The sequence below is a fragment of the Thermomonas alba genome, from assembly GCF_022419205.1.
Classification (GTDB): Bacteria; Pseudomonadota; Gammaproteobacteria; order Xanthomonadales; family Xanthomonadaceae; genus Thermomonas; species Thermomonas alba.
On record NZ_JAJOZU010000002.1, the window covers coordinates 283441 to 397602 of the forward strand.

The following is a 114162-nucleotide window of genomic DNA, read 5'->3' on the forward strand; positions in this document are numbered from 1 at the left end:
GATTTCGACGCCCAGGTCCTGGCCTCCGACGTGCCGGTGCTGGTGGATTTCTGGGCGCCCTGGTGCGGCCCGTGCAAGATGATCGCCCCGGCGCTGGATCAACTGGCCGCCGAGTACGCCGGCAAGGCGAAGATCGTCAAGGTCGACGTGGACCAGAACCAGCAGACCGCGCTGAAGTACCACGTGCGCAGCATCCCGATGCTGCTGGTGTTCAAGGGCGGCCAGATCCACGGCCAGCAGATCGGCGCGGTCGGCAAGGCCCAGCTCGCGCAGATGCTGGACAAGGTGCTTTAAGACGACCGTTTTTCCGCTTCTGCGCCAGGTAGAGGGCGGAGGATCCTTTCGCCCTCGCCCGCGGCGCATCGCAGCTGAACCGCGCCGCGCACCCGGCTTGCATCCAGCTCTGTGCCGATGCTAGCGTTTTCACCGCTCACGGCGCCGGCCTGCCGCCTGCTGCGCGCGCCGCATGTCCTTTCGTTCCACTCCACGACCCCGTCCGCGCGATGCGGACGCTCGCCACCATAGCGAGGATTTCCCCTTGTCCGATATCACCAACGACGCCCCTGGCGAAGTCGCCGAGAAGCGTGCGCGCAAACACCGCGTTGCCAAGCCACGCAACCCCGAGCAACCCGAGATGCCGTCTGCCGACACCGTCTCCACGCCGGTCGCCGAAACCGCCACGCCGTCGCCCGCGCCACAGCGCCACGAGCCCTCGCCTTCCGAGCCCGCCGCGCGCGAAGAGGGCGGAGCGCCGGCGCCAGCCCCGCGCACGGATGCCGTCACCTCCGCCGCTGGCGGGACGGGCCAGGCGCCGGAACAGGCAGCGCCGGAAGGCGCTTCTTCGGCGGCCGCCGAGAATGGCCCGCCGCGCCGCCTGAGCCGGCGCGAGCGCTTCAAGAACCGCCGCGAGCGCCAGCGCGAACGCCAGCGCGAGAACGGTATTCCGGATGACGGCGGCAATGGCAACGAGCCGTTCGTGCCGCGCCCGCATCCGCAGGTGCCGGAAGGCTTCCCCACCTACACCCTGAGCGACCTCAAGCGGATGCCCGCGCACAAGCTGCTGGAGATCGCCGAGCAGCTCTCGATCAGCGAAGGCGTCGCGCGCGCGCGCAAGCAGGACATCATCTTCGCGATCCTGAAGGTGCTCACCCGTCATGGCGAGGGCGTGCAGGCCGACGGCGTGCTGGAAATCCTGCCCGACGGCTACGGCTTCCTGCGCGCGGCCGAGGCCAGCTACCTGGCCGGCCCGGACGATGTCTACATCAGCCCCAGCCAGATCCGCCGCTTCAACCTGCGCACCGGCGATCACGTCTCCGGCCGCATCCGCTGGCCCAAGGACGGCGAGCGCTACTTCGCGCTGAACATCGTCGACACCATCAACGGCGAGCCGATCGAGGCCTCGAAGAACAAGACCCTGTTCGAGAACCTCACTCCGCTGTTCCCGCGCAAGCGCTTCAAGCTGGAGCGCGGCGATGGCTCCAGCGAAGACATCACCGGCCGCATCCTCGACCTGATGGCGCCGCAGGGCAAGGGCCAGCGGTCGCTGATCGTCAGCCCGCCCAAAGCCGGCAAGACGATGATGATGCAGCAGATCGCCAGCGCCATCACCTATAACCACCCGGACGTGCACCTGATCGTGCTGCTGATCGACGAGCGCCCGGAGGAAGTGACCGAGATGCAGCGCACCGTGCGCGGCGAGGTCATCTCCTCCACCTTCGACGAGCCGGCGGCGCGCCACGTGCAGGTGGCCGAGATGGTGATCGAGCGCGCCAAGCGCCTGGTCGAGCACAAGAAGGACGTGGTGATCCTGCTCGACTCCATCACCCGCCTGGCGCGCGCCTACAACAACGTGCTGCCCAGCAGCGGCAAGGTGCTCACCGGCGGCGTGGACGCGAATGCGCTGCACCGCCCGAAGCGCTTCTTCGGCGCCGCGCGCAACGTCGAGGAAGGCGGCTCACTCACCATCATCGCCACCGCGCTGGTGGATACCGGCAGCGCGATGGACAAGGTGATCTACGAAGAGTTCAAGGGCACCGGCAATAGCGAGATCCACCTCGACCGCCGCATCACCGAAAAGCGCGTGTACCCGGCGATCGCGGTCAACCTGTCCGGCACCCGCCGCGAGGATCTTTTGATCGAGCCCGAGCTGCTGCAGAAGATCTGGATCCTGCGCAAGCTGCTGCACCCGATGGACGAGATCGCGGCGATGGAGTTCCTGCTCGACAAGATGAAGAACACCAAGTCCAACGACGAGTTCTTCCAGTCGATGAAGCGCTGACGCTTCGCCGGAAACCGCATTTGTTCGCACCGACGCCCCGTCCTGCGCGGGGCGTCGGTGTTTGCGCCAATCGCGGCGCAGGCGTCCACTCGCGCTGGCGTCCAGGGCGGAGCCGGCCTCGATCACCTGACCGTCCCACCGCGCCATACCAGTCGAAACCAGGTATCGCCCGCGTTCGGGTCGTGGAAATCGGTGGCCACGCCCGGCGCCAGGCTGCATGCGTCGTCGGGCCACTCGTGCGCAAGCCGGCAGCGCGCCTGCGGGATCAGCGGATGCAGGCAGGGCAGGCTGGGGACGGCCACTTTCAGAACAGCGACTGCGGCGGGCCGTCGAAACGGGGAGCGGTGGTGGGCACCCCAGCGAAGGTCAGCACATCGCCGGCGGCATTGGTCAGCACCAGCCGCGGCGGGGTGCCGGCATCCAGCTGCATCGCCAGGCGGCCTTGCAGGCGGTGGGCGATCGCGCCGTCCAGCGCGGCCAGGGCCGGCTCCGTGCAGGCGCGCATACTGGAGGCGAATGCATCGATGGTCAGGCTGTCGGCCTCCACCGTGTGGTGCGCGCTGAGCACGTTGCAGGCATTGCCCACGCTCACCAGCGAGGCGTTGAAGTCCAGCTGCAGCGGCGCCTCGGGCCGCGCGAACAGGGCGTCGATGCGGTGGCCTCCGGCATCCACCGCCGCCACCAGCCGCCAGTGGTGGCGGATCAGCCGCAGGGTGGTCTGAAGCGAGCCGGGCGGCGCCGGCGGGGCCTGCTGCAGCGTCGGCGCGGGGGCGGGATCGGCCGCGGCCGCCGGCGGCGCGGCCGGGCCGGGGGCCTGGCAGGCCGCCAGCAGCAGCGCCAGCGGCAGCCACAGAGGGCGATGGATGCGCGCGGTCATGCGTCCTCCTCGACGCGGCATGCGCCTCACTGTCCGACCGGCAGCCACAGCAGCAGCGCCAGGCCCACCAGCAGACGGTACACCGCGAAGCCGGTGAAACGGTGCTGCTGGATGTAGTGCAGCAGCCACTTCACCGCCACGAACGCGGTGATCGCGGCGGCCACGAACGCCACCGCCAGCGCGCTCCAGTCCTCGCTGGCGGCGCCGCCGGCCTTGAGCGTGCCCAGCAGCTCGTAGCCGGTGGCGGCGAACATGGTGGGGATGCCGACCAGGAACGCGAACTCGGTGGCGGCGGCGCGGTTGGTGGTGCCGGCCAGCAGAGCCACGAAAATGGTGGCGGCGCTGCGCGAGGTGCCCGGGAACACCCCGGCCAGGATCTGCGCGGCGCCCACCAGCAGCGCCACGCTCCAGGTGATGGCGGTGCGCTCGCCCTCGCGCGCGGCACGCCGCGCGGCCAGCTGCTCGGCCAGCACCATCCACACCGCGCCGATCACCAGCGCCCACGCCACCGGCGTCACCGTCTCCGGCAGCCGCCAGCCCAGCTTCTTCACCAGCAGCCCGCCGACCGCGGTGACCAGGAAGGCGGCGATCAGCTTGAAGGCGTAGTCGCGCGACTGCGCCGGGGTGGCGGTCTGCCCCAGCGGGTCGTAGGCGGCGGGCGCGTCCTTGCCGAGGAAAGCCAGCAGCATCCCCCACAGCCGCTTCCAGTAGATCACCACCACCGCGAGGATGGCCCCGGCCTGGATGGCGATGTTGAACAGGTCGCTGCGCGCGCCCAGCCAGTGCTCGGCGATCAGCAGGTGGCCGGTGCTGGACACCGGCAGGAATTCGGTGATGCCTTCGATGATGCCCAGCAACAGGGCGGTCAGCAGATCGTGCACGGCAGATGAAGGTCGAGAGGCATGAAGGGCGCAGGATAGCCGAATCTGGCACGCACCATCATTGTGCAAATCCTCGCCAATCTTGCTCGAAATGTGTGCAACCCCACAGGAAAGACTTCGGCAGATCCTGTTGAATCAATGCGTTGCATGACTGGCACGCATCCTGCTGTTACACCCCGGTCGCATCCTGCGTCGCCCCTTCCACCTTCCCTCCGAGGTTTCCAAATGTCGCTCGAACAGGTCGAAAAACTGCTCAAGGATCACAAGGTCGAGTTCGTGGATCTGCGTTTTGCCGACATGCGCGGCGTGCAGCACCACGTCACCTTCCCCGCCACGATCGTCGATACGTCGCTGTTCGAGGACGGCAAGATGTTCGACGGCAGTTCCATCCCCGGGTGGAAGGGCATCAACGAATCCGACATGGTGCTGCTGCCCGATCCTTCCACCGCGTTCCTGGATCCGTTCACCGCCGACCCGACCCTGGTGCTGACCTGCGACGTGCTGGATCCGGCCACGATGCAGGCTTACTCGCGCGACCCGCGCGGCGTGGCCAAGCGCGCCGAGGCCTACCTGAAGGCCAGCGGCATCGCCGAGCAGGCGTTCTTCGGGCCGGAGCCGGAGTTCTTCATCTTCGACTCGGTGCGCTTCGCCAATGAGATGGGCCACACCTTCTTCCACGTGGATTCGGAAGAGGCGCACTGGAACTCCGGGCGTGAGTACGACGGCGGCAACAGCGGCTACCGGCCGATGGTGAAGGGCGGCTACTTCCCGGTGGCGCCGCTGGATTCGCTGCACGACCTGCGCGCGGAGATGTGCAAGACCCTGCAGCAGGTGGGCATCGAAGTCGAGGTGCACCACCACGAGGTGGCGAACGCCGGCCAGTGCGAGATCGGCACCAAGTTCAACTCGCTGGTGAAGAAGGCCGACGACCTGCTGACGATGAAGTACATCATCAAGAACGTGGCCCACCGCAACGGCAAGACCGCCACCTTCATGCCGAAGCCGCTGGTGGGCGACAACGGCAGCGGCATGCACGTGCATCAGTCACTGGCCAAGGGCGGCGTCAACCTGTTCTCCGGTGACGGCTACGGCGGCCTGTCGCAGCTCGCGCTGTGGTACATCGGCGGCATCTTCAAGCACGCCCGCGCGATCAACGCCTTCGCCAACTCCACCACCAACAGCTACAAGCGCCTGGTGCCGGGCTTCGAGGCGCCGGTGATGCTGGCCTACTCGGCGTCCAACCGCTCCGCCTCCTGCCGCATTCCTTACGTGGCCAATCCGAAGGCGCGCCGCATCGAGATCCGCTTCCCCGACCCGATGCAGTCCGGCTATCTGACCTTCGCCGCGCTGCTGATGGCCGGGCTGGACGGCATCAAGCACCAGATCGACCCGGGCGAAGCAATGGACAAGGATCTGTACGACCTGCCGCCGGAAGAGGCAAAGGGCATCCCGACCGTGTGCCACTCGCTGGATCAAGCGCTGGAGGCGCTGGATGCGGACCGCGAGTTCCTCAAGGCCGGCGGCGTGTTCAGCGACGACTTCATCGACGGCTACATCGCGCTGAAGATGAGGGAAGTGACCGCCTTCCGCGCCGCCACCCATCCGCTGGAATACCAGCTGTACTACACGATCTGACCGCACAAAGGCCCGGCCTGCGCCGGGCCGAATCCCCTCCCACCAACCCCGGGCCAAGCCCCGGGGTTTTTCATGCGCAGCGGCCACGTGGCGGTGGCCAGCGCACGCACACCCGCATGCCGCTGGGAGCGTGCGGGGAAATCCCGTTGCTCGCTGGCGATGGCGCGTCGCAAGCGTCGCCGCGCCGCGCATGCGATGCGCCGGCGACGACGCGAGCCCAGGCCCCCCAACACGAAAACGCCACCGCCTGGCCATGCAGGCGATGGCGCGTACCCATAGAGGATCGAGGAACCGGCAGCCCCGTCCTCCCTGACGGGGCCCGCAGCGGAAGGGAATCCTTCGCCACCCAGGGGTCACGGGCGGATCCGAGCGCTGCCGGTGAGGCAAGCTTGGCGGCAACCGGCGGCCGCCGCCATGAGAGCTTTTCTCGCCTTCGGGTAGGATTTTTCTGACCCTTTCGTCCGCCCGACCCTATGCCCCATAAACGCACGGGGCCCGCTTGCGCGGGCCCCGTGGCAACACCGCTGGCGCGGCGGTTTACTTGCGCGCGGTCAGGATCGGGGTCAGCAGGTCCGGCTTGCCGGGGATGCGCTCCAGGTGCGGATAGCGCAGGCCGCCGTGGTAATCCAGCTTGACCGTGCGGTAGCGGTCGAACTCCCTGAGCAGCAGCTCGATCGAGGCCTTCGGATCCTTCGCCGCGGCCCGCACCGCCTCCTCCAGCGCCTCGCTGCTGTAGGCCTGGCCGTTGACCGCCACCACGCTGGCGCCGCTGCCGATGCCGGCGTTGAACGCCGGACTGTCCCAGCGCACGTCGTTGATGCTGCCGTCCTTGGCGATGCTCAGGCCCAGCGAATAGGTGAAGTCGGCGCCGCCCCAGCGCGCGTTGGCCTTGGCATAGGCGCTGGGGGTGTCCTTGAACACCAGCCTCCAGCCCGCCGCCTCGATCCCGCCGGTCAGGCCCTTCTTGCCGTCCAGGCGCTCGCGCAGAAAGGTCGCCCAGTCGTACGGCAGCACCCCGTTGAGGGTGGCCACCACGGTGTCGAAGGTGTAGGTGTTCTGCGTCTCCCACTCCCCATCGTTGACCCCGAAGAATGCCTTGGCGAAATCATCCAGCGACTTCTTGCCGCCGGTTTTGGCACGGATCAGCGCATCCGCCTCCAGCCAGATCAGCTGCCCGCCGGAGTAGTAGTCCTCGCTCATCTGGTAGTTGCGGTAGGCGCGCGGGGCGCGGTTGGCGATGATCGGGTCGTTGGTGGTGTCCTGGATGTTGCGCCAGGACAGGCCCGGGCGGTTCTCGGCGTAGGTCGCGGCGACCAGCGCCAGCGCGTCGATCGAGGCCGGCAGCGGGCGCATGCCGCTGCGCGCGGCCAGCACGTTGCCCCAGTACTGGGTCTGGCCCTCGTACACCCATAGCAGGCTGTCCTGCATCGGCACATTGAAGTTGGGCGTCCACAGGTCGGCCGGGCGGCGGTACTTGCCGTTCCAGCTGTGGGTGTACTCGTGCGCCAAAAGGTCGGTGAACCCGATCTTCTCGTTCCAGCCGGTGAAGTAGTCGGTGCCGACGCCATTCTCGCTGGAGCGCTGGTGCTCCAGGCCGTTGCCGCCCATCTGCTCGGACAGCGAGAACAGGAACTGGTAGTGGTCGTAGTGCTGGGCGCCGAACAGCTTGATCGCCTGCTCCACCATCGCCTTGTGCAGCGCGACCTGCTCCGGCTTGGCCTCCAGGTATTTCGGCGCGTCCGCGATCACGCCCAGCTTCACCGGGACCTTGCTGCCGGCCGGGGTGAGGTCGATGTTCTTCGCATAGCGGCCGGCGTACACCGGCGAATCCACCAGGATGTCCAGCGGCACGTCCTGGTAGTCCACGGTGTCGCCGCTGCGGCCGTCTTCCTTGAGCGCGGTGAACGCGGTCCAGCCGGCCGGGTAGGTCACGCGCAGGTCGAACGGGATGCGATGCGCGTAGTAGCCGGCCGGGTACAGCACGGTGGAGAGCGTCTGCAGGTTGAGCATGTCCGGGGTCATCACGATCCGGCCCTGGCTGGGGCTGGTCGGGGTGAGGTAGTCGAACTCGGCGGTGATCTCGCCGACCCCGGCCGGCACGTCCAGGTGGAAGGCGTTGACGTCGAGGGGGTCGCGCTTCCAGTCCAGCGTCTTGCCGTTGGCCTTGAAGGTGATGCCGGCGATCTTGTCGATCGGATTGCGCGGGCTGTGGCCGCCCGGCACCCACTTCGGATACAGCAGGGTCAGCGGGCCGGCCTGCACCGGGAGGGTCTCCTTCACCCGGAAGATGCGCTGGCTGAGGTTGGTGGCATCCACTTCGAGCTTGATCGTGCCCGGATAGGGCACGTCCTGCGGCGGCGGGATGTCCGGCGCCTGGGCGTGGGCGCTTGCGGCGAGCAGCAGGGACAGGGCGAGGGGCAGCAGGCGGCGCTTCATGGCAGGCTCCGGGCAGCGGGGGTAGCCCTGCATCCTACCGATGGCGCACCTGCCTCCCCTCTGCCGAAAGACATGCCCGCTCGGGTTGGTTGCGCGCCGCTCGCGGCCGGCGGGCTTCAGCCGCCTTCGGGCGCAACCGCGCAGGCCGCTGCCGGTTCGCGCGCATACCGCCAGCCCACCAGCACGGCCAGCGCCAGCAGGGATGCGGCCACCAGGAAGGCCGCGCCGGGCAGGCGGAATGGCGCATGCGGGCCAATGAAGTAGCCAAAGGTGCCGGCAAAGGTGGCCGGCGCCACGATCCCGGCCAGCGACACCAGGCTGCTCAGCGCTCCCTGGATGCGGCCCTGCATGCCGGCCGGCACGCGCTGGGTGATCTGCGCCATGGTCGCCGGCCCCGCCACCGCCCACAGCGCGCTGATCGGCAACCCCAGCAGGAACAGCCAGCCCTGCGTGGCCACGGCATACAGCGCAAAACCCAAGGCGCCGCAGGAAAGGCCCAGCAGCATCGCGCGCCGCTCGCCCAGGGCCTTCACCAGCCGTCCCACCAACGCCATGTTGACGATCACGCTGAGCACCCCGACCACCGCCAGCACGTAGCCGGCCTGCCGCTCCTTCCAGCCGAAGGCGGCATCCGCGTACAGCACGAAGGTGCTGGGATACACGTAGTGGGCGAAGTTGGCGAGAAAGGCAACGGCCGCCAAACCCCAGATTCGGGGGTGTTCGCGCAGCAGTCGCACCCCGCCCAAGGGGCGCGCGTGCCGCCAGTCGAAGCGCAGACTGCGGCGCTCGCGCGGCAGCGATTCCGGGAGCACGAACAGCCCGTACAGGAAGTTGAGCAGCGCCAGCCCGGCCGCGCACCAGAACGGCAGGCGCTGATCCAGGGTGCCGAGCACACCGCCGAGCAAGGGCCCGATGATGAAACCCAGCCCGAACGCCGCGCCGATCATGCCGAAGCCCTTGGCGCGCCGCTCTGGCGGCAGCACGTCGGCGATGTAGGCATTGGCGGTGGTGAAGCTGGCCGAGGTCATCGCGGAGATGATGCGGCCCACGAACAGCCAGCCCAGGGTCGGCGCCAGCGCCATGAACACGAAGTCCGCGCCCAGCCCCAGGCAGGACAGCAGGATCACCGGGCGCCGCCCGAAGCGGTCGGACAGCGCGCCCTGCACCGGCGCGCTGAAGAACTGCACCAGCGCGAAGGCGAATGAGAACAGCCCGATCCAATACGCTGCGGTGGACAGCGCGCCGCCGACCATCTGCTGCACCAGGTGCGGCAGCACCGGAATGATCAGCCCGAACGCCAGCACGTCGATCAGCACGGTGACGAAGATGAAGGCGAGCGCGGCCTTGCGGGCGGGATGCGGGGAAATCGGGCTCATGGCATGGGGGAAGTCGCAGTTCAGATGCCGAAGGCATCGCTGGCCAGCCATTCGGCGTGCTCGCGCACATCCTCCGGCCAGCCCGCAATCGCCGCTTGAAACGGGTGGTACTCCGCCGCGAACAGCGCACGCGCGGCGGCTTCGACATCGGTCAGCCCGTCCGCCATGGCCTGCATGAAGCGGTAAGCCGCCTCCTGCGCGGCACGCCGGCGATCTTGCGCAGCGCTGACCGCGCGCGCGGCGTCCACCAGCCGCCGCAACGCCAGCGACGCGCCGCCCGGCTGCGCGGCCAGCCACTCCCATTGCGCGGGCAGCAGGGTCACCTCGCGCGCCACCACGCCCAGCTTCGGCCGCCCGGGCCGGCGCAGGCGCGGGGACGCCGCATCGCCCTCTCGCCGCGGTTGTGCCAGCCATGCCAACAGGTCGGCCGGCGACAGGTGCAGCGGCAGCTCCAGCAGGCGAGCCTCGGCATCGTCGAATACCCGCAGCGGCCGCTCGGGGTAGGCATCGTAAGCCTGCTTGGCCTTCAGCGCGACGTGGCGCAGCTCGCCAGTGGCGATGCGATCACTGCCGGAAAACGCGGTGCAGCGCAGGCTGGGGGAAATCAAGGCCGGCTCCTCGCCATCAGCGGCCTGGATCGACCTCGATGAAGCGCAGGAACTCGGCGCGGGTGCGCGCATCCTCGCGGAAACTGCCCAGCATCTTGCTGGTGACCATGCTCACCCCGCGCTTGTGGATGCCGCGGGTGGTCATGCACTCATGGGTTCCCACCACCACCACGCCCACCCCGCGCGGCTGCAACACCCGCTGGATGCACCCTGCGATCTGCGCGGTCATCTTCTCCTGCACCTGGAAGCGGCGGGCATAGGCCTCGACCACCCGCGCCAGCTTGCTGATGCCCACCACCTTGCCATCCGGCAGGTAGCCCACGTGCACCTTGCCGATGATCGGCGCCATGTGGTGCTCGCAGTGGCTTTCATAGGCGATGTCGCGCAGCACGATCATCTCGTCGTAGCCGCCCACCTCTTCAAAGGTTCGCGCCAAGTATTCATCCGGATCCAGCGCATAGCCGCTGAACCAGTCCTCATAGGCGCTGACCACCCGCTTGGGCGTTTCCAGCAGCCCTTCGCGGGTTGGATCCTCGCCAGCCCAGCGCAGCAGCGTGCGCACGGCCTCCTCGGCTTGCTGGCGGGTGACGTGATTACGGATGTCGTCGGCCATGGGGGCTCCGGGCATGCAGGGGGCTGCATGGTAGCGCGATCGGCCGCCGCCACGGGTCATCCTGAAGCCACGGCCCGCCCACCGAGCAGTCGCGCCGGCAGCCACAGCAGCGCGCGCAGGAAGGCAAATACCGCAGATAGCGTGATGCCCACCAGCCGCAGTGGCAGCGACAGCAGCCAGACCAGCGGCCACAGCACCAGCGCCAGCAGCGCCAGCGGCCAGCACAGCACGAACAGCAGGCACCACAGCAGCAGGGCGGTGAGGGTCCTCATGGCCTTGACCTCCTTTGGCGGCGCGAGCGTGGCGCACGCGGTCGCGCCCGGCAACAGGTTTGCGACGAATCCTCACGCATGCCGACGAAACCCGCGCGACCGGCCCTCAATCCGGGCCCGTCACCCGCGCCAGCGCCGCATCGGCATCGACCACACCCGGCAGGCTGCCATAGGTGCTCGCACGCCCCGGGCCTAGCCGCGCCGCGCACCAGTCGCGCGCCAGTGGATGCTGCGCGTCCAGCAGGATCGCGCCCTGCAGCAGCAGCGCCAGGCGCTCGACGAAGGCGCGCGCGCCGGCTTCGTCGCAGCCCGCCTCCAGCATGGCAAGGCCTGACTGCAGCGCGGCATCGAAGTGCGCGTCGCGACCGGCCGCCGCCTGCCACTGCGCGCGCAGCGCCGCGCCGGTCTCCGGTTCGCGCGCCAGCGCGCGCAGCACGTCCAGGCACTGGATGTTGCCGCAGCCTTCCCAGATCGAGTTCAGCGGCGCCTGCCGGACCAGCCGCGGCAGTAGCGTCTCCTCGATATAGCCGAGGCCACCCAGGCATTCCTGCGCCTCGTTGACGAATGCCGGCGCGCGCTTGCAGATCCAGTACTTGCCGCTCGCGGTGGCGATCCGCGCCAGCGCCGCCTCCCGCGCATCCGTCGAGGCGCGATCGACCGCGCCGGCGACCCGTAGCGCCAGAGCGGTCGCAGCCTCCGACTCCAGCACCAGGTCGGCCAGCACGCGGCGCATCAGCGGCTGGTCGAGCAGGCGCTTGCCGAACGCGCGACGGTGGCGGGCGTGGTGCAGCGCCTGCCGCAGCGCCATCCGCATCAGCCCGGCCGAGCCCAGCATGCAGTCCAGCCTGGTCAGCATCACCATCTCGAGGATGGTCGGCACGCCGCGGCCCTCGCTGCCCACGCGGTACGCCCAGGCACCCTCGAACTCGACTTCGGAGGACGCATTCGACCAGTCGCCCAGCTTGTCCTTCAGGCGCAGCAGCCGCAGCGCGTTCTTGGTCCCGTCCGGGCGCCAGCGCGGCAGCAGGAAGCAGGTCAACCCGCCGGGCGCCTGCGCCAACACCAGAAAGCCATCCGACATCGGCGCCGAGAAAAACCACTTGTGCCCGACCAGCGCATATTCGCCCTCCGCCTGCAGCGGCGTGGCGCGCGTGGTGTTGGCGCGCACATCGCTGCCGCCCTGCTTTTCGGTCATGCCCATGCCGAGCGTCACGCCGCGCTTTTGCGCCATCGGCAGATCGCGGCCGTCGTATTCGAAGGCACAGGCCTTGGCAGCCCATTCGCGCAGGGCCGGCGCCTGGCGTAGCACCGGCACCGCGGCGTGGGTCATGGTCAGCGGGCAGCTGCTGCCGGGTTCGGCCTGATAGTGCAAATAGCTCAGCGCCGCGCGCGCGACGTGCGCGCCCGGCTGCGGCCGCGCCCACGACAGGCCCGCAACGCCGTGCGCGATCGCCGTGCCCATCACCTCGTGGTAGGCGGCGCTGAAGGCGACCCGGTCGACGCGGCGGCCGTAGGCATCGAATGCCTGCAGACGGGGACGATCGCGGTGCGCGGCGTCCGCCAGCTGCAGCAGCGCGTCGCCGGCCAGCGCGCCGTAGCCCGAAAGCGCTGCGGAGAATGCCGAGCCGCCCTCGCGCGCCACCGCCTCGCGCAGCGCGGCATCGTCCTTCCACAGGTCGAACGGCCCGGGCGGCGGCGGCTGGTTGAACACCTCGTGGGTCTGGAAATGTGGCTGCTCCATCACATTCCTCCACTTTGCCCGTCAAGCCCGCCGGCATTGTGCCGTAGATGTCAGCAAGCGAGAGCGGCTGCTGCCAACATGCGCAGCACGATCTGCGCTAACGTCGAACACACGCGCATCGATGGGAGGTCGCCATGAACACCGTCCGCCAAGGCACCGCCGCCGAACTCTGGCAAGACCTGCTGCGCGACGCCGAGAAGCGCAGCCATGTCCCGCTGGATGAATCCCAGGAAAGCTATCTGGTGTTCCTGCTGTTGCGGCACCAGAACGATCCGCAGCTACTCGCACACGTGCAGGCGCTGGACTGGCTGCGCGCGCAAGCGCTGGTTGGACAGTCGCGCGCCGATGCCCTGCGCGACGTCGGCGACCGCTGCCTGCTGATCGCCGGCCTGTTCCCGACGCTGGCGCAGCGCCGCCGGGTCAGCCTGGACTATTTCCTGACCCTGGGCCGCAGCGCCTACCGCGACCTGGCCGACGCCTGCCGCTCGGCCTATGCCGAGCTGTTCGCGCACCTGGCGGCGCACTACGACGCCTTGGCCCAGGTGCTGCGCGGCCTGCGCGAGACCCCGCTGCCGGTGCCTGCCGTGGCGCTGGCACCCGCACGTCGCCCACCGGGGATGCGCGTGCATTGAGCTCAGCGTGGACTTCCCGAATCTGCGGATATGATCCCGAACTCGGCTTCGATCCGCGCGTAGAAGGCCTGCACCTTCTCCCGGCGCAGCAGATCGAGCAGCGCGTCGGCCTGCTCCGGGCGCATGATGAACTCCACCAGCACCGGCTCGGTGCCGGCCAGCTCGAAGAAATGCTCCTCGTGCAGCACGCCATGGCGACCGTAGCCCGCCATTGCGCGGAACACCGAGCCACCGGGAATCCCCAACTCCATCGCCTTGTGCAACAGCCATTCGTACAGCAGCTTGCCTTGGTGGCGCGTGTTCTCGTAGGTGTAAATCCGCAGGTGGATGCCTTTCATGAGCTTGCTCCCTGGATTTGCGCCTGCAGCAGGGCATGGGTGGCGATGTAGGCCGCCCAGGTGGCGAGCAGGGACAGGCCGACGTGCAGCGCGATGCCGGCGCCGGCCCAGCCGAACTGGCCGCGCATCATCAGCGTGGTGATCTCGGCGGAGAACGTGGAGAACGTGGTCAGCCCGCCGAGGAAACCGGTCATCAGCGCCAGCCGCAGCGCGGGGGGCAGGGCATCGAACTGGTTGAACAGCGCCAGCAGCACGCCCATCAGCAGGCCGCCGAGGGTATTCGCGGCCAGCGTGCCCAGCGGCACGGTGGGGAACAGGGGATTGAGCGCCAGGCCCAGGCCCCAGCGCGCCAGCGCGCCGATACCGGCTCCAACGAAGATCCCGAAGGCAGAGAGCAGGTTCATCGATGTACGCCTCGTCCGCCTCGCATGATTGATCTTGGCCTGCCCGAGCCCATGCCAACACCCTGCCCTGCACGCCGGAAAATCCGGGTCATAGGCATCATCAGGCACCCTCGTCGGAGCCGGTTCGCCGCTCGTGCCGCGGGAAAAATGCCATCTCCTGCGCGTGATCATACCTGCCCCTACCTGCCCCGATCCCGCCGTTGCCGGCAGGTGCAACAGTGCGTCCCGAGCGGCGGCCCTGTCGGATCGTCAACCGGCGCGCAAATCGGCCATAATTCTTGAACCCATAAGTTCAACGTTGCTTCGACCCCGTTCAGGGCAGGCCCGCCAAGCTGAACGCGCTGCGCCTGCCACTCTTCAGAACCCATGCCCACCTCCACCTCTCCCGCCGTGCGCCTGTCCGATGTCCGCCTGGGCTATGGCGAACGCACCATCCTGCGCGGGCTGAGCCTGGAGGTGCAGGTCGGCAGCATGACCGCGGTGCTGGGCCCGTCCGGCAGCGGCAAGTCCACCCTGCTGGCGGCGATCACCGGCGAGCTGGTGCCGGCGCAGGGCACGCTGGAAGTGTTCGGCCAGGTAGTGCCGCGCGACTCGCGCGGCCTGCTGGAGATGCGCAAGCGGCTGGGCGTGCTGCTGCAGGGCAATGGGCTGCTCACCGACCTGACCGTGGCCGAGAACGTGGCGCTGCCGCTGCGCGCCCATTCCGGCCTGCCCAAGGCCGAGATCCAGGCGCGGGTGCAGGCCAAGCTGGATGCGGTCGGTCTGGGCGCGGCGGCCGACCTGTTCCCGCGCGAGCTCTCCGGCGGCATGGCCCGGCGCGCCGCGCTGGCGCGCGCGCTGGCGCTGGATCCCCCGCTGCTGCTGTGCGACGAACCGCTGACCGGGCTCGACCCGATCGCCAGCGCGGTGGTGATGGCGCTGCTGCGCCAGCTCAACCAGTCGCTGGGGCTGACCTGCATCGTGGTCAGCCACCACGTGCGCGAAACCCTGCCGGTCTGCGACCAGGCGGTGGTGGTCGCCAACGGCACGCTGGTGTTCGACGGCACGCCCGAGGCGCTGCAGGCCAGCCAGGATCCGCTGCTGCGGCAGTTCCTGGACGGCAGCCCGCACGGGCCGATCGCATTCGACGACGTCACCGGACAGAGGGCCGCCTGATGGCATTGACGGATACCCTGCGCGCGCTCGGCCGCTCCGGGCTGTTCGCCCTTTCGGTGCTGCGCGCCTCGCGCCCGAGCCGCGATCTGCTGGTCGAGCTGGTGAAGGAAATCTACAAGATCGGGGCGCGCTCGCTGCCGATCATCGTGGTCGGCGGCGCCTTCGTCGGCCTGGTGCTGACCCTGCAGGGCTACCGCACTCTGACCACCTTCGGCGCTACCGACGCGCTCTCCACCCTGCTCGGGCTGTCGCTGTACCGCGAGCTGGGGCCGGTGCTGACCGCGCTGCTGTTCATCGGCCGCGCCGGCAGCTCGATCGCCGCCGAGCTGGGCCTGATGCGCGCCACCGACCAGATCAAGGCGCTGGAGCTGATGGCGATCGACCCGGTCGCCACGGCGGTAGCCCCGCGGTTCTGGGCGGCGGTGATCAGCCTGCCGCTGCTGACCGGGCTGTTCTGCTTGCTCGCGGTCACCGCCGGCTGGTTCGAGGCGGTGCCGTCGCTGGGCCTGGACAACGGCACGTTCTGGTCGCGTCTGCAGGACAGCGTGGATGCCTGGGACGATTTCGGCGTGGCGCTGCTGAAATCGGCGGTGTTCGGCGGCACCGCGGCGTTGGTGGCAGCATACGCCGGCTACTACGCCGAGCCGACCATCGAGGGCACCTCGGTGGCCACCACCCGCGCGGTGGTCAACGCCTCGCTGCTGGTGCTGATGTTCAACTTCGTGCTGTCGGCGCTGCTGTTCAAATGACACACCGGCGCCCCGCGCACCGCGCGGGCGCCAATGCCGGGGCGCGTAAGACGCCCTTCCCGTACGTATAGAGGTCGCATATGGCAATCCGTCGCCCCAGGATCGAGTTCGCAGTCGGCGCTTTCTTGCTGGTGGCGCTGGCATCCCTGCTGGTGCTCGCGTTCGTGTCCACCAACCGCAAGTTCGGCGACGGTGGCGCCCACTACCCGCTGCGCGCCAGCTTCACCTCGATCGGCCAGCTGCGCCTGCAGGCGCCGGTGCGGATCGGCGGGGTGACGGTGGGGCGGGTTGCCGCGATCACCCTGGATCCCAAAACGTTCAACGCGGTGGTGACGCTGGACATCGACGCGCGCTACCAGCTGCCGGCGGATACCTCGGCCGGCATCTTCACCAGCGGCCTGTTGGGCGACAGCTACGTCGGCCTGCAGCCCGGCGGCGACCCCGAAACCCTCAAGCCCGGCGAGCAGATCGCCTTCACCCAGCCGGCGGTGGATCTGATCCAGCTCGCCGGCAAGTACATGTTCGGCGGCGGCGCGGCGCCCTCGGCGCCGGCCGCGGCCCCCACCCCCACGGAAGCCAAGCCATGAAGTCCCTGTTCCTGAGCCTCTCTCTCGCCCTCGGCATGCCGCTGCTGGCCTGCGCGCCCGCGCTGGCGCAGACCGCGCCGGCCGCCGCCGCCAACCCCGGCCCGCAGCTGGTCGCCACCGGCAACCAGATCCTCACCACCCTGCAACAGCGCCGCGCCGAGTTCCGTAAGGATCCGGCGGCCCTGCGCCGTTATGTCGACAGCGCCCTGCGCGCCAACTTCGACAGTGTGTACGCGGCGCGCCTGGTTCTCGGCATCCACGCCCGCGGCGCCAGCGACGCCGACGTCAAGCTGTTCGCGGATGCGCTGATCGACAACCTGATGCAGCGCTACGGCAGCGCCCTGCTGGACTTCGAAGGCCACCCGCGGCTGCGCCTGAAGGGCGAGACCGCGCTGCCCGGCGGACGCGGCGTGAAGGTCTCCACCGAGCTGCTGCGCGACAACGGCGCGCCGGTGCCGGTGGACTACCTGGTGCGCAACAACGGCGGCTGGAAGATCTTCGACGTGATGATCGAAGGCGTGTCCTACGTGCAGACCTTCCGCAGCCAGTTCGACGGCCCGCTGCAACAGAAGACGATCGCGCAGGTCGCGGCCGATCTGCGTAATGGCGTCGCGCCGGCGGCGACCACTACGGGCGGGCGTTGACATCCGCTCGCCTCGGGAGAAGCCCATGCCGCGTCTGATATCCACTCCACTGCTGCTGCTGACGCTGTCCGGGTGCGCCGGCCAGGCCGTGCGCGCGGATGCCGCGCCGGCTCGGGAGAGCGCAGCCACCGCCCCTGCACCGCAGGAGGCGCGCGCGCAGCAGGACACTCCCACCGTCGACGCCGGCGCGGCCGCCGTCACCCCGCCTGCAACCAGCGTCACGCAGCCCCCTGCCAGTGCCGCGCCACCGCCCGTGGCAACCGCGCCTGCTGTGACCAGCGATGCCGCCGTGGAGGCAGCGGAAACCGATTTCGATGCGATCTATGGGCAGACCGATGCGGCGGGCAACGGCGCTGCCACGCCGGCTGTTTTCGATCCGTGGGAGCCGATGAACCGCCGCATCCATGCCTTCAACCTGGCCGTGGACCGCGCGCTGATGCGCCCGCTGGCCCATGCCTATACCGCGGCACTCCCGGCGCCGGTGCGAACCGGTATCAGCAACGTCTTCGACAACCTGGGGACGCCGGTCACCTTCGTCAACCTGCTGCTGCAGGGGCGTCCGGGCGAGGCGGCGGAAACCCTGGGCCGGTTCCTGGTCAATACCACCATCGGCATCGGCGGTCTGTTCGATCCCGCCGGCAAGAAACTGAAGATGCACCGCCACAGCGCCGACCTCGGGCGCACGTTCGCGCGCTGGGGCTGGCGCGAGTCGCGCTATCTGGAGCTGCCGTTTTTCGGGCCGAGCACCCTGCGCGATGCCTTTGGCAAGGCCGGCGATTACCCGCTGTCGCCGCTGAACCATATCGAGCAGGATCGCACCCGCGTCGGGTTGCAGGCGCTGCAGGCGGTGGACTTGCGCGCCGGCCTGCTGAGCCTGGATACGCTGCGCGCGTCGGCGCCGGATGACTACACCCTCACCCGCGACGCCTGGCTGGCACGCCGGCGCTACCTGATCGACAACGACCGCAAGCACGCCGACGAGGGTGTCGATGCCTTGCCGCCGTACCTGATGGATGCCCCGGCGGTGCCGGAAACACCGGAACCTGCGCAACAGCCCTGATTCGGCGCCGGCGCGGCCACGCAGGACGCCGGCTCAAGACGCCACGGCATCCGAGCCGCCCAGACGCGGCGTTGGCTCGTTCCGCAGCTCCACAGCGACGTCCACCTCGCGCAGACTGCGCTCGATCGCGCGGGTGCGCACCCCGGTCTGCTCGATCTGCTTGCTGGCCTGGTCCAGCTTCTCTTTCACCTTGTCCAGCACGTCGCCGAACTTGCCAAACTCGGTCTTGGCCTTCTCCAGGATCCGCCAGACCTCGGCCGAACGCTTCTCGATCGCGACCGTGCGAAAGCCGATCTGCAGGCTGGTGAGCAGCGCCAGCAGGGTGGTCGGCCCGGCCAGGGTGACGCGGTGCTCGCGCTGCATCGCCTCGAACAGCCCAGGCCGGCGCAGCACTTCCGCGTACAGCCCTTCGGTGGGCAGGAACATCACCGCAAACTCGGTGGTGTAGGGACTGGCCACGTACTTGCGGATCTCGCGCGCCTGCAGCCGCACCGTGCGCTCCAGCGCCTCGCCGGCGGCGCGCACCGCTTCGCCATCGCCGCGCTCCTGCGCGTCCAGCAGGCGCTCGTAGTCCTCGCGCGGGAACTTGGCGTCGATCGGCAGCCACACCGTGCTCTCGCCGGTGGTTCCAGGGAAGCGCACCGCAAATTCCACGCGCCGGTTGCTGCCCGGCACGGTCTCGACATTGGCGGCGTACTGATCCGGCGCGAACACCTGTTCCAGCAGTGCCGCCAGTTGCACTTCGCCGAAGATGCCGCGCGACTTCACATTGGTCAGCACCCGCTGCAGCCCGCCGACGTCGGCCGCCAGCTTGCTCATGTCGCCCAGGCCCTGGTGCACCTGCGCCAGCATCTGGTGGACGCTGGCGAAACTCTCGCTCAGGCGCGTTTCCAGGGTGGCGTGCAGCTTCTCGTCCACGGTGGCGCGCATCTGCTCGAGCTTGCGCGCGTTGTCCTCGCGCAGGGCAGTGAGCTGCTGCTCGAGGGTGGCGCGCAGCTCGCCCAGGCGGGCTTCGTTACGCTGGGTGAGTTCGCGCAGGCTGGCGGCCAGGGTCTCGGCGTGGCGCTGTTGCTGCGCCGCCAGCTCCTGCCGCGCCTGGCGGGCATCGGCGGTCAATGCCGCGCGCAGTTCCTCCAGGCGGGCATCGGTGCGCGCGGTCAGCTCGTCCAGACGCGCGTCGGTGCGGGTGGCCACCGCCTGCACCTGCAGGCCGAACCCGTCGATGCGCTGGCCCTGCTGCAAGGCGAAGCTGTCGAGCTGGGCGCGCAGTTCGTCGCGGCCTTCGCGCGCCTGCGCGCGCAGCAGTTCGGCCAGGCGCTCGCCGGGCGCGCGCAGCAGCAATGCCAGCAACAAGCCGATCACGATCACTATCGCGAGCAGCACGAGCAAAAGCAGCGTATTCGTCTCCATGGCGCCAGTGTAGCGGCGCGCGGTCGCATCCCCTGCGACTTCAGCCGGCACTGATCCCGAAGATCCGGCCGATGCCGGCGGTGACCGCCAGCGCCAGGGCACCCCAGACCAGCACCCGCAGCGCGCCCTTGACGCCGCCGCCACCGGCGACGCGCTCGGCCACATAACCCAGCACCGCCAGCAGTAGCAGGGTGCTGGCCACGATCGCCGCGGTCAGCCCCGGCGCGGTCCACAGCCAGGCCAACAGCACGGGCGGCAGCGCGCCGAGAGTGAACGAGGCGGCGGATGCCAGCGCCGCCTGCACCGGGCGCGCGCGCTGCAGGTCGTGGATGCCGACCTCGTCGCGCAGGTGGGCGGCGAGCACATCGTGCGCGCTGAGCTGTTCCGCAACCTGCCGTGCCAGCCCCGGCTCCAGCCCGCGCCCGATATAGATCTGGGTCAGCTCCTCGAGCTCCGCCTCCGGATGTTGTTCCAGCGCCGCGCGCTCCATCCGGATATCGGCCAGCTCCGCATCTTCCTGCGAGCTGACCGAGACATACTCGCCGGCCGCCATCGACAGCGCGCCGGCCGCCAGCCCGGCGATCCCGGTCAGCAGGATGGTGGTGGGCGCCGCCTGCGCCGAGACGACCCCGAGCACCAGGCTGCTGGTGGAGATCAGGCCATCGTTGGCGCCCAGCACCGCGGCGCGCAGCCATCCGGAATGCTGGCTGCGATGGGCCTCGTGGTAATGGTGGTGGCGTTCGGCAGGCATGGAGATCCTTTGTTTCATTCGGACTGAAGGTAGGCGCAGGTTGCGATATCAGTCCAGCACGCGGCAGAACACGGCCTTTAGATAGCGGCTTTCCGGCACCTGTACCAGCCACGGGTGGTCCGGGCCGGCGCCGGCCACTTTGAGCACCTGCACGCTGCGGCCGGCGTAGAACGCGGCGCGGCGCAGCATGTCCAGGAACTGCTCCTCGCTGACCAGGCCGGTGCAGCTGAAGGTGGCGAACAGCCCGCCGGGCTTGACCACGCCCAGCGCCAGCTTGTTCATGTCGAGGTACTTCTTCAGCGCGCTGATGACCTGCTCGCGGTCGCGAGTCATCTTGGCCGGGTCCAGGATCACCACGTCGAAGCGCTCGCCGTTGGCGGCGGCATCCCGCAGCCAGGGGAAGATGTCGGCCTGCACGAAGCGCGGACGCACCTGGTTGAGGCGGGCGTTTTCGCGCGCGATCTCGATCACCGCCGGATCGATGTCGATGCCGACCACCTCAGCCGCGCCAGCCACCGCCGCATGCACGGCGAACCCGCCGGTGTTGCAGCACAGGTCCAGAACGCGCGCATCGCGGCAGTGCTGCGCCACCCAGCGCCGGTTCTCGCGCTGGTCGGCGAAAAAACCCGTCTTGTGCGCGCCGGCCGGATCGGCACGGAAACGCACGCCGTATTCGCTCACGATCGCAGGCGCGGTGCCCTGGGTGTCCTTGTAATCGAAGCTCTCCTGCTTCTGCACGTGCTCATCCGCGAAACTGTGGAAGCGGCAGCCGGGGAAGTACTCGCGCAGGGCGTCGAAGATGAGGCTGCGGTGGCGCCACGCGCCGGCGCTGAAGAACTCGACCACGATCAGGTCGTCGTAGCGGTCCACCACCAGCCCGCTGATGCCATCGCCCTCGCTGTGCACCACCCGCCAGGCGTTGGAAACGTCGTCCAGCCGCAGGATCTCGCGGCGCAGGCGCACCGCCTGCCCGATCTTGCGCACGAACCAGGCGGCGTCCACCGCCACGGCGGGGTCGCGCTCAAGCATGCGCAGGGCGATCCGCGAATGGCCGTTGTAGAAGCCGCGTCCGACGAAGGCGCCATCCACCCCGACCACCTCGACGATGCTGCCCGGCTTGAGCCGCTGCGCGGGCTTCTCGACCAGGCGCTGGAAGATCCACGGGTGGGTGGAGTTCCAGGCGTTCTTCAGGCGTACGACGGGCAGGGGCTCGGACATGGGGCTTGACGGCGGGCGGGCGGGATCGGTTATTGTCGCCGAAGAAGGGGAGTAATCCCGCGCGCGACGGTCGTCATGACGGGCCGATGTCCTTGCCGGACATCCCGCCCCGGCCCCGCGGCAGGCCGCCAGGTCTGTGGATGAGACCTTCGCCGAACGGCGAAGCGCGCTCCCTTTCCATGCGTCCCTGCATGGACGCCTCCGCCGCCCGGCCCTTGTGGTTCAACCCGCGTGGAGCGTTGCATGGAGACGATCGGAACCCCCTTTCTCTGGCTGGTGTTCGGCCTGGTGGTGATGGCCGCACTGGTGGCCGACCTGGTGCTGATGCGCCACGGCGGGCCGCACAAGGTCACGTTCAAGGAGGCCGCCTGGTGGAGCCTCGGCTGGGTCGCGCTGGCGCTGGCCTTCAACGCCTGGCTGTGGTGGGAGGCGGGGCAGCGCTTCGGCGCCGCGGAAGGCGAACGCATCGGCATGGAGTTTTTGACCGGCTACTTGGTCGAGAAGGCGCTGGCGGTCGACAACATCTTCGTATTCCTGATGATCTTCGGCTATTTCGCAGTGCCGGAGATGCAGCGCCAGCGCGCGCTGGTGATCGGCATCATCGGCGCCATCGTGCTGCGCGCGATCCTGATCTTCGCCGGCGCGCTGCTGCTGGCCAGGTTCCACTGGATCCTCTACCTGTTCGGCGCGTTCCTGCTGTTCACCGGGGTGAAGATGTGGCGCGCGGCCGGCGAGGAGCCCGACCTCGACCGCAACCCGGTACTGCGCTGGCTGACCGCGCACGTGCCGTTCGTGCGCCGCTACGTGGGCAGCGCGCTGTGGATCGGCCGCGGCCGCCGGCGCAAGTTCACCCCGCTGTTCATCGTGATCGCGATGATCAGCATCACCGACGTGATCTTCGCGGTGGATTCGATCCCGGCGATCTTCGCGATCACCGCCGACCCGTTCATCGTGCTGACCAGCAACGTGTTCGCGGTGCTGGGCCTGCGCGCGATGTTCTTCCTGCTGCAGGGCATGGCCGACCGCTTCCACCTGCTGCCCTACGGCCTGGCGCTGGTGCTGGTCTTCATCGGCGCGAAGATGCTGCTGGTGGATGTGTACAAGCCGCCGGTGCTGCTGGCGCTGGGCGTGGTGGCGGCGATCATCGGCACCACCATCGCGCTGAGCCTGCTGCGGCCGCCGGCCGCGCGCGATGAACAGGACTGAGGCCAGGCGTCGGCGTGGGCGCGTGAATAGCAGCAGCGCGCGGCCTCCTCTGCATCTTCGGGTAAGAAAAACCCGATTTTCAGGTCGGCTTACTCTGAAGCCTCCATGCTCAAATCCGCGCCACCCCGCGATCTGACGCGATCTCAGCCATCCAGCGCCCACAGAAAACAGGCGCATGCTGGCTTGGGGTTGGCTCGCGGACCGACTAGCATGCGCCGCCCACCAGGATTGGTGGGTGTCATCCACAACTACAAGGAGATGCCTATGAAAAAGTCCCTGATGCTGGCCTGCGCGCTGGCCCTGTTCAGCTTGTCCGCCTCCGCTTTTGCTGGTGAAGGCTTCGTCCGCGCCGAAGTCGGCCAGAGCAAGGTCAAGGCCTCGATCGACGGGATCGGCAGTGATCACGACGATGACACCGCCTACGCGCTGCGCGGCGGCTACTGGTTCAACTCGAACTTCGCCGTGGAAGGCCACTACAGCCGCTTCTACGACGAGACGTACAACGACGGCGAGGACTACGTGAAGGGCAAGCTGTCCGCGATCGGCCTCGGCGTGGTGGTCAAGGAACACGCCACCCCGACCGGCCTCGGCTTCTTCGTGCAGCTGCGCGGTGGCATCGCCCGCGGCAAGCTCTCGGTCAACTCCTCGCTGGGCAACGGCAGCGCGACCTCGAACAAGCCGTACTACGGCATCGGCGCCGGCTACGACTTCAGCAAGACCTTTGGCGTCAGCCTGAACTACGACCACAACCAGGGCTCGGGCGGCGACTTGCGCATCAGCGCCAATACCCTGTCGCTGGGCCTGGAAGCGCGTTTCTAACCGGATCGCCAGCAGCGATGCCACGCCTGCCGCCGCAAGGCGGCAGTCGTGCTTTCGGGATCCGGACGCCGTCGGTTCGGCCTCGGTTGCAGCAAGCGGTCTTAAGCTTGGCGGCCCTTCCGCTCTATCCAGCCAACCGCGTCATGTCTCGCCTCGTCATCCTCGCCGGTGTCGCCGCCCTGCTCGCCGCCTGCGCCAGCACGCCCAAGGCCCCGCCCGTGGTCGCGCCGGTCGCGCCGGCACCCGCGGTATCGGTGCCGCCGCCGAAGGTGGGGCTGGCGCTGGGCGGCGGCGCCGCCAAGGGCTTCGCCCACATCGGCGTGATCAAGATGCTGGAAGCCAACGGCATCCACCCGGCGGTGGTGGCCGGTACCAGCGCCGGCAGCGTGGTCGGCGCGCTGTACGCCGGCGGCATGGATGCCTATGCGCTGCAGCAGAAGGCAGTGGCGCTGGATGAGGCCAGCATCCGCGACGTCAGCCTGTTCTCGGGCGGGCTGGTGAAAGGGCAGAAGCTGCAGGACTACGTGAACGCCCAGCTCGGCCAGCGCACGTTCGCCCAGCTGAAAAAGCCGTTCGCGGCGGTGGCCACGCGGCTGGAGGACGGCCAGCGCACGGTGTTCGTGCGCGGCAACGTCGGTCAGGCGGTGCGCGCCTCCAGCGCCATCCCCGGGGTGTTCGAGGCGGTGACGATCGACAAGTTCCACTACGTGGACGGCGGGGTGGTCAGCCCGGTGCCGGTGGACGCCGCACGCGAGCTCGGCGCCGACATCGTGATCGCGGTGGACATCTCCACCAAGCCCACCGGCGCCGCCGATCCATCCAGCCTGCTGGGCAACGTCAACCGCAGCATCGCGATCATGGGGCAGAAGCTGGGCGCGGCCGAACTGGCGCGGGCGGACATCGTGATCCGCCCCGCGGTGAACGACATCGGCCCGGCCGATTTCGACCAGCGCAACCGCGCGATCCTCGAAGGCGAACGCGCTGCCCAGGCCGCGCTGCCGCAGATCCGGGCGAAGATCGCCGCGCTGCAGGCGCAGCGGCTGGCGCAGGCACGCGCGGAGGCCAACGCCCGCGCCGCGCAGCAGCGCGAGGCCGAGCGCAAGGCCCGCTGCGCCCAGCAAAGCGGCTGGCTGGACAAGTGGCGGCGCGACCCGGACTGCCGCGCCAACTGACCGGGCCTACGCCTCCCCGGCCAGCGGCAGCGCCTGCGCGCGCTTGACCGTGCGCAGCACGAAGCTGGTGTTGACATCGGCCACCTCGGCCTGCGCCAGCAGCTTGTCCAGCAAAAAGCGCGAGAAGTGCTCCAGGTCGCGCACCACGACGTGCAGCAGGTAGTCCATGTCGCCGGTCAGCGCGTAGCAGGCGACGATCTCCGCCCAGCCGTTCACCTGCTCGGCGAATACCGCGATGCGCGCCGCGTCGTGGCTCTTCAGCTGCACCCGCACGAAGGCCTGCAGGCCCAGCCCGAGCTTTTCCGGATCGACCTCGGCGCGGTAGCCGGCGATCACCCCGGCACGCTCCAGCCGCTGCACCCGGCGCAGGCAGGCCGAGGGGGACAGATGCACGCGCTCGGCCAGCTCTGCATTGGTCTGGCGCGCCGCGCGCTGGAGCTCGGCCAGCAGCAACCGGTCAATGCGATCGAGCGCGACAGCAGTCATTTTTGTCGTTCCAATGTCGATTTACGCAATGATATTGCTAAATATCGCGATATATACGCAATAATGCACGCATCTTGCGCCGGTCGCGGCTTAGGCTGAAAGCCCCAAGCATTAAGTGGTCGCCTTGCCATGTCCGCACAGCCCGCGCCCCGCCGCCTCGAGAACATCCAGACCGATCGCGGATCGCTGCCGGTGTACGCCACCGGCACCGTGGAGCAGCCATGGGAGAGCTACACCCCCAGCGACCACGCGGTCTGGCAGCAGCTCTACGCACGTCAGCGCGAAATCCTGCCCGGCCGCGCCTGCGACGCCTTCTTGCGTGCGCAGGAGACGATGCGCATGTCGCCCGATCGTATTCCGAAGTTCTCCGACCTGAACGCAGTGCTGGGCGATGCCACCGGCTGGCAGATCGTCGGCGTGGAAGGGCTGCTGCCGGAGCTCGACTTCTTCACCCATCTGGCGAACCGCCGCTTTCCGGTGACCTGGTGGATCCGCCGGCCCGAGCAGATCGACTACATCGAGGAACCCGATCTCTTCCACGACCTGTTCGGCCACGTGCCGCTGCTGATGGACCCGATGTTCGCCGACTACCTGCAGGCCTACGGCCAGGGCGGGGTGAAGGCGCACGGCATCGGCCCGGACGCGCTGATGCAACTGGCGCGGCTGTACTGGTACACGGTGGAGTTCGGCCTGATCCGCCAGCCCGACGGCCTGCGCATCTACGGCGCCGGCATCGTCAGCTCCAAGGGCGAATCCATCTACAGCCTGGAAAGCGCCGCGCCGAACCGGATCGGGTTCGACCTGGAGCGGGTGATGCGCACCCGCTACCGCATCGACACCTACCAGAAGACCTACTTCGTGATCGACAGCTTCGAGCAGCTGATGGACGCGACGCGGCCGGACTTCACCCCGATCTACGCGCGCCTGGCCGGGCAGGAGACGATCCCGGCCGGCGACGTGCTGCCCGGCGACCGCGTATTCCAGCGCGGCAGCGGCGAGGGCTGGGCGCACGCCGGCGACGTGTGACCCCGCGCGGCGCACGCGGCGCCGCTGCCCGCTATATCCTCGGGGCATGGACATCCGCTTGCGCGAACTCGTTTCTCCGCTGGTCTGGTGGCGCTGGGCGCGCCAGTGGCGGCAGGTGCATGTGGTCGGCCGGATCGACCGGATCGCGGTGCTCGAACATGTGCACGACAGCGGCCAGCTGGGGCCGCGCTATGCCTTCATGGTGGTGCTCTCCTGCGGCATCGCCACCCTGGGGCTGCTGCAGAATTCGGCCGCCGTGATCATCGGCGCGATGCTGATTTCGCCGCTGATGGGGCCGATCATCAACCTCGGCATGGGCCTGGCGACCTTCGACCTGCGCACGGTGCGGGAATCGCTGGTTTCGCTGGGTGCCGGGATCGCGCTGGCGCTGGCGATCGCCATGGCCATCGTCTGGCTGTCGCCGCTGCAGGAGGCCACCTCCGAGATCCTGGCGCGCACGCGGCCCACGCTGTTCGATCTGCTGGTCGCGATCCTGTCCGGCCTGGCCGGCGCCTATGCCACGGTGACCCGCAAGGGCGAGACCATCGTCGGGGTGGCGATCGCCACCGCGTTGATGCCGCCGCTGGCGGTCGTCGGGTTCGGGGTGGCGGTTGCCAACTGGGCCATTGCCGGCGGGGCGGCGTTCCTGTTCATGACCAACCTGCTGGCGATCGCGCTGTCGGTCACCATCATCGCCCGCTGGTACGGGTTCGGCGGGGCGGACAGCCCCAAGCAGACCGCGTGGCAGGCGATGTTGATCGTCTCCACGTTCCTGCTGCTGTCGATTCCCCTGGGCCTCGCCCTGCAGCGGATTGCCCGCCAGTCGCGCACGGAGCTGGCGGTGCGCGCCACGCTGGAGGCCGAAGCGGCCCGGGTCCACGGCCGCGTGTCGACTCTGCGCGTGGATGCCAGCAACCAGCGAGTGCTGGTGGACGTGGTGCTGATGCTGCCCTCCCACGTCGCCCGCCTGGAAGCCGTGCTGGAAACCCGCCTGCAGCGCGCGGTCGGGCATCCGGTGGATGTGAGCCTGCGCGAGATCGTGACCGCCGACGATGCCGCCATCGCCCGCCAGCAGAGCACGCTGGCCGAACTGCGCCGTAGCGTGCTGGCGCTGGAAGACCGCGAACAGACGCGCGCCAGCCAGCAGCAGGCGCAGGCGGATGCGCGCGCGCGCATGCTGGCTGCGGTGGCCGCGCAACTCGGGCGCCTGCAGCGCAGCGATGACGGCCGCGGCTGGGTACTGCGGTTGGCGCCGGAAAACCGCATTCCGCTAGCGCGGGCGCGGCAGATCGAGCGCGAGCTCAATGCCGCCGCCGCACCTGGCACACTGCAGGTGATTCCTGCCCTGCAGACGCTGCCGGCGATCCTGCCGGGCGACGTCAGCCTCGACGCTCCGGAGGCAGATGCCTCCCTGCAGGCCCAGCTGGACGCCCAGGCCTGGGCGCTGCAGCGCTGGCACAGTGGGGCGGTGGACGTGCTGCTGGCCACGCGCAGCAACGCCCAGGCGCATGCGTGGGAACAGGCGGTACGCGCTACCCTGGCCACCCACCAGCTGCCGCTGGGACGCGTGCAATGGCGGCGCGAGGCGCCCGCGCGGGTGCAACTGATGCCCGCCAGCGAGTGAGTGCGGCGCGCGCCCGAGGCGCGCGCCCGAATCGCACAGGCGCGCCTGCTACAATGCGCCCCGTCATTGGGGAGTAGCCTCCCATCCTCCGGAAGGGGCTTGCGTCAACACACTCGGCCGGCCGGCCGTGGCGCAAGCAGGCTCACGTGCCTGGCCAGACCTTTGACCACAGCGCCTCCATCCGTGGCCGGGGATGCGCCGTGGTCATTCGTCTGCGGTCCGGCCCGGGAGTACCGATGGAATCTCTGCTCGTCCCCACCGCCGTGGTCGCCCTGGCCGAGATTGGCGACAAGACCCAGCTGCTCGCCTTCCTGCTCGCCGCGCGCTTCAAGAAGCCGCTGCCGATCGTGCTCGGCATCCTCGCGGCGACCCTGGTCAACCACGGCCTGGCCGGCGCGCTCGGCGCCTGGATCACCCACGCGCTCGACCCGGCGGCGCTGCGCTGGGTGCTGGGCCTGTCGTTCCTGGCGATGGCGGCGTGGACCCTGGTGCCGGACAAGATCGAGGAAGAGGAGACCCGGATCGCCGGCCGCCTCGGCGTGTTCGGCGCCACCCTGGTGACGTTCTTCCTCGCGGAAATGGGCGACAAGACCCAGGTCGCCACGGTCGCGATGGCCGCGCACTACGCCTCGCCGCTGCTGGTGGTGGTCGGCACCACGGCCGGCATGCTGATCGCGGACGTGCCCGCGGTGTTCCTCGGCGACAAGCTGGCCGATCGCATCCCGATGCGCCTGGTGCACGCGGTGGCCGCCGCGCTGTTTGCCCTGCTCGGCATCGCCACCCTGCTCGGGGCGGGCGCGCGCCTCGGGTTCTAGCCCTGCCGCGCAGCGGCTGCGGTAGGCGACAATGGCGGCCCCGTTCCGCTCGAAATCCTGCCCATGACACACACCCAGATCTCGCTGACCCGTTTTTTGATCGAAGCCGAACGCGACGGCCACATCAACGCCGATCTGCGCCTGCTGGTGGAAGTGGTGGCGCGCGCCTGCAAGCGCATCTCGATCGCGGTGGGCAAGGGCGCGCTGGGCGGGGTGCTGGGCGACGCCGGCGAAGGCGGGCAGGCCAGCATCAACGTGCAAGGCGAGGCGCAGAAGAAGCTGGACGTGCTCTCCAACGAAATCCTGCTGGAAGCCAACGCCTGGGGAGGCCACCTGGCCGGGCTGGCCTCGGAGGAGATGACCACGTCGCTGCCGATTCCCGAGACATATCCGCGCGGCCGCTACCTGCTGCTGTTCGATCCGCTGGACGGCAGCTCCAACATCGACGTGAACGTCTCGGTGGGCACCATCTTCTCGGTGCTGCGCTGCCCGCAAGGGGTCGCAGCCCCGGAGGATCAGCATTTCCTGCAGCCCGGCAGCGCGCAGGTGGCCGCCGGCTACTGCATCTACGGCCCCAGCACCATGCTGGTGTTGACCGTGGGCCACGGCACGCATGCCTTCACCCTGGACCGCGAGGTGGGCAGCTTCATCCTCACCACCCGCGGCATGCGCATCCCGGAGGAGACCCGCGAGTTCGCGGTCAACATGTCCAACCAGCGCTTCTGGGAAGCGCCGATGCAGCAGTACATCGGCGACCTGCTGCTGGGCAAGGACGGGCCGCGCGGCAAGGACTTCAACATGCGCTGGGTGGCCAGCATGGTCGCGGACGTGCACCGCATCCTCACCCGCGGCGGCATCTTCAGCTATCCGCTCGACAGCAAATGCGCGCCCAAGGGCGGCAAGCTGCGGCTGATGTATGAAGCCAACCCGATGGCGTTCCTGGTCGAACAGGCCGGCGGCGCGGCCAGCACCGGCCGGATGCGCATGCTGGACGTGGTGCCGTCCAGCCTGCATCAGCGGGTGCCGGTCTTCCTCGGCTCGCGCGCGGAGGTGGCGATCGCTGAGGACTATCACCGCCGCCACGACGCCATCCGCGCGCCGGCCTGAGCGCCGGCACGCCGCCGGATTTTCGGCACAATGCAGGCATGCACGCGTTGCACTCTTTGTGGCCCCAGATCGCGTTCGGCCTGATCCTGGCGGGCGGGCTGTACCTGTTCATCACCGAGAAGGTGCGGATCGACGTCACCGCGATGCTGATCCTGCTGGCGCTGGTGGTGACCGGCACCCTGGATGCGAAGCAGGCGCTGTCCGGCTTTGCCAGCGAACCGGCGATCATCGTCGCCGCGGTGTTCGTGATCTCCGGCGCGCTGGCCGCCACCGGCGTCACCGAGCACATCGGCGCCTGGATCGGACGCGCCAGCGGGCGCTCGGAATGGCGCACGATCGCGGTGGTGATGCCGATCGTGGCCTTGCTCGCTTCGTTCACCCATCACGTGATGGTCACCGCGATGATGCTGCCGCTGCTGCTCAAGCACGCGCGCGACCGCCACCTGCCCGCCTCGCGCCTGCTGATGCCGATGTCGCTGGCGGCCTCGCTCGGCACCACCCTGACCCTGGTCAGCGCGCCGGCGTTCCTGCTCGCCAACGACCAGCTGCAGCGTGCCGGCGCAGCCGGGCTGGGCATTTTTTCGATCACCCCGATCGGCATCGCGCTGGTGGTGGTCGGCACCCTGTACATGCTGGCGGCGCGCTGGCTGCTGCCCAAGCGCAGCGGCGAGGGCGGTGAGGACGACTACCTGCGCCTGGGCCGTTTCCGCACCGAGCTGCTGGTGGTGCCCGGCGGGCAGTGGGCCACTCGCACCCTGGCCGAGATGCAGAAGGCAATCGGCCCCTCCGTGCAGGTGCTGGGCTGGCTGCGCGACGGCGTGATGCGCACCGACCTGACCGCCAGCAGCCCGCTGCTGGGCGGCGACATCCTGCTGGTGGAAGCCGGCGCGGACGAGCTGATGTCGCTGCATGACGATCCCGGCTTGGATCTCGATGCGATCGCCCGCTACGGCCATCAGCTCACCGGCGAGGGCCGCCCGCAGCTGGTGCAAACGGTGGTTGCACCGGGCTCGGCGTTCATCGGCCGCAGCATCCGCGAGCTGGATTTCTCGCGCCAGTACCATGCGGTGATCGCCGGATTGTGGCGACATGCCGGGCAGGTCGCCGAGCGTCTCTCCGATGCGCGGTTGCGCGAGGGCGATTTGCTGGTGCTGTGGGGGCATCCCTCGCGACTGGCCGAGCTCGCCTCCAGCCACGGGTTCCTGCTGCTGGCGCCGTTCGCGGGCGAGGCCAAGCGTCGCCTGCGCGCGCCGCTGGCGCTGGCGATCCTGGGCGGCACCATCCTGCTCGCCGCCAGCAACCGCCTGCCGGCGCCGCTGGCCTTCCTGCTGGGTGCGGTGGCGATGGTTGCCACCCGCTGCATCGACATCCAGCAGGCCTACCGCGAGATCGACGCGCGCATTTTCGTGATGATCGCCGGGGTGATCCCGCTCGGCATCGCGATGGAGCAGACCGGCACCGCCGACCTGCTGGCCGGCGGGCTGGCGCACCTGGTCGCCCACTGGCCGCCGCTGGCGGTGCTACTGGTGATGTTCACCGCTGCCGCGCTGCTGACCCAACCGATGTCGGACGCGGCGACGGTGGCGCTGCTCGGGCCGGTGGCGATCTCGCTGGCGCAGCTGCTGCACCTGCCGCCGACGCCGTTCGTGGTGTGCACCGCGATGGGCGCGGTGGTGGCCTTCCTCACCCCGATCGGCCACCACGGCAACCTGCTCATCCTGGGGCCTGGGCAGTACCGCTTCGCAGACTTCCTGCGCGTAGGCCTGCCGCTGACCGTGCTGCTCGGCCTGGTCAGCGCCTGGATGGCACGCTGGCTGTGGCTGAAAGGGCCACTGCTGCCGCATTGGGGCTGACGCTCAAAACAACTCGCCCTGCGGGGAAAGCGGCCGCGGCGGCACGAACAGATCGGTGCGCAGCGGCGGCAAGACCGAATACCCGAGCCGCGCGCAGGTTTTGGCAAAACGCTGCGCGAGCAGATCCGCCAGCGGCCCGCTGCCGCGCTGACGCAGGCCAAAGCGGGCGTCGTAATCGCGCCCACCGTGCATCTGTTGCAGCAGATGCATGACACGCTCGGCGCGCTCGGGATAGTGGGCCTGCAGCCACTGCCGCCACAGCACCTTGAGCTCGTGTGGCAGGCGCAGCAGCACATAGCCGGCGGCCTGCGCTCCCGCCGCATGCGCGGCGATCAGGATGCGCTCCAGGTATTCGTCGGTCAGGGCCGGGATCACCGGCGCCACCAGCACCCCGACCGGCACCTCGGCTTCGCGCAGCGCCGCAATCAGGCGCAAGCGCGCCTGCGGCGCGGCGGCGCGTGGCTCCAGCCGCGCCGATAGTCGGTTGTCGAGGGTGGTGATCGAGATATGGACGTGCACCAGGGCTTCGCGCGCAAGCGCCGCCAGTAGGTCGATGTCTCGCCGCAGCGCACTGCCCTTGGTCACGATACTCACCGGATGATGCGCATCGCGCAGGACCTCGAGACAGGCGCGGCTGATGCCATAACGGCGCTCGACCGGCTGCCAGCCGTCGGTATTGATGCCCAGCGCGATCGGCGCGGGCACATAGCCTGGCTTTGCAAGCTCGGCGCGCAGCACCTCGGCGGCATTGGTCTTGGCGAACAGGCGGGTTTCGAAGTCCAAACCCGGAGACAGGCCGAGATAGGCATGCGAGGGCCGCGCAAAGCAATAGGCGCAACCATGCTCGCAGCCGCGATAGGGATTGACCGACTGCCGCATCGGGATGTCGGGCGACGCGTTGCGGTTGATCACGCGGCGCGCATGTTCCTCGCGGATTTCCGTGGACAACGAGGACACTGCCGCTTCGTCCATTGGCTGCAGCGACCCCCAGCCGTCATCCTCGACAGTCCGCGTGCAGACCTCGAAGCGGCCCGGCATGGATGTCTGCGCGCCGCGACCGCGCAGAGGCGCGGACGTGCGCTCAGCGTCAGCCCTCGGAGATGCTTTTCGCATCCATTCAGCCTACCCTGTGGCATTCGCAGCGTCTGCGACTGATCTCCCGCCGAGGACCTTCGATGCCCGGTTTGCTGCCTGCCTGGGATGCCTTATGGGCGATCCCGCATATCCGCACCTGGCTGGCTGCCGGCTGGCTGCTGTATCTGCTCTGGCTGGGCGGCTGGATTCTGCTGCAGAAGCGCGAGCCGGTGGCGACCTTGAGCTGGCTGATCAGCCTGGCTGCGCTGCCGTACCTGGGCTTTGTCATTTATTACTTCTTCGGCCCGCAGAAAATCGTGCGCCAACGCCGGCGCCGACAGCGCCATCGCGTGCGCCTGCCTACGCCCGAGGCAAGGGACGAAACAGCGGAGCTACAAACGTTGGCCCATGCCACCACCGGGCTGGCGCCCAGCACCGCGCGCGCGGTGCAGCTGCTGGTGGACGGCGGCAGCAAGTATCCGGCGCTGCTGGAGGCGATCGCCGCCGCGCGCGACCATGTCCACCTCGAGTACTACATCTACCAGCCCGACCGCACCGGCACCGCGCTGCGCGAGGCGCTCACCGAACGCGCACGCGCCGGAGTGAAGGTGCGCCTGTTGCTGGATGCGGTCGGCTCCAAGCAGGCCTCGCGCCGGTTCTTCGCGCCCTTGCTCGCAGCCGGCGGCGAGCTTGCCTGGTTTCATCCGGTACGCCCATGGACACTCTGGAAGCGGCCGTGGATGAACCTGCGCACCCACCGCAAGCTCGCCATCATCGATGGCCGGATCGGCTTCATCGGTGGCATCAACATCACCGACGAGGAGGACGAGCGCCTGCGCGAGGATGCCTTCCGCGATCTGCACCTGCGGGTGGAAGGCGATATCGTGCGCTCGTTGCAAGAGGTGTTCGTCGAGGATTGGGCCTATGCGACCGAGCGCGCAGATTTCGTCGGCGCGGTGGCGCGTGCGATGCCGTCGCCGCTGCCCGGGTCGATCCATGCGCAGCTGCTGGCCTCCGGACCGGACTCGCGCTGGGAACCGATCCACCGCATGTATGTTTCGGCGATCCACGCCGCCACCCGCCGGGTGTGGCTGACCACGCCGTATTTCGTCCCCGGCGAGGCGGCGATGATGGCGCTGACTTCGGCCGCGCTCGGCGGGCTGGACGTACGGCTGCTGGTACCCAAGAAGAGCGACAGCCGGCTGGTGACCTGGTGCGTGCGCTCCTATTTCGATGACCTGCTGGCCGCCGGTGTGAAGGTCTATGAGTACGGACCGCGCATGCTGCACAGCAAAGCGCTGCTGGTGGACGATCGGCTGGCCATCATCGGCAGCGCCAACTTCGACCATCGCAGCTTCCGCCTGAACTTCGAAGCCTCGCTGCTGTTCGATGATGCGGGCGTGGCCACCATGCTGGCCGAGCAGATCGAACGCGAGTTCGCATTCGCCCCGCGGGTCCGCGCCGACCGTCCGCAGCCGCTCTGGACGGCCCGCCTGCCGGAAGCGCTGGCGCGGCTGTTGGCCCCGCTGCTTTGAACGGCGCCGGCGCGTACACTCACCGCCAGTCCATTCGCGAGGCGCTCCATGCACTGGCTGTTTCTGCTGCTGGCGTTCGCCGCCATGGCGTTCGCCTTCCTCACCACTTCGATGGCCGTGCTGTTCGGCTGCCTGTTGATCGCGCTGGTGCTGTTCGTGTTGTGGGTGCTGGGCCTGTACCAGGCGCGGGTGGCCGGTAGCGAGCGTGATCTCTCGGCCATGATCGATCCGGCCGAACTACGGCGCTTGCGCGAGCAGGCGCAGGCACGCCGTGATGACGAAAGTGCAGGCCGCACGCCATGACCGCACTCAGCGTCAATCTCAACAAGGTCGCGGTGTTGCGCAACTCCCGCGGCGGCCATGAACCGGACGTTGTGCGCGCTGGTCGCACCTGTCTGGACGCCGGCGCCGACGGCTTGACCGTGCATCCGCGTCCGGATGCGCGGCATATTCGGACCGATGACGTCGAGGCGCTCGGCGCGCTGTGCCGGCAGCGCGGGATGGAGTTCAACATCGAGGGCAATCCGTTCGCGCCACCGCGTCCCGGGTATCCGGGATTACTGGCGCTGTGCTCGGCGGTGCGTCCAGCGCAGGTGACCCTGGTGCCGGACAGCGACGGCCAGCTCACCTCCGACCACGGCTTCGACTTCGCCCGCGACGGCGCCGCCCTGCGCCCCTTGATCGAAGCCTTCAAGCGACTTGGCTGCCGGGTCAGCGTCTTCGTGGATGTCGGCGACCCGGCGGTGGCGCAGGCTGCCGCCTGTGGCGCCGACCGGGTGGAGCTCTACACCGGCCCGTATGCGCAGGCCTTCGCCTCCGGCTCGCCGGAAGCGGCCTTGGCGGCCGCCGCGCAAACGGCGCGCCTGGCGCAGGCGGCGGGCTTGGGCGTCAATGCGGGACACGACCTCAACCAGGCGAATCTGCCTGCGTTCCTCGATGCGGTGCCGGGCGTACTGGAAGTCTCGATCGGCCACGCGCTGATCGGCGATGCGCTGTATGCCGGCCTGGAGGCCACCGTCCGCGCTTATTGCGCCATCGCGCATGCCAAGCGCTGACGGTTCGCCACATGGGGCCGTCAGCGAGCCGCCAGCGGCCGTAAGCTGCGCCGCCCTTCCCGGCATCGCAGCCCACAAAATCTCGTGCGAAAAAAGAACGCCGCCCGCAGGCGGCGTTTCGTCATCCACGACGCGCTCCGTAAAACCGGAGCAGGAATAGGTTCAGTTCTGGACGAAGCCGATCTTCATCATGTCGGCGTTCTTGGCCGCGGTCAGCACCTTGGCCAGGACGCCGTATTCGGCCTGGTCATTGGTGTCGATCTGCAGCTCCGGCTGGTTGGTCGGATCGCGCGCGACCTCTTCGGTCATGCGCTTCTGCAGCTCGCTGACGGCCACCGGCGAGTCGTTCCAGTACACCTGGCCCGAGGCGTCGATACGCAGGCGGATCGGATCCGGCGGTTCCTTCGGATTTTCCGGCGGTTTTTCCGTCTTCTGCGGCAGATCCACATCCACCGGGATGGACTGGATCGGCATGGTCACCATGAAGATGATCAAGAGCACCAGCATCACGTCCACCAGCGGGGTGACGTTGATGTCGGCCATCGGGCCGCCGGATTTGTTGGTCGAAAAGGCCATCGCGCGATCTCCCTTACTGGCCTTTCTTGGGCGGGGTGGTGACGAAACCGACCTTGGCGATCCCCTGCTGCTGGGCGATCTTCACCACGTCACTGATCAGCCGGTACTGGGTGGTTTTGTCGGCGCGGATCTGCACCGGCGGTTGCGGGGTCTTCTGCGCTTCCACCGACAGCCGGCTTTCGATCGCACCCTTGCTAGAAGGCTCGTCGTTGAGGAACAGCTCGCCCGCTTCGGTCACCGTGATGGTGACCGGCGGCACCTGCTGCTTCTCTTCCTTCTTCTTCTCGACCGTCGCTTCCGGCAACGCCACCTTGACCTTGTGGTTCATCAGCGGCGTGGTGATCATGAAGATGATCAGGAGCACCAGCATCACGTCCACCAGCGGCGTGACGTTGATTTCCGCCATCGGCGCGCCGTCTTCTTTGTTGCCTACACTGGCACCCATGGTTCGTGCTCTCCGTCAGTGTGCGGTCGATCGCCCTTGGCGACTCACTTGCCCTCGCCGACGCGGGAGCCGGTGGCGAAGAAGTCGTGCAGATCGTGGGCAAAGGTGTCGAACTGGTTGTTCGTCACCCGGTTGAAGCGCACGAAGGCGTTGTAGGCCAGCAGCGCCGGGATCGCCGCGAACAGACCGATCGCGGTCATGATCAGCGCCTCGCCCACCGGACCGGCCACGGCGGAGATCGACGCGTCGCCCGAGGAGCCGATCCTGATCAGCGCGTGGTAGATGCCCCACACGGTACCAAGCAGACCGACGAACGGTGCCGACGATCCCACGGTGGCCAGCACGGTCAGACCATCTTCCAGCTTCAGCGATTCGCGGGTCACGGCCTGACGCAGGGCGCGATCCACGAACTCGGAACGGCTCAGGGTCTCGGCCAGACGCGAACCATCGTGGCGCGAGTGGTGGGCCGCCGCCTGGGCCGCATCCAGCGCGATCTTGGAGAACGGCTCAGACTTCGGCTGCTCTTCCATGAAACGGATCGCGTCCTGAGCGTTCGGGGTGTTCCAGAACGTCTCGATCACACGATCGGCGCGGGCGCGCAAGCGCATGTTCTTGATGAAGTTGATGATGATCCAGTACCAGGACATCACCGACATGATGGACAGCGTCAGGAAGACGGCCCAGCCGACCGCGTCGAAGCCCTGGATCAGATGGTCGAAGCCCATCTGCTGCAGCGCGGCGGCGTTGTTGCCTCCGGCGGCGGCAGGTGCGGCGGCAGCAGTTTCTTGCAACATACGCTTACCTTTTGATGTCGTGGATGAGGATGAAACGAGAAAAGTGAATCAGGAACGAGGGTTACGGTATAACAGCAACAGGGGTTTATTGTGGCTTGAATTCGACCGGTACGCGAACGCGGCTGGCGACTTTCTGCCCATTCTTGATCTCTGGGTTGAAGCGCCACCTGCGCGCCGCTTGCTGGGCCGCACGGTCGAGATTGCGATTGCCGCTGGACTTCTCGACTTCGACGTCGAGCACGCCGCCATTGGCGTCGATGCTGACGATCAGAATCACGGTTCCTCCGATACCGCGACGCTGCTCCTCCGGCGGATACTTCGGCTGGTTCATCGCGCGCGAGGAGGGGTCCACGCTCGAGCCGATATCCGGCACCGATGGCGGCGGCGACGGCGGCGACGGCGGCGGCGCGGCCACATCCACCGCCCGCGCCTCACTCAGCACCACCGGCGGCTCTTCCGGCGGCGGCGGCACGGTCGGCGTGGGCCGCGGCGGCGACAAGGTCTTGGGTGGGGTGAGCGGCTTGGGCTGCTCCGGCGGCGGCGGGGGCGGCGGAGGCGGCGGGGGCGGGGGCTCGATGAAGGTGACGCTCACCACGTCATCCTTCTGCACTTCCGGCGCAGGCGGGGCAATCGGCGACAGCAGCAGCAGCAAAGCCGCGGCATGCAGCGCGATGGCAAAGCTGTAACCGGCGATGCGCGGCCAACTCAAGCCGCTGTCGCGGCTATCCCTCTTCTCGATGTAGGCGAGATTTTCCGTCATGCGCACGGCTCTGGTGTGGGGGCCCCTGGCTTCGACACCGGGGGCTTCGACAGCGCGGCCTTGCGGCCGCAGGAATTCCCTAGTCTATACCAATCGACGCGACTTGTTCCAAGCCCCGACGCTGGCGTATGCGAAAACTGCGGAGCGCGTCTCAACGCGCCAGGATGCGGTTGGCGTCCTCGGGCTTCTTCACGCCCTTGGCCAGCGCCTGCTTGGCGGCCTCCTTCGCCTCGGCCTTTTTGCCCGCGTAGTCGAGCACCTTGGCCAGGTTGAGATAAGCCTCGCCGTCAGCCGCCATCGGCGCGGCACGCCGATACATTTCGATCGCGAGCGGGATGTCATCATTGATGTAGGCGGTCTGCGCGAGCACCTGATAGTCGCGCGCCAGATCCGGGCCTGGCTGCAGGATGCCCTTGGCCACGCCGTCCTCGATCACCTTTTGCGCATCCGCCCACTTGCCGGCATTCATGTAGCCAACGTACAGCACGCGCAGCTCGCGCGGCTCGGTGAGCATGCCGCGCTTGTAAGCCTCGCCCAGCAGGGCATTGGCATCGTCGAACTTCTCCGCCGCCTGCAAGGTGGCGACGGTATTCATCAGCAGACGCTTGTCGTCCGGCTTCTGTGCCAGTAGCTGCTTGTAGATGGCGGCCGCTTCCTCATTGCGGTCGAGATTGGCGAGGATGCCGGCCTTCAGGCTCAGGTGCTCCGGCTTGTCCGACCTGGATTCCGCCAGGAAGCGGTCCAATGCCTGCAGTGCCTCGGCAAATTTCTGTTCCTGGTAGTAGGTCACCGCCAGGTTGTACATCACCGAGAAATGGCTGTCGTTGTCCAGCCCGTTGGTGGCGATGGCCTTCGCGAAGTAGTCCGCCGCTTTGGCGGGGTCATCCATGTTCGCGGCCGCATTGCCCGCCATCGAGTAGGCAAACGACTTGTCGTACGCATTGGCCGCCGGCATCGCGGCGATTTCCTCGGCCTTGGCGATCACGCCGGCCCAATCGTCCTTTTCGTAGCGCTCCTGCATGGCCTGCAGCAGCTTGATGCCCTTGGGCGAAGCCTTGGCTTCGGGCGATTGCCGCGTCGCGTTGGGATACGCTGGCGCCTTGGCCTCGGCCTTGGCCGCGGCTTTCCCCTTACCCAGCTCGGCCTCGCGGCGGGCGCGCTCCTCGCGCATGCTTTGCGGGTCTGCTTTCACCACCGGCGCCAATGCCAGCGCCCCCAGGGCAGCGGTGAGCGCGATCACGAGCGGTTGACGGAGCGTCTTCGACATGGAGCACCTCGGGTAGGAATGGGGCCGCGCCCGGCGCGGCATGCAAAAAACCTAACAAAATACGCGTAAACAGAACGTGTGATGAAGCAGCCGTGACCTTACACGTCCAGATTGGCGACTTTCAGCGCGTTGTCCTCGATGAACTCGCGGCGGGGTTCCACCACATCCCCCATCAACGTGCTGAACAGGGCATCGGCGGCCACCGCGTCTTCAAGCTTCACTTGCAGCAGGCGGCGGGTCTCGGGGTTGACCGTGGTTTCCCAAAGCTGCTCCGGATTCATCTCGCCCAGCCCTTTGAAGCGCTGGATCTGACGGCCCTTTTTGGCTTCTTCGAGCAGCCATGCTTGCGCTTCAGCGAAACGGGTGACCGGCTGCCGCCTGTTGCCGCGCACGATATAGGCGCCTTCGCGCACCAGGCCATGCAGCAACGCTGCGGCATCGCGCAGCGCTTTCAGCTCGCCATGCTCGAACAGGGTCTGCGGCAGTACCTGGGTCGTTTCCTCGCCCATATGCCGCCGAGTCACCCGCAGCGCTGCCGGGCGCTCCTCCTGCGCGGCCTGCCAGCGCAACGCATAGCGCGGCTTGCCGAGACCGCGCTGGTTCAAACGCTCGGCCAGGGCCGCGAGAGCCGCATCGAGATCGCCATGAGCGGCCACGCTGGCCGCATCCAGCGGCAGGAAATCGATCAGTGCTTCCAGCACGCCGGAATCGAAGCGATGCGCAGTGCGGGCGATCGCCTCGCGCGCGCGCGCATACGCGAGCAGCAGGCACTCCAGCGCGGCGCCCTCGATCGCCGGCTCGCCTTCGGCAGGCACCAGGGCCGCGCCTTCCACCGCGTTGCTGGCAAGGTACGCATCCAGCGCGGCATCGTCTTTCAGATACAGCTCGTTCTTGCCCTGCTTGACCTTGTACAGCGGCGGCAGGCCGATATAGATGTGGCCGCGCTCGATCAGCTCCGGCATCTGCCGGTAGAAGAAGGTCAGCAGCAAGGTGCGGATGTGGCTGCCGTCCACGTCGGCGTCGGTCATGATGATGACGCGGTGGTAGCGCAGCTTGTCCGGGTTGTATTCGTCCTTGCCGATGCCGGTGCCGAGCGCGGTGATCAGGGTGCCGACCTCGGCGCTGGAGAGCATGCGGTCGAAACGCGCGCGCTCGACGTTGAGGATCTTGCCGCGCAGCGGCAGCACCGCCTGGTTCTTGCGGTTGCGCCCCTGCTTGGCGCTACCGCCCGCGGAGTCGCCCTCGACGATGAACAGCTCCGACAGCGCAGGATCCTTCTCCTGGCAGTCGGCCAGCTTGCCGGGCAGGCCGGCAATGTCCAGGGCGCCCTTGCGGCGGGTCAGATCGCGCGCCTTGCGCGCGGCCTCGCGGGCGCGTGCCGCCTCCACGATCTTGCCGGCGATCGCACGGGCTTCATTCGGGTGCTCCTGCAGAAACTCCTCGAGGCGGGCGGAAAAGATGCTCTCCACCACCGGACGCACGTCGGAGGACACCAGCTTTTCCTTGGTCTGGCTCGAAAAGCTGGGATCCGGCACCTTTACCGACAGCACCGCGATCATGCCTTCGCGCATATCGTCGCCCGACAGCGCCACCTTGGCCTGCTTGGCAATGCCGTTCTGCTCGATGTAGTGGGTCAAGGTGCGCGTCAACGCCGCGCGGAAGCCCTGCAGATGGGTGCCACCGTCCTTCTGCGGGATGTTGTTGGTGAAGCAGAACATCGTCTCCTGATAGGCGTCGGTCCACTGCAGGGCGACCTCCACCGTGATCCCGTTCTGTTCACCGCTGACCGAAATCACGGTCGGGTGCAGCGGGGTCTTGAGCTGGGCCAGATGTTCCACGAAGCTGCGGATGCCGCCTTCATACTGGAACACATCGCGACGGCCCTCGCCGCGCTCATCGATCAGGGTGATCTTGACCCCGGAGTTGAGGAAGCTGAGTTCGCGCAGGCGGCGCGCGAGGATTTCGTAGTGGAACTCGACGTCGCTGAAGATCTCCGCCGAAGGCCAAAAGCGCAGCGTGGTCCCGCGCCGCCCCCCCTGCTCGCCGACCTTCCTGAGCGGATACAGCGGCTCGCCCAAGGCATATTCCTGCTGGTAGTGGCCACCATCGCGCCAGATATCCAGCATGAGCCGGCTGGAGAGCGCGTTGACCACCGACACGCCGACGCCGTGCAGGCCGCCCGAGACCTTGTAGCTGTTGTCGTCGAACTTTCCACCGGCGTGCAGCACGGTGAGGATGACTTCCGCGGCGGAACGCCCTTCTTCCTTGTGGATATCCACAGGAATGCCGCGCCCGTTGTCCGCCACGCTGACCGAGCCATCCGCGTGAATGGTGACGACGATGTCGTTGGCATACCCCGCCAGCGCTTCGTCCACCGAGTTATCCACAACCTCGAACACCATATGGTGCAAGCCTGTGCCGTCATGCACATCCCCGATGTACATGCCCGGGCGCTTGCGCACGGCCTCCAGCCCACGCAGCACGGTGATCTTGCTGGAGTCGTAGGCGGTATCAGGAGTGGTGGCAGCTTGTTCGTTCTGCGACATCGACGCGCTCGGCTTTCCTGACGCGGTTTGCCGCGTCAGAACACATTACTTAAAGGGACGCACAGTATAGCCGACCCACTCCTGGCGAGCCCCGCCGCGGCTCGAACAGATGGTCGCACCGGCTCCACGTCTCATTCCTCGAGCGGAAGCGGCCCCAAAACCTGGGCATGTTCCACGTGGAACACCGCAGCTGGAATCACGTCGACTGGCCAACCCGATGGCCGTTCGGTGCCAGTCACCAACACCTGCGCGCCGGTCTCGGCGAGCATCTCCAGCACCCGCCGCTGATGCTGGCGGTCCAGCTCCGATCCGAGATCATCCAGCTGAAGCACCGGCCATTCCCCGCGGCATTCCGCAAGATGGGCGGCCTGCGCCATCAACAAGGCCAAAGCCAACTGTTTGGCCTGGCCACGGGAGAGGCCAGCGCGCCCCGGAAGCGCCTGCAGAGTAAAGCGCAAATCAGCCCGATGCGGGCCTACTGTGGTGTGCCCGAGCGCCTGGTCCCGCTCGCGCGCCAGCAGCAACGCATCGGCCAGGCTCATTTCCTGACGTCTCCAGCCAGGGTGTAGACCGAGTTCGATGCTTTCAGCCGCTGGCAGCATCCTTGGCAGCATGTCCTGCAAATGCGGGCGTAGCCCCTCGATGTAGGCATCCCGCAGATCGGTCAGAGCCTCGCCAGCCTGCGCCAGCTCGTACTCCCAGGCCTCCAGGGCTGGCCCTCCACCCTGCCGCAACAGGCTATTGCGCTGCTTGAGCGCGCGCGCATAGCGCCGCCAAAGCGGAAGAAACCTTTGTTCCACGTGGAACATCCCCCAGTCGAGATAGCGGCGGCGCACCTCGCCACTCCCCTCGACCAGGGCATGACTCCCCGGCTCGAAGGTCACGACGGCAAGCGCAGCGCAAAGCTGGCCCAGCTGGGCCACGTCCTGTCCATCCAGTCGCGCCTGCCAGGCGCTACCCGTATGGCGGAGACCTGCGCGATGCGTCGCCCCCTGCGCATCCTCCCATTCCACATACACCTGTAGCGCTTCGCTCCCCTGCCGGATCAAGCCGTCGCGAACCCTTCCGCGAAAACTGCGCGCATGCGCAAGCAGATGCAGCGCCTCGAGCAGCGTCGTCTTGCCACTGCCGTTATCGCCCGTTACCAGATTGAAGCCCGGGAGTGGCGACAGCTGCGCCGCGTCGAATCGACGAAAGCCCTCCAGCTGCAGCTGGCGAATCAGCATGCCGACCTTCCCACCGCGATGCCCAAATGACGACGCCCGGGCAGTGCCGGGCGTCGCAAGCCTTGTTCCACGTGGAACATTCGCAAGATCACAGGCGCAAAGGCATGACGACGTGTCGCGCGTACTGGTTATCCGCGCCGCGGACCAGCGCCGAAGAGTTCGCGTCCCGCATCTGTAGGACCACCATCTCGTCACGCAGGGCGGTCAAGGCGTCCAGCAGGTAGGTGACATTGAAGCCGATCGCAAGCCCATTCACGGTGGTTTCCGCCTCGACTTCTTCCTGGGCCTCTTCCTGCTCGGGATTGTGCGCGCTGACTTTCAGCAGATTCGGGAACACTTCCAGGCGCACGCCGCGGTATTTCTCGTTGGACAGAATGGCCGCGCGCTGCAGGGCGGCACGCAGCGCTTCGCGATCCACCTTGACCTCGCGGTCCGCGCCGATCGGGATCACCGCCTCGTAATCCGGGAACTTGCCCTCGATCAGCTTGCTGGTGAAGGTGACGTCGTCACGCTTGATGCGCAGATGCCCTTTGCCGACTTCCAGGGCCAACTGGCGATCCCCGCCTTCCAGTAGGCGCTGCAACTCGAGCACGCCCTTGCGCGGGACGATGAGCTGTCGCTTGCCGCTGTGCCCTGTCTCCAGCGCCGTCTCACACAGGGCCAGGCGATGGCCGTCGGTCGCCACGCAGCGCAAGACATGCTCGCGCAGGTCGAACAGCAGGCCGTTCAGGTAATGACGCACATCTTGCTGGGCCATCGCAAACGCGGTGCGCTCCAGGAGCTCCTTCAATGCCGCCTCGGAAACGGCGACGCGCTCGATCGCGTCCACCTCATCCAGGGCAGGGAAATCGTGTGCCGGCAGGCTGCTCAGGCTGAAGCGGCTGCGCCCCGCCTGCACGCTGACCTTGTCGCCGCTCTGCGACACCGTGACGCGGCTGCCGTCCGGAAGCGAGCGCACGATTTCGAAGAACTTGCGGGCCGGGAGCGTCATTTCGCCCTCCACGGCATCCTCGACCGGGGTGCGCGCCACCATCTCGACTTCCAGATCGGTGCCGGTCATGGACAGCTGACCATGCTGGATTCGCAGCAGCAGATTGGCCAGCACCGGCAGGGTATGCCGACGCTCGACGACGTTGGCGACTTGCGCCAACGGCTTCAGCAGCACTTCGCGTTGTAGGGAAAACTGCATGGGGACCCCTTGGCTGGTCTGGGTTGAAGCAAGACTGGCGGCCTGCTCCTGCCTCTGTTGATCTATGGATAAATCTGAAATCGGGGTGGTGCTGGTGTCCGGAAAAAACCGGGATAACTCTCTCAACTCATTGTTTTAAAAGCGAAAACTTCATATAGGAGGGCGTTGCAAAAGTGCCGGAGGAGGGGCGGATAAGCTGTGGATGATTCCTGGGAAAACCCCTTTTCACGGGTTATCCACAAGATGTGTCGGGCTCATTCACTGAGTTTGCGTAGCAGTTTCTCCCAATCTTCGTGCAGCTTGGCATCGCTTTCGATCAGCGCGCGAATCTGGCGGCAGGCGTGCAGCACCGTGGTGTGGTCGCGGCCGTCGAACGCCATGCCGATCTCCGGCAGACTGTGCTCGGTCAGCTCCTTGGCCAGCGCCATCGCCATCTGGCGCGGGCGGGCCAGTGAACGGTTGCGTTTCTTCCCCAGCATCTCCCGCAGCTGCAATCCGTAGTAGTCTGCCACGGCCTTCTGGATGTTGGGGATGCTGATCGACTGCTGCTGCGCGCGCCACAGATCGCGCAGGGTTTCCTGGGCGAACTCGAGCGTCACCGCGCGTCCCAGCAGTCCCGCCTGGGCGGTGAGCTTGTTGATCGCGCCTTCCAGCTCACGCACGTTGCTGCGCATTTTCTTGGCGATCAGCTGCGCTACTTCGTCCGGAATCACCACGCCGCGCTCGCGCGCCTTGGCCAGCACGATCTGGGCGCGGGTCTCGAAATCCGGCGGGTCGATCGCCACCGACAGCCCCCAACCGAGGCGAGATTTCAGTCGTGGTTCGAGCCCGTCCACCTCGCGCGGGTAGCGGTCGCAGGTCAGGATGATCTGCTGACGGCTCTCGAACAGGGCGTTGAAGGTGTGGAAGAACTCTTCCTGGGTGCGGTCCTTGCCGGCGAAGAACTGGATGTCATCGATCAGCAACGCGTCGATCTTGTGAAACTGGCGCTTGAACTGATCGACGCGCTTCTCCTGCAGCGCGCGGAAAAAGGCGTCATAAAAGGTGTTCGAACGCAGGTACAGCACCCGCGCGTTCGGGTTGAGCCGACGCATCTCGTTGCCGGCCGCGTGCATCAGATGGGTCTTGCCGAGGCCGGTGCCGCCATACAGCAGCAGCGGGTTGTGGCCGCGGTCGCCCGGCTTCTGCGCCGCGTGCCAGGCGGCGGCGCGCGCCAGCTGGTTGCTGCGCCCCTCGACGAAGTTGTCGAACGTATAGTGCGGATCCACGTGCCCCTGGAACGGAACCTCGGCATCGGCGTGCGATGTGGCATGCGATGGCGACGCGGCGGACGCGGCCGTTGCCCGCGGGGCTGAGGATTCGGCGCGGCGCGGCGCGCCGATGTCGAGCACGACCTCGGTATTGCCCCCATAGTGGCGCGCCAGTTCGCGGATACGCGCAAGGAAGCGCGACTGCACTTCATCGCGCACGAAGACATTGGGTGCGTACAGCACCAGGCCATCGCCATGCTGGGCAGCTTGCAAGGGCCGCAGCCAGGCCAGCACGTCTTCCTGCGGCAGTTCGGATTCCAGGCGTTGCAGGCAGGCAGGCCAAACGTCCATGCGCGGGTGAGTCTCCAAAGACGGAAGCGAACAGGCGCCGCTGGGCGCCTGTGGATAAAGTTCGGGGATGCGCCAGACTAGCACCGCCACTGCCCGAGCAAAACCCCGCCCGCAGCAGTGCCCGACCGACCCGCAGCTTGCGCCCCTTTGCGATCCCCGCTATAGTTGCTGGTCTTTTCCGTTGAACCCAAATAAGCAGGCCCGCCATGGCGACCAAGCGCACCTATCAGCCCAGCAACCTCAAGCGCAAGCGTGACCACGGCTTCCGCGCCCGGATGAAGACGGCCGATGGCCGCAAGGTACTGGCGCGTCGCCGCGCGAAGGGTCGCCGTCGCCTGACGGTGTGACCCGCTCCGGCCTTGCGCCGGGATCCGATGACGCAGTCCGCAAGCTCTTCGACGCCGGACTCCTACGAGGAGACCGGCGTCGTTGCGTCTGCGCCGCGGCAGCGCACCCGCTTCCCCAAGGCGGCGCGGGTGCGCCGCAAGGCCGAGTTCGCCCGGGTGTTCGAGGCAGGCCGACGCAAGGCCGAACCGGATCTTGCCCTGCACTGGCTGGAGGATGATGGGCCTGCGCGGCTGGGGCTGGCCGTCTCGCGCAAGGTGGATCCGCGTGCGGTCCGGCGTAATCGCATCAAACGCATCCTCCGCGAGGCGTTCCGTCAACTGCGCCCGCGGCTTCTTCCGGGCGCGTACGTGATCGTCGCCCGCCGCGGCGCGGCGCATGCGGACGCGACCACCCTGCGCGCGGCCATCGAGCGCCTGCTGCGCCGCATCGGCGCATTGCCGGCATTGGATCGGCTGGGCACAATGCCGGCCGCGACGTCCTCCCATCTCCCCCTAGATCCGGCTGCGCCTGCGCGCGGCCCCGATACGGCCGACGAATGAATCAGACCCGCACTTTCCTGCTCGCCGCCTGGCTGATGGTGGCACTCTTGCTCTGGCGTGAATGGAACACCCCGCCGCAGGAGACCGCAGCGGCCGCGGTGCCGGCCGCCACCTCCACCGGCACGCCGGCCGCGGTGCCCGCGATCCCGGCCACGACCCCCGTCGCTGCCGCCGCCAGCGTGGCCGCTCCGGCCCCGGTCCGCGTGCAGCTGCGCAATGACGTGCTGGCGCTGGTGCTGGACGGCCGCGCGGTGACCCATGCCGAACTGCTGAAGTATCCGCAGAGCCGCGATCCAGGCAGCCCGCCGGTCGTGCTGCTGGATGCCGATCCCGCGCGCTTCTTCGCCGCCGAGGCGATCTGGCGCGACGCGCAGGGGCGCGAGCTGGCCTGGCAGCCGCAGGGGCAGTCGCGCGAGTACGTCCTGGGGGCCGGCCAGATGCGCGTGCAGGTGGTGTTTCAGGCAACCGATGGCAACGGCCTGCGTGTGCAGCGCACCTTCACCCTGAAGCGAGGCAGCTATGCGCTGCAGGTTCACGATGAAGTGCTCAATGCGGGAACGACGAACTGGAGTGGCGACATCGAGCGCCGCCTCGAGCGCGTCCCGCCGCAGGTCAAGAGCGGGTTCACCAACCCCGAGTCTTTCAGTCTCAACGGCGCGGCCTGGTACAGCCCGCAGGACAAGTACAAGAAGCGCAAGTATCCAGACTTCAGCAAGGATGGCCCGCTGAATCAGCAGGTGACGGGCGGTTGGGTGGCGCTGTCCCAGCATTATTTCCTCGCGGCCTGGGTACCGCAGCCGGATCAGCCGGCGCTGTTCACCCTGGGTGAGAAGGGCTCGCTGTACAGCATCAGCGCGCGCGGCCCGGCGATCACCCTCGCCCCCGGGCAGCGCTTCGTCAGCGATGCCACCCTGTGGGTCGGACCCAAGCTCGCCGACAAGCTCGACGCCACCGCGCCAGGTTTGGGGCTGGCGATGGACTACGGGATCTTCACCGCCCTTTCCAAGCCGATTCACTGGCTGCTGACCCAGCTGCACAAGCTGACCGGCAACTGGGGCTGGGCGATCGTGCTGCTGGTGGTGCTGATCAAGCTCGCGCTGTATCCGCTGTCGGCCGCGCAGTACCGCTCGATGGCCAAGATGCGCAAGTTCCAGCCGCGCATCGAGCAGCTCAAGGAGCGCTACGGCGACGACAAGCAGAAGTTCCAGATGGCGATGCTGGACCTGTACAAGAAGGAGAAGATCAACCCGGCCGGCGGCTGCCTGCCGGTGCTGATCCAGATGCCGGTGTTCCTCGCCCTGTATTACGTGCTGCTGGAGGCGGTCGAACTGCGGCAGGCGCCGTGGATCGTCGGCTGGATCAACGACCTCACCGCGCGCGATCCCTATTTCGTCCTGCCGCTGCTCAACGCCGCGATCATGTTCCTCACCCAGCGCATGACCCCGATGGTCGGCATGGATCCGATGCAGAAGAAGATGATGCAGCTCATGCCGCTGGTGATGGCGGTGATGTTCGCCTTCTTCCCCGCGGGCCTGGTGCTGTACTGGGTCACCAACGGCGCGCTGGGCATGCTGCAGCAGTGGTGGAACACCAAGCGCTTCGCGGACGAGACGACCAAGCCGGCCTGATCCACGCGACCCCGCGCTTCGTTCGAACCCGCCGTGCGGCGGGTTCGTGCGTTTCTGCGATCATGCCGCCATGATCCGTCCCAGCGCCGACTCCGCCACGATCGTCGCCATCGCCACTGCGCCGGGCCCGGGCGGGGTCGGGATCGTGCGCATGTCCGGCCCGCACGCGAAAGACATCGCGGAAACCCTATGCGCGCGCCGGCTGCGGGTGCGCCATGCCCACCATGTGCGCTTTCTGGATGCCGACGGCACCCTGATCGACGATGGCATCGCGCTGTATTTTCGGGCCCCGGCCAGCTTCACCGGCGAGGACGTGGTCGAGCTGCAGGCGCACGGCAGTCCGGTGCTGCTGCGCGCGCTGGTGGCGCGCTGCATCGCGCTGGGTGCCCGCCAGGCCGGGCCGGGCGAATTCAGCCAGCGTGCCTTCCTCAACGGCAAGTTGGACCTGGCCCAGGCCGAGGCGATCGCCGATCTCATCGCTGCCGCCGATCTGCAGGCGGCGCGTGCGGCGCGACGCTCGCTGGACGGGGTCTTTTCGCAACGCGTCGAGGCGGTGATGGCCGGCGTGCTGGGCCTGCGGGTGCAGGTCGAGGCGGCGATCGACTTCGCCGACGAGCCGCTGGAAACCCTGGGCGGTGCCGCATTGCGCCAGGCGCTGGAGGCACAGCTCGAAGCGCTGGACAGCCTGCGGCAAGCGGCCGAGCGTGGGCGCAAGCTGCGCGATGGTCTGCACGTCGTGCTGGCGGGGCCGCCGAATGCCGGCAAGAGCTCGCTGCTGAACGCGCTGGCCGGCAGCGCGCGCGCGATCGTTACCGACATCGCCGGCACCACCCGCGACGTACTCCAGGAAACCGTGCGGATCGACGGGGTCGAGCTCACGCTGGTCGATACTGCCGGGCTGCGCGAGGCCGGCGATGCGATCGAAGCCGAAGGCATCCGCCGCGCGCGCGCCGAACTGGCGCGCGCCGATCTGGCGCTGGCGGTATTGGATGCGCGCGATCCGGAGGCCGGGCGCGCCGCGGTCGCGGCGGATCTGGCGGCGGTGCCGCAGGTCCTATGGATCCACAACAAGATCGACTTGCTGCCGCAGCCGCCTGCGCTTGACGGCGATGCGCTGGCGGTGTCGGCGCGAACCGGGGCCGGGCTGCCCGCGCTGCACGCGCGCCTGGCCGCCCTGGCGGGCGCCGGCGCCGGTGACGGCGCGTTCTCGGCGCGCGCGCGGCACGTGGACGCCGTGGCGCGGGCGCAGGCCTGGTTACAGCAGGCGCGCGAGGAACTCGCGCAGGAGCGTCTGGAGCTGGCTGCGGAGGCGTTGGCGGCGGCGCATGCCTGCCTTGGCGAGATCGGCGGGCGGGTGGATGCGGACGCGCTGCTCGGCCATATCTTCGCCAGCTTCTGCATCGGCAAATGACGTCTGCCCCGCCTGCGGCTTGACATTCTGCGGCGGCTCCTGCGTGCTATGGTGAAGCTCGCGTATTTGCACGGGGGAACCAGATATGTCTGCAAGCAACAAGCGGCACCAGAGACTGGTGCCGGTCGCATTGACGATGGCGGTGGCGGTCGCGCTGGCCGGCTGTAAGAAGGACGAGGCGCCGCAGGCCGCACAACAGGCCGGCGCAGCGGCGTCTGCGCAGGCGCCCGCCGCGGAACCGGCGGTGGCCGCTGCGGTCTCCGCGATGGGCGTGGACGAGCTGCGCGAGGCCGCCAGCAAGGCGTACAACGAGAATCGCCTGTATGCGCCGGCCGGCAAAAACGCGATGGAGTACTACCTGGCGCTGCGCGACAAGCAGCCAGGCAATGCCAGCGCCGCCAGCGCGCTCAACGACCTGCTGCCGATGGCGGTGATCGCCGCCGATCAGGCGCTGGCGCGCGAGGATCTCGAAGAGGTCCGCAGGCTCGTGGCCCTGATCGGCAAGGCCGATCCCAACCATCCGGCCCTGCCGCGACTGAAGGCCAGCCTCGCGAGCGCCGAAGCCGCCGCCAAGAAGCGTGCCGAAACCCAGGCCCTCAACGCGGAAGAAGAGGCCAAGCGCAAGGCCGAGCTGGCCAAGCAGCGCGAAGAGGAGCAAAGGAAGCTGCAGGAGCAACAGCGCCAGCAGCAGGCCATCGCCGAACAGCAGCGCCAGCAGCAGGCGGCCGCCGAGGCCGAAGCCGAGCGGCTGCGGCAGCAGCAGGCCGCTGCGGCGGAAGCCGAGCGCCAGCGTCAGCAGCAGGCCGCTGCGCAGCAACCGCCATCCCCGGCGCCGGCTCCTGCCGCGCCGCGGCAGACGGCGGCAGGGACCGAGCTGCGGCCGATCAGCCTGCCGGGTCCGAAGTATCCAGCGGCGGCCCAGCGCGCCGGCGCCACCGGCACGGTGCAGGTGGAATACACCGTGGGCACCGATGGCAGCGTCATCAGCGCGCGGGTGGTGTCGGCCGACGTGCCGCGCCAGTTCCAGCGCGATTTCGAGCGCGAGGCGCTGGCCGCGGTCAAGCGCTGGCGCTTCCAGCCGGTATCCCAGGCCGTCACCAGCCGCCGCACGATCGCGTTCGAGCAGTAACATCCCTGGGGGGGGCCGTTTCTGACGCTGCCCGCCCCTGGGGCGGGCGTCAATCGTCGGCTGGTGCCGCTGCATGCCAGGAAAGCGTGGGGCGTGGGAAGCGCGGAGGTGTCCGTGGATGGGGGGCGCGCGGGATCGCGGCCAGGTAATCGCGTAACGCCTGGTCGGGATCCACGACGGCGGTCACGCCCCCCATCACCGCTGCGCCGGAGGCGCCACAGCCGATGGCGTGGGCGGCCCGTTCTGGATCAAGACCACCGATGGCGACCACGGGTGCAGGCAGCAGCGCGCTCCAGAATGCGAGATTGGTCAGGCCCTGCGGGTGCCATGGCATGGCTTTGCTGCGGGTCGGAAATATCGGTCCACAGGCGTAATAGCTGGGCTTCACGGCGTAGGCACGCGCGACCTCCCACACGCTGTGGGTGCTGATGCCCAGGCGTAGTCCCGCGCCTGCGATCGCGGCGAGATCCGCATGCTGCAGATCCTCCTGGCCAAGGTGGACTCCCCAGGCGCCATGGCGGATGGCCAGTGGCCAGTGATCATTGATGAACAAATGCACGCCGTGCGCCCGAGCCAAGGCGATTCCTGTCTGGATGGCGTCATCCAGCTCCGCTGAAGCCGGCTGCTTGATGCGCAACTGCAGAGTCGTGACGCCAGCGGCGGCACAGCGCGGAATCCAGGTGGGATCGTCCACCACTGGATACAGACCGATATGCGGATCGGGCAACGCAGGAAAACGCAATGTGGGAGCACGGGGGTATTGCCACAGCATGGGCAACACATCCGGTGTGAGTGTGAATCCTGGGAGAAGCAGAACCGGGCCAGGCCCGGCGCCCACCGCATAGGCATGGCGCAGTGCGTCGTGTGTGGCCATTTTGGCCAGCACGAGCGCGTCCGCTTCGCAGTAGCCGAGAGCCATGGCAGCAGCAGCGGCGGCGGCAAAGGTGCAACCGCTGCCATGGCCGTGACGCGTGAGCAGGCGCGGCAGCATCAGCCAACCGGTCGTTTGGGGCGTGTGCAGATAGTCGAGCGCAAGCGCGCCCCCCGCATCACCTCCGGTGATCGCGACCGCACCAGATCCGAACTGCAGTAGCCGATGGGCGGCCTCCGGTATCGCGGAACTCTCCAGTGGCTCGGACAGCTCCAGCAGCCACGCGGCTTCGGCGCGATTGGGCGTGAGCAGGGTGGTTAGCGGCAGCAATAGCTCGCGCAAGGCGTTACGGTAAGCTGCGTCGGCCAGGATGGCGCCACTACTTGCTTTCCAGATGGGGTCGACTACCAGTGCCAGCGGCCCGCGTGCGCGTAATCGCTGCAACCAGGCGCGCAGCACGCGCACGTTTTCCACGCTACCCAGCATTCCGGTCTTGATGACGCATGGCGGCATGTCTTCTGCCAGAGCAGCCAACTGCGCGTCGAGAAGCGCGGGGGTGACCGCATCGATTCGCCGTATCGCAACGGAATTCTGCGCGGTGATGGCTGCCACGGCGGTACAACCATGGACGTCGAAAGCAGCGAAGGCACGCAGGTCGGCCTGAAGACCGGCACCTCCGCCGCTGTCGGATCCGGCGATACTCCAGACGACGGGGGGCGATGGCATTGGCATTGGATTACACCAGGAACGGCCGATCGGTAACGGGGGTGCTGGGAACGGCCATGTCCTGAGGAGCGATCAAGCCCGCTTCATAGCCCAGCCTGCCAGCCGTCACGGCGTCTCTGAATGCTTGCGCCATGCGGATGGGATCGCGGGCATGTGCAACCGCGGAGTTGAGCAGCACGCCGTCCAGTCCCATTTCCATCGCGTGCGCAGCATGCGATGGAGCCCCGATGCCTGCATCCACGATCAAAGTCACATCGGGCAAACGCAAGCGTAATGTACGCAGCGCGAACGGATTGAGCAGCCCTTGGCCCGAGCCGATCGGGGCGCCCCATGGCATCAGTACCTTGCAGCCGGCATCCAGCAAGCGACGGCAGGTGACCAGATCATCGGTGCAATACGGAAAGACCGCGAATCCATCCCGCACCAGTTGCGCCGCCGCGGCGACGAGTTCGAACACATCGGGCTGCAAGGTGTAATCGTCACCGGTCACTTCCAGCTTGACCCAGTGTGTGCCCAGAAGCTCGCGCGCCATGTGTGCCAGGGTCACTGCCTCGCGTGCGGTGCGGCAGCCTGCTGTATTGGGAAGCAGACGGACCCCGCATGCACGGATGATGTCGAAAAAACCGTTGTCGCGGCCGGCGGTGAGTTGGCGCCGCAAGCCGACGGTCACGACCTCGGCACCGGAAACGGTGATGGCTTGACGCAGGACCTCTGGAGAGGGATAGCCAGCGCTGCCGAGCAACAGTCGGCTGCGGAGTGGAACATCGTCCAGCGCGAAGGGTGAGGAAGTCGCCATTGCCCGTCCTCCTCATCCGCCGACGATGGGCTGGAAGCAGGCCACGGAATCGCCAGCTTGCAGACGCAGGTTGGCGCGCGCCGCGCGCGCGACGAAATCGCCATTGACCGCGGTGGCTACGGTCTGCGGCGCAGGGTGAATGTGGGTAAGCAACTCTTCGAGCGAAGTCCCTTCGGAAATCTGACAGGCATCGCCATTGACGAACACGGTAATGATGGTAGATGCCGCGGTGGAAGAAATGGAGGAGGACGTAGTCATGAAGCGAAATCCAAGACTTGCTCTACCAGGGCAGGGGCGATCAGCCAGCCATGCCGGAACAAACCATTGATGCGGCTGAGGCCAGGTTGTTGGGACACGAGCGGCAAGTTGTCCGGAAGCGCCGGACGCAGATTGGTTTCGCTATGCAGCAGGCGCGCTTCCGCCAGCGCTGGAATCATGCTGTAAGCCGCGCTCAATAGTTCCAGCACGGTACGCACGCTAACGGGAGAGCGATCTTCCGATTCGATCTCGCTCGCCCCGACGACGACGATGTCGTCCGGCCTTGGCACGACATAGACGCGATGCCGTGGGTGCAGCAGGCGCAAGGGGCGGGGCAGGCACAGGCCCGGCGCATACAGCCAAAGCACTTCGCCGCGTACACCACGCACGGGTAGCGCTTCCCGGGCGCCAACGCCGCGCACATCGAATACATGATCGAAGCGGCGCTCATCCAGGAACCCAGGCGCGACGGTCTTCACCCGCAGGTTCCAGTGCCAGTGCACCCCAGCCTGGCTGCCTGCTGCATGCAAGGCCGCCATTGCCTGGTGCGTATGAATCTGGCCCTCGCCGGGGAGCAACCATCCGAGCAGATCGGGAGCCAAGCCGGGCTGCAAGGTGTGCAGGGTGGGACCGGACAGCGGCTCCGGCGGCTGATCGGAGGCCAGTGCGGTCAATCGGGCAAGCGTGCGTTGCGCGCTTGCGCGATCTGCGGAATGTGCCAGTAGCAGGCTGCCATGATCTGAGAATGCGATTCGAGAGGGAAGCTCGGGGAGCCATTCGCGCCAGAGCGCCAACGAGCGCCAGCCGAGCGCGGCGATTTGCGCCGCACCACAGTCCAGCTCTGCGATGGGATTGAGCAATCCGGCGGCAGTGAAGGCTGCGCATTCCGAATGTGGGCCTGGGCCTGGCGCTGGGTCGTACACGTGCACAGCATGACCTGCGCTGGCCAATTTCCAGGCGAGCAGGCGTCCGAGCAGCCCTGCTCCTGCGATTCCGATTTGCATGGGCATGGGGCAGCGTCCGATCAGAGCACAGCGTCCGCAGCGGCCATGGACTGATGAGAAGCCGCATCCGACGCCGAAGCGAAGCGCTCACGCATGCTTTGATCGATGTGCATGGAACAAAACTTTGGGCCACACATCGAACAGAAGGACGCCGACTTGGCGGAATCCTTTGGTAAGGTTTCGTCGTGGAATGCGCGCGCTGTCTCTGGGTCGAGGGCGAGGTTGAACTGATCGTTCCAGCGGAAGTCATAACGCGCTTGCGACAGCGCATCGTCGATGGCGCGCGCGCCCGGGTGGCCTTTGGCGATATCTGCGGCATGCGCGGCAATCTTGTAAGCAATGATGCCTTGTTTGACGTCTTTGAGATTCGGCAGGCCCAAATGCTCTTTGGGCGTCACGTAGCACAGCATCGCGGTGCCATGCCATCCGATCATCGCAGCGCCGATGGCACTGGCGATGTGGTCGTATCCGGGAGCGATGTCGATGGTCAAGGGCCCCAGGGTGTAGAACGGAGCTTCATGGCAATAGCGCAACTGTGCAGCCATGTTGTCTTCGATCAGATGCAATGGCACATGTCCTGGACCTTCGATCATGACCTGCACGTCATGCTTCCATGCAACCTGCGTCAACTCACCCAGGGTGCGCAGTTCGGCCATCTGTGCTTCGTCGTTGGCATCCGCGAGCGATCCTGGGCGCAGGCCGTCACCAAGCGAGATACTCACGTCATAAGCTTTCAGGATCTCGCAGATCTCCTCGAAATGGGTGTAGATGAAGTTTTCCTTCTGATGTGCCTGGCACCAACGCGCGATGATCGCTCCCCCGCGCGAGACGATCCCGGTACGGCGGCTGGAGGTCATCTCGATGAAAGGAAGACGAACACCGGCATGGAGAGTGAAGTAGTCAACACCCTGCTCTGATTGTGCGATCAGAGTGTCGCGGAAGATCTCCCAAGAAAGCGCTTCGGGCACGCCGCCGACCTTCTCCAGGGCCTCGTAGATCGGAACCGTGCCGATCGGAACTGGAGCGTTGCGCAGGATCCATTCGCGCGTGCGCGTAATGTCGCGGCCCGTCGACAGATCCATCACTGTATCGGCACCCCAGCGAATCGCCCACGCCAGTTTTTCGACTTCGCTTGCAATCGAAGACGTGACGGCCGAGTTTCCGATGTTGGCATTGATCTTCACCAGGAAATTGCGACCGATGATCATCGGCTCCAATTCCGGATGGTTGACGTTGGCGGGAATGATCGCGCGGCCGCGCGCGACCTCATCGCGGACGAATTCGGGAGTGATTTGCGCTGGAATGTCTGCGCCCAGAGGACGGCCGCGCAGGCGGCATTCTCGCTCGTGGTCGGCAAGGTACTCACGCATCCATTCCTGGCGGCCATTCTCGCGGATGGCGGCAAACTCCATTTCCGGAGTGATGATGCCGCGGCGGGCATAGTGCAGTTGCGTGACATTGCACCCGGCGCGTGCGCGCCGCGGTGAGCGACGCAGCCCAGGATCGGAATGCCCAGAGGCAAGTGATCGCGGTTGCGAGCAATCACTGATGACGGCGGTGTCGTCGCGGGTATCGATCCACGCCTTGCGCGGCGAGGGGAGGCCTTGTTCAGGGTCGATGACTGCGCTTGGATCCGTATACGGGCCGGAGGTGTCATACACGGTCACGGTCTGACCGTTGCTCAGCTGCACCTCGCGCATCGGCACGCGCAGATCGGGATGCAGTTGGCCGACGAGATATATTTTCCGTGAGGCAGGAAGAGGTTGCCGAAGCGCCTGTAGATCGGCGCCTGACAGCGGGGCTTGCTCAGAAGGACAGTGCATGGCACCAGGCTCTCGAAATGAACGGATGCACTCCGGGAAGGCCTGGGGCAGCTTGGCTCTCCTTACGCCGGTATGAACCGGATCAAGTTCGCGGGTTCGGCACTTGCCGTCTCAGCCCCTGCTCGGCCATCAGGCCGAGAGGCGCACCCCGGAGCACCCCATCAGTATAGAAGCGCTGTCAATGAAAAAGACAAGAGCGTCAAGATTCGCACTATGGCCGGAGGTGGCTCATGTCGAAATCGCCAGCCGCTCTTGATGGTAGCGCCACACCGCCAGCGCCCAGAGCGCGGCGGCCAGTATCAGCGAACTGGCGAGATACACCGTCCACTGCTCGGGCGAGGCTACCTCGCCGCGGGTGATCTTCTGGATCAACTGGTTCTGCGCGAGGAACGGCACGGCGTACTGCCATGCCGCGGTGTCTTTCAACGGGTAGGCCATCAGCCCGTACGCAGGCAGCATTGGCAGCAGCATCAGCCAGACCATGTGGCTCTGCGCTTCCTTCATGCTCTTGGCGCCTGCGGCCAGCGCGGTGATCAGCGCGGAACCGATCAGCACCAGCGGGACCAGCGTGAGCAGGAGTTTGCCCATTGCCAGGAAGCTGACGTCCATTTGCCTGGCCATGCCGCTGGCCAGCGTCGCCGACGCCTTGAACGAGATCAGGATCAGCAGCAGCGAGATGATGCCCAGCAGCGTCGCGGCCAGCATCTTGCCGCCGACCAGCGCCGCGCGTGGGGCCGGGGTCGCGAGCAGCGGCTCCAGCGACTGCCGCTCGCGTTCGCCGGCGGTGGTATCAATCGCCAGGTGCGCGCCGCCGATGAAGGCGAAGATGGTCAGGATCATCGGCAGCAGTACCGCCATGAACTGGCTGTTCTTGGCTTCCGGGGTGGCCATGTCGCGGGTGCCGACGTGCAGCGGGGTGGCGATCGCCGGATCGATCCCGCGCACCAGCAGGCGCAATGCGCCGATGCCGCCCGCGTAGCTTTCCAGCACCTTGCTCACCCGCGCCACCTTGACGTCGCCGTTGCGGCGGGTGGTGTCGGTGATGATGTCGATCTTGGCCGGGCGGCCGGCGCGCCAGTCCTCGGCAAATGCGGGATCGATCGCCAGCGCCAGGTCTTCCTGCTGCGCGCGCACGCGCGCCTCGATGTCGGCGGGCGCGGGCCTGGCATCGATGCCCTGGCTGGCGAGGAACTTCATCAGATTTGGCGCCCGCTGCATGCCGACCACCGGCAGGCTGAGCGGCTTTTCGAGCTGGGTTTCGGTGCGCAGCTGGGTGAGTTTGCCGATGCCGAGAAAGATCAGCGGATACAGCAGCGGCGCCACCAGCAGCGACAGCAGCAAGGTGCGGCGGTCGCGGAAGAAGTCCAGCCATTCCTTGCGCAATACCGTCAGCATCGTGCGGGTGAAGGAGGTCTTGTTCATGCGTGCAGGCCCTCCTCGCTGCCGATCAGTTTCACGAATGCGTCCTCCAGATTGGCTTCATTGGTGAGTGCGCGCAGCTCGTCCGGGGTGCCCTGCGCGCTGACCCGGCCGCCGGCGATGATCACGATGCGATCGCACAGCGCGGCGACCTCCTGCATGATGTGGCTGGAGAAGATCACGCAGCGTCCTTGCGCGCGCAGTGCCTTCAGAAAACCACGCAGGCTGCGCGTGGTCATCACGTCGAGCCCGTTGGTGGGCTCGTCGAGGATCACGTTCCTGGGGTCGTGGATCAACGCGCGTGCGATCGCGGTCTTGGTGCGCTGGCCCTGCGAGAAGCCTTCGGTGGCGCGGTCGAGGAAATCCTCCATCTGCAGCGCCTGCGCCAGGCTGGCCGTGCGGCTGGCGATGGTGGCCGCGTCCAGCCCGTGCAGCTTGCCGAAATAGGCGATGTTCTCGCGCGCGGTCAGGCGCTTGTACACGCCACGTGCGTCCGGCAGCACGCCGAGGCGGCGACGCACGCCTTCGGGATCGACGGCGGCATCGAGGCCGTCCACCAGCACGCGTCCGGTCTCAGGCGCCATCAAGGTATAGAGCATCCGCAAGGTGGTGGTCTTGCCGGCGCCGTTGGGGCCCAGCAGGCCGGTGATCTCGCCGTCGCGGGCGGTGAAGCCGACGTCGTCCACGGCGACCACGCGGGTCTTGTCCTTGCCCCGTCCGGGGAACGTCTTGCGCAGGTGTTCTGCGACGATCATGGTCAGGCTCCTGTCGGAAGAGAGGTCACGGCGCGGCGCCGTTGTAATCGAGCAGCGGGGAGGGTGCGCTCAGGCGGTCGAGGCAGCGGCCATCCAGCGCCTTGGCGTCCAGCGTTTCGATGAACTGGGTGAACAGCTTCGGCATGCAGCCGGCGCCGAGCACCGAATGGCCCTGGCCCTTGAGCACGAACAGGCGTCCGTTGGGCAGGGTCTGCACCACCTCGCGGCCGTAGCGCGGCGGGGTCACCGGATCGAACTCCCCTTCCAGCACCAGCGCCGGCACCGGGGTGGCCAGCGGCTGGTGGAAATCGGCGGGCACCCGGCCCTTTGGCCAGACCTTGCACATCGCGGCCATGCTCTCTGCGAGCTGGTTGCCGAGCACGGTACCGGCGGCATCGTCGCGCGCGACCATGCCGTCGGCATCCTCGCTGCACACCACTGACAACTGCATGCCCATCGCGATGGCGTCCTGCATGCCGTCACCCAGCATTTGCGCCAATGCCATCAGGCCGTCATAGCGGCCGCCGTTGGCGGCGTGGATCAACAGCGGCAGGGTGCTGGCGGCCAGCGGCATGTAGGCATACATGCGCACCAGCCCGGCCACCATGTCCGCACGCAATACGCCTTGCCGGTATTTGCCGCTGCGCGCATCGCGGAAGTCCACCGTGACCGGTTGCGCGCGCAGTTTCGCCAGCAGTGCGTCCAGTTCCGCGCGCGGGTCGCCAAGCGTGGCCTTGCAGGTGGGGTCCTGAGTGCACAGGCCGAACTGCAGGCTGAGCGCATCATCGAGATTGCGCGCGAAGATGTTGCCCAGCATCAGGGTGTTGGGCACGACCGAATCCAGCACGATGCTGCGCGTCGCCTGCGGATGGCGCATCGCGTACTGCTGCGCGACCCGGGTGCCGTAGCTCACGCCGACCAGGTTCACCTGGCGCGCGCCGATCGCCTGGCGCACTGCCTCGAGGTCGGCCACCGCGTCGGTGGTGGTGTAGAAGCGCAGGTCGGCCTTGCTCGAAAGCTGGGCCGCGCAGGCCGCCGCCTGCGCCTGCATGGCCTGCGGCGAGAAGGCAGCCTCCTGCGCGGGATCGGGCGTCGGGCAGGCGAGCAGGTTGGACTTGCCGGTGCCGCGCTGGTCGATCAGCAGCACGCTGCGCTGCTTGCGGAGGTCGCGGAACACCGGATCCAGCGGCGGATAGCTCTGCACCGCCGACTGCCCGGGCCCGCCGGCGAGGAAGAACACCGGGTCGGGCTGCTGCTCACCGTTGGCGGTCGGCTGCAGCCACGCGATGTTGAGCATGATCTTGCGTCCGTCCGGATGCGCGCGGTCCTCCGCCACCGCATAGGTGCCGCACAGCGCCTCCAGGCTGTCCTTGCTCATGGGCGAGCTGAGCGTGCACGGCGTGAAGGCGATCTTGCCCAGCATCACCGGCTTGACCGGTGCAACGGGCGCAGCCGAAGTGTCACGGTCGCCGGCGGTCGCGTCGGCGTGTTCTCCGCCCATTCGCTGCTGGGCCTTGTAGCCGATCAGCAGGATGAACAGCGCGGCAGCGATGGAGATGCGGGTCTTGCGGGACATCATGGAGCTTCCCTCGTGCGGAAGATGGGTAAGGTCGGCTACTCGGGATCAGGCAGGAACACGTCCTCGATCCGGCAGCCGAACAGGCGCGCGATGCGGAACGCCAGCGGCAGCGACGGGTCGTACTTGCCCGTCTCCAGCGCGTTGACGGTCTGTCGCGAGACGGCGAGCCGCTGCGCCAGCTCGGCCTGCGACCAGCCCTGCTGTTCGCGCAGTTCGCGCAGACGGTTGTTCACCGGACGGGCCTCACAGGTAGCGCCTCGTCAGTGCCATCTTGGCGATGCCATAGATCAGGCACAGCAGCGGGAACACCCAGATCATCGCGGCGGCGGCATCCAGGTCGATCACTCTCGCCTTCTGCAGCAGCCCGCCGGCGAAGTACAGCAAGGACACCAACAGGCTGGCGATGCCGATCGCCTCGGTTTCGATCCGCCGCTGCAGCTCGTCGATCTCGCGCAGGTAGCGCAGCGCGGCGCGCATCAGCAGGGCGATCATGAGCGCCGGCAGCACCGCCACCAGCGCCCGCAGCGGCAGCGAGTCGATCCCGCGCTTCACCAGCCAGACCGACAGGAACAGGGTCAGCGAATAGCCGACCATGATCGGCCACAGCGCGCGCAGATAGCGGCGTCCGGCCGGCTGCGCATACATCTCGTCGCAGTGCTGGCACCACCAGCGCGGCACCAGTGCCAGCAGCGCCGCGCCCAGCAGGTAGCCGGCGCCGATCCCGGTCCACATCCCGACCACCGCGTCCGGCCAGGCCAGCAGCCAGCGCCCGGCGGCGGCCAGGGCCAGACAGCCCAGCGCGATCACCACGAAAATCCACGTCCAGCGGCGCAGGGTCATTGGCTCACCTCCGGCGTGCGCGGGCGAGGAACGTCACGCCGAGCGCGATGAAGGCAGTGGCCACGCCGATGAAGGCGGTCTGCCCGGCGGCCAGCGCGGCCGCCGAGAACGCCACGCCGGCGCCCAGGAACGCGATGCCCGCGCCGCGCAGCTGCTTCGGGTCTTGCGGGGTCATGCGCCACCTCGTGTCAAGGATGCTTGACACGACCATACGGTGGCCTTGGGTTGCTTGTCAAGCATCCTTTACACAAATGGCGGTCGCCATCGAACGCCGCGCGCGCAAGCGCGCGGCGGGGGATCCGCCGCCCGGATCACTTGTTGCTGACGTATTTCTCGCGGTGGGTGAGGCCGGGCGTTTGCGCGGCATGCCGCGCGCCCGGCCGAACGCCGCGCGCGCAAGCGCGCGGCGGGGGATCCGCCGCCCGGATCACTTGTTGCTGATGTATTTCTCGCGGCGGGTGAGGCCGGGCGTTTGCGCGGCATGCCGCGCGCCCGGCCGAACGCCGCGCGCGCAAGCGCGTGGCGGGGGATCCGCCGCCCGGATCACTTGTTGCTGACGTATTTCTCGCGGCGGATCATCGGCACCGGCAGCCCCATGCCCTTCAGCGCTTCGAAGGCCGCGTCCACCATGTTCGGATTGCCGCACAGGTAGGCGATGTCGCCGGCCGGGTCGGGCGCCAGCTCGGGCAGCACGTTCTGCACGTAGCCGCGGCGCACGTCGGGGTGCGCATGCGGCGAGCCCTCGGCCGGCAGCTCGCGCGACAGGCACGGCAGGTAGCGGAAGCCCGGATGGGCGTTGGCGAAGGCGCGGAACTCGTCGCCATACAACAGCTCGGCCGGGGTGCGCGCGCCTTGCAGCAGCACCACCTCCACGCCGCGGGTTTCCATCAGCCGCTCCAGCTGCGGCAGCATCGCCCGGTACGGGGTGATGCCGGTGCCGGTGCCGATCAGCAGGTAGCGGCGGTTGGCGTCGTTCGGCAGCAGGCAGAAGCGCCCGAACGGGCCGCTGGCGTCCAGCGTGGCGCCGATCGGCAGCGCCTCCAGCAGCGCGGTGGCGGCGCCGCCCGGCACGTAGCTGACGGCGATCTCCACCCGCGCATCCGGCGCGGCGTCCAGCGCGCGCCCGACCGCGATCGAATAGCTGCGGCGGGCGGGCGTGCCGTCGGCGTACTGGAAGTGGATCTGGATGAACTGCCCGGGGATGCAGGGCAGCACCTGGCCGTCGGCGCGCTCGAACGACAGGTGCGCCACGCTTGGCGCGATCATCCGGCGGGCGGTCAGTCTGAGTGGAAAATGGGGAATGGCCACGGGGCTGCAACGCTGCGTGGCATCAGAGGGGCCACGGGGCTGCCTATACTAACCGGCCAGCCGCGCAACTCCCGCGCCCGAGATCTCCATGCACCGCGAAACACAGAGTCCTGCCCTGCGCATCCGAGGGCTGCACAAGCGCTATGCCAATCGAGTGGAGGCGCTCAAAGGCGTCGATCTTGAAGTCGCGCCGGGGGATTTCTTTGCCCTGCTCGGCCCCAACGGCGCCGGCAAGAGCACCCTGATCGGCATCGTCAGCTCGCTGGTGAACAAGAGCGCTGGCAGCGTGGAAGTGTTCGGCATCGACCTCGAACGCGACCGCAGCGCGGCCATGCGCCTGATCGGCCTGGTGCCGCAGGAGTTCAACTTCAACATGTTCGAAAAACCGCTGGACATCTGCGTGAACTACGCCGGGTTCTACGGCGTGCCGCGCGCGCAGGCGTTGCAGCGCGCCGAGCAGGTGCTGAAAGAGGCGCAGCTGTGGGACAAGGCGGACAAGATGAGCCGCACCCTGTCCGGCGGCATGAAGCGCCGCTTGATGATCGCGCGCGCGATGATGACCTCGCCCAAGCTGTTGATCCTGGACGAGCCCACCGCCGGGGTGGACATCGAGATCCGCCGCGGGATGTGGAAGACGCTGAAGGAAATCAACGCGGCCGGCACCACGATCATCCTCACCACCCACTATCTGGAGGAAGCGGAGAGCCTGTGCCGCAATCTGGCGATCATCGATCACGGCCAGATCATCGCCCAGGGCCCGATGAAATCGCTGCTGGCGCGGCTGGACGTGGAAGGCTTCCTGCTGGATGTGGAGGAGCGACTGCCTGCCGTGCTGCCAACCCTCGAAGGCATCACCCTGACCGCGATGGATGCACACACGCTCGATCTGGAAATGCCGCGCGCGATGGATTTGAACCGGGTATTCGCCGCGCTGAGCGCCGCCGGCATCCGGGTGCGCTCGATGCGCACCAAGAGCAACCGCCTGGAGGAACTGTTCGTGCGCCTCACCGGCAAGCAGGAGGACGCGGCATGAGCGCGCGCCCGCCCATCCATCCCAACCTGGTCGCGCTGGGCACCATCGTGCGCCGCGAAGTGCAACGCATCCTGCGCATCTGGGGCCAGACCCTGATGCCGCCGGCGATCACCATGACCCTGTACTTCATGATCTTCGGCGGCCTGATCGGCTCGCGCGTCGGCACCATGGACGGCATCCGCTACATGGATTTCATCGTCCCCGGGCTGGTGATGATGAGCGTGATCCAGAACAGCTACGGCAACATCAGCAGCTCGTTCTTCGGTGCCAAGTTCGGCCGCCACGTCGAGGAGCTCTTGGTCAGCCCGATGCCGAACTGGGTGATCCTGGGCGGCTACGTCGCCGGTGCAGTACTGCGCGGGCTGATGGTCGGGGCGATCGTGCTGCTGATCGCGATGTGCTTCACCCGCGTGCGCATTCCGCATCCGCTGATCACCATCGGCTCCGTATTGCTGGGTGCCACCATCTTTTCGCTGGCCGGGTTCGTCAACGCGGTGTACGCCAAGAAATTCGACGACATCGCGATCGTCCCAACCTTCATCCTCACCCCGCTGACTTACCTCGGCGGCGTGTTCTATTCGGTCAAGCTGCTGCCGGCCTGGGCCGAAGCCGCCACCCACCTCAACCCGATCTTCTACATGGTCAATGCCTTCCGCTACGGCCTGCTGGGCGTCTCCGACGTGCCGCTGGGCGTGGCCTTCGGGCTGATGCTGGGCTTCGTGGTGGCGCTTGCCGCACTCGGCCTGTGGCTGCTCAAGCGCGGGGTGGGGCTGCGCCACTGAGGGCGCAGCGCGCACGGCGTCAGCCCGGCAGCCGGAAGAAGGCGGTGGCGGTGGCGGTAGTCGCCGCGGCGACCGATTCGACGGTCTCGCCGCGGTCGCGTGCCAGCTCCGCCACGATGTGCGGCAGGAACGCCGGCTCGTTGCGGCGGTCCTTCGGCAGCGGTTTGAGCGTGCGCGGCAGCAGGTAAGGCGCGTCGGTCTCCACCATCAGCCGGTGCGCGGGGATGCTGCGCACCAGTTCGCGCAGATGCTGGCCGCGGCGTTCGTCGCACAGCCAGCCGGTGATGCCGATGTGCCAGTCGCGGTCGAGGTAGTCGAATAGCTCTTCGCGGCTGCCGGTGAAGCAGTGCACCACCGCCGGGCCGATGCGGCCTTCGAAGTTCTGCATCATCGCCAGGAAATCCGCGTGGGCATCGCGCTGGTGCAGGAACAGCGGCTTGGCATGGCCGGCCGCGGCGAGGTCGGCGGCGATCTGCAGCTGGCGTTCGAACGCGCGGCGTTGCGCCGGGCGCGGCGAGAAATCACGGAAATAATCGAGCCCGCATTCGCCCACCGCCACCACTTCCGGATGCGCGTGCAGCGCGCGCAGTTCGGCGTCGCATTCCTCGGTGTATTCGACCGCATGGTGCGGATGCACGCCGGCGGTGGCGAACCATTCGCCCGGCCGGCTGCGCGCCAGCGCCAGGACCTTCGGGTTGTGCTCGCGGCTGGCGCCGGTGAGGATGGCGCGGCGCACGCCGGCGTCGCGCGCGCGCTGCCAGACCGCGTCGCGGTCGCGGTCGAAGCTGTCGTGGCTGAGATTCAGGCCGATGTCGATGAGGTGCATGGCGAAATTGTAGCCGTCGCACCTGGCGTGCTTGTGTCCTGGCCACGGCGATGGCCTGGCATGCGTGCCTCCTACAATGCGCGCATGCATTTCCCGATCACGCCTCTGCTGCCCGAGATCCTCGCCGCGCTGGATGCGCATCCGCGGCTGGTGCTGGAGGCGCCGCCGGGCGCGGGCAAGACCACCCAGGTGCCGCTGGCACTGCTGGATGCGCCGTGGCTGGCGGGCCGCAAGATCGTGATGCTGGAACCGCGCCGCGTCGCCGCGCGCGCGGCGGCCGGTTTCATGGCGCAGCAGTTGGGGGAAGCGGTCGGGCAGACCGTAGGCTACCGCATCCGCTTCGAGAACAAGGTCGGGCCGGCCACCCGCATCGAGGTCGTCACCGAAGGCATCCTCACCCGCATGCTGCAGGACGACCCGCTGCTGGAGGGCGTGGGCGCGCTGCTGTTCGACGAATTCCATGAGCGTCACCTGGCCGGCGACCTCGGCCTGGCGCTGGCGCTGGACGTGCAGGCGACGGTGCGCTCCGACCTGCGGCTGGTGGTGATGTCGGCCACGCTGGACGGCGCGCAGCTGGCGGCTTTTCTTGATGCGCCGCGGCTGGCCAGCGCGGGGCGCAGCTTCCCGGTGGAGCTTTCGCATTTCCCGGCGCGCCGCGACGAGGCGCTGGAGCACCAGGTGCGGCGCGCGGTCGAGCAGGCGCTCACAGCGCATCCGGGCGATGTCCTCGTGTTCCTGCCGGGCCAGCGCGAGATCGCCAAGGTCGGGGCGCTGCTCGAGCAGGCGGCCGTGGATGCCAAGGTATTGCCGCTGCACGGCGAGCTGCCGGTCGAGCAGCAGGCGCGCGTGCTGCAGCCGGCGCCCGACGGCCGCCGCCGGGTGGTGCTGGCGACCAACGTGGCCGAATCCAGCGTCACCCTGCCGGGCGTGCGCGTGGTGATCGACAGCGGGCTGGCGCGCGAGCCGCGTTTCGATCCCAACAGCGGCTTTTCGCGGCTGGAGGTGGTGGCCATTTCGCAGGCCAGCGCCGACCAGCGCGCCGGCCGCGCCGGGCGCGTGGCCGAAGGCTGGGCCTATCGCCTGTGGCCGGCCTCGCAACGGCTGGAACCGCAGCGGCGGCCGGAGATCGCGCAGGTGGACCTGGCGCCGCTGGCGCTGGAACTGGCGGCCTGGGGCAGCAGCGAACTGCGCTTCCCCGATCCGCCGCCGCCCGGCGCGCTGGCGGCCGGGCGCGACCTGCTGCGTCGGCTGGGCGCGCTGCAGGCCAGTGGCGCGATCACTGCGCAGGGACGCCGGATGCTGGCGCTAGGCACGCATCCGCGGCTGGCCGCGTTGTTGCTGGCGACCGATGCGCCCGCGCGGGTGGCGCTGGCCTGTGATCTCGCCGCGCTGCTGGAGGCGCGCGATCCGCTGCGGTTGCGCAGCGATGCGCTGGCCGCGCGCTGGCAGGCGCTGGCCGCGTTCCGCGCCGGGCGCAGCCCGCCCGAGGCCAGGGGCAGCGCGCTGGCGGCGATCGATGCCGCGGCCAGGCAGTGGCGCCGCCGCCTGCGCTGCGAGGCCGCACCGCCCGCCGCGGCCCCGGCGCATGCGCTGGGCGACCTGCTGGCGCACGCGTTTCCCGACCGCATCGCCCGCCAGCACCCGCAGGATGCGCGCCGCTACCTGCTGGCGAATGGGCGCAGCGCGCGCCTGCTGGAGAACTCCGCGCTGTACGGCGAGCCGTGGCTGGTGGCCAGCGAGCTGCGTCTGGACGCCCGGGACGCGCTGCTGCTGCGCGGCGCGCCGGTGGACGAGGCGGTGCTGCGGCGCGACTTCGCCGCGCATTTCTGCGAGGCCGACGAGGTGCGCTGGGACAGCGAGCGCCGCGCGCTGGTGAGCGAGCGCATCGCCCGCTTCGACGGCATCGTGCTGGCGGCGAAATCCGCGGGTCGGGTCGATCCGGCGCTGGCCGCGCGCGCGCTCACCTCTGCCGTGCGCGACCTGGGGCTGGACGTGCTGCCGTGGAGCGAGGCGCTGGCGCAGTGGCGGATCCGCGCGCAGTGCCTGCGCGCGTGGCTGCCGGAGCTGGGGCTGCCGGATGTCTCCGATGCCGCGCTGCTGGCGACGCTGGAGGACTGGCTGATGCCTGCCTTTGCCGGCAAGACCCGGCTGGAGGCGTTGACCGGCGAGGAGCTGGGCGAGGCGCTGAAGGGCCGGCTGGAGTGGGCCTTGCGCCAGCGTATCGACGCGCTCGCGCCGACCCGCATCGAGGTGCCCTCCGGCATGCAGCGCGCGATCACCTACGGGCTGGAGGCCGACGGCACGCCGGCGCCGCCGGTGCTGGCGGTCAAGCTGCAGGAACTGTTCGGGCTGGCAGACACCCCGCGCATCGCCGACGGCCGCGTGCCGCTGACCTTGCACCTGCTCTCGCCCGCCGGCCGGCCGCTACAGGTGACCCAGGACCTGCGCGGGTTCTGGGAGCGCACCTATCCCGAGGTCAAGAAGGAGATGAAGGGCCGCTATCCGCGCCATCCATGGCCGGACGACCCGTGGAGCGCGAGCGCCACCCATCGCGCCAAGCCGCGCGGAACCTAGCCGCGCGCGCATCGCCGCCGCGATGCCGCGACGGGGCCGTCAGTGCGCCGCCGCGCCCCCGGCGCTGCCGAATGGCGGCCTGGCCCACCACACCAGCACGATCATCGCCACGAACAGGCCGGAAAACAGCATGAAAAGGTCGTTCACCGCCAGCGTGAAGGCCTGCAGGTTGATCGTCTGGTCCGTAATCGCCAGCGCCTGCGCCTGGCCCATGCCCACGCTCTGCAGCGCGCCCAGCCACTGCTCGGCGGCCGGCCGCGCATGGGTTACCTGCTCGCTCAGCACGGCATGGTGGTAGTCGGCGCGGTGCTGCCACAGCGTCACCGAGACCGCGGTGGAAATGCTGCCGGCGATGGTACGGAAGAAGTTGGACAGCCCCGAGGCGCTGGCGATCTCGTGCTGCGGCAGCCCCGACAGGATGATCTGGTTGAGCGGAATGAAGAAGAACGCCACCCCCAGGCCCTGGATCAGGCGCGGCCAGATCAGCTGGTCGAAGCTGGCCTGCGCGGTGAAGGTAGAGAACCAGTGGGTGGTAAAGGCGAACACCATGAACGCGAAGCTGACCATGATGCGCAAATCGGACTTGCCGATCAGGCGTCCGGCCAACGGTGAAAACACCACGGCCAGGATGCCGACCGGCGCGGTCGCCAGGCCCGCCCACTCTGCGGTGTAGCCCAGCGTGGTCTGCAGCCACAGCGGATAGATCACGTTGATGCCGAAGAACCCGAACATGCCGACCGACAGCGCGATCACGCCCACCCGGAAGTTGCGCTGCCGGAATAGCGACAGGTCCACCACCGGGTGCGCGTCGGTCAGCTCCCAGGCCACGAAGAAGGTCAGGCACACCAGCGCGACGATCCCGAGCGTGGTGATCAGCGGCGAGCTGAACCAGTCCTTGTCGTTGCCGTTGTCGAGCATGAACTGCAGCGAGCCGACCCCGATCGCCAGCAGCACCAGCCCCACGCGGTCGATCGGCACCTTGCGGATCGGCGTCTCGCGGTCGCGCAGCAGCGTCCACACCACCAGCGCGGCGAGCACGCCCACCGGCGCGTTGATGAAGAAGATCCAGTGCCAGGAATAGTTGTCGGTGATCCAGCCACCGAGGATCGGGCCGAAGATCGGCGCCACGATCACGGTCATCGCCCACAGCGCCAGCGCCATCCCCTTCTTCTCGTTGGGATAGTTGGCCAGCAGCAGGGTCATCGACAGCGCCACCATCGGCCCGGACACCAGCCCCTGCAGCAGCCGGAACAGCACCAGCATCGGCATCGAGGTGGCCAGCCCGCACAGCAGCGAGAACACCACGAACAAGGTGACCGACGCGGTGAAGGTGCGCACTTCGCCGAACCGGCGCGCCAGCCAGCCGGTCAGCGGCTGCACGATCGCGCTGGCCAGCGAGTAGGAACTGATCGCCCAGGTGCCTTCGGAGACGCCCACGCTCAGGCTGCCGGCGATGGTCGGCACCGAGACGTTGACGATGGTGATGTCCAGCACTTCCATGAAGGTGGACAGCGCGATCGCCAGCGTGAGCAGCGCCAGCGCGCCGCCGTGCAGGGGCGGCTTGGCGGCGGTCGCCGGCGGCAGGGCGTCGGTGTCGGTCGCAGCGGCCATGGCCGGTCTTCAGCGCCCGCCGTTGGCGGCGATGATCGCATCCGCCGCGCGCGCGGCATCGTCGAGATCGTGCGCGTACACGCCGGTCTGGCTGACCGCGGCCGTCGGCGGCTGGGTGGGCAGGCGCGGCCCGGACTGGTCGCGGGTATCGACCTCGACTTCCATCGACAGGCCGATGCGCAGCGGATGCACGCGCAGGGTCTCGTCCGCGTCCAGCGCGATCCGCACCGGCACCCGCTGCACCACCTTGATCCAGTTGCCGCTGGCGTTCTGCGCCGGCAGCAGCGAGAACACGCTGCCGGTGCCCGCGGCGATGCCGACCACCTTGCCATGGAAGACCACGCCGCTGCCGTATAGATCGCTGGTGAGGGTTGCCGGCTGGCCAAGGCGAATCTTTTTCAGCTGGCCTTCCTTGAAGTTGGCATCCACCCACAGCGGCGACAGTGGCAGGATCTTGAGCAGCGGCTGTCCGGGCGCGACCAGCTGGCCGACCTGGACCGCGCGCCCCGCCACGATGCCATCCACCGGCGCCACGATCGCGGTGCGGTGATCGGCCACCCAGGCCTCGACGTAGGCGGCCCGCGCCAGCTGCACCGCCGGGTTCTGCGCGATCGCCACGCCCTCCACCAGCGCGCGCTGCGCGCGCGCCTGCCCGCTGGCCTGCGCCAGCGCGGCGCGGGCGCGCTCGACCGCTTCACGCGCATGCGCCACTTCTTCTGGCGGCACCGCCTTCTCGGCCAGCAGCGGCAGGCGCCGGCGGTAGTCGGCTTCGGCCTGCGCCAGCGCGATCCTCGCCTGCGTCTCGGCGGCGCTGGCGGCGGCGGCGCCGTTTTCGGCCTGACGCGCCTGGCGCACCGCCTGCGCCAGCGCGGCGGCGGCGCGCTGCAGCGCCAGCCGGGTGTCGGTGCGATCCAGCCGCACCAGCACCTGGCCGGCGCGCACGAAGTCGGTATCGTCGGCGTAGATCGCGGTGACGGTGCCGGCCACGCGCGCGTTCACCCCGACCTGGTGACCGCCGACATAGGCGTTGTCGGTGGTCTGCCGCAGCGAGAACACGAACAGCCACAGCAGCAGCCAGACCAGGCCGGCGAGCGCGAACAGGACGGTGATCGTCAGCAGCGCGCGCCTGCGCTTGCCATTTCCGTTGCCATTGCTGGGCGCGGCAGAGGCGTTGGAAGGAGTCGGCGTGCTCATGGCGTGGGGGCGTCCTTGGAGTCGGGGGAGGGCGCCGCGGCGGATAGGTCGGCATAGCCGCCGCCGAGGTTCTGGATCAGGGCGATATCGGCCGCCAGCCGCGCTGCGGCCAGCACCTGCGCGGCATCTTCGGCCTGCAGCCGGGCCAGCGCGGCCTGGGCGCGGCTGCGGTCGTCGCCGAGCCCGGCGCGGGCGCGCGCATCGGCATTGGCCTGCAGCGCGCGCGCGGCCTGCAGCGCGCCGGCCTGCTGCTGCGCCTCCGCGCCGAGCTGGGCGACGGTCAGCGCCTGCTGCTGCACCTCGCGCGCGGCCTGCACCACGCTGGCGTGGTAGTCGGCGATCGCGGCGTCGAGCTGGGCACGGGTGATGCCGTAGCCGGCGCGCAGGCGGCCGCCATCGAACAGCGGCAGGCTCAGCGCCGGCTGCAGCAGCGCGACCCGGCTGCCGGCGCTGAGCAGCTGGCCGAGGTCGATGCTGGACAGCCCGAGCAGCGCCTTCAGGCTGAGATCGGGGAAGAACGCGGCGCGCGCGGCGGCCACGTCCTGCACTGCGGCCTCGACCCGCCAGCGGCTGGCCGCCACGTCCGGGCGACGCGCCAGCAGGTTCAAGGAGGCGTCATCCGGCAGCCCGGCGGTGACTGCCGGCAGCGGCCGCGCTTGCAGCGGCGGCAGCGCATCCGGCGCGATCCCGAGCAGCGCGGCCAGCGCGATGCGGCGGCCCTCGGCGCTCGCGGTGAGCGCGGTGCGGGCGCGTTCGGCCGCGGCCAGCGCCGATTCCGCCGCATGCACCGCGTCGCTGCCGTCGATCCCGCGCGCGGCGCGCGCGCGCGCCAGCGCCAGCAGGCGCTGCTGCGCTTGGACTGCCTGCGTGGCCAGCGCCAGCCGGGCCTGGTCGGCCTGCCAGCCGAAATAGGTCTGCGCGAGCGCGGCGGTCAGCGCCAGGCGCGCCGCGTCCGCCTCGGCCGCGGCGGCGCGCGCCTGGTCGGTGGCGGCGGCGACCTGCGCGCGGTGCTTGCCCCACCAGTCCACGTCGTATTGCAACTGCACGCCGAGGTCGGCCTGGCTGTACCAGGTGAAGCCGAGGAACTGCACCGGGAACAGCCCGTGCTCGCTGATCCGCTGCCGCTGCAAATCCGCGCTGGCGCCGACGTAGGCATTGCCGGATGCGGCCTGCGCGGCGATCGCGGCGCGTGCCTGCGCCACCCGTGCCTGCGCCTGCGCCAGGCTGGGCGCCTGCGCCAGCGCGCGCTCCATCAGCGCATCCAGGGTGGGGTCCTGGTACTGCTTCCACCAGTTCGTCGCGGGCCAGCGGGCGTGAGCGTCGCCAGCGTCTGCAGCCAGCGGTGCGCGGCTATCCAGGTCTGGCGGCGGCAGGCGCGGCGGCGCCGTCATGCAGCCCGCCAGCAGGGCGCAGGCCACGGATCCCAGCAGGGCGCGGGAGACGGTCGGCATCATGCGAAACCGCCCTCCTCGGCGGTGCTCGGGTGGTCGTGTCCACGTCCGCTGCCGCGACGCGGGTCAGACGCAGGAAGGTGCGGCTGCATCCGCGGGCAACGGGGAATGGCCCCAAGGGGGTGAGATGAATGCATGGGCAAATAATACAGGCAAAGCGAGCGCTTTTACGCGGTACTCGGCGAGTTCGGATGCGGTCGTCCGCCGGACGTAAACTCCCCTTCAGGTGGCATTGCCCGGCGGTACGATCGAATACGGCACACACCGGATGGAGGAGCATATGGGCAAGGTCGATGGCACGCGGGATCGCGCGCGGGAATTGGTCGGCGAGTTGGGGGACGGCCTGCGCAAGGCCCTGCCGGGGAGCGCCAGCCAGTGGATCGAAACCGGCGCCGCGCTGGCGGCGCTGCGCGCGGGCGCCAAGGTGGCGGGAAGAGTCGCGCGCCGCAATCCGCTGCTGGTGGCGGCGGCGGTCGCCGGCGCCGGCTTGCTGTGGTACGCCGCGCGGCAGCGGGCGCGGCGCCGCGCCGAGCTGGAGGGACAGGCGCGGCAGGTGCGCGCGCTGCGCCGCGGCGAGTACGAGCAGGACGATTACGGCGTCTGAGCGATCGCGGCGAATGCAGGCGGGGCGTCGCGCGCACGACACGCGTGGCGATGCATGACGATCCGCAGCGCGAAGCAGACCGGACTGAACGCGGCCCGATCCAGGGCCGGCCACGCATTGATCAGGCAAGTCGATGATGCATGTGCGCCGAGATCGGGCCCGTGGACTCGGCGTGGGCTGACAACGCCTGGATGGCGTTGTTCAGACCTTCATCAAGTCGTCTCCAGCGCTCGCCATTGCCCAGGCAGCAAGCCGTCCAGGCGGTGCCGGCCGACCGCCACCCGCACCAGGCGCAGGGTGGGCAGGCCGACCGCGGCGGTCATGCGCCGCACCTGGCGGTTGCGGCCTTCGTGAATCTGAAGTTCCAACCAGGCATCGGGCACCGTCTTGCGGAACCGCACCGGCGGGTCGCGCGGCCATAGCGGTGGCGGTGCGATCGGGCGAACGCGCGCCGGCCGCGTGGGGCCATCGCTGAGCACGAGGCCAGCGCGCAGCTGTTGCAGCTGCGCGGCGGTCGGCGTTCCCTCGACCTGCACCCAGTAAGTCTTGGGCTGCTTGTGGCGTGGATCGGTCAGGCGATGCGCCAGGCGCCCGTCGTCGGTCAAGAGCAGCAGCCCTTCCGAATCGAAATCCAGACGGCCGGCCGGATATACCGCCGGCGGCAGGCCGAACTCCGCCAGCGTGCGCCGCGCGGGCGTGCTGCGGTCGGTGAACTGGCACAGCACGCCGTAAGGTTTATTGAGCGCGATCAGCATCGTCCGCCCAGCGGCGCAGAGACGGCGCGGGCGCGGCTCAGGCCAGCAGGGCGAGCGCCGCGTTGAACGTCGCGCTGGGCCGCATCGCCGCGCTCAACTTGACCGGGTCGGGATGGTAGTAGCCGCCGATGTCCACCGGCTGGCCCTGCACCGCGATCAGCTCCGCGACGATCGCCTCCTCCTGCTCGGCCAGCGCGCGTGCCAGCGGCGCGAAACGGTCGGCCAGCGCCGGATCGCGGGTCTGCGCCGCGAGCGCCTGCGCCCAGTACAGCGCCAGGTAGAAATGGCTGCCACGGTTGTCGATCGTGCCCAGCTTGCGTCCCGGCGAGCGGTCGTGTTCGAGGAACCGTGCGGTGGCCGCGTCCAGGGTCTCTGCCAGCACCCGCGCGCGGGCATTGCCGCGGGCATTGGCCAGGTGTTCGAACGAGGCCGCCAGGGCCAGGAACTCGCCCAGCGAATCCCAGCGCAGGTAGTTTTCCTCCAGAAACTGCTGCACATGCTTGGGCGCGCTGCCGCCGGCGCCGGTCTCGAACAGGCCGCCGCCGGCCATCAGCGGCACGATCGAGAGCATCTTCGCGCTGGTGCCCAGCTCCAGGATCGGGAACAGGTCGGTCAGATAGTCACGCAGCACGTTGCCGGTGACGCTGATGGTGTCCTCGCCGCGCCGGATGCGCGCCAGCGAGTGCCGCATGGCCTCCACCGGCGGCAGGATGCGGATATCCAGCCCGGCGGTGTCGTGCTCGCCCAGGTAGCGTTCGACTTTGGCGATCAGTGCGCGGTCGTGGGCGCGCTGCGGGTCCAGCCAGAACACCGCGGGCGTGTTGCTCAGGCGCGCGCGGGTGACGGCCAGCTTGACCCAGTCGCGGATCGCCGCGTCCTTGGTCTGGCACATGCGCCAGATGTCGCCCGCCTTGACCGCATGCCGCATCAGCACGTTGCCGGCCGCATCCAGCACCTGCACCTCGCCGTCGCCGCTGATCTGGAAGGTCTTGTCGTGGCTGCCGTATTCCTCGGCCGCCTGCGCCATCAGGCCGACATTGGGCACGCTGCCCATGGTCGCCGGGTCGAATGCGCCGTGCGCCTTGCAATCGTCGATCACGGCCTGATAGATGCCGGCATAGCAGCGGTCGGGGATCACCGCCTTGGCGTCCTGCAGCTTGCCTTCGGCGTTCCACATGCGCCCGCCGTCGCGGATCATCGCCGGCATCGAGGCGTCCACGATCACGTCGCTCGGCACGTGCAGGTTGGTGATGCCCTTGTCCGAGTTCACCATCGCCAGCGGCGGGCGCTCGGCGTACAGCGCGGCGATGTCGGCTTCGATCTGCGCACGCTGCGCGGCGTCCAGCTGGGGCAGGCGCGCGTACAGATCGCCGATGCCGTTGCTGGGGTCGAAGCCGATCGCCTCCAGCGCCTGCGCATGCTTCTCCAGCACCGGCGCATAAAACCGGCGCACCACGATGCCGAACATGATCGGGTCGGACACCTTCATCATGGTGGCTTTCAGGTGCAGCGAGAACAGCACGCCCTTCGCCTTCGCGTCGGCGATCTGCGCGTCCACGAACGCGGCCAGCGCGGCGGCATCCATCACGCTGGCGTCGATCACCTCGCCGGCCTGGACCGGCACCGGCGCGCGCAGCGGGAAACGGCTGCCGGTCTGGGCGACGAACTCGATCCGCACGCTACCGGCTTCCGCCATCGTCACCGACTGCTCGCTGCCGTAGAAATCCCCCGCCTCCATGTGCGCCACGTGCGCTCGGCTGTCCGCCGACCACGCCGCCAGCCGGTGTGGATGCTTGCGCGCATAGTCCTTGACCGCTTTCGGCGCGCGACGATCGGAGTTGCCCTCGCGCAGCACCGGGTTCACCGCGCTGCCCTTGACTCGGTCATAGCGCGCCTTGATGTCCTTTTCCGCGTCGGTCTGCGGCGCATCCGGGTAGTCCGGCAGCGCGTAGCCCTGCGCCTGCAGCTCGCGAATGGCGGCCTTCAGCTGCGGGATCGAGGCGCTGATGTTGGGCAGCTTGATGATGTTGGCCTCGGGGGTCTTGGCCAGCTCGCCCAGCGCGCGCAGATCGTCGCTCACCGCCTTGTCGCCCAGCCGCTCGGGGAACTGCGCCAGAATCCGCGCCGCCAGCGAGATGTCGCGCGTCTCCACGGCCACGCCGGCGGTCTGCGCATATGCCTGCACGATCGGCAGGAAGCTGGCGGTGGCGAGGAACGGGGCCTCGTCGGTCAGGGTGTAGAGGATCTTGGACATGACGGCTCGCAGACACTGGGAAAGCCGTCATTGTCGCGCATCCACGCGGGCGCTGAAACGCATGCGCTCACGGTGTGGCGGCGGCCACCTCGAACACCCGCGCCTGCGCCAGCTGGCCGTCCAGCCTCAGCTCCAGCCGGTACTGCCCCGGCGGCCAGCCGTCGGGCTTACTGAGCTGGAACACGGTCCGGCGCAGGCCCGGGCCGGTCAGGGTCTTGCGTTCCTCGAGCACGGTCTGGCGGGTGTCGAGGTAGAACCAGTGCGCCTCAAGCGTATGCGGGTTGGCATCTGCCAGCCGCAGCTCGATGCTGGCGTGGAAGGTGTCATGCGGCGCGAATCGAATCAGCGGCAGCACGACCCGGCCCTGCGCATCCACCGCGTTGCCGAGTTCCAGGCGCTCGATGCGGTTGCCCGCCGGCGCCGGCAGTGGAGCCGCGGCGGTGGGCGAAGCGCGGGGCGCGGGCGGCGGCGCGCCGCGCTGACAGCCGGTCAGCAGCATGCCCAGCGCGAGCGCAATGGCGCGCGAGAGGTTCATTGGCGCAGGCTGCGGCGCGGTGGCGGCGGCATGCGGCCGGGGGTCGCCCGCCAGGGGTTGATGTCCAGCCCGCCGCGGCGGGTATAGCGCGCCTCCACCGACAGCCACTGCGGCGCGCAGCGCGCCAGCACATCGACGAAGATCTGCTCCACGCACTGCTCGTGGAAGCCGGCGTGCTCGCGGAAGCTGACGATGTAGCGCAGCAGCCCGGCGCGGTCGATGCGCGGGCCGCGGTAGGCGATGCTGACGTCGGCCCAGTCGGGCTGGCCGGTGACCGGGCAGTTGGACTTCAGCAGCGCGCTGGTGAGGGTTTCTTCCACCACCTGTCCGCGGTCGGCATGCAGCAGGTCGGCATCCGGCGGGCCGTAGCGGTCGATCGTGAGGTTCTGCCCGTCGATGCTGGTCGCTGCAATGCCGGCAGCGTCCAGCGGCGCCAGCCCGAAGGCCAGGGTCACCGCGGCCCCCGCGGCAGATGAGAGGTCGGCCTCGATCCGCGCGCGCAGTGCATCCGCCGTGTCGAAACGCGCGGCGTTGAGGGAGTTCAGATACAGCTTGAGCGATTTGGACTCGATCAGATGCGGCGAGTCGGCCGGCACGTGCAGGGTCGCGGTGGCCACGCAGGGCTTGCCGCGTGCGTCCAGCCACGACAGCTCGAACAGCTGCCAGCGATCGTGGCCGATGAACGGCAGCGTCGGCGCTTCCAGGCCCAGCGCGGCGCGCGCCGGCGCGCGCGGGATCGGATACAGCAGAGACGGGTCGTAGCGATCCGGATAGACGGTGTCACGGCCCAGTGGCGAGCCGGCGGGGGTGTGGTCGCTCATTCGCTATGGTGCTCGTGGGACAGGTAGTCGGTGGACTGCATTTCGGTCAGGCGCGAGGCGGTGCGCGCGAACGGGCCGGCCAGGTCTTCGCCGGCATACAGCGCCATGGGATCGGCGTCGGCGGTGCACACCAGGTTTACGTGGCGGTCGTAGAGCTCGTCGATCAGATTGACGAAGCGGCGCGCGGCATCGTCGCGCAGGGCGTCGAAGCGCGGGATGCCGCCGATGAACACGGTGGCGAACTCGCGCGCGATCTCGATGTAGTCGGTAGTCCCGCGCGGGCCTTCGCACAGCGCGTCGAAGTCGAACCAGGCCATGTCATGGCTGATGGCGCGCACGGCAATCGGGCGGCCGTCGATCTGGAGCTGGGTATCACGCTGGCGGTCGTCGCCGCCCAGCTCGTGCCAGCGGCGCTCCAGCCAGGCGTCGGACTCGGCATCCAGCGGCGCACGGTACACCGGCGAGCGGGTCAGCGCGCGCAGGCGGTAGTCGGTTGCGCTCACCAGCTCGATCACCTCGCATTTGCGCTGCAGCAGGTCGATCGCCGGCAGGAAGCGCACGCGTTGCAGGCCGCCCTTGTACAGCTCGGACGGTGCGCTGTTGGAACTGGTCACCAGCACCACGCCTTCGGCGAACAGGCGGTCCAGCAGGCGCCCCAGCAGCATGGCATCGCCGATGTCGCTGACGAAGAACTCGTCCAGCACCAGCACCCGCAGCGTCTGCCGCCACTGCCGCGCGATCACCGCCAGCGGGTCGCGCTCGCCGGCATGCGCGCGCAGGCCTTCGTGCACTTCGCGCATGAAGCGGTGGAAGTGGGTGCGGCGCTTCTGCTCCAGCGGCAGCCCGGCGAAGAACAGGTCGATCAGGAAGGTCTTGCCGCGCCCGACCCCGCCCCACAGGTACAGCCCGCGCACCTGGGCATCGCGCAGGCCATGCCCCAGCAGCCGGCCCAGCAGACCGGGCGTGGGCGCGCTGGCCAGCAGCTCGCGGTGGAGGCGGTCGAGCGCGCGCAGTGCCGGGTGCTGCGCCGGGTCATCCTGCCAGTCTCCGCGCGCCACGCCCTCGGCATAGCGCTGGGAAGGCAGTGCGGCATCGGGGGCCATCATGCCTGCACCGGCGGCGGCAGCCAGTCGCGGATGCCGTTCTTCAGCACGCCGCGCAGATCCATCAGCTTGCGGTGGAAGAAGTGGCCGGTGTCCGGCATTTCCACCAGCACCGGCGGCTGCGGCAGGCTGGCGACCCAGGCGCGCACCGCCGCGGCCTCCACGATTTCGTCGGCCAGGCCCTGGATCACCAGCCAGGGCATCCGCGGCAGCGCGATGGCGCGGAAATCCCAGCTGCGGCCGACCGGCGGCGCGATGCTGATGAGTGCGCCCGCGCCCAGCTCCTCCGCGCCGCGCAGCGAGACCCAGGCGCCAAAACTGAAGCCGGCCAGCCACAGGGCGTGGTCGGGAAGCCGCTGGCGCGCCCAGGTGGCGACCGCGCGCAGGTCGTCCAGCTCGCCACGGCCGTCGTCGAAGGCGCCTTCCGAGGCGCCCACCCCGCGGAAGTTGAAGCGCAGGCAGGCAATGCCGCACTCGCGCAGGGCGCGCGCCGTCATCGTCACCACCTTGTTATGCATGGTGCCGCCTTCGGTCGGCAGCGGATGGCAGACGATCGCCAATGCCGGCCGCGCGGGAGCATCCGCGGCGTCGAAGGCGATTTCGAGGCGACCGGCTGGGCCTGCGATCGTGCTGGGGATGCTGTCCATGTCCATGCCGCGAATGATGCCGAAGTGGGCGTTGAACGGTTCCGATGCCGGCTTCGCCGGACGCGTAAACGAAGACGCCGCCCGCAGGCGGCGTCCGCGCTGAGCGGCGCAGGCGCTTACTTCTTGCTCTGCGCGACCATGTACTCGACCGCCGCCCGGATCTGCTCGTCGGTCAGGGCCGGGTTGCCGCCCTTGGCCGGCATCACGCCCACACTGCCCTGGAAGCCGGAGATCGCCTTCTTCACCAGCTCGTCGATGCCCTGCTGGGCCACGCGCGCGCCGATCCCGGCGGCATCCAGCTTGGGCGCGCCGCCGACGCCGTTGGTATGGCAGCCGGTGCAGGGGCCGTTGTTGAAGATCTCGGCGCCGTCCGTGCGCCCGCCGAACGGCACGTTCGCCACCGCCGCCGCGGCCGCTGCGGCGGCCGCCGCGGCCTGGGCGGCGGCGCCGGTGGCGCCGGCATACACCGCGCCGACCGGGGCGATCCGCTCCAGGGTTTTCTGCTCGGCCACCGGGTCGGCCGGGTATACCACCTTGCCGTTCAGATAGTGGGCAAACAGGATCAGGCCCACCATCACCAGGAACAGAAAGGCGATCACCATCGAGAAACGCTTGAGAAATGCCAGGTCGTACGCGCGCACAGTGCCCCCGCAATCATGACCGGAAAAAAGCCCGTTCAGGCCCGATTATTCCAGAAACCGCACGTGCCGTGCGAGAGGCGACGCGGTGGCCTGGTGCGCCGGCATGTCACGTGTTCTAACGAGGATGCGTGGCGCCGCCTCTCGGCGTGCGCCCCATTCAGCAATCGCTGGAGACAAGCAAAAATCGTGACCGGGTTGACATGGCCGATGTTCAGCGGTCATAAACGCAGGCTGACGCCTCGACCAGGGGTCGCGGTTGGCAGGCGTCGATTGGAAAAAAGCGTGCCACGGCGGGTGCTTGAAGGCTCCGTGGCGGTGCGGGACACACCTTCAAGCTTCAAGGACTAGGGGATCGACCATGAGCAAGATCGGGAACGTCGGCGTGGTGGGTGGCAAGGCGCGCAATCGCCGCGTCTTCAAGGTGGCGCCGGTGACGCGCGCGGTGCGCTCGGCGCTGGCGGTTTCCGCGCTGACCCTGGCGATCGGCTTCGGCGGCGCCGCGACCGCGGCGACGCCGCAAGCTGCGGTTTCCGCGCACGCGCTGCGGATCGAGCGTTCCGCGCTCGACTTCGCCCCGGTGCAGGATCTCACCGTCGTTCCCCTGCTGGTGCCCGGCGGCGCGGGAGGGGGCACACCGACCCTGATCGGCGGCTACTACCCCGGCGACGCCAATATCGTCAACAACGCTCCGATCATCGAAAGCCAGCCCGGCAATGCCTTTGGCATCTACGCCTATAGCGGGGCCGGCAACGTCAGCATCGTCAACGGCGCGCTCGGCGCCATCAGCGCGCATTCGGATACCGGCAATGCCATCGGCATCTATGGCTACGCCCTGGCCGGCGACGTCGCCATCACCAATGCCGCCAGCATCGTGGCGGACGCCCCCAACGGCCTGGCGGATGCCATCTTCGCCTCCGGCAACGATGTCACCGTGATCAATACCGGCAGCCTCACTGCGACCGGTTACACCTGGGCGGCGGGCATCGAGGCGCAGGCCGGCAACGGCGTGGCCGTCACCAATACCGGCAGCATCACCGCGACGGCGAGCAACGGTCTGGCCTACGGCATTTATGCCACGGGCGATGCCAGCGCCAGCGTGGTCAACGCGGGCAACATCACCGCGCGCGGCTACTACGCGACCGGCATCCACGCCGAATCCGGTGGCGATGTCGCCATCACCAATTACGCCGGCGGCAGCATCGATGCCGGCACCATCACCGGCAGCGCGCTGGCGTGGGGCATCTACGCCTCCTCGAATGGCAGTGGCGCGGTGGTGCAGGTCGATAACAGCGCCTACATTCATGCCGCGGCGGTGTTTGGCGCCACGGGGATCTCCGCGGTGGCGTCCGGCGTCGGCGGCAGCGCGGTGGTGAACAACGATGGCGACATCGTGGTGCAGCAGAACTTCACCACGACCAGATACGGCGGCTACGGCATCCTTGCCGCCGGCGACGCGCTCGCGGAAATCAACAACTCCGGCGACATCACGGTCACCTCGCGCGGTCCGGCGTTCGGCCTTGCCGCGCTGTCCACCACCGGCGAAGCATCGGTCTCCAATTCCGGCAACGTCATCGTTTCCAGCAGCATCAACAGCACCTCGGTGGCGCCGACCGGCATCCTCGCCGCCGGCGGCTACGGCAGCGCCACGGTGGACAACTCCGGGTTCGTGAAGGCCACCGGCGCGCGCGTGGCCAGCGGCGTGGACATCAGCGGCTATGGCGACCTGACCGTCGACAACAGCGGTTACATCGGCGCCATCGCCAATGCGGGTTCCGGCCTGAGCGGACGCGCCAACGGCATCAAGGCGGTGTCCGGCGGCGGTGATATCACCATCAGCAACAGCGGCGACATCTACGCACGCGGCCGCACCCTGGCGATGGGCGTGTACGCGCTGGCCAACGGTGGCGACATCACGGTCAACAACGATGCCAATGGCGCCATCGAGTTCTTCTCGGCCGCCGGGCGCGGTTGGGGCGTGTGGACCTATGCCGCCGATGGCAGCATCGTGGTCGACAACCAGGGCTACATCGGCGGCCTGGCCTCGGCGCAGGCGTATGGCGTCCTGGCGCAGGCGCCGCAGGGCGACATCGACGTCAGCAATGGCGGAACGATCAATGTCACCTCCGCCAGCAGCATTGCCCGAGGCGTGTTTGCAATCGCCAGCAGCGGCACCGCGAGCATCGACAACACCGGCGACATCTACGCCACCAGCCTCGCGTCCGGTGCGGCCTTTGGTGCAATCGCCTCGGGCGTGCATGCCGAGGTGTCCAACAACGGCAATATCGTCGCCCGCGGCGATACGGCCGCCGTCGGCGAGTTGGCGCAAGTCACCGCCCCCGCCGGCGTCGCCTCGGTATACAACGCAGGCGGCCGCATCGCTGCCTACGCCAACGGGACCGCGATGGGCATCAACGCCGCGGCGTCTGCCGGGAATGTCATCGTGGATAGCGCCAGCGACATCACTGCGGTCAGCCGGCAGGGCGTTGCCTTCGGCATCAGCACCAACGGCAAGACGGGCGTCAACATCGACAACACGGGTAATATCACGGCTGTGGGACGCTTCGGTGCATTCGGCGTCAACGCGCTGAGCGGGGCCGGAGACGTCACCATCAGCAACGCCGGCCCGGTGTTTGCCTACACCGTCTATGGCAACGCCATCGGCCTGTACGGCTATTCGCTGTACGGCAACACCAGCATCACCAACAGCGGCGATGTCACCGCGATCTCGGTCAATGGCCTGGCCGACGCCATCTTCGCCTCGGGCGCGGATGTCGGCATCGTCAATAGCGGCGTGCTGGTTGCCAACGGCAATACCTGGGCGGCGGGCATCGAGGCGCAGGGCACCGGCGCCACCAGCGTGCAGAACGACGGCGATATCACGGCGTATGCGCGCGCTGGCGGCGCGCATGCGTTCGGCATCTATACCACCGGCGATGCCGGGGTGAGCATCGCCAACACCGGCAATATCCAGGCCCAGGGCTACTACGCCACCGGCATCTACGCCAGCTCCGCCGGCGGCAGCATCTCGCTGGTCAATAGCGGCAACATCACCGCCGGCTATGTCAATGCCGGTACCTACTACAGCGCGCTTGCGACCGGTATCGACGCGATGAGCGGCGGCGTCGGCGCTGCGGTCGATGTCGTCAACAGTGGCGACATCGCCGCGTTCGGCTATTACGGCGGCACCGGCATCTCGGTGGTTTCCAGCGGCCTCGGCGGCACCGCCAGCGTGGACAACAGCGGCAACATCACCGTCGCGCAGGGCAACAAGTACGGCTACGGGGCCAACGGCATCTTCGTGTCGGCCGATGGCGATGCGTTGATCACCAACAGCGGCGCGATCACGGTGAACTCGGACGGTGCGGCCGCGGGCGCGGTCGCGCTGTCGTTCGCCGGCGATGCCAGCGTCGTGAACTCGGGCGATATCTCGGTCGATTCCCAGGCGTTTGCCTACTACAACGCCTATGGCGTGGTGGCGTTCTCGGGCAATGGCAGCGCGATGGCCAGCAACAGCGGCCAGATCGACGTCACCACCAAGTACATCGGCGTCGGCATGGACGTGGGCGGCCTGACCGGCGCCACCGCGGACAACAGCGGCGACATCGTGATCGATGCCTGGCGCGCGTATGGCATCCGCGCCCAGTCCGGCAATGGCGATGTGGCGGTCACCAACAGCGGCACGATCTATGCCACTTACAGCGGTTATTTCACCGGCACCGCGTTCGGCATCCTCGGCGTCAGCACCAATGGCAATGTCGCGGTCGACAATAGCGGCAGCATCGGCACCCACGTCACTGGCCAGTCGTTCGGTGTGTTCGGAATCTCCAGCTACGGCGACGTCAGCGTCACCAACAGCGGCAGCATCGATGCTTACAGCGTAGGCAATGTCGCAGTGGGCGTATTTGCGCGCGCCTACAACGGCATGGCCAACGTCAGCAACAGCGGCAGCATCAGCGCCAATTCCAACACCGGGCCGGCCTATGGCGTGATTGCCCGCGGTATGGACGCGTTGGTGGACAACAGCGGCACGGTGTCGGCGAGCGGCTATTACGCAGCGATTGGCATGGCTGCTCTCGGCACGGACACGGCCACGATCACCAGCAGCGATGGCAGCGTGGATGCCTTTGCCATGGGCCAGGCGATCGGTGAGCTGGCCAGCGCTTTCTCCGGCGATGCCACGATCACCAACGCCAGCCAGGTGACGGCGATGGGCCTCTACGCGGGCGCTACCGGCGTGTTGGCGCAGAGCCTTTATGGCAATGCTTCCGTGACCGGGGCCGGCAATGTCACGGCGATGTCCTTCATGGGCGCGGCGACCGGCATCAAGGCCTATACGATCTTTGGCGATGCCGTGATCGACAACGGCGGCGACGTCACCGCGGCGGCCATGTCGGGGACTGGCAACGCCATCGGCCTGTACGCCTACTCGATGTTCGGCAACGCGTCGGTGCACAACACCGGCGCCGTCACCGCCTCCTCCTACGGCGGCCTGGCCGATGCCATCTTTGCATCGGGGACCGTGGTCGATGTCGACAGCGCCGGCGCACTGAGCGCGACGGGCAGCACCTGGGCGGCAGGCATCGAGGCGCAGGGCGCGGCATATGCGCACGTGGTCAACGGCGGCGATATCGCGGCGACCGCCGGACAGTTCACGCAGGTCGTCGATTCCAGTTACAACCTGCTCAGCTACTCCAACGGCGGCCATGCTTTCGGCATCTACGCCACGGGTGGCAGCTATGGCGTGCGGGTGACCAACAGCGGCGCGATCAGCGTGGACGGCGGCTATGCCGACGGCATCTACGTGCAGTCGGGCGGCAACGCGGTGGTGGTCAACAGCGGCGACATCACCGCCGGCAGCGGCCTGACGAGCAGCTACAACAGCTACACCGGCAATACCTACTACTACGGCACCCAGCTCGCAAACGGCATCAACGTCAGCAGCAATGGCGCCGGTGCGGTCGTGGTGGTGGACAATAGCGGCAACATCACCGCCAGCGGGGCATTCGGCGCCAATGGCATCACCGCCGTGGCCAGTGGCACCGGCGGTATGGTGGGGGTATACAACGATGGCAATCTGACGGTCAGTCAGGCCAACAAGTACGGGTACGGCGCTTACGGCGTATTTGCCTCGGCCGATGGCAATGCCTTCATCCGCAATGACGGCGCCGTCAGCGTCGATTCGGAAGGCGCGGCGACCGGCCTTGCGGCGCTGTCGTTCGCAGGCGATGCCACCGTCGTCAACCATGGCGATCTGGAGGTCGTCAACACCTCTCTGATGGATCCCGCGAACGGCATTACGGCGTTCTCCGCGAACGGCAATGCCGCGGTGGGCAACTACGGTGCGGTCAACGTCACCGGCAAGTATCAGGCGACCGCCGTCGATGCGCGCGCACTGGGTGACGTCACCGTGGTCAACGGCGGTTCGCTGTATGCCAATGGCCAGAAGTACGCGTTCGGCGTGTACGCCGCAGCGGGCACCGGCGATGCGATGGTCAGCAACCAGGCCGGCGCGGACATCGGGTTCTACTCCTACCTGGGCCGTGGTTTCGGCATCCTGGCCGTGTCCAGCCAGGGCGACGTGATGGTCGGCAACGCCGGCAGCATCGCCGGCTACGCCTACGGTCAGTCGGCTGGCGTGTTCGCGGTCGCGCTGCAGGGCGATGCCAGCGTCAGCAACAGCGGCAGCATCGATGTGGCCACCGGCGGCAACGTCGCAGTGGGCGTGTTCGCGCGCGCCGACTACGGCATCGCCACCGCGGTCAACAGTGGCAGCATCCATGCCACCGATTTCCCGGGCGGCAACTACACCGGCTATTCGGCCTACGGCATGTTCGTGCGCGGCGACATCGCGCAGGCGGGCAACAGCGGCAACATCAGCGTGGAGGGCAACTACGCCGCGACCGGCATCGAGGCGGTCTCGATGAATGGCACCCTGGTCAGCAATACCGGCGGCAGCATCACTGCGACGGCGACCGGGATGGCCACGGGCATCAATGCCAGCGCGATGTACGGCAATGTCACCGTCAGCAACAGCAGCAACATCACGGCGACGACAGGCGGCAGCAACACCCAGGCACAAGGCGTGCTGGCCTACAGCGCGTCCGGCACGGTGACCGTCAGCAATTCCGCCACCGGCCATGTCGAGGCCTCCGGCGGTAGCGCGGCGATCGGGGTGCATGCCGCCGGTCACGATGGCAATGTGGTGGTCAACAATGCCGGCATCATCCATGCCAGCGGTGGCATCTATAACGCCGGCGTGTTGCTGGAAAACGTGAACGGCAGCAACACGCTGAACAACCTGACGGGCGGCGTGATCAGCGCGGATGGGCCAGACGGCTATGCGTTCGCGGTGGTCGGCAGCGATGCGGTCGAGACCATCAACAACAGCGGGCGGATCCTGGGCGCGATCTCCCTACACGGCGGCAACGACGTGTTCAACAACACATCCGGCGGCGTGTGGGATGTCGGCAGCACGACGTACACCTCGTTCGGGGATGGCAACGACGTGCTCAACAACGCCGCAGGCGGCAAGATCCTGCTCAACGGCGGTCGCATTCGCTTCGGCGCCGGCGATGACACGATCAACAACGCCGGGTTGATCCAGCTGCGCAACGGCAGCAGCATCACCATGGGGGTGGTGCCGCTGGTTCCGCTGGCCAGTGAGATCAATGTGTTCAACAACACCGGTACCCTGCAGGTGATCGGCAGCAACAGCATCGACACCTACGCTGGCACCTTCAGCAACACCGGCCTGGTGGACTTCCAGAACGGCGTCACCACCGACAGCCTGACCCTGGACGGCACCCTGGCCGGGGTCGGCACGATGAACATCGACGTCGATCTCAACACCAATACCGCCGACCAGCTGGTGGTGAACGGAAACGTCGCCAGCACGGCCAAGCAGACGGTGAACGTGAAGTTCGCCGGGCTGCCGAGCGCAGCGATCACCGACATCCCGTTCACCAACGTCACTGGCACCTCGGCGGCGGGCAATTTCGTGGCCGGCCAGTTCATCGGCTACAACGCGAACGCCAACTTCCTGACCCTGGGCCTGGGCGTCAAGAGCGCCATCAACAGCGCCAACACCAGCGATGACGTGTTCTCGATCAGCATGGCGGTCACTGGTCTGAGCGACAGCGGTTCGCTGGGTGCGTCCACCGCCTCCGGCATGGCCGGCTTCATGAACGCGCAGGTAGGCACGTTCCGCCAGCGCTTGGGCGTGAATCCGTACGGTGATGCCGGCAAGGTGATGAGCGCCTTCGTCCGCGTGTATGCCGACCAGGGCGATGTGTCGCAGAAGCACGCCAGCAACTTCGGCAATGGCGGCTATTTCGACTTCGATACCGCCAGCTGGGGTCGCGAGGTCGGCATCAACGCCAATCTGTACGGAAACTTCCACGCCGGGCTGGTGCTGGGCAGCGCCGATGGCCGTCAGCGTCTGACCGGCGGCGGAGTCGGCCAGAGCCGCATGCATGCGATGACGGTGGGTGGCTACCTGACTTGGTACGTGCCGAACGGCTGGTATGTGGACTTCAGCGCCCGCCAGATGGCCCCGGACATCCACCTGTCCACCTCGGCCGGCACCATGTCCAGCCGCACCCATGTCAATGCGATGAGCCTGGAAGCCGGATACGAGTGGAACATGGGAGGCTTCAACCTGGTGCCGCAGGCGCAGTACACCCGCACCAAAGTCGAGGACGCCACCTACACGGGCGCGCTCGATACCCTGGTCATGCATGGCGGTACCTTCGAGCGCGGCCGCCTCGGCCTGGAGCTGAACAAGACCTTCCTCTCCGGCGACGTGCGCTGGATGCCATACGCCACCCTCAGCGCGGTGCATGATTTCAGCGGCACCAGCACCTACACGGTGGCCAATGTGTTCAGCGGCAGCACCAGCGTGAAGGGCACCAGCGCGATGGCCGAACTCGGCGTGGGGATGCAGAAGGGCGGCTTTGGCATGACCTTCAGCGCCAGCTGGAACGATGGCGGCCCGTACAAGCGCGTGGTCGGCGCCCAGGCCAACCTGCGCTACTCCTGGTAATCGCCGCGGCACCGGGCCTGGCATGACGCCGGGCCCGGGCCGGGCCCTTGCAGTCTGGAAAACACGTGTCCAACGAAAACAACCCGCAGAACGACTCCCAGATCCAGTCCAACCAGGACAAGCCCGAGCTCGAAACCGGTCTGGACGCTCTTGTCCGTGAATCTTCTGCGCCCGCCCCGGCCGCGCCATCGGCAAGCGCCGCGCCGGCGCCGCAGGTGCAGACCCCGCGCGATCTCACCCAGCTGCGGGTCGAGAAGAGCTGCTCGCGCGGGCTCGCCGGCTGGCTCGGCCAGCACCGGCTGTCGCTGGCGATCACCTCCTACCAGACCGGCCGCATCTATCTGGTGGGCAGCGACCGGCAAGGCCGCGTATCGTTCTTCGAGCGCATCTTCGAGCGCGCGATGGGCGTGGTCGGCAACGCCCAGCGCATCTACCTGGGCGGCCTGTACCAGCTGTGGCGGTTCGAGAACGTGCTGCGCCCGAACGAGGTCATCCACGGCCAGTTCGACAAGTGCTACGTGCCGCGCAACGCGCAGACCATCGGCGACCTCGACATCCACGAGCTGGGCATCCGCAAGGACGGCCGGGTGGTGTTCGTCAACACCAAGTATTCCTGCCTGGCCGAGCTCAGCCCCACCCACAGCTTCAAGGCGATCTGGAAGCCGAAGTTCATCAGCAAGCTGGCGCCGGAAGACCGCTGCCATCTCAACGGGCTGGCGATGGTGGACGGCGAGCCCAGGTACGTCACTGCCGTGAGCCGCAGCGACAGCGTGGACGGCTGGCGCGAGCGCCGTCGCGACGGCGGTGTGGTGATCGACGTGCAGACCGACGAGATCGTGTGCGAAGGCTTGTCGATGCCGCATTCGCCACGCTGGCACAACGGCCGGCTGTGGTTGCTCAACGCCGGCACCGGCTATCTGGGCTGGGTCGATTTCGAAAAGAAGGCGTTCGTGCCGCATGCCTTCGTGCCGGGCTTCGCGCGCGGATTGTCGATCATCGGCAACGTCGCCGCGGTGGGCCTGTCGAAGCCGCGCAACCAGCGCTTCGAAGGGCTGCAGCTGGACGAGGAGCTGAAGAAGCGCGATGCCGAGCCGTGGTGCGGGGTGCAGATCGTGTCGCTGGCCAATGGTGATGTCACCAACTGGATCCGTTTCGATGGCGACATCACCGAGATCTTCGACATCAGCTTCCTGCCCAACGTGAAGCACCCGATGATGATCGGCCTGCGCACCAACGAGATCCGCGACCTCATCACCTTCGAATCCGAAATCCCCGTGGAGGCGGCCGTCGCATGACCCGCGCGCATCGCATCGCCCTGCTGCTGGCCGGCCTGCTGCCGATCGGGTTGCTGCAGGCCCAGACCAAACCAGCCGCGCCCGCGCCTTCCGCAGCCAAGCCCGATCCGGTGGCCGCGACCTTCAAGGCCTGGGACAAGAATGGGGACGGCCAGCTCTCGCTGGCTGAGTTCCGCGCCGGCTGGGAGCAGATGCAGGCCGCGCTGCGGGTGGAACAGGCGCTGCGCCGGCAGTTCGCGACGCTCGATGCCAACCACGACGGCGCCATCGATGCCAGCGAATACGGCAACCTGGTGCTGATCAAGCAGGCCGGCAAGGCCGCGCCGCCGCTGGCCCGCTTCGATGCCAATGGCGATGGCAAGCTCGACTTCTCCGAATACGTGAAGCTGGTGCAGGCGCTGGCGCCGCAGCAGGACGTGAGCAAGGGCGGCAAGAAGTGAAGGTCGAGATCATCCCGGTCTGGAAGCAGGTGACCCCGGCGCTGACCGAGGAGGTGGTCGCGTTCTGGCGCGAGCACAAGGCGATCGCTGACGAGGCGGTCGCGCGGGCACGCGCACAGCAGCTGGTCTGCATCGCGCGCGACGAGGCGGGCGCGGTGTGCGGGGTCGGCACCGCGGTGCTGAAGGTGCTGCCGCGGCTGCGCCAGCCCACGTACTACTACCGCCAGTTCTTCGCCCCGCAGCTGCGCGGGCGGGGATACATCCGCGACTTCTTCCTGCGCTGCAAGCAGGTGCTGCACGACTACAACGCCAGCTTGAAGACGCCGGAAAGCCTGGGCATCCTGCTGGAAATCGAAAATCCGAAGATCGCCGCAGCCTATAAACGTGCGGTAGAGCACGGTTTCGATGCCGTGTTCATCGGATATTCACCACGCGGCCTGCCGCTGCGCGTGTCGTACTTCGACGACGCCGTCCTGCAACCGCCGGTCCGCCTGAGGGCGCCGGCGGCCGCGGCGAGTGGCAGGGACGTCGCCCCTCACAAGCGCAATACACCCCTTCCCGCCGCGGGGGTCGCGGCGGGTTCGATCACCACGGAGAATGCGTCATGAAAGTCCAAGCAAGTCTGTTGTGCCTCGCCATCGCCTCCGCCCTCGCCGTGACCGCGGCCCCGGCCGATGCGGCGGCGCTCCAGAAATCCGCGGTGGTCGCCCGCGCCAATGCTCTGGTCGGCAGCCACGCCACCCTTGCCCGCAAGGCGGCAGGCGATGCCCTCGTCGTGCGCGATGTGATCGTCGATGCCGACGGCACCGAGCACGTGCGCTATGACCGCACCTACAACGGCCTGCCGGTGATCGGTGGCGATATGGTCGTGCATTCGCGCAATGGCCGCCTGAGCGGAATCAGCCAGACCCTGTCCAGTGCGGCGCGTCCAGGCCTGACTGCTCGCATCAGCCGCGACCAGGCGATCGTCGAAGCCGGCGCCCACTTCGGCACCCATTTCCTCGGCGCGCCGACCGCGCGCACCGTGGTCTACGCCGCGGGCATCGCCCCGGTGCTGGCGCATGAAGTGGTGTTCCACGGGATCAAGGCCGACCAGACCCCGACCGAGATGCACTACATCGTGGACGCCAACAGCGGCCGCATCCTCAACCAGTGGGACGGCATCGAAACCGCGCGTCCCGGTCCGGGCGGCAGCAGCACCTGCAGCACCCCGGCCGTGGGCACCGGCAAGACCCTGACCCTGGCGGACGTGACGATCAATACCGCCCAGTGCAGCAGCACCAGCTTCCAGATGGTCGATCTCACCCGCGGCGGCGGCGCCACCCATAACATGGCGATGAAGACCTCCGGCATGGGCACGGTGTTCACCAGCACCACCAACATCTGGGGCAACAACCTGCTGAGCAATTCCCAGACCGTCGCCGCGGATGCCCATTACGGCGTGGCCACCACCTGGGATTACTACAAGAACACCTTCAATCGTAATGGCATCGCCAACGACGGCAAGGGCGCGATCAGCCGCGTGCACTATGGCCGAAACTACGCCAATGCGTTCTGGAGCGACTCCTGCTTCTGCATGACCTTCGGCGACGGCGACAACGGCGCCAGCATCCTGCCGCTGGTGGCGCTGGACGTGGCTGCCCATGAAATGAGCCACGGCGTGATGAGCCGCACTGCCAACCTCACCTACAGCGGCGAATCCGGCGGCCTGAACGAGGCCAACTCCGACATCTTCGGCGCCATGGTCGAGTTCTACGCCAACAATCCGGAGGACACGCCGGATTACGTGATCGGCGAGGAGCTGTTCCCGAACAACGCCAACCTGAGCAAGGCGATCCGCTGGATGTTCAAGCCGAGCCTGGATGGCGTTTCCAAGGACTGCTACTACAACGGCATCGGCAGCATCGACGTGCACTACAGCTCCGGCCCGGCCAACCACTTCTTCTACCTGCTGGCGGAAGGCGCGGTGGTGCCGGCGGGCTTCGGTCCTGGCACCTGGGCCAACCTGACCCCGGCCGCGCTGGTGTGCAACGGCAATACTTCGCTGGTCGGGATTGGTCGCGCCAAGGCCGCCGCGATCTGGTACAAGGCGATCACCACCTACATGACCAGCAGCACCAACTACGCCGGCGCCCGCGCCGCGACGTTGAATGCCGCTGCCGCCCTGTATGGCAATGGTTCGCCCGAGTACAACGCGGTGGCCGCGGCATGGAGCGCGGTCAACGTGAACTGACCGGCAGACGGCGTTGCGCAGATGGAAACGGCCCGCGTCAGCGGGCCGTTTTCTTTGGGGTGGACCCTGCGATGTTGGCCGGCGCCGTCCGGGACATCGCCCGGACACCGCCCGGAAGCTGCCTGGGTCAGGCCGCCTGCACGATCCGCAGCGGGTTGTTCCACTCCTTCAGCAGCTCGGCCTGGCGGGCCATCGCCTTGCGCAGGTGCGCTTCCTTGACGTGGCCGTAGCCGCGGATGTGCTCGGGGATGCTGGCGATCTCGGCCGCCAGATCCACGTTGCCGGCATCGAGCGTCTCGAGCAGGCCGCCGATGGTCTGCGCGTAATCGTCGATCAGGGCGCGCTCGGTGCGACGCTCCGCGGTGTAGCCGAACACGTCCAGCGGGGTGCCGCGCAGGAAGCGCAGCCTGGCCAGCACGCGGAATGCGGTGAACATCCACGGGCCGTATTCGCGCTTCTGCAGCTGGCCCTGCGCGTTCTTCCTGGCCAGCAGCGGCGGAGCGAGGTGAAAGCGCAGGGTGTAGTCGCCTTCGAACTGCTGCTCGATCCGGCGCATGAACTCGCCGCTGGTGTACAGGCGGGCCACTTCGTACTCGTCCTTATAGGCCATCAGCTTGAAGAAGTAGCGGGCCACGGCTTCCGTCAATGCGGTCGAACCCGGCGCGCGCGCGGTTTCCGCGGCGCGGACGCGGGCCACGAAATCCGTATAGCGCCGCGCGTAGCGGGCATTCTGGTAGTCGGTGAGGAAAGCGGCGCGGCGCGCGATCACCTCGTCCAGCGAGCGCGACAGGCGCGCATCCTCGAGGGCCGGGAAGATGCCCGCCTCGCCGTGATGACTGGCCGGCACATGGCGCAGGGCGTCGCCGTCGCGCAGGTCGGCGGTCTGCGGGGTCAGGCCGGATTCGCCGGCATCGTTGTTGGTGGCGCCCAGCAGCGGCAGCGTATGCGGCGTGGCTTCCGCGGCGGTCGGCACATTGCGCACGATGCCGGCGGCCGCGACGACGGCCTCCAGATCCACCGCCGCCAGTCGGCCCCAGGCGAACGCGGTCTTGTTCATTTCCACCGCGGCGCCATTGAGTTCGATGGCGCGCATCAGCGCATTCAGCGAGATCGGCACCAGCCCCTGCTGCCAGGCATAGCCCAGCATGAACAGGTTGGCCGCGATGGCGTCACCCAGCAGGGCGGTCGCCAGCCGGGTGGCGTCCACCATGAGCGGCTCCTGCCCGGCGAGTGCAGTGCGCACGGCCTGCACGATGTCGGCGGCGGGGAACTGCAGGTCCGGGCGGGTGGTGAAGGTGCCCGGCATCGCCTCGTAGGTGTTGAGCACCACCGTGCTGCGCCCGGCGCGGATCTTGGACAGCGCCCAGTAATCATTGACCACGACCATGTCGCAGCCCAGCACCAGGTCGGCCTCGCCAGCGGCGATACGCACGGCGTGGATGTCGTCTGGGCAGCGGGCGATGCGCACGTGCGTGGTCACCGCGCCGCCCTTCTGCGCCAGACCGGTCTGATCGAGCACGGTGGCGCCCTTGCCTTCCAGATGGCCGGCCATGCCCAGCAGCGCGCCGATGGTCACCACCCCGGTGCCGCCGACGCCGGTGATCAGGATGTTCCACGGACGCGCAAGATCGGTGCGTACGTTCGGCAGCGGCAGAGTGGCCAGGCGTTCGGCCGCGCTCGCCTTCTTGCCTTTGCGCAGCTGGCCGCCGTGTACGCTGACGAAGCTGGGGCAGAAGCCCTCCACGCAGCTGTAGTCCTTGTTGCAGTTGCTCTGGTCGATCTCGCGCTTGCGGCCGTATTCGGTTTCCTTCGGCAGCACGCTGACGCAGAAGCTCTTGGCGCCGCAGTCACCGCAGCCCTCGCACACCAGCGAATTCACGACGATCCGCTTTTGCGGGTCGGGCAGTTTGCCGCGCTTGCGGCGACGGCGCTTCTCGGTGGCGCAGACCTGGTCATAGATCAGGATGCTCACTCCCTTGACCTCGCGCAGCCGCCGCTGCACGGCATCGAGGTCGCGGCGGTCGTGGAAGGTGACGCCGGCCGGGAAGATCGACGGGTCCGTCCACTTGTCGATGTCGTCGGACACCACCGCGATCGTCTGCACGCCCTCGGCGCGCATCTGGTGGGCGATCTGCGGCACGGTCAGGACGCCGTCCACCGGCTGGCCGCCGGTCATCGCCACCGCGTCGTTGTAGAGGATCTTGTAGGTGATGTTCACGCCGGCGGCGATCGCCTGGCGGATCGCCAGCGAGCCGCTGTGGAAATAGGTGCCGTCGCCCAGGTTCTGGAATACGTGCGGCGTGTCGGTGAACGGCGCCTGCCCGGCCCAGGTGACGCCCTCGCCGCCCATGTGGGTGAAGGTGTCGGTGCGGCGGTCCATCCAGGTCACCATGTAGTGGCAGCCGATGCCGGCCATTGCGCGGCTGCCTTCCGGCACCTGGGTGCTGGTGTTGTGCGGGCAGCCGGAGCAGTAGTGCGGCACGCGCGGGAAGTTGGCGCGCGGCAGCGCCAGCTCGCCCTCTTTCTGCGCCATCCACTGCAGGACCTGTTGAATGCGCTCGGCCTGGCCGCCCTCGACCAGCCCCAGCCGCAGCATGCGGCGGCCGATCACCCCGGCAATCGTCGCCGGTGTCAGCTCGCCGGTCGAGGGCAGGATCCACTCGCCGGCTTCGTCATACTTGCCGACGATGGATGGCCGCGCGCCCCAGGCGGCCGGCCAGTTGTAGAACTGCTCCTTCATCTGGCGCTCGATGAAGGCCTTCTTCTCCTCGACCACCACGATGTCGGAGAGGCCCTGCGCGAAGCGGGCGATGCCCTGCGGCTCCAGCGGCCAGGTCATGCCGACCTTGTACACGCGGATGCCGATGTCGCGACAGGCGGTCTCGTCCAGCCCGAGGTATTCCAGCGCCTGCAGCACGTCGAGGTAGCTCTTGCCGGTGGTGACGATGCCCAGGCGGGCGCGCGGAGAATCCAGCACCACGCGGTCGATGCGATTGACCCGCGCGAACGCCTGCGCCGCCTTCACCGCGTAGCGGTGCAGGCGCATCTCCTGCTCCATCGGCGGGTCGGGCCAGCGGATGTTGAGGCCGCCCGGCGGCATCTCGAACTCGTCCTCGCCCGGCAGCACGATCTGCAGCGCGAACGGGTCCACCTGCACCGAGGCCGAGGATTCCACCGTCTCGGCGATCGTCTTGAACCCCACCCAGCGGCCGGTGAAGCGGCTCATCGCCCAGCCCAGCACGCCCATGTCCAGGATGTCCTGCACCCCGGCCGGGTTGAGCACCGGCATCATCGCGCTGACGAATTCGTCCTCGCTGCCGTGCGGCAACGTGGAGCTGCGGCAGGCGTGGTCGTCGGCGGCCAGCGCCAGCACGCCGCCGTACCGCGAGGTGCCGGCCGCGTTGGCGTGCTTGAACACGTCGCCGCAGCGGTCCACGCCCGGACCCTTGCCGTACCACAGGCCGAACACGCCGTCGTGCTTGGCGCCCGGGAACAGGTTCACCTGCTGGGTGCCCCACACCATGGTGGCGCCGAGGTCCTCGTTCAGACCCGGAGTGAACGTCACCTGTGCCGCCTCTAGGTGCTTCTTTGCGCGCCACAGCTCCAGATCGAATCCGCCCAGCGGGCTGCCGCGATAGCCGCTGATGAACCCGGCGGTGTTCAGTCCGGCGCGCTCGTCGCGCAGGCGCTGCATCAGCGGCAGCCGCACCAGCGCCTGCACGCCGGACAGGTAGATCCGGCCCTGGGTGCGCCGGTATTTGTCTTCCAGCGTGTAGTCGGTGTCCAGCACGTCGTGGGTCAGCAGCGATTTTGCGGATTCGGGCGAGGACAGCTCGGCGGTGCTGGTCATGACGGCCTTCCTGTAAACGGCGAAAACGCCGCGTGCGCGGCGTTTGAACGGACATTGCGTAGTTTACCAGCCGCGGCCGGCAGGCCCCGGGCGCATCCTCGCCTGGAATCGGTTAGGATCGCGCCTGCGCGGCGCGATGCGCGCGGACGCGCAGGACATCACGCTTGAAGGGAGAGCAAGCCGATGCGTTACATCCTGGGGCTATTGCTTGCAATCGCGCTGGCGTCGCTGCCGCTGGGGAGCGAGGCGGTGAATCCGCGCGCGGCGCGCAAGCTGGTGGAGTCCACCCTGCTGGTCAGCGGCAAGATCGTGATCGCGCCGGATGGCGCGGTGAAAGAGTACAAACTGGACGATACGCGGGCGCTGGGTGCGCCGCTGGAACAGTTTCTCGATGCCAACATCCGCCGCTGGCGGTTCGAGCCGGTGGTGCTCGATGGCGTCGCCGTGACCGTCAAGGCCCCGATGCGGATTCGCCTGGTCGCCACTCCACAGGAGGGCGGCGGCATGCAGGTGCGCATCGCCGCCACCTGGTTCGGCAGCGATGATGATGGACGGCCTGCGACCGACTTGCCGCGCTCTGACAGCTTGAAGCCACCCGTGTATCCACGCGAGGCCCTGATGCTCAATGCCCAGGGGATCGCCTACGTCATCGTGCAGTTTGGCCGCGATGGCAAGGCGCAGGAGGCGGCCGTGGAGCGGGTCAATCTGCGCACGCTGGGCACCGAGCAACAGATGGCCATGCTGCGCAGGCAGTTCGCGGAGGCCGCGCTGCGCGCCGCGCGCACCTGGACCTTCCTGCCACCGACCACCGGCAAGGAGGCGGAGCGGGACACTTGGTTAGTGCGGGTTCCGGTGGATTTCCGGACCAACCTGCCACAGCCCAAGCCTTGGGAGTGGCAGAGCTACATCCCCGATCCGGAGCTGCATGAGCTGCCGTGGGCGCGCGAGCAGCTGCGGATCGCGGGCTCGCCCGAGGCGTTGCCAGAGAATGCCGTGTCCCCGCTGCTGGAGCAGCCGAGGATCCGCCTGCTGAACGCGCCGGGAACCTAAGCGCCAGCCCGGCCGCTGCCGACCGCGCCGACGTTCACGGTTCGGCGCGGCCGGCGATCCAGGTGGCGCGCACCTGCGCGTCGGCATCCAGCCATACCAGGTCGGCGCGGTAGCCAGGCGCGATCCGGCCGTGGCTGTGGCCAAGACCCAGGAACTCCGCCGGATATTCGGCGGCCATCCGGCAGGCCTCCTCCAGCGTGAGATCGAGCAGGCGCACCGCGTTGCGCACGGCGCTGGCCATGTCCAGCGCGGAGCCGGCCAGCGCGCCCGCGGCATTGCGCACCACCCCGTCCTGCGCGGTGATGGTCTGGCCATAGAGCGTGAACGCGGGGGAGGCGGCGCCGACCATCGGCATCGCATCGGTCACCAGCAGCACCTTGCCGCGCGGCTTGGCCTTGAGCGCGATGCGCAGGCTGGCCGGATGCACGTGCACCCCGTCCACGATGATCCCGCACCAGCAGTCCGCGTCGTCCAGCGCCGCGCCGACCGCGCCGGGCGCGCGCCCCGTGAGCGGCGACATCGCGTTGTACAGGTGGGTGACGCCGCGGATGCCGGCGGCGAAGCCGGCGCACATCTGCTCGTAGCTGGCATCGGTATGCCCGGCGCATACGATCGCGCCGCGTGCGACCAGGGCGCGAATGGACTCCGTCGGCACCCGCTCCGGGGCCAGGGTGATCAGGGTGACGCCGTCATCCAGCGCGGTCGCCAGCGTGATGTCGTCGGCATCCGGCACGCGGAAGCGGGCGGCGTCGTGGGTGCCTTTGCGCGCCGGCGCCAGGTACGGGCCCTCCAGGTGAATGCCGAGTACGCCGGGGACGCCCTGCGCGATCGCAGCACGCACCGCCGCGACCGCGCACCGCATCACTTCGGTCTCGTCGCTGATCAGGGTGGGCAGCAGGCCGGTGGTGCCGAAGCGCCGGTGCGCGCGGGCGATCGCGGCGATGCCTTCGACGCTGGGCGCGTTGTTGAACAGCACCCCGCCGCCGCCATTCACCTGGATGTCGATGAAGCCGGGCGCCAGATAGCCGCCTTCGAGGTCGATGCGGATCCCGCCCCCAGGCGGATCGCCATGCAGCACGGCGACGATATGGCCGTCCTCGACCACCACGCAGACTTCAGGCTCGAACCCGCGCTCGGTCAGGACACGGCCGTTGTGGAAGACCAGCGGTTGCATGCGCGGACGGGGGCGGGCGACGGCCACGGGCCGGGCCTGCAAGCCTACCCGCACCCCGCCGGGCTGCGATAGTCTTGGAGCTCGACGCATGCGTTCGGGGGAATGGCATGGCCGTGTCGGATCTGCGGGTGATGGTGGTCGAGGACCACGGGTTTCAGCGCAGGATTGCGCTGCGGCTGCTGGCCGAACTGGGCATCGAGCGCATCCTGGAGGCCGCCGACGGCCTGCACGCGCTGGACGTGCTGCGGCATCAGCCCAGCCCGCCCGACGTGGTGCTGGTGGATCTGGACATGCCGGGCATGGACGGCATCGAATGCATCGGCCAAATCGCGCAGGAGCATCTGGCGCGTGCGCTGGTGGTGGTCAGCGCGCTCGACCCCGCCCTGCTCAACACCGTGCAGAGCATGGCCCGTGCCTACGGGCTGCGGGTGCTGGGCAGCGTGGAAAAGCCGCTGACCCGCGACAAGCTGCACGAGGTGCTGGCGCGGTTTGGCGAGCACGTCGGCGAGACGCCGATCGAAGTCGCCTGCGATTTTGGCGTGCCCGCCCTGCTCGCGGCGCTGGCGCACGGCGAGATCGTGCCGTGGTTCCAGCCGCAGGCCGAGATGGGCAACGGCAAGATCGTCGGGGTGGAGGCGCTGGCGCGCTGGGAGCGCGGCGACGGCAGCGTGGTGCGCCCGCTGCAGTTCGTGCCGCTGCTGGAGCGCGAAGGCCAGGCGCAGGCGCTGACCGAGCGCATGCTCGACGAAGGCTGTCGCTGGCTGCGGCGGTGGAATCGCGACGGCATGCGGCTGACCCTCTCAGTCAACGTCTCGCCGCTGGCGCTGGCCGACGCCCAGGCCGCCGACCGCTACCAGACGATCGTCGAAAGCCACGGCCTCAAGCCGGATGACGTGATGCTGGAGATCACCGAGAGATCGGTGATGGCGGACGTCGCCGGCGGGTTGAGCGTGCTGGCGCGTCTGCGCCTGAAGGGCTTCGGGCTGTCGATCGACGATTTCGGCACCGGCTATTCCTCGCTGGCGCAGTTGGCGCAGGTGCCCTTCAGCGAGCTCAAGATCGACAAGGAATTCGTCTGCGGCGCGCATCGGCAGCCGCGCAAGCGGGCGATGGTGGAGGCCAGCCTGGACCTGGCGCGCAAGCTGCGTCTGGCCACGGTGGCGGAAGGGGTGGAGAGCGCCGAGGATTGGCAGCTGCTGGCCGAGCTGGGCTGCGAGGTGGCGCAGGGTTGGCTGATCGGGCGTCCGGTGCCGGGCAGCGAGCTGCCCGCCGCGATCGCGCGCTGGCGCCGGCCGCTGGCCTGAGCGCGCGCCCCACTTCCGCCTGCCTTCGGGACGAACATGCGCCTGACCGCCCTGCGCCACAGCATCCGCAAGCAGCTGCTCGCGTTGTTCGGCCTGATCCTGGTCACCGGCGCGCTGGCGCTGGTGCTGGATCAGTTTCAGCAGTATCTGGCCGAGCGCGCGCTGGTGGCGATGCGCGACGACGTGCTGGCCGGCATGCGGCGCATCCGCCGGCTGTCCAATGCCTACGAAATGGACCTGGTGGACACCACCTTTCGTACTCGCAACTATCTGATCGACTGGCAGCAGGCGGCGGCCACGCTGGCGCGCGCGCAGGACACCGCCGCCGCCGAATGGCAGGCGCTGCAGGCGATGCCGTTGGATCCCGAGAGTCGCGCCCTGGTGGAGCAGGCCCTGCGCGAGCGTGTGCGCGCGGATCGCGCGCTGGCGGAGCTGCAAGACATCGTGCGCCGCCAGGACATCCTGGCGCTGGGCCGGTTCGCGGATCATGAGCTGTATCCGGCGGTGGACCCGCTGGTGGCCAGGCTGGAGCAGATCCAGCTGCGCGGGCAGGCGCGCGCGGATGCGCTGGTGCGACAGGAGCTGCATCGTTCGGCGTGGTTTGGGCGCGCGCGCATCGGGCTGTTGCTGCTGTGCTTCGTGCTGGTCGCGCTGTTCGGCCGGCGCGTGCTGCGCAACGGGTATCAGGGAATCGAAAGCCTGATCCAGCTGGCGCGCGACATGGCCCGCTACGACTACACCAGCCTTCCGCGCTTTCGCCCGCGCGGCGAGCTGGGCGAGGTGATGGAGAGTTTTCTGCACATGCGCGAGCAGGTGCGGCGGATGGAAGCCCAGCTCACCGACCAGCTCGCGCGCAATGACAGGGCGCGGGTAGAGCTGGAGCGCCGCGAGCAGTTCCAGCGGTTGCTGCTGGAGGCGGCGCAGACCGCGATCTTCGTGGTGGACGAGAACGGGGTGTTCGCGCAGGTCAATCCGTTCGCTGAGAAGCTGCTGGGCTGGCCGGCCGGAGCGCTGGTCGGGCGCGAACGGCTGGATGCCATCCTCGACCCGGAGGCGCTCGGCGCGTTGGCGCGCGCGCTCAGTGAGGCCTACGGTCAGGCCATGCCGGCCGACTGGACCGCGCTGCGTGCGCTGGCGCTGCACTGCGAGCCGCCGCGCGAGTTCGCGCTGCGGCACCGGAGCGGGCGAACCCTGCCGGTGTTGCTGGCGCTGTCGGCGATGCGCAGCGATACCGGTGAGCTGCTCGGCCTGCTGGGAGTGGCCGCCGATCTCACCCAGCGCAAGCGCCTGGAGCGCGCCCTGCGCGACAGCGAGCAGCGCGCGCACGAGGCCAGTCGCGCCAAGAGCGCGTTCCTGGCGGCCATGAGCCACGAAATCCGCACGCCCATGATCGGCATCACCGGCATGCTGGAAGTGCTGGGGCACACCCCGCTGGATCCCGAGCAGCGGCGCGCGCTCGAAGTGATCCAGACCTCGGCCGACACCATGCTGCGGATCATCGGCGACATCCTGGATTTCTCCAAGATCGAAGCCGGGCGGATGGCGCTGGAGCCGGCCCCCACCGATCTTGCCGAACTGGTGCGCAGCCTGGCCGCTGGTTATTCCGGCGCCGCCTCGGCCAAGGGGCTGGTGCTGGAGTGCCGGATCGCCGAGGGGCTGGCGCCTGCCTATGCGGTCGATCCGGTGCGCCTGCGCCAGATCGTGGGCAACTTCCTGTCGAATGCGATCAAGTTCACCGCGCAGGGCCGCGTGACGCTCAGTCTCGGGATCGACAGCAGCGTTGCGGACGCGGGTCCGCTGGGCAGCGATGCGCTGGTGGTGGAAGTCGCCGACACCGGCATCGGCATCAGCGCGCAGGCGCAGGCGCGGCTGTTTCAGCCATTCGCGCAGGCCGAGGCCGATACCACCCGCCGCTTTGGCGGCACCGGGCTGGGCCTGGCGATCAGCCGCCGACTCGCCGAGCTGATGGGCGGGCGGATCGAGATGGAGTCCACGCCCGGCAAGGGCACCCGCATTCGGTTGCACCTCACCCTGCCGCGCGCGCCGGCCGAGGCGCTGGCGCCGCCCGCGCGCCTGCGCCTGGGTCGCGTTGTCTCCCGCCGGCCGCCGAGCGTGGCCGAAGCCGAGCGCCAGCGTCGCCTGATTTTGCTGGTGGACGATCACGCGACCAATCGCGAGGTGATCCAGCGCCAGCTGGCGCTGGCCGGGTATGCCTCGGAAACGGCCGCGGATGGGCTGGAAGGTCTGCAGCGCTGGCGCAGCGGCCGCTATGCCCTGCTGCTGGTCGATCTGCATATGCCGCGGATGGACGGGTATGCCCTGGCGCGCGCGCTGCGCGAGGAAGAAGCGCGGCGCGGCCTGCCGCGCACGCCGATCGTGGCGCTCACCGCGGCCGCGCTGAAAGGCGAGGCCGAACGCTGCCTGGCCGCAGGCATGGACGATTATCTGGCCAAGCCGGTCGGGATCGCCGCGCTCGGCGCCTGCCTGCAGCGCTGGCTGCCGCATGCCGACGCCGGCGCGCGCATCGAGCAGACCCAGGACGCAGGCATCCACACGGAAGACGGCGCCCAGGCCAAAACCGGCGCAGCGACCGCTGCGGCGCAGGTACTGGACGCAGCGGTGCTGGCGGAGCTGGGGGGCAACGATCCAGACGCGGTACGCGCGATACTGCAGGACTTCCTCGCCACCACCGGTGACGACCTGCGCGCGCTGGAGCGCCTGCACGAGGCCGGCGACCTGTCCGCCCTGACCCGCCAGGCGCACAAGATCAAGGGCGCTGCCGCCCTGGTGGGGGCGCAGCGGCTGGCCGCGGCCGCGGCCGCGCTGGAGGCGGCCGGACGATCTGGCGACGCAGCCCGGCTGCCGACGCTGATCGCCGATCTGCGCAGCGCCGCGCAGCAGCTCCAGCAGCATGTGCCGACATCGCCGCGTGGGTGATCGCGCGGACTGCGCCAGGCGTATAGGCGGTGGCGATGCGATCCGGTTCGGAGCCGTGCGATCAAGACCCGGCGGCTGGCGTGTTCCGTGGGCGGAGAAACCACACCGGCCACCCAGCGTGGTGCAGGAGCTGCCCGCGCGACAGCCGGTTCTTCTGCGTGCGCTGGCGGCCCGGGCGGGAGCGCGTTCGACTACCATTCCGCCCAGGTGCGCGCGCACCAGCAGAACGCCTCTGCTGCACTGGCTGGGCGAACCCTGATTCCTTCCCCATGGATACCTTGCGATGCGCGAACTGATCCTGCTCCGCCACGCTCATGCCGAGCCCGCCGCCACCGGCCAGGACGATCGTGATCGCCCGCTGTCTGCGACCGGCCTGGCCGAAGCGCGCGCCGCCGGCGACTGGCTGCGCCAGCATGGGCTGCGCCCCGACCGCGTGCTGTGCTCGCCCGCCCTGCGCACCCGCCAGACCCTGGCCGCGCTGGGTGAGCTGGGCTGCAGCGACGTGCGCGAGGAGCCGGCGATCTACGAGGCCAGCCCCGGTACCCTGGCGGCGCTGGCCGATGCCCATGCCGATGCTGCCTGCCTGCTGATCGTCGGCCACAACCCGGGGCTGGAGCGGCTGGCGGCGCTGCTCTACAGCGGCCAGTCTGGAGACTATCGGGGGATGCCGCCGGGTGCGATCGCGGTGCTCGCGTTCCCGATGGATGCCGCGATCGAGCCCGGCGCTGCCCGCCTGGCGCGTTTCTGGTGGCCGTGACCGCATGCGCCGGGCGTGGGACAGCCGCTGGCTGGCGGTCTGGCTGGTCCTGCTGCTGTGCTCGGGTTGCGCCACGTTGGGCCACGCCCAGCGCGACGCTGCCGCCGAAATCGCGCAGGCGGCGCGCAGCACCCGGGTGGACTGCGCCCGCGTGGATGCCTGCGCCACGCCCTCGCCGGTGCTGGACATGGCGCGCACGGTGTGGGCGGCGTCCACCGCGCAGGCCCCGCATCACCGCGCGCTGATTCTCGACAATGCCCCGGATGCCCTACTGCTGCGCATCCACCTGATCCGCAGCGCGCGCCGCAGCATCGAGCTGCAGACCTACATTTTCGATGAAGACGATTCCGCCCAGCTGGTGATGGACGAGCTGGAGGCGGCTGCCTTCCGCGGGGTCAAGGTGCGCATCCTGATCGACCAGCTGGCGGCCTTGCGCAAGGTGGAGACGCTGGCTGCGCTGGCTTCGCTGCACGCCAACTTGGAGCTGCGGCTGTACAACCCGGTGCTCGACCGCGCGCACCTGGCGCTGCCGATGTACGCGGTCGCCTCGCTGTGCTGCTGGCGCCAGCTCAACCGGCGCATGCACAACAAGCTGTTGGTGGTGGACGGGCTGGTCGGGATCGTCGGCGGGCGCAACTACCAGGACGACTATTACGACTGGGGCGAGGACTACAACTTCCGCGACCGCGACCTGCTGCTGGCCGGGCCGCAGGTGGCGGCGATGCAGGCCAACTTCGAGGCATTCTGGCGCTCGCCGCGCAGCGTGCCACCCGCGCGTCTGGGCGATGTGGCCCGCTACCTGCGCCGCTACGGCGCGCCGACTACGCCGCCGCACCATCCGTTCCGGCGTCCCGAGCGGGTGCGCGCGCTGCTCGCCCAGGTCGATGATCCGGCGCTGCTGCACGAGCGCTTCGTGACCCCTGCGCTGGAGGTCGGCGGGGTGTCGTTCATTGCCGACCTGCCGGGCAAGCACCGCGACGACACCTTCGCCGACCTGCCGGCAGACCAGGCCGTGGGGGCCGCCAGCCACGGCCTGCTCGGGCTGGTGCAGGGCGCGCAGCGCGAACTGCTGCTGCAAACGCCCTATCTGGTGATATCCAGGCCCGCGCAGCAGGCGTTCCGCGCCCTGCACCAGCGCGCGCAGCCGCCGCGGATTCTGATCTCCACCAACAGCCTGGCCGCGACCGACGCCTTCATCGCCTACGCGATGTCCTACAAGTACAAGCGCCGCTACCTGCGTGATTTCGGCTTCGAAATCCACGAGTTCAAGCCGTTTCCGGGGGATGTCCCGTTCGAGCTGGGAGAGACCGGGGCCGCGCTGGAGCGCGAACCGGAAGCGGAGCCAGGCGCCGCCGCAGGGGAGCAGGCGGATACCGCAGGCGCGCCGGCCGCCATCGGCTCCGGCAGCCGCCTGCTGGAGCGCCGCCTGGCCAAGCGCGGCCTGCGCAGCGAGCCGGTCAGCGAGGCCGCACGGCTGTCGCCGTTCGCGTCCTCCGGCGGGTTGCCGGTGCGGCTCAAGCGCGCCGGCCTGCGCATGGGCCTGCACGCCAAGTCGATGGTGGTGGACGAGCGCGTGGGGGTGGTCGGCACTCACAACTTCGATCCGCGCGGCGACACCCTCAACACCGAGAGCGCGGTGGTGATCGCCGACCCCGCCTTTGCCCGCATGCTGGCGCAGAGCATCCTGCGCGACATGGCCCCGGCCAATGCCTGGACCATCGGCCGCCGCGACGAGGGGCCGCTGCTGCCGGGGGTGGAGTACACCCTGGCCAAGCTCTCCGAGCGGATGCCGATCTTCGACCTGTGGCCGCGCAAGTACGCCACCAGCTTCGATTACGTGCCCGGCCCAGGCTGCCTGCCGACCAGCACGCCGCCCTCCCCGTTCGCCGCCGACTTCCGCCGCTGCAACCACCCGGTGGGCGATTTCCCGGAGGTGGACCTCGGCCTGAAGTGGCTGGGCGTGCGCCTGTTCACCGCGTTCGGCTCGGGCCTGTCGCCGATTCTTTGAGACGGTGCGCGTTGCATGCGCGGCGGCAGCGATGCCATGCTTGCCTGCCCCGTCCGCGCTCGCGCCGTGCAGGTGTCCCCGTCATGCAGACTCCGAGTTTCACCTGGCCACCGGAGGCCTCCCTGGAGGCGCTGAATGCGCGTTCGCGCGGCACGCTGATGGAGGCGCTCGGGATCGTGTTCACCGAGCTGGGCGACGGCTATCTGCGCGCGATCATGCCGGTTGCGCCGCAGACCCGGCAGCCGTACGGCCTGCTGCACGGCGGCGCCTCGGTGGCGCTGGCGGAAACCCTGGGCAGCAGCGCCGGGATGCTGATGGCCGGCGGCAATGCGGTGGTGGGCCTGGAGATCAACGCCAACCATCTGCGCGCGGTGCGCAGCGGCACCGTCATCGGCACCGCGCGACCGTTCCATCTCGGGCGCAGCACCCAGGTCTGGGAGATCCAGATCGAGGACGAGGGCGGGCAGGCGGTCTGCATCAGCCGGATCACCCTGGCGGTGCTGCCGGCGCCGCCGCGCGGATAGGAGCCGCCGATGCGTGATTCCGTCGCCACCAGGCATCGGGTATCGTGCCCTTCCATGAAGTCGTCCCCCGAATCTTCCGCCCTGCGCGCGCGCGCGGTGTGGGTGTGGCGCTATGCCTATCGCGCGCCGCTACTGGTCTGGCACCTGCTGGTCCATTTGCCGATCACCCTCCTGCTAATCGCGCTTGGGCGCGGCGGCTGGTTGTCGCACGCGATGGTGCGCTGGTGGTCGGGCGGCCTGCTGCGGGTATTCGGCCTGCGCGTCCGCCGCGAAGGCGCGCCGCTGCCGGGCGGCACCCTGTTCGTGGCCAACCACGTCAGCTGGGTGGACATCGTGGTCCTGCACTCGCAGCACATGATGGGCTTCATCGCCAAGTCCGAGATCCGCCGCTGGCCGCTGGTGGGCTGGATCACCACCCATGCCGAGACGCTGTTCCTGGAGCGCGGCAACGGAGATTCGCTGGGCCGGGTGATGGCGGAAATGGTGCGGCGTCTGCGCGCCGGTCGCGCGGTGGCCGCTTTCCCCGAGGGTGGAACCCGCGACGGGCATGCGCTGGGGCCGTTCCATGCCCGCATCTTCGCGACCGCAGTGGAGGCGAATGCCCCGGTGCAGCCGGTGGCGCTGTGCTACGGCAGCAAATGCGAAGCGCAGACGATCATCGCCTTCGCCCCACGCGAGAGCTTTCCCGCCAACTTCCTGCGCCTGCTGGGCGAGCCGTCGCGGCCGGTGCGCGTGTGTTTCACCATGCCGATAGATCCAGGCCGGCACGATGGCCGCCGCGGCATCGCCGAGGCGGCGCGCGCGCAGGTACTGGCGGCGATGCAGGCGGGCTGAGGATGCCTCGGGCCCCGGTGCGGTCCGCCTATGCGCCGCCGGCCTGGCTGCGCAACCCGCACCTGCAGTCGCTGCTGGCGTCCAGCCCGCTGCGCGCAGCGCAGGCCCGGCGCCGCCTGCGCCAGGTGCCGGCCACGCATACCCAGACGCTATTGGAGCTGGAAGAAGGCGTGCGCCTGCTCGGCATCGCCAGCGTGCCGGCCGGGCGCATGCCGCGCGCGCTGGCGCTGCTGCTGCACGGCTGGGAGGGCAGCGCCGACTCCAGCTACATGCGGCTGACCGCCGCGCAACTGCTGCGCGCGGGCTTTGCGGTGTTCCGGCTCAACTTCCGCGATCACGGCAATACCCATCATCTGAACGAAGGGCTGTTCCACTCCAACCGGCTGGACGAGGTGGTGGCCGCGGCGCGCGCGGTCGCATCCCGCTGGTCGCATCTGCCGATGTTCGTCGCGGGATACTCGCTGGGCGGCAACTTCGCCCTGCGCCTCGCCCTGCGTGCGCGGCAGGCCGGGTTGCCGCTGCACGGGGTGGCGGTGGTTTGCCCGCTGCTGGATCCGGCGCGCACGATGGATAGCATGGAGATCGGCCCGGCGGTGTACATGCGCCATTTCGAGCGCATGTGGCGACGCTCGCTGGCGCGCAAGCGCGCGCTGTTCCCGCAGGCGCATGGCTTCGACGATGCGGTGCTGCGCCTGCCGATGCGCGCGTTGACCGACTGGATGGTGCGGCATGCCACCGAGTTTCCTTCGCTGGCCGCCTATTTCGACGGCTATTCGGTGGCCGGCGAGCGCCTGCGCGCGCTGCCGGTGCCGGCGGACATCCTGATGGCGGCGGACGATCCGGTGATTCCACTGGAGGAGTTCCACCACATCGCGGCGTTCCCGAACGTGCGCCTGGAGCTGGCCGCGCACGGCGGCCACTGCGGCTTCATCGAACGCGCCAGCCTGGACGGCTACAGCGAGCGCTGGGTGGCCGCGCGCTTCCTGGCGGCGCTGGATGCGCGCGATCCCGCCGTAGAATCGGCGGGTGATCCCGACCCGTGTGATCCCGACGGAGAGTATGACCATGCATCTGCGTAGCGACAGTTTCGAGCATCGCCAGCCACTTTCTGCGGAGTTCGCCATGGGCGCGCCCGGTGGCGGTTTCGGCGGCAACCGCAATCCGCATCTGGCCTGGGACGCGGTGCCGGCCGGCACGCAGTCGTTCGCGCTGCTGTGCATCGACCCGGATGCGCCGACCGATCCAGCACTGGTGGCGGATGCCTCCACTCCGATTCCGGTCGCGCATCCGCGCGGCGATTTCGTGCATTGGGTGGTGGCCGACATCCCCGCCGACGTGCGCGAGATTTCCGCGGGCAGCTGCAGCGACGGCGTCACCGCCCGCGGCAAGTCGGCCGGGCGGGATGCTGGCGGGATGCGCGGGCTGAACGACTACACCGGCTGGTTCGCGGGCGATCCGGACATGGGCGGGCAGTATTTCGGCTATGACGGCCCGTATCCGCCCGCGCACGACCTACGCGAGCATCGCTATTTCTTCCGCCTGTTCGCGCTGAATGTGCCCAGCCTCGGGCTGACGCAGCCGTTCACCGCCGCCGACGTGCTGCGCGCGATGCACGGCCATGTGCTGGCCGAGGCCGCCATCTACGGCACCTACAGCCTGCACCGCTGATCCCGGCGCGGCGCGCGGCGGCGCTCACAGGATGTAGCGGCTCAGGTCCGGATCCTGCACCAGCGCGCCCAGGCGCGCGTCCACGTCGGCGCGGTCGATGCTGACGCTGCCGCTCTTGTCGGGCGCCTCGAAGCTCAGGGTTTCCAGCAGCCGCTCCAGCACCGTGTGCAGGCGCCGCGCGCCGATGTTTTCCTGGCGCTCGTTGACCTGCGCGGCAATCTCGGCGATGCGTTCGATCGCGGCATCGGTGAACGTCAGCGTCACGCCCTCGGTGGCCAGCAATGCCTGGTATTGGGTGATCAGCGCCGCCTTCGGTTCGGTCAGGATGCGCACGAACTCCTCCTTGCCCAGCGCGGTGAGCTCCACCCGGATCGGAAACCGGCCCTGCAGCTCGGGGATCAGGTCGGATGGCTTGGCCAGGTGGAACGCGCCGCTGGCGATGAACAGAATGTGGTCGGTCTTCACCGGCCCGTATTTCGTGCTCACGGTGCTGCCCTCCACCAGCGGCAGCAGGTCGCGCTGCACCCCCTCGCGGGAGACATCGGCACCATAGCCTTCACTGCGCTTGGCGACCTTGTCGATTTCGTCGATGAAGACGATGCCGTGCTGCTCGCAGGCTTCGATCGCGGCCTCGCGCACGTCGTCCTCGTTGATCAGCTTGGCCGCTTCCTCTTCGATCAGCAACGGACGCGCGGCGGCGATGCTCATGCGCTTCTTATGGGTTTTGCTGCCAGAGAGCTGGGCGAACATCTGGCGCAGCTGCTGGCCCATTTCCTCCATGCCGGGCGGCGCCAGGATGTCCACGCCCACGTTCATGCTGAGGTCGAGCTCGATCTCACGTGCGTCCAGCGCGCCATCGCGCAGCTGCCGGCGCAGCTTCTGGCGGGTCGAGGAGTCCTGCGCCGACGGCTCGGCAGCGATGTCCACCGTGGTGGTGGCGGGATTGAAGCCGAATGTGGGCGGCGCCTCGCGCCTGGGCAGCAGGGCATCCAGGATGCGTTCCTCGGCGCGCGCCTCGGCCTGCGTGCGCACGCGCTGCTTGGCGCGCTCGCGCTGCTGCTTGACCGCGACGTCGGCCAGATCGCGGATGATCTGCTCCACGTCCTTGCCGACGTAGCCGACCTCGGTGAAGCGGGTGGCCTCCACCTTCACGAACGGCGCGTTGGCGAGGGTGGCCAGGCGGCGCGCGATCTCGGTCTTGCCCACGCCGGTGGGACCGATCATCAGGATATTTTTGGGCATCACCTCGTTGCGCAGCTCCGGCGGCAGCTGCGCGCGTCGCCAGCGGTTGCGCAGGGCGATCGCCACCGCGCGCTTGGCGGCGTGCTGGCCGACGATGTGGCGGTCGAGTTCCGCGACGATCTCGCGCGGGGTCATGGAGGAGGAATCGGTCATCGTTGGTTTCTCGGTTGCGCCGTACTGGGGGTGACCCGATCAAGTCGCTCCCCGATACTCGCTTGGTTGATCGGGTCACCCTCAGTACGGCGCCCGCTGGATTCCTGGCGGTGGGTCAAAGCTGCTCCACCACGATGTTGCGGTTGGTGTAGATGCAGATGTCGCCAGCGATGTTCAGCGCCTCGGTGGCGATGGCCCTGGCGTCGAGCTGGGTATGCGCCAGCAGCGCGCGCGCGGCGGACAGCGCGTACATGCCGCCGGAGCCGATCGCGATCAGGCCGTCCTCCGGCTCGATCACATCGCCGGTGCCGGAGATCACCAGCGAGGTGTCGGCGTCGGCCACCGCCAGCAGCGCTTCGAGCTTGCCGAAGCGGCGTTCGGTGCGCCAATCCTTGGCCATCTCCACCGCCGCGCGGGTGAGTTGGCCATGCTTCTCCAGCTTGGCTTCGAACAGCTCGAACAGGGTGAACGCATCCGCCGCGGCGCCGGCGAACCCGGCCAGCACGCGGCCGTCCTTGCCGAGCCGGCGCACCTTGCGCGCGTTGGCCTTCATCACCGTGTGGCCGAGCGTGACCTGACCATCACCGGCGATCACCACCTGGCCGTTACGGCGCACCGAGACGATGGTGGTGGCGTGGAACACGTGCGGGTTCTGGCTGGGATCCATCGCAATCTCCTTGGGGCGCGAGTAGGAGATGTGGGGGTGAGGCGGCGGCCATTCAAGCGCGGGCACTCAGGCGTCGGCATCAGCGCTTGCGGCGCGCGCGCGGATGCGCGGCGTCGTACACCTTCGAAAGGTGCTGGAAATCGAGGTGGGTGTAGATCTGGGTGGTGCTGATGTCGGCGTGCCCCAGCAGCTCCTGCACGCCGCGCAGGTCGCCGGAGGATTCCAGCACGTGGCTGGCGAAACTGTGCCGCAGCAGGTGCGGATGGATGCGCTTGAACATGCCCTGGCGCTGCGCCAGCTGCTTGAGCCGCAGCTGGATCGCGCGCCCGCTGATGCGCGCGCCGCCGCGCCCGGGGAAGACGAAGCCGTCCGCGGCGCCGCCGCTATCGTCGCGCCAGGCCAGCAGGGCCGCGCGTGCGTGCGAGCCGACCGGCACGATGCGCTGCTTGCGGCCCTTGCCGAGCACCGTGACCAGTCCGCTGTCGAAATCCAGGTCCTGCCAGCGCAGCGCACAGACTTCCGACAGGCGCAGGCCGGAGGAATACAGCAGCTCCAGCAGAGCGCGATCACGCAGGCCCAGCGGCGCATCGGTGGGCAGCGTCACCAGCTGCACCGCCTCGTCCACGTCGAGCACCTGCGGCAGCTTGCGCGCGGCTTTGGGCGCACGGATGCCGGCGCAGGGGTCGCGTGCGATGCGGCCATGCCGCAGCAGCCAGCGGTACAGGCTGCGGCAGGCCGACAGCCGCCGCTGCAGCGATTTCGGGGACAGTCCGCGGCGATGCTCGGCGGCGACGAAGGCGCGGATGTCGGCCTCCTCCAGCGCCAGCACGTCGCGTTCGCCGGCCCACTGCGCGAGCGCGGCCAGATCGCGCCGGTAGGCGTCGAGGGTATGCGCGGAGGCCCGTTTCTCGACCGCAAGATAGGCCAGGAACTCGTCGATCGCGCTCATCGCGGGTTGCCTGTCGGGCTGGTGCCGGTCTCAGCCGTCGAATCGCCGCAGCGCCGTCGTCAGCGCCTCGCCCAGCATGCGCAGGAACAGCGTGCCCATGCCCGGGAAGAAGCGGTTTGGGTCGAAGCTGCCCACGGCCACCAGGCCGATCCCATGCAGCGACAGCAGCGCCGAGCTTTGCACTTCGCCCGCGCGCGCGCCGTACAGCAGCGCGTGCTTGTCCGGCTGCAGGCGGCCGCAGACCGGATCGCCGCTGGCCAGCAGGTCGCGGAAGCCGGCCAGGCGCGGATCGTCCTCGGCGATCACCTGCAGCCAGTCGGCATCCTCCAGCCCGGCCACCGGATGGAATGCGACCACCCGCACCAGGTCGCTCTGGAAGTCCTCGCGCAGGCTGGCCACCAGCGCGCGCCAGGTATCCGCAGCGGTGCGCTGCTTCATCAGGGCCAGCGTCAGTTGATGCATGCGCACGGCCAGCCGCTCGTTTTCCTGGGCGTTGGCGAACAGTTCGTGCAGGCGGCGGGTGAGCTCGCGGTTCTTGTCGCGCAGGATCTCCAGCTGGTAGCTGGCCAGCGATGCCGCCGGGCCGTTCTCACGCGGCACCACCAGCGCCAGCGCGAGATCCGGGAACTGCTGCAGAAAGGTGGGATGCCGGCGCAGCCAGGCCGCCACTTCGTGCGCGCTCAGCTTCTCGGTGATGCCGTCGAACTCCTTGCTCACGGGATGTCTCCTTCGAAGACGAATGCGGCCGGGCCGGCCATCCACAGGTGGCCGTCGGCACGTTGCCGGATGTGCAGCTCCCCGCCCGCCAGCGCGACCGTCACGCCGTCGGCCGCGCGCACGCGGCCGCGACGCTTCAGGATCGCCACCGCGGCGCAGGCGCCGCTGCCGCAGGCCAGGGTTTCGCCGGCGCCGCGTTCATACACCCGCAGGCGCAGGCGGTCGGGCGCCAGCACCTGGGCGAAGCCGACGTTGACCGACTGCGGAAACGCCGGGTGTCGCTGCAGGGCCGCGCCGATGCCGGCGACGTCCGCGGCGTCCACCGCGTCCACTTCCAGCAGCGCATGCGGGTTGCCCATCGAAACGGCGCCGACGGCAAGCGTGTGGCCGTCCAGCTGCAGCGGATAGGTCGCCTGCGCCTGTGTAAAGCCGCGTAGCGGGATGTCCGCCGGGGAAAAGCGCGGCGCGCCCATGTCGATCACGAAGCGGCCCTGCGCGTCGCGCTCCACCGGGTGCCGCCCGGCCGGGCTTTCGATCATGAAGGCCGCTTGCGCCGGCGCCGCGTTCACACGCACCAGCCAGGCCGCGACGCAGCGCGCGCCGTTGCCACACTGGCCGGCCACGCTGCCATCCGCATTCCAAATGCGATAGGAGGCTACCGCCTGCGGCGTGCGCGCCGGTTCGATCGTCAGCAGCTGGTCGCAGCCGATGCCGAAGTGACGGTCGGCGATCCGCGCGCATTCATCGGGCGAAGGCGGGGCGCGGCCGTCGCGCAGATCCAGCACGACGAAGTCGTTGCCGGCGCCGTGCATCTTCCAGAAATGCATGGCGGTCGCACTCAGCCGCTTGCGGGAGCCGCGTCGGGGGATGGCGATGCCGGTTTGTCCGGCAGCACCAGCGCCCCCTTGTTGCCGCAGCCAGCGAGCAGGCAGGAGGCGAGCAGGAGCAGAGCGAAGCGTCGGATCATGTCCGCAGTGTACTCAGCGCGCGTGCGGCTGTCGCGGCTCCGGGCGCCGCCACAGCCAGAGCAGCACCAGCGCCATCACCGCATCCACCGCCGCTGCCATCCATGGGCGTGGCGCGGTGAACCAGACGCCGAGAGCAGAGGCCGCCATCATCACCGTGGCCAGCCATTTGGCGCGCCGGCTCACGCTGCCGTCGCGCTCCCAGTCCAGGATCGCGCGGCCGAACTGCGGATGCCGCAGCAGCCAGGCGCGCAGGCGCTGCGAGCCGCGCGCGGCGGCAAACGCCGAGACCAGGATGAACGGCACCGTCGGCATCACCGGCAGCAGCGCGCCGAGGATGCCCAGCAGCAGACTGACCCACGCCAGCAGCGCCCACAGCCAGCGCGTCACCGGCATGATCTGTGTGGCCGGCGGAGGGTCGTCATGCGCGGGCGCCATCATCGACGCCCAGTTGCGCCAGCAGGAAAGCGTACATTTCGGCCAGCTCGCGGTAGCGGCGGAAGCGCCCGGACTTGCCGCCGTGGCCGGCGTCCATGTTGGTGCGGAACACCAGCGGCCGCCCGGAAGTGTCCAGCGTGCGCAGCCGCGCCACGTACTTGGCCGGCTCCCAGTACTGCACCTGCGAATCCCACAGCCCGGTGCCGACGAACATCGCCGGATACGCCTGCGCGCGCAGGTTGTCGTAGGGCGAGTAGGACAGCATGTACCGGTAGTACTCCGGCTGCTCCGGGTTGCCCCACTCGTCGTACTCGTTGGTGGTCAGCGGGATGCTGGGGTCGAGCATGGTCGTCACCACGTCCACGAACGGCACCTGCGACAGGATCACCCGGTACTTCTCCGGCGCCATGTTCGCGATCGCGCCCATCAGCAGACCGCCGGCGCTGCCGCCGTAGGCGGCCACCCGGTCGGGCGCGGCATAGCCCTGTTGCACCAAAAAATCGGTGACGTCGATGAAGTCGGTGAAGGTGTTCCGCTTGTTCAGCAGCTTGCCATCTTCATACCAGCGCCGCCCCAGTTCCTGGCCGCCGCGGATGTGGGCGATGGCATAGGCCATGCCACGGTCGAGCAGGCTGATCACGGTCGGCGAGAACGTCGGGTCGATCGACAGCCCGTAGCTGCCGTAGCCGTATTGCAGCAGCGCGCCGCGGCCGTCCTTGCAGAAATCCTTGCGGTACACCACCGACACCGGGATGCGGCTGCCGTCGCGCGCCGTCGCCCACAGGCGCTCGGTGACGTACTGCGCCGGGTCGTAGCCTGGCACCGGCTGGCGCTTGAGCAGACGGCGCTCGCCGGTGTGCACGTTCGTCTCGTACACCGTGGCCGGGGTGGTGAGCGAGGTGTAGGTGTAGCGCAGCCACGGGGTGTCCGGCTCGCTGTTGATCGCCAGCTCGATCGCGTAGGCCGGCTCGTCCACCGCGATCAGGGTGCTGCGGCCATCTGCATGCAGGATACGCAGACGCTGCTGGGCCTGGGCGCGCTCGGCGATCGCGATGAAATCGGTGAACAGCGCGAAATCGTCGATGAAGACCTCCTCGCTGTGCGCCGCCAAGGGCTGCCAGTGCGCGCGCGTAGTGGCCTCGTCGGTGGCGGTGACCAGCTTGAAGTTGGTCGCGCCGTCGGCGTTGGTGCGGATCACCCAGCGCCCGCCGAGATGATCGGCGTCGTATTCCAGGCCGCGCTCGCGTGGGCACAGCACGCGCAGCGCGTGCGGCGCCTGCAGCGGCGCATAGCGCACTTCGTCGGACACCGTGCTGCTGGCATGGACCAAGAGGTAGCGCTCATCGCGGCTGCGGGCGATCCCGAGGTAGTAGCTGTCGTCCGCTTCCTCGTACAGCAGGGCATCCGTCGCCGGGGTGTCGCCGAGCCTGTGCGCTTTGACGCGCTTGCTGAGCAGGGTCTCGGGATCGTTTTCGACGTACACCAGAGTGCGCGAGTCGGCGGCCCAGACCAGCTCCGGCGCGACGCCGGAGATGACATCCGGCAGCACCTGCCCGCTCTCGAGATCGCGCAGGCGGATCACGTACTGGCGGCGGCCGTTGGTGTCCTCGGTCCAGGCCAGCAGGCGGCCGTCCGGGCTGACTTCGTAGCTGCCGATGCTGTAGTAGGCGTGCCCCGCGGCGAGCGCGTTCACATCCAGCAGCACCTGCTCACCTCGGAAGTCGCCGGCGGCGTTGGCAGCGAGAATGCTCGTCGCGTCCACGCCCGCACCGTCCGCACGGCGGGCGTGGATCGGATAGTCCTTGCCCGC

At 68.5% G+C, this 114162-nt stretch carries 100 protein-coding genes and 3 riboswitches (2 of these 103 cut by a window edge); of the genes, 43 read left to right on the forward strand and 57 right to left on the reverse strand.

The window, feature by feature from the left end; genetic code table 11:
• Positions 1–294 carry the 3' portion of a thioredoxin gene (trxA, locus tag ML342_RS03800; protein ID WP_240125596.1) on the forward strand. The gene continues 33 nt to the left of window position 1, outside the view, so only the last 294 of its 327 coding nucleotides appear in the window; the start codon falls outside the window, past its left edge; the stop codon is at positions 292–294.
• Positions 295–538: 244 nt separating this feature from the next.
• A complete protein-coding gene (gene rho, locus ML342_RS03805; protein ID WP_240125597.1) occupies positions 539–2278 on the forward strand; it encodes a transcription termination factor Rho in 1740 nt (579 codons plus the stop codon).
• Between the two features lie 304 nt (positions 2279–2582).
• Here rho and ML342_RS03810 read toward each other — a convergent pair whose 3' ends face one another.
• Together ML342_RS03810 and ML342_RS03815 are read right to left on the reverse strand one after the other, a co-directional pair.
• Positions 2583–3155 (reverse strand): META domain-containing protein, encoded by a 573-nt coding sequence (locus tag ML342_RS03810; RefSeq protein ID WP_240125598.1) that lies wholly within the window; start codon positions 3153–3155, stop codon positions 2583–2585.
• A gap of 26 nt (positions 3156–3181) precedes the next feature.
• The gene (locus ML342_RS03815) at positions 3182–4036 is read right to left on the reverse strand and encodes an undecaprenyl-diphosphate phosphatase (protein ID WP_240125599.1); all 855 of its coding nucleotides are present in this window, start codon (positions 4034–4036) and stop codon (positions 3182–3184) included.
• A gap of 225 nt (positions 4037–4261) precedes the next feature.
• Between ML342_RS03815 and glnA the strand changes: the two genes are divergently transcribed.
• Positions 4262–5671 carry a type I glutamate--ammonia ligase gene (gene glnA / locus ML342_RS03820; protein ID WP_240125600.1) on the forward strand — a complete coding sequence of 470 codons (1410 nt, stop codon included), beginning with the start codon at positions 4262–4264 and terminating at the stop codon, positions 5669–5671.
• 537 nt (positions 5672–6208) lie between these two features.
• On the opposite strand, the gene ML342_RS03825 is transcribed toward glnA, so the two are convergent.
• The 6 genes from ML342_RS03825 to ML342_RS03850 form a co-directional block, all read right to left on the reverse strand.
• Positions 6209–8107 carry a M61 family metallopeptidase gene (locus tag ML342_RS03825; RefSeq protein ID WP_240125601.1) on the reverse strand — a complete coding sequence of 633 codons (1899 nt, stop codon included), beginning with the start codon at positions 8105–8107 and terminating at the stop codon, positions 6209–6211.
• A gap of 116 nt (positions 8108–8223) precedes the next feature.
• Positions 8224–9483, reverse strand: coding sequence for a TCR/Tet family MFS transporter (locus tag ML342_RS03830; RefSeq protein ID WP_240125602.1), 1260 nt, complete (start codon positions 9481–9483; stop codon positions 8224–8226).
• Between the two features lie 20 nt (positions 9484–9503).
• Positions 9504–10091 (reverse strand): DUF2239 family protein, encoded by a 588-nt coding sequence (locus ML342_RS03835; RefSeq protein WP_240125603.1) that lies wholly within the window; start codon positions 10089–10091, stop codon positions 9504–9506.
• Between the two features lie 16 nt (positions 10092–10107).
• Positions 10108–10704, reverse strand: coding sequence for a GTP cyclohydrolase I FolE (gene folE / locus ML342_RS03840; RefSeq protein ID WP_240125604.1), 597 nt, complete (start codon positions 10702–10704; stop codon positions 10108–10110).
• A 56-nt stretch (positions 10705–10760) separates the two neighbouring features.
• Positions 10761–10976, reverse strand: a complete 216-nt coding sequence (locus tag ML342_RS03845) for a hypothetical protein (RefSeq protein WP_240125605.1) — start codon at positions 10974–10976, stop codon at positions 10761–10763.
• 106 nt (positions 10977–11082) lie between these two features.
• Positions 11083–12717: an acyl-CoA dehydrogenase family protein gene (locus ML342_RS03850; RefSeq protein WP_240125606.1), complete on the reverse strand. Its 1635-nt coding sequence runs from the start codon at positions 12715–12717 to the stop codon at positions 11083–11085.
• A 134-nt stretch (positions 12718–12851) separates the two neighbouring features.
• On the opposite strand from ML342_RS03850, the gene ML342_RS03855 reads away from it, so the two are divergent.
• The gene (locus tag ML342_RS03855; protein WP_240125607.1) at positions 12852–13349 is read left to right on the forward strand and encodes a hypothetical protein; all 498 of its coding nucleotides are present in this window, start codon (positions 12852–12854) and stop codon (positions 13347–13349) included.
• A gap of 2 nt (positions 13350–13351) precedes the next feature.
• Here ML342_RS03855 and ML342_RS03860 read toward each other — a convergent pair whose 3' ends face one another.
• Positions 13352–13687 carry a DUF190 domain-containing protein gene (locus ML342_RS03860; protein ID WP_240125608.1) on the reverse strand — a complete coding sequence of 112 codons (336 nt, stop codon included), beginning with the start codon at positions 13685–13687 and terminating at the stop codon, positions 13352–13354.
• A complete protein-coding gene (gene crcB / locus ML342_RS03865; protein WP_240125609.1) occupies positions 13684–14091 on the reverse strand; it encodes a fluoride efflux transporter CrcB in 408 nt (135 codons plus the stop codon). The genes ML342_RS03860 and crcB overlap by 4 nt, the downstream gene beginning before the upstream one ends.
• Before the next feature lie 84 nt (positions 14092–14175).
• A riboswitch (Fluoride riboswitch) is annotated at positions 14176–14258 on the reverse strand.
• 199 nt (positions 14259–14457) lie between these two features.
• Between crcB and ML342_RS03870 the strand changes: the two genes are divergently transcribed.
• The 5 genes from ML342_RS03870 to ML342_RS03890 all read left to right on the forward strand — a co-directional run bounded on the left by ML342_RS03870 (position 14458) and on the right by ML342_RS03890 (position 18286).
• Positions 14458–15246 (forward strand): ABC transporter ATP-binding protein, encoded by a 789-nt coding sequence (locus tag ML342_RS03870; protein WP_240125610.1) that lies wholly within the window; start codon positions 14458–14460, stop codon positions 15244–15246.
• Complete coding sequence (locus ML342_RS03875; RefSeq protein ID WP_240125611.1) at positions 15246–15995, forward strand: MlaE family lipid ABC transporter permease subunit; 750 nt, start codon at positions 15246–15248, stop codon at positions 15993–15995. The genes ML342_RS03870 and ML342_RS03875 overlap by 1 nt, the downstream gene beginning before the upstream one ends.
• Before the next feature lie 80 nt (positions 15996–16075).
• On the forward strand, positions 16076–16582 hold the full coding sequence (mlaD, locus tag ML342_RS03880; RefSeq protein ID WP_240125612.1) for an outer membrane lipid asymmetry maintenance protein MlaD: 507 nt from the start codon (positions 16076–16078) through the stop codon (positions 16580–16582).
• The gene (locus ML342_RS03885) at positions 16579–17226 is read left to right on the forward strand and encodes an MlaC/ttg2D family ABC transporter substrate-binding protein (protein WP_240125613.1); all 648 of its coding nucleotides are present in this window, start codon (positions 16579–16581) and stop codon (positions 17224–17226) included. The genes mlaD and ML342_RS03885 overlap by 4 nt, the downstream gene beginning before the upstream one ends.
• A 25-nt stretch (positions 17227–17251) precedes the next feature.
• The gene (locus tag ML342_RS03890) at positions 17252–18286 is read left to right on the forward strand and encodes an MlaA family lipoprotein (protein WP_240125614.1); all 1035 of its coding nucleotides are present in this window, start codon (positions 17252–17254) and stop codon (positions 18284–18286) included.
• Positions 18287–18319: 33 nt separating this feature from the next.
• On the opposite strand, the gene ML342_RS03895 is transcribed toward ML342_RS03890, so the two are convergent.
• Genes ML342_RS03895 through ML342_RS03905 form a run of 3 tightly spaced genes read right to left on the reverse strand, consistent with a single transcriptional unit; the run spans position 18320 to position 21665 of the window.
• The gene (locus tag ML342_RS03895) at positions 18320–19696 is read right to left on the reverse strand and encodes a DNA recombination protein RmuC (protein ID WP_240125615.1); all 1377 of its coding nucleotides are present in this window, start codon (positions 19694–19696) and stop codon (positions 18320–18322) included.
• 40 nt (positions 19697–19736) lie between these two features.
• Positions 19737–20447 carry a VIT1/CCC1 transporter family protein gene (locus ML342_RS03900; RefSeq protein ID WP_240125616.1) on the reverse strand — a complete coding sequence of 237 codons (711 nt, stop codon included), beginning with the start codon at positions 20445–20447 and terminating at the stop codon, positions 19737–19739.
• A 48-nt stretch (positions 20448–20495) separates the two neighbouring features.
• Positions 20496–21665 carry a class I SAM-dependent rRNA methyltransferase gene (locus ML342_RS03905; RefSeq protein ID WP_240125617.1) on the reverse strand — a complete coding sequence of 390 codons (1170 nt, stop codon included), beginning with the start codon at positions 21663–21665 and terminating at the stop codon, positions 20496–20498.
• Positions 21666–21908: 243 nt separating this feature from the next.
• On the opposite strand from ML342_RS03905, the gene ML342_RS03910 reads away from it, so the two are divergent.
• The 3 genes from ML342_RS03910 to ML342_RS03920 all read left to right on the forward strand — a co-directional run bounded on the left by ML342_RS03910 (position 21909) and on the right by ML342_RS03920 (position 24862).
• Positions 21909–22871: a TerC family protein gene (locus ML342_RS03910; protein WP_240125618.1), complete on the forward strand. Its 963-nt coding sequence runs from the start codon at positions 21909–21911 to the stop codon at positions 22869–22871.
• Positions 22872–23135: 264 nt separating this feature from the next.
• Positions 23136–23690, forward strand: a complete 555-nt coding sequence (locus ML342_RS03915) for a porin family protein (protein ID WP_240125619.1) — start codon at positions 23136–23138, stop codon at positions 23688–23690.
• A gap of 143 nt (positions 23691–23833) precedes the next feature.
• Entirely contained in the window at positions 23834–24862 is a 1029-nt protein-coding gene (locus ML342_RS03920; protein ID WP_240125620.1) for a patatin-like phospholipase family protein, read from the forward strand.
• A 6-nt stretch (positions 24863–24868) separates the two neighbouring features.
• Here ML342_RS03920 and ML342_RS03925 read toward each other — a convergent pair whose 3' ends face one another.
• On the reverse strand, positions 24869–25348 hold the full coding sequence (locus ML342_RS03925) for an Lrp/AsnC family transcriptional regulator (protein ID WP_240125621.1): 480 nt from the start codon (positions 25346–25348) through the stop codon (positions 24869–24871).
• A gap of 129 nt (positions 25349–25477) precedes the next feature.
• On the opposite strand from ML342_RS03925, the gene phhA reads away from it, so the two are divergent.
• The 5 genes from phhA to ML342_RS03950 all read left to right on the forward strand — a co-directional run bounded on the left by phhA (position 25478) and on the right by ML342_RS03950 (position 31773).
• Entirely contained in the window at positions 25478–26374 is an 897-nt protein-coding gene (gene phhA, locus ML342_RS03930; protein ID WP_240125622.1) for a phenylalanine 4-monooxygenase, read from the forward strand.
• Positions 26375–26420: 46 nt separating this feature from the next.
• Positions 26421–27998, forward strand: coding sequence for a DUF389 domain-containing protein (locus ML342_RS03935; protein ID WP_240125623.1), 1578 nt, complete (start codon positions 26421–26423; stop codon positions 27996–27998).
• Positions 27999–28048: 50 nt separating this feature from the next.
• A riboswitch (yybP-ykoY riboswitch) is annotated at positions 28049–28230 on the forward strand.
• A gap of 4 nt (positions 28231–28234) precedes the next feature.
• Entirely contained in the window at positions 28235–28813 is a 579-nt protein-coding gene (locus ML342_RS03940) for a TMEM165/GDT1 family protein (RefSeq protein ID WP_240125624.1), read from the forward strand.
• 63 nt (positions 28814–28876) lie between these two features.
• The gene (locus ML342_RS03945) at positions 28877–29920 is read left to right on the forward strand and encodes a class 1 fructose-bisphosphatase (RefSeq protein ID WP_240125625.1); all 1044 of its coding nucleotides are present in this window, start codon (positions 28877–28879) and stop codon (positions 29918–29920) included.
• A gap of 38 nt (positions 29921–29958) precedes the next feature.
• Positions 29959–31773 carry an SLC13 family permease gene (locus tag ML342_RS03950; protein ID WP_240125626.1) on the forward strand — a complete coding sequence of 605 codons (1815 nt, stop codon included), beginning with the start codon at positions 29959–29961 and terminating at the stop codon, positions 31771–31773.
• 3 nt (positions 31774–31776) lie between these two features.
• On the opposite strand, the gene ML342_RS03955 is transcribed toward ML342_RS03950, so the two are convergent.
• Entirely contained in the window at positions 31777–32886 is a 1110-nt protein-coding gene (locus tag ML342_RS03955) for a PA0069 family radical SAM protein (RefSeq protein ID WP_240125627.1), read from the reverse strand.
• Positions 32887–32948: 62 nt separating this feature from the next.
• Here ML342_RS03955 and cls point away from each other — a divergent pair, with 62 nt between their 5' ends.
• The 3 genes from cls to ML342_RS03970 are packed head-to-tail and all read left to right on the forward strand — an operon-like array spanning position 32949 to position 35437.
• Entirely contained in the window at positions 32949–34382 is a 1434-nt protein-coding gene (gene cls / locus ML342_RS03960) for a cardiolipin synthase (protein ID WP_240125628.1), read from the forward strand.
• 48 nt (positions 34383–34430) lie between these two features.
• The gene (locus ML342_RS03965) at positions 34431–34685 is read left to right on the forward strand and encodes a hypothetical protein (protein WP_240125629.1); all 255 of its coding nucleotides are present in this window, start codon (positions 34431–34433) and stop codon (positions 34683–34685) included.
• Entirely contained in the window at positions 34682–35437 is a 756-nt protein-coding gene (locus ML342_RS03970; protein WP_240125630.1) for a pyridoxine 5'-phosphate synthase, read from the forward strand. Before ML342_RS03965 ends, ML342_RS03970 begins: the two co-directional genes overlap by 4 nt.
• Before the next feature lie 162 nt (positions 35438–35599).
• Here the strand turns inward: ML342_RS03970 and ML342_RS03975 are convergent, their stop codons facing one another.
• From ML342_RS03975 to dnaA, 9 genes are all read right to left on the reverse strand, one after another.
• Positions 35600–36013 carry an ExbD/TolR family protein gene (locus ML342_RS03975; RefSeq protein WP_240125631.1) on the reverse strand — a complete coding sequence of 138 codons (414 nt, stop codon included), beginning with the start codon at positions 36011–36013 and terminating at the stop codon, positions 35600–35602.
• A 13-nt stretch (positions 36014–36026) separates the two neighbouring features.
• Positions 36027–36458 (reverse strand): ExbD/TolR family protein, encoded by a 432-nt coding sequence (locus ML342_RS03980; protein ID WP_240125632.1) that lies wholly within the window; start codon positions 36456–36458, stop codon positions 36027–36029.
• Positions 36459–36502: 44 nt separating this feature from the next.
• Positions 36503–37252: a MotA/TolQ/ExbB proton channel family protein gene (locus tag ML342_RS03985; RefSeq protein ID WP_240125633.1), complete on the reverse strand. Its 750-nt coding sequence runs from the start codon at positions 37250–37252 to the stop codon at positions 36503–36505.
• Between the two features lie 85 nt (positions 37253–37337).
• Positions 37338–38012: an energy transducer TonB gene (locus ML342_RS03990; RefSeq protein WP_240125634.1), complete on the reverse strand. Its 675-nt coding sequence runs from the start codon at positions 38010–38012 to the stop codon at positions 37338–37340.
• 151 nt (positions 38013–38163) lie between these two features.
• Positions 38164–39279: a tetratricopeptide repeat protein gene (locus ML342_RS03995; protein ID WP_240125635.1), complete on the reverse strand. Its 1116-nt coding sequence runs from the start codon at positions 39277–39279 to the stop codon at positions 38164–38166.
• A gap of 98 nt (positions 39280–39377) precedes the next feature.
• Positions 39378–41825, reverse strand: coding sequence for a DNA topoisomerase (ATP-hydrolyzing) subunit B (gene gyrB / locus ML342_RS04000; protein WP_240125636.1), 2448 nt, complete (start codon positions 41823–41825; stop codon positions 39378–39380).
• 131 nt (positions 41826–41956) lie between these two features.
• Positions 41957–43051, reverse strand: a complete 1095-nt coding sequence (recF, locus tag ML342_RS04005; RefSeq protein WP_240125637.1) for a DNA replication/repair protein RecF — start codon at positions 43049–43051, stop codon at positions 41957–41959.
• Between the two features lie 88 nt (positions 43052–43139).
• The gene (gene dnaN, locus ML342_RS04010; protein WP_240125638.1) at positions 43140–44240 is read right to left on the reverse strand and encodes a DNA polymerase III subunit beta; all 1101 of its coding nucleotides are present in this window, start codon (positions 44238–44240) and stop codon (positions 43140–43142) included.
• A gap of 254 nt (positions 44241–44494) precedes the next feature.
• A complete protein-coding gene (dnaA, locus tag ML342_RS04015) occupies positions 44495–45841 on the reverse strand; it encodes a chromosomal replication initiator protein DnaA (protein WP_240125639.1) in 1347 nt (448 codons plus the stop codon).
• 206 nt (positions 45842–46047) lie between these two features.
• On the opposite strand from dnaA, the gene rpmH reads away from it, so the two are divergent.
• The 5 genes from rpmH to ML342_RS04040 all read left to right on the forward strand — a co-directional run bounded on the left by rpmH (position 46048) and on the right by ML342_RS04040 (position 50896).
• Positions 46048–46188: a 50S ribosomal protein L34 gene (gene rpmH, locus ML342_RS04020; protein WP_156640208.1), complete on the forward strand. Its 141-nt coding sequence runs from the start codon at positions 46048–46050 to the stop codon at positions 46186–46188.
• A gap of 27 nt (positions 46189–46215) precedes the next feature.
• Positions 46216–46728, forward strand: a complete 513-nt coding sequence (gene rnpA, locus ML342_RS04025; RefSeq protein WP_275672372.1) for a ribonuclease P protein component — start codon at positions 46216–46218, stop codon at positions 46726–46728.
• Positions 46725–48356, forward strand: coding sequence for a membrane protein insertase YidC (gene yidC, locus ML342_RS04030; RefSeq protein ID WP_240125641.1), 1632 nt, complete (start codon positions 46725–46727; stop codon positions 48354–48356). The genes rnpA and yidC overlap by 4 nt, the downstream gene beginning before the upstream one ends.
• A 70-nt stretch (positions 48357–48426) precedes the next feature.
• Positions 48427–49767: a tRNA uridine-5-carboxymethylaminomethyl(34) synthesis GTPase MnmE gene (mnmE, locus tag ML342_RS04035; protein ID WP_240125642.1), complete on the forward strand. Its 1341-nt coding sequence runs from the start codon at positions 48427–48429 to the stop codon at positions 49765–49767.
• 85 nt (positions 49768–49852) lie between these two features.
• Positions 49853–50896, forward strand: a complete 1044-nt coding sequence (locus tag ML342_RS04040) for an energy transducer TonB (protein ID WP_240125643.1) — start codon at positions 49853–49855, stop codon at positions 50894–50896.
• A gap of 49 nt (positions 50897–50945) precedes the next feature.
• On the opposite strand, the gene thiD is transcribed toward ML342_RS04040, so the two are convergent.
• From thiD to ML342_RS04100, 12 genes are all read right to left on the reverse strand, one after another.
• Complete coding sequence (thiD, locus tag ML342_RS04045; RefSeq protein WP_240125644.1) at positions 50946–52493, reverse strand: bifunctional hydroxymethylpyrimidine kinase/phosphomethylpyrimidine kinase; 1548 nt, start codon at positions 52491–52493, stop codon at positions 50946–50948.
• Positions 52494–52503: 10 nt separating this feature from the next.
• On the reverse strand, positions 52504–53289 hold the full coding sequence (locus ML342_RS04050; protein ID WP_240125645.1) for a thiazole synthase: 786 nt from the start codon (positions 53287–53289) through the stop codon (positions 52504–52506).
• Positions 53290–53301: 12 nt separating this feature from the next.
• Entirely contained in the window at positions 53302–53496 is a 195-nt protein-coding gene (gene thiS, locus ML342_RS04055; protein ID WP_240125646.1) for a sulfur carrier protein ThiS, read from the reverse strand.
• 47 nt (positions 53497–53543) lie between these two features.
• Positions 53544–54557, reverse strand: coding sequence for an FAD-dependent oxidoreductase (locus ML342_RS04060; RefSeq protein WP_240125647.1), 1014 nt, complete (start codon positions 54555–54557; stop codon positions 53544–53546).
• 14 nt (positions 54558–54571) lie between these two features.
• Positions 54572–56374 (reverse strand): phosphomethylpyrimidine synthase ThiC, encoded by a 1803-nt coding sequence (gene thiC / locus ML342_RS04065; protein ID WP_240125648.1) that lies wholly within the window; start codon positions 56372–56374, stop codon positions 54572–54574.
• A gap of 42 nt (positions 56375–56416) precedes the next feature.
• Positions 56417–56535, reverse strand: a riboswitch (TPP riboswitch).
• A gap of 67 nt (positions 56536–56602) precedes the next feature.
• Positions 56603–57796 carry an ABC transporter permease gene (locus ML342_RS04070; protein ID WP_240125649.1) on the reverse strand — a complete coding sequence of 398 codons (1194 nt, stop codon included), beginning with the start codon at positions 57794–57796 and terminating at the stop codon, positions 56603–56605.
• Complete coding sequence (locus ML342_RS04075) at positions 57793–58548, reverse strand: ABC transporter ATP-binding protein (protein WP_240125650.1); 756 nt, start codon at positions 58546–58548, stop codon at positions 57793–57795. The genes ML342_RS04070 and ML342_RS04075 overlap by 4 nt, the downstream gene beginning before the upstream one ends.
• A gap of 25 nt (positions 58549–58573) precedes the next feature.
• The gene (locus ML342_RS04080) at positions 58574–60124 is read right to left on the reverse strand and encodes an alpha/beta hydrolase (RefSeq protein ID WP_240125651.1); all 1551 of its coding nucleotides are present in this window, start codon (positions 60122–60124) and stop codon (positions 58574–58576) included.
• Positions 60125–60162: 38 nt separating this feature from the next.
• Positions 60163–60360, reverse strand: coding sequence for a helix-turn-helix transcriptional regulator (locus tag ML342_RS04085; RefSeq protein ID WP_240125652.1), 198 nt, complete (start codon positions 60358–60360; stop codon positions 60163–60165).
• 10 nt (positions 60361–60370) lie between these two features.
• Positions 60371–60967, reverse strand: a complete 597-nt coding sequence (locus tag ML342_RS04090; protein WP_240125653.1) for a hypothetical protein — start codon at positions 60965–60967, stop codon at positions 60371–60373.
• Positions 60968–60971: 4 nt separating this feature from the next.
• Positions 60972–61142 carry a hypothetical protein gene (locus ML342_RS04095; protein WP_240125654.1) on the reverse strand — a complete coding sequence of 57 codons (171 nt, stop codon included), beginning with the start codon at positions 61140–61142 and terminating at the stop codon, positions 60972–60974.
• A gap of 368 nt (positions 61143–61510) precedes the next feature.
• Positions 61511–62275: a ferredoxin--NADP reductase gene (locus ML342_RS04100; RefSeq protein WP_439655143.1), complete on the reverse strand. Its 765-nt coding sequence runs from the start codon at positions 62273–62275 to the stop codon at positions 61511–61513.
• An 88-nt stretch (positions 62276–62363) separates the two neighbouring features.
• Between ML342_RS04100 and ML342_RS04105 the strand changes: the two genes are divergently transcribed.
• Together ML342_RS04105 and ML342_RS04110 are read left to right on the forward strand one after the other, a co-directional pair.
• Positions 62364–63308, forward strand: a complete 945-nt coding sequence (locus ML342_RS04105) for an ABC transporter ATP-binding protein (protein WP_240125656.1) — start codon at positions 62364–62366, stop codon at positions 63306–63308.
• On the forward strand, positions 63305–64090 hold the full coding sequence (locus ML342_RS04110; RefSeq protein ID WP_240125657.1) for an ABC transporter permease: 786 nt from the start codon (positions 63305–63307) through the stop codon (positions 64088–64090). Before ML342_RS04105 ends, ML342_RS04110 begins: the two co-directional genes overlap by 4 nt.
• Before the next feature lie 19 nt (positions 64091–64109).
• Here ML342_RS04110 and ML342_RS04115 read toward each other — a convergent pair whose 3' ends face one another.
• Complete coding sequence (locus ML342_RS04115) at positions 64110–64916, reverse strand: TatD family hydrolase (RefSeq protein ID WP_240125658.1); 807 nt, start codon at positions 64914–64916, stop codon at positions 64110–64112.
• An 84-nt stretch (positions 64917–65000) separates the two neighbouring features.
• Between ML342_RS04115 and hrpB the strand changes: the two genes are divergently transcribed.
• Positions 65001–67490: an ATP-dependent helicase HrpB gene (gene hrpB / locus ML342_RS04120; protein ID WP_240125659.1), complete on the forward strand. Its 2490-nt coding sequence runs from the start codon at positions 65001–65003 to the stop codon at positions 67488–67490.
• 39 nt (positions 67491–67529) lie between these two features.
• Here the strand turns inward: hrpB and ML342_RS04125 are convergent, their stop codons facing one another.
• From ML342_RS04125 to ML342_RS04135, 3 genes are read right to left on the reverse strand one after another with little or no spacing between them, the layout of a single operon-like run.
• A complete protein-coding gene (locus ML342_RS04125) occupies positions 67530–69101 on the reverse strand; it encodes a DHA2 family efflux MFS transporter permease subunit (protein WP_240125660.1) in 1572 nt (523 codons plus the stop codon).
• Positions 69102–69110: 9 nt separating this feature from the next.
• Positions 69111–70295 carry an HlyD family secretion protein gene (locus ML342_RS04130; RefSeq protein WP_240125661.1) on the reverse strand — a complete coding sequence of 395 codons (1185 nt, stop codon included), beginning with the start codon at positions 70293–70295 and terminating at the stop codon, positions 69111–69113.
• Positions 70292–71746 (reverse strand): efflux transporter outer membrane subunit, encoded by a 1455-nt coding sequence (locus tag ML342_RS04135; RefSeq protein WP_240125662.1) that lies wholly within the window; start codon positions 71744–71746, stop codon positions 70292–70294. Before ML342_RS04135 ends, ML342_RS04130 begins: the two co-directional genes overlap by 4 nt.
• Positions 71747–72026: 280 nt before the next feature.
• On the opposite strand from ML342_RS04135, the gene ML342_RS04140 reads away from it, so the two are divergent.
• Complete coding sequence (locus tag ML342_RS04140) at positions 72027–72350, forward strand: hypothetical protein (RefSeq protein WP_240125663.1); 324 nt, start codon at positions 72027–72029, stop codon at positions 72348–72350.
• 212 nt (positions 72351–72562) lie between these two features.
• Here the strand turns inward: ML342_RS04140 and ML342_RS04145 are convergent, their stop codons facing one another.
• From ML342_RS04145 to ML342_RS04175, 7 genes are all read right to left on the reverse strand, one after another.
• Complete coding sequence (locus ML342_RS04145) at positions 72563–73105, reverse strand: pseudouridine synthase (RefSeq protein WP_240125664.1); 543 nt, start codon at positions 73103–73105, stop codon at positions 72563–72565.
• Between the two features lie 37 nt (positions 73106–73142).
• On the reverse strand, positions 73143–75359 hold the full coding sequence (locus ML342_RS04150) for an NADP-dependent isocitrate dehydrogenase (protein WP_240125665.1): 2217 nt from the start codon (positions 75357–75359) through the stop codon (positions 73143–73145).
• Between the two features lie 67 nt (positions 75360–75426).
• Positions 75427–75894 (reverse strand): hypothetical protein, encoded by a 468-nt coding sequence (locus ML342_RS04155; RefSeq protein WP_240125666.1) that lies wholly within the window; start codon positions 75892–75894, stop codon positions 75427–75429.
• On the reverse strand, positions 75891–76715 hold the full coding sequence (queF, locus tag ML342_RS04160; protein WP_240125667.1) for an NADPH-dependent 7-cyano-7-deazaguanine reductase QueF: 825 nt from the start codon (positions 76713–76715) through the stop codon (positions 75891–75893). The genes ML342_RS04155 and queF overlap by 4 nt, the downstream gene beginning before the upstream one ends.
• A complete protein-coding gene (zapE, locus tag ML342_RS04165) occupies positions 76712–77818 on the reverse strand; it encodes a cell division protein ZapE (RefSeq protein WP_240125811.1) in 1107 nt (368 codons plus the stop codon). The genes queF and zapE overlap by 4 nt, the downstream gene beginning before the upstream one ends.
• Positions 77818–78471 (reverse strand): alpha/beta hydrolase, encoded by a 654-nt coding sequence (locus ML342_RS04170; protein ID WP_240125668.1) that lies wholly within the window; start codon positions 78469–78471, stop codon positions 77818–77820. The genes zapE and ML342_RS04170 overlap by 1 nt, the downstream gene beginning before the upstream one ends.
• Positions 78472–78581: 110 nt before the next feature.
• Positions 78582–79106 carry a c-type cytochrome gene (locus ML342_RS04175; protein WP_240125669.1) on the reverse strand — a complete coding sequence of 175 codons (525 nt, stop codon included), beginning with the start codon at positions 79104–79106 and terminating at the stop codon, positions 78582–78584.
• 358 nt (positions 79107–79464) lie between these two features.
• Here ML342_RS04175 and ML342_RS04180 point away from each other — a divergent pair, with 358 nt between their 5' ends.
• The 5 genes from ML342_RS04180 to ML342_RS04200 all read left to right on the forward strand — a co-directional run bounded on the left by ML342_RS04180 (position 79465) and on the right by ML342_RS04200 (position 91115).
• Positions 79465–87147 carry a hypothetical protein gene (locus tag ML342_RS04180; RefSeq protein ID WP_240125670.1) on the forward strand — a complete coding sequence of 2561 codons (7683 nt, stop codon included), beginning with the start codon at positions 79465–79467 and terminating at the stop codon, positions 87145–87147.
• A 65-nt stretch (positions 87148–87212) separates the two neighbouring features.
• A complete protein-coding gene (locus ML342_RS04185) occupies positions 87213–88442 on the forward strand; it encodes a TIGR03032 family protein (protein ID WP_240125671.1) in 1230 nt (409 codons plus the stop codon).
• Entirely contained in the window at positions 88439–88882 is a 444-nt protein-coding gene (locus ML342_RS04190) for an EF-hand domain-containing protein (RefSeq protein ID WP_240125672.1), read from the forward strand. The genes ML342_RS04185 and ML342_RS04190 overlap by 4 nt, the downstream gene beginning before the upstream one ends.
• Complete coding sequence (locus tag ML342_RS04195; RefSeq protein ID WP_240125673.1) at positions 88879–89490, forward strand: hypothetical protein; 612 nt, start codon at positions 88879–88881, stop codon at positions 89488–89490. Before ML342_RS04190 ends, ML342_RS04195 begins: the two co-directional genes overlap by 4 nt.
• On the forward strand, positions 89487–91115 hold the full coding sequence (locus ML342_RS04200) for a M4 family metallopeptidase (RefSeq protein WP_240125674.1): 1629 nt from the start codon (positions 89487–89489) through the stop codon (positions 91113–91115). Before ML342_RS04195 ends, ML342_RS04200 begins: the two co-directional genes overlap by 4 nt.
• Positions 91116–91242: 127 nt before the next feature.
• Here ML342_RS04200 and ML342_RS04205 read toward each other — a convergent pair whose 3' ends face one another.
• Positions 91243–94905 (reverse strand): indolepyruvate ferredoxin oxidoreductase family protein, encoded by a 3663-nt coding sequence (locus ML342_RS04205; RefSeq protein ID WP_439655155.1) that lies wholly within the window; start codon positions 94903–94905, stop codon positions 91243–91245.
• 243 nt (positions 94906–95148) lie between these two features.
• Between ML342_RS04205 and ML342_RS04210 the strand changes: the two genes are divergently transcribed.
• Positions 95149–96015 carry an energy transducer TonB gene (locus tag ML342_RS04210; RefSeq protein WP_240125676.1) on the forward strand — a complete coding sequence of 289 codons (867 nt, stop codon included), beginning with the start codon at positions 95149–95151 and terminating at the stop codon, positions 96013–96015.
• Between the two features lie 34 nt (positions 96016–96049).
• On the opposite strand, the gene nagA is transcribed toward ML342_RS04210, so the two are convergent.
• The gene (gene nagA / locus ML342_RS04215; protein WP_240125677.1) at positions 96050–97189 is read right to left on the reverse strand and encodes an N-acetylglucosamine-6-phosphate deacetylase; all 1140 of its coding nucleotides are present in this window, start codon (positions 97187–97189) and stop codon (positions 96050–96052) included.
• A 107-nt stretch (positions 97190–97296) separates the two neighbouring features.
• On the opposite strand from nagA, the gene ML342_RS04220 reads away from it, so the two are divergent.
• The 8 genes from ML342_RS04220 to ML342_RS04255 all read left to right on the forward strand — a co-directional run bounded on the left by ML342_RS04220 (position 97297) and on the right by ML342_RS04255 (position 107221).
• Positions 97297–98493 (forward strand): EAL domain-containing response regulator, encoded by a 1197-nt coding sequence (locus ML342_RS04220; protein ID WP_240125678.1) that lies wholly within the window; start codon positions 97297–97299, stop codon positions 98491–98493.
• A 36-nt stretch (positions 98494–98529) separates the two neighbouring features.
• Positions 98530–101430, forward strand: a complete 2901-nt coding sequence (locus tag ML342_RS04225; RefSeq protein WP_240125679.1) for an ATP-binding protein — start codon at positions 98530–98532, stop codon at positions 101428–101430.
• A gap of 283 nt (positions 101431–101713) precedes the next feature.
• On the forward strand, positions 101714–102187 hold the full coding sequence (locus ML342_RS04230; RefSeq protein ID WP_240125680.1) for a SixA phosphatase family protein: 474 nt from the start codon (positions 101714–101716) through the stop codon (positions 102185–102187).
• 4 nt (positions 102188–102191) lie between these two features.
• Positions 102192–104195: a phospholipase D-like domain-containing protein gene (locus ML342_RS04235; RefSeq protein WP_240125681.1), complete on the forward strand. Its 2004-nt coding sequence runs from the start codon at positions 102192–102194 to the stop codon at positions 104193–104195.
• Between the two features lie 83 nt (positions 104196–104278).
• Positions 104279–104719, forward strand: a complete 441-nt coding sequence (locus tag ML342_RS04240) for a hotdog fold thioesterase (RefSeq protein ID WP_240125682.1) — start codon at positions 104279–104281, stop codon at positions 104717–104719.
• Positions 104720–104773: 54 nt separating this feature from the next.
• Positions 104774–105553 (forward strand): lysophospholipid acyltransferase family protein, encoded by a 780-nt coding sequence (locus tag ML342_RS04245; protein WP_240125683.1) that lies wholly within the window; start codon positions 104774–104776, stop codon positions 105551–105553.
• Positions 105554–105555: 2 nt separating this feature from the next.
• Complete coding sequence (locus tag ML342_RS04250) at positions 105556–106632, forward strand: YheT family hydrolase (protein WP_240125684.1); 1077 nt, start codon at positions 105556–105558, stop codon at positions 106630–106632.
• Positions 106619–107221, forward strand: a complete 603-nt coding sequence (locus tag ML342_RS04255) for a YbhB/YbcL family Raf kinase inhibitor-like protein (protein WP_240125685.1) — start codon at positions 106619–106621, stop codon at positions 107219–107221. Before ML342_RS04250 ends, ML342_RS04255 begins: the two co-directional genes overlap by 14 nt.
• 24 nt (positions 107222–107245) lie before the next feature.
• Here ML342_RS04255 and hslU read toward each other — a convergent pair whose 3' ends face one another.
• From hslU to ML342_RS04295, 8 genes are all read right to left on the reverse strand, one after another.
• The gene (gene hslU, locus ML342_RS04260; RefSeq protein ID WP_240125686.1) at positions 107246–108616 is read right to left on the reverse strand and encodes an ATP-dependent protease ATPase subunit HslU; all 1371 of its coding nucleotides are present in this window, start codon (positions 108614–108616) and stop codon (positions 107246–107248) included.
• Positions 108617–108731: 115 nt separating this feature from the next.
• The gene (hslV, locus tag ML342_RS04265; RefSeq protein WP_240125687.1) at positions 108732–109283 is read right to left on the reverse strand and encodes an ATP-dependent protease subunit HslV; all 552 of its coding nucleotides are present in this window, start codon (positions 109281–109283) and stop codon (positions 108732–108734) included.
• Positions 109284–109362: 79 nt separating this feature from the next.
• Positions 109363–110232 carry a tyrosine recombinase XerC gene (xerC, locus tag ML342_RS04270; RefSeq protein ID WP_240125688.1) on the reverse strand — a complete coding sequence of 290 codons (870 nt, stop codon included), beginning with the start codon at positions 110230–110232 and terminating at the stop codon, positions 109363–109365.
• A 30-nt stretch (positions 110233–110262) separates the two neighbouring features.
• On the reverse strand, positions 110263–110949 hold the full coding sequence (locus ML342_RS04275; RefSeq protein ID WP_240125689.1) for a DUF484 family protein: 687 nt from the start codon (positions 110947–110949) through the stop codon (positions 110263–110265).
• Positions 110946–111776 (reverse strand): diaminopimelate epimerase, encoded by an 831-nt coding sequence (gene dapF / locus ML342_RS04280; RefSeq protein WP_240125690.1) that lies wholly within the window; start codon positions 111774–111776, stop codon positions 110946–110948. Before dapF ends, ML342_RS04275 begins: the two co-directional genes overlap by 4 nt.
• Positions 111777–111787: 11 nt before the next feature.
• Entirely contained in the window at positions 111788–111916 is a 129-nt protein-coding gene (gene lptM / locus ML342_RS04285; RefSeq protein ID WP_240125691.1) for an LPS translocon maturation chaperone LptM, read from the reverse strand.
• Positions 111917–111929: 13 nt separating this feature from the next.
• Complete coding sequence (locus ML342_RS04290; RefSeq protein WP_240125692.1) at positions 111930–112310, reverse strand: YbaN family protein; 381 nt, start codon at positions 112308–112310, stop codon at positions 111930–111932.
• Between the two features lie 25 nt (positions 112311–112335).
• Positions 112336–114162: the 3' portion of a S9 family peptidase gene (locus tag ML342_RS04295; protein ID WP_240125693.1), read on the reverse strand. Its footprint extends 297 nt past the window's final position; the window shows 1827 of its 2124 coding nt (coding positions 298–2124); its start codon lies beyond the right edge, outside the window — the gene reads right to left on this strand; the stop codon is at positions 112336–112338.

Excerpts from the sequence above, each read along its gene's own strand:
- ML342_RS03810 (WP_240125598.1), bottom strand. The coding sequence starts at position 3,155 with ATGACCGCGCGCATCCATCGCCCTCTGTGGCTGCCGCTGGCGCTGCTG.
- glnA (WP_240125600.1), top strand. The coding sequence starts at position 4,262 with ATGTCGCTCGAACAGGTCGAAAAACTGCTCAAGGATCACAAGGTCGAG.
- ML342_RS03825 (WP_240125601.1), bottom strand. The coding sequence starts at position 8,107 with ATGAAGCGCCGCCTGCTGCCCCTCGCCCTGTCCCTGCTGCTCGCCGCA.
- ML342_RS03830 (WP_240125602.1), bottom strand. The coding sequence starts at position 9,483 with ATGAGCCCGATTTCCCCGCATCCCGCCCGCAAGGCCGCGCTCGCCTTC.
- folE (WP_240125604.1), bottom strand. The coding sequence starts at position 10,704 with ATGGCCGACGACATCCGTAATCACGTCACCCGCCAGCAAGCCGAGGAG.
- ML342_RS03845 (WP_240125605.1), bottom strand. The coding sequence starts at position 10,976 with ATGAGGACCCTCACCGCCCTGCTGCTGTGGTGCCTGCTGTTCGTGCTG.
- ML342_RS03850 (WP_240125606.1), bottom strand. The coding sequence starts at position 12,717 with ATGGAGCAGCCACATTTCCAGACCCACGAGGTGTTCAACCAGCCGCCG.
- ML342_RS03855 (WP_240125607.1), top strand. The coding sequence starts at position 12,852 with ATGAACACCGTCCGCCAAGGCACCGCCGCCGAACTCTGGCAAGACCTG.
- ML342_RS03860 (WP_240125608.1), bottom strand. The coding sequence starts at position 13,687 with ATGAAAGGCATCCACCTGCGGATTTACACCTACGAGAACACGCGCCAC.
- crcB (WP_240125609.1), bottom strand. The coding sequence starts at position 14,091 with ATGAACCTGCTCTCTGCCTTCGGGATCTTCGTTGGAGCCGGTATCGGC.
- ML342_RS03870 (WP_240125610.1), top strand. The coding sequence starts at position 14,458 with ATGCCCACCTCCACCTCTCCCGCCGTGCGCCTGTCCGATGTCCGCCTG.
- ML342_RS03875 (WP_240125611.1), top strand. The coding sequence starts at position 15,246 with ATGGCATTGACGGATACCCTGCGCGCGCTCGGCCGCTCCGGGCTGTTC.
- mlaD (WP_240125612.1), top strand. The coding sequence starts at position 16,076 with ATGGCAATCCGTCGCCCCAGGATCGAGTTCGCAGTCGGCGCTTTCTTG.
- ML342_RS03885 (WP_240125613.1), top strand. The coding sequence starts at position 16,579 with ATGAAGTCCCTGTTCCTGAGCCTCTCTCTCGCCCTCGGCATGCCGCTG.
- ML342_RS03890 (WP_240125614.1), top strand. The coding sequence starts at position 17,252 with ATGCCGCGTCTGATATCCACTCCACTGCTGCTGCTGACGCTGTCCGGG.
- ML342_RS03895 (WP_240125615.1), bottom strand. The coding sequence starts at position 19,696 with ATGGAGACGAATACGCTGCTTTTGCTCGTGCTGCTCGCGATAGTGATC.
- ML342_RS03900 (WP_240125616.1), bottom strand. The coding sequence starts at position 20,447 with ATGCCTGCCGAACGCCACCACCATTACCACGAGGCCCATCGCAGCCAG.
- ML342_RS03905 (WP_240125617.1), bottom strand. The coding sequence starts at position 21,665 with ATGTCCGAGCCCCTGCCCGTCGTACGCCTGAAGAACGCCTGGAACTCC.
- ML342_RS03910 (WP_240125618.1), top strand. The coding sequence starts at position 21,909 with ATGGAGACGATCGGAACCCCCTTTCTCTGGCTGGTGTTCGGCCTGGTG.
- ML342_RS03915 (WP_240125619.1), top strand. The coding sequence starts at position 23,136 with ATGAAAAAGTCCCTGATGCTGGCCTGCGCGCTGGCCCTGTTCAGCTTG.
- ML342_RS03920 (WP_240125620.1), top strand. The coding sequence starts at position 23,834 with ATGTCTCGCCTCGTCATCCTCGCCGGTGTCGCCGCCCTGCTCGCCGCC.
- ML342_RS03925 (WP_240125621.1), bottom strand. The coding sequence starts at position 25,348 with ATGACTGCTGTCGCGCTCGATCGCATTGACCGGTTGCTGCTGGCCGAG.
- phhA (WP_240125622.1), top strand. The coding sequence starts at position 25,478 with ATGTCCGCACAGCCCGCGCCCCGCCGCCTCGAGAACATCCAGACCGAT.
- ML342_RS03935 (WP_240125623.1), top strand. The coding sequence starts at position 26,421 with ATGGACATCCGCTTGCGCGAACTCGTTTCTCCGCTGGTCTGGTGGCGC.
- ML342_RS03940 (WP_240125624.1), top strand. The coding sequence starts at position 28,235 with ATGGAATCTCTGCTCGTCCCCACCGCCGTGGTCGCCCTGGCCGAGATT.
- ML342_RS03945 (WP_240125625.1), top strand. The coding sequence starts at position 28,877 with ATGACACACACCCAGATCTCGCTGACCCGTTTTTTGATCGAAGCCGAA.
- ML342_RS03950 (WP_240125626.1), top strand. The coding sequence starts at position 29,959 with ATGCACGCGTTGCACTCTTTGTGGCCCCAGATCGCGTTCGGCCTGATC.
- ML342_RS03955 (WP_240125627.1), bottom strand. The coding sequence starts at position 32,886 with ATGCGAAAAGCATCTCCGAGGGCTGACGCTGAGCGCACGTCCGCGCCT.
- cls (WP_240125628.1), top strand. The coding sequence starts at position 32,949 with ATGCCCGGTTTGCTGCCTGCCTGGGATGCCTTATGGGCGATCCCGCAT.
- ML342_RS03965 (WP_240125629.1), top strand. The coding sequence starts at position 34,431 with ATGCACTGGCTGTTTCTGCTGCTGGCGTTCGCCGCCATGGCGTTCGCC.
- ML342_RS03970 (WP_240125630.1), top strand. The coding sequence starts at position 34,682 with ATGACCGCACTCAGCGTCAATCTCAACAAGGTCGCGGTGTTGCGCAAC.
- ML342_RS03975 (WP_240125631.1), bottom strand. The coding sequence starts at position 36,013 with ATGGCCTTTTCGACCAACAAATCCGGCGGCCCGATGGCCGACATCAAC.
- ML342_RS03980 (WP_240125632.1), bottom strand. The coding sequence starts at position 36,458 with ATGGGTGCCAGTGTAGGCAACAAAGAAGACGGCGCGCCGATGGCGGAA.
- ML342_RS03985 (WP_240125633.1), bottom strand. The coding sequence starts at position 37,252 with ATGTTGCAAGAAACTGCTGCCGCCGCACCTGCCGCCGCCGGAGGCAAC.
- ML342_RS03990 (WP_240125634.1), bottom strand. The coding sequence starts at position 38,012 with ATGACGGAAAATCTCGCCTACATCGAGAAGAGGGATAGCCGCGACAGC.
- ML342_RS03995 (WP_240125635.1), bottom strand. The coding sequence starts at position 39,279 with ATGTCGAAGACGCTCCGTCAACCGCTCGTGATCGCGCTCACCGCTGCC.
- gyrB (WP_240125636.1), bottom strand. The coding sequence starts at position 41,825 with ATGTCGCAGAACGAACAAGCTGCCACCACTCCTGATACCGCCTACGAC.
- recF (WP_240125637.1), bottom strand. The coding sequence starts at position 43,051 with ATGCTGATTCGCCAGCTGCAGCTGGAGGGCTTTCGTCGATTCGACGCG.
- dnaN (WP_240125638.1), bottom strand. The coding sequence starts at position 44,240 with ATGCAGTTTTCCCTACAACGCGAAGTGCTGCTGAAGCCGTTGGCGCAA.
- dnaA (WP_240125639.1), bottom strand. The coding sequence starts at position 45,841 with ATGGACGTTTGGCCTGCCTGCCTGCAACGCCTGGAATCCGAACTGCCG.
- rpmH (WP_156640208.1), top strand. The coding sequence starts at position 46,048 with ATGGCGACCAAGCGCACCTATCAGCCCAGCAACCTCAAGCGCAAGCGT.
- rnpA (WP_275672372.1), top strand. The coding sequence starts at position 46,216 with ATGACGCAGTCCGCAAGCTCTTCGACGCCGGACTCCTACGAGGAGACC.
- yidC (WP_240125641.1), top strand. The coding sequence starts at position 46,725 with ATGAATCAGACCCGCACTTTCCTGCTCGCCGCCTGGCTGATGGTGGCA.
- mnmE (WP_240125642.1), top strand. The coding sequence starts at position 48,427 with ATGATCCGTCCCAGCGCCGACTCCGCCACGATCGTCGCCATCGCCACT.
- ML342_RS04040 (WP_240125643.1), top strand. The coding sequence starts at position 49,853 with ATGTCTGCAAGCAACAAGCGGCACCAGAGACTGGTGCCGGTCGCATTG.
- thiD (WP_240125644.1), bottom strand. The coding sequence starts at position 52,493 with ATGCCATCGCCCCCCGTCGTCTGGAGTATCGCCGGATCCGACAGCGGC.
- ML342_RS04050 (WP_240125645.1), bottom strand. The coding sequence starts at position 53,289 with ATGGCGACTTCCTCACCCTTCGCGCTGGACGATGTTCCACTCCGCAGC.
- ML342_RS04060 (WP_240125647.1), bottom strand. The coding sequence starts at position 54,557 with ATGCCCATGCAAATCGGAATCGCAGGAGCAGGGCTGCTCGGACGCCTG.
- thiC (WP_240125648.1), bottom strand. The coding sequence starts at position 56,374 with ATGCACTGTCCTTCTGAGCAAGCCCCGCTGTCAGGCGCCGATCTACAG.
- ML342_RS04070 (WP_240125649.1), bottom strand. The coding sequence starts at position 57,796 with ATGAACAAGACCTCCTTCACCCGCACGATGCTGACGGTATTGCGCAAG.
- ML342_RS04075 (WP_240125650.1), bottom strand. The coding sequence starts at position 58,548 with ATGATCGTCGCAGAACACCTGCGCAAGACGTTCCCCGGACGGGGCAAG.
- ML342_RS04080 (WP_240125651.1), bottom strand. The coding sequence starts at position 60,124 with ATGTCCCGCAAGACCCGCATCTCCATCGCTGCCGCGCTGTTCATCCTG.
- ML342_RS04090 (WP_240125653.1), bottom strand. The coding sequence starts at position 60,967 with ATGACCCTGCGCCGCTGGACGTGGATTTTCGTGGTGATCGCGCTGGGC.
- ML342_RS04095 (WP_240125654.1), bottom strand. The coding sequence starts at position 61,142 with ATGACCCCGCAAGACCCGAAGCAGCTGCGCGGCGCGGGCATCGCGTTC.
- ML342_RS04105 (WP_240125656.1), top strand. The coding sequence starts at position 62,364 with ATGCACCGCGAAACACAGAGTCCTGCCCTGCGCATCCGAGGGCTGCAC.
- ML342_RS04110 (WP_240125657.1), top strand. The coding sequence starts at position 63,305 with ATGAGCGCGCGCCCGCCCATCCATCCCAACCTGGTCGCGCTGGGCACC.
- ML342_RS04115 (WP_240125658.1), bottom strand. The coding sequence starts at position 64,916 with ATGCACCTCATCGACATCGGCCTGAATCTCAGCCACGACAGCTTCGAC.
- hrpB (WP_240125659.1), top strand. The coding sequence starts at position 65,001 with ATGCATTTCCCGATCACGCCTCTGCTGCCCGAGATCCTCGCCGCGCTG.
- ML342_RS04125 (WP_240125660.1), bottom strand. The coding sequence starts at position 69,101 with ATGGCCGCTGCGACCGACACCGACGCCCTGCCGCCGGCGACCGCCGCC.
- ML342_RS04130 (WP_240125661.1), bottom strand. The coding sequence starts at position 70,295 with ATGAGCACGCCGACTCCTTCCAACGCCTCTGCCGCGCCCAGCAATGGC.
- ML342_RS04135 (WP_240125662.1), bottom strand. The coding sequence starts at position 71,746 with ATGCCGACCGTCTCCCGCGCCCTGCTGGGATCCGTGGCCTGCGCCCTG.
- ML342_RS04140 (WP_240125663.1), top strand. The coding sequence starts at position 72,027 with ATGGGCAAGGTCGATGGCACGCGGGATCGCGCGCGGGAATTGGTCGGC.
- ML342_RS04145 (WP_240125664.1), bottom strand. The coding sequence starts at position 73,105 with ATGCTGATCGCGCTCAATAAACCTTACGGCGTGCTGTGCCAGTTCACC.
- ML342_RS04150 (WP_240125665.1), bottom strand. The coding sequence starts at position 75,359 with ATGTCCAAGATCCTCTACACCCTGACCGACGAGGCCCCGTTCCTCGCC.
- ML342_RS04155 (WP_240125666.1), bottom strand. The coding sequence starts at position 75,894 with ATGAACCTCTCGCGCGCCATTGCGCTCGCGCTGGGCATGCTGCTGACC.
- queF (WP_240125667.1), bottom strand. The coding sequence starts at position 76,715 with ATGAGCGACCACACCCCCGCCGGCTCGCCACTGGGCCGTGACACCGTC.
- zapE (WP_240125811.1), bottom strand. The coding sequence starts at position 77,818 with ATGGCCCCCGATGCCGCACTGCCTTCCCAGCGCTATGCCGAGGGCGTG.
- ML342_RS04170 (WP_240125668.1), bottom strand. The coding sequence starts at position 78,471 with ATGGACATGGACAGCATCCCCAGCACGATCGCAGGCCCAGCCGGTCGC.
- ML342_RS04180 (WP_240125670.1), top strand. The coding sequence starts at position 79,465 with ATGAGCAAGATCGGGAACGTCGGCGTGGTGGGTGGCAAGGCGCGCAAT.
- ML342_RS04190 (WP_240125672.1), top strand. The coding sequence starts at position 88,439 with ATGACCCGCGCGCATCGCATCGCCCTGCTGCTGGCCGGCCTGCTGCCG.
- ML342_RS04200 (WP_240125674.1), top strand. The coding sequence starts at position 89,487 with ATGAAAGTCCAAGCAAGTCTGTTGTGCCTCGCCATCGCCTCCGCCCTC.
- ML342_RS04210 (WP_240125676.1), top strand. The coding sequence starts at position 95,149 with ATGCGTTACATCCTGGGGCTATTGCTTGCAATCGCGCTGGCGTCGCTG.
- nagA (WP_240125677.1), bottom strand. The coding sequence starts at position 97,189 with ATGCAACCGCTGGTCTTCCACAACGGCCGTGTCCTGACCGAGCGCGGG.
- ML342_RS04220 (WP_240125678.1), top strand. The coding sequence starts at position 97,297 with ATGGCCGTGTCGGATCTGCGGGTGATGGTGGTCGAGGACCACGGGTTT.
- ML342_RS04225 (WP_240125679.1), top strand. The coding sequence starts at position 98,530 with ATGCGCCTGACCGCCCTGCGCCACAGCATCCGCAAGCAGCTGCTCGCG.
- ML342_RS04230 (WP_240125680.1), top strand. The coding sequence starts at position 101,714 with ATGCGCGAACTGATCCTGCTCCGCCACGCTCATGCCGAGCCCGCCGCC.
- ML342_RS04235 (WP_240125681.1), top strand. The coding sequence starts at position 102,192 with ATGCGCCGGGCGTGGGACAGCCGCTGGCTGGCGGTCTGGCTGGTCCTG.
- ML342_RS04240 (WP_240125682.1), top strand. The coding sequence starts at position 104,279 with ATGCAGACTCCGAGTTTCACCTGGCCACCGGAGGCCTCCCTGGAGGCG.
- ML342_RS04245 (WP_240125683.1), top strand. The coding sequence starts at position 104,774 with ATGAAGTCGTCCCCCGAATCTTCCGCCCTGCGCGCGCGCGCGGTGTGG.
- ML342_RS04250 (WP_240125684.1), top strand. The coding sequence starts at position 105,556 with ATGCCTCGGGCCCCGGTGCGGTCCGCCTATGCGCCGCCGGCCTGGCTG.
- ML342_RS04255 (WP_240125685.1), top strand. The coding sequence starts at position 106,619 with ATGCATCTGCGTAGCGACAGTTTCGAGCATCGCCAGCCACTTTCTGCG.
- hslU (WP_240125686.1), bottom strand. The coding sequence starts at position 108,616 with ATGACCGATTCCTCCTCCATGACCCCGCGCGAGATCGTCGCGGAACTC.
- hslV (WP_240125687.1), bottom strand. The coding sequence starts at position 109,283 with ATGGATCCCAGCCAGAACCCGCACGTGTTCCACGCCACCACCATCGTC.
- xerC (WP_240125688.1), bottom strand. The coding sequence starts at position 110,232 with ATGAGCGCGATCGACGAGTTCCTGGCCTATCTTGCGGTCGAGAAACGG.
- dapF (WP_240125690.1), bottom strand. The coding sequence starts at position 111,776 with ATGCATTTCTGGAAGATGCACGGCGCCGGCAACGACTTCGTCGTGCTG.
- lptM (WP_240125691.1), bottom strand. The coding sequence starts at position 111,916 with ATGATCCGACGCTTCGCTCTGCTCCTGCTCGCCTCCTGCCTGCTCGCT.
- ML342_RS04290 (WP_240125692.1), bottom strand. The coding sequence starts at position 112,310 with ATGCCGGTGACGCGCTGGCTGTGGGCGCTGCTGGCGTGGGTCAGTCTG.